The following is a 111,741-nucleotide window of genomic DNA, read 5'->3' on the forward strand; positions in this document are numbered from 1 at the left end:
GCTGATCGTCGGATGGCGTCCGCCGGTCCGACCCGGCTGATAACGTACGCACCCGTGGGTGCATCGGACGAGAACGACCAGAGCGCGCGGATCGACGCGCCACGGACAGGGCCCGCCCTGCTGGATCCCAGCAGTGTGCGGGCCCTGGCCGCTGAACTCGACCTGCGGCCCACCAAGCAGCGCGGCCAGAACTTCGTCACCGACGCGAACACCGTGCGCCGGATCGTCGCCCTGGCCGGCCTCGGCCCGCAGGACGCGGTGCTGGAGGTCGGGCCCGGACTGGGCTCGCTGACCCTCGGCCTGCTCGAGGCGGCCGGGCACGTCACCGCGATCGAGATCGACACCCTGCTAGCCGGACGTCTGCCCCGCACGGTCGCCGACCGCGCCCCGAACCAGGCCGATCGCTTCACCCTGGTGACGGCCGACGCCCTCCAGGTCACCGAGCTGCCCGGCCCGCAGCCGACCGCCCTGGTCGCGAACCTGCCCTACAACGTCTCGGTGCCGGTCATCCTGCACCTGCTGGCACTGCTGCCCTCGATCGAACGCGGCCTGGTGATGGTCCAGTCTGAGGTCGCCGACCGCCTGGTCGCCGGACCCGGCTCCCGTACGTACGGGGTGCCCAGCGCCAAGGTCGCCTGGTACGCCGAGGCCGGACGGGTCGGCAACGTCCCGCCGACCGTGTTCTGGCCGGTGCCGAACGTGGACTCGGGCCTGGTCCGCTTCACCCGCCGGCCGGTGCCGCAGACGACCGCGACGCGCGAGCAGGTCTTCGCGGTGATCGACGCCGCGTTCAACCAGCGCCGCAAGATGCTGCGATCGGCCCTGGCCGGCGTGTTCGGCTCCTCGGCGCAGGCGAGCGCCGCCCTCGAGGCGGCAGGACTGGACCCCACCTCGCGGGGCGAGACGCTGACGATCACCGACTTCGTGGCGATCGCCGAGCAGGTCGCCGCCCGTGGCTGAGTCGGCCTCGACCGGCGAGAGGGTCCGGGTCCGGGTGCCCGGCAAGATCAACCTGGCGCTGTGCGTCGGGCCACGGCGTCCCGACGGCTTCCACGACCTGGCCACGGTCTTCCAGTCCGTCTCGCTGGCCGACGAACTCACCGCCACCCCCGCCCCCGCCGGAGTGGTGACCGTCGAGGTGGCCGGCGCCGACGCGGCGCTGGTCGGTCCGGCCGAGGACAACCTCGCCGTCCGGGCGGCCCGCCTGCTCGCCGCCACCTACGCTCCGGATGCCGGCGCACACCTGCAGATCGTCAAGGGCATCCCGGTCGCCGGCGGGATGGCCGGCGGCTCCGCGGACGCGGCGGCCGCCCTGCTGGCCTGTGACCGGCTCTGGGGGCTGGACGTGGGCACCGAGGCCCTGCTGGACCTTGCCGCCAGGCTCGGCAGCGACGTCCCCTTCACCGCGATGGGCGGCACCGCCGTCGGCCATGGCCGCGGCGAGCGGCTGCGACCGGTCCGCGTCGACCACGTCTTCCACTGGGTACTGGTCACCTCCGGAACCGGCCTGTCGACGCCCGCGGTGTTCCGCCGCTTCGACGAACTGCACCCCCCGCAGGACGTCGCCGACCCACAGATCCCCGACGGACTGTTGGAGGCGTTGCAGGCCGGCGACCCGGTCGCCCTGGCCGCGACGCTGCGCAACGACCTGGCCGAACCCGCACTGGACCTGCGTCCGGACCTGGGTGCCACCCTGGGCGCCGGGACCGAGCTCGGGGCGCTCGGGGGACTGCTGTCCGGTTCCGGGCCGACCTGTGCCTTCCTGGCTGCCGATGCCGAGCACGCCCGGGCCCTCGCGGATGGCTTCCGGACCCGTGGAGTGGGACGTGACATCCATGTCGTGGAGGCTCCCGGGTCGATAGGATTTCCGCATGCGGGACGAGGTTGACCGGCTGATCGCCGACTGGGAGCGCGAGCGCCCCGACCTGGACCTCGGCCCGATGCAGGTGCTGAGCCGGGTGACCCGGATCGCCAAGCAGTTGGACCATGCCCGCAGCGCGGCGTTCGCCAGCCACGACATCGTGTCCTGGGAGTTCGACGTGCTGGCAGCGCTGCGGCGTTCTGCCGCCCCCTACCAGCTCTCGCCCGGTCGGCTGCTGCAGGAGACGATGGTCACCTCCGGCACGATGACCAACCGGCTGGACCGGTTGGCGGCCCGCGGGCTGGTGCGACGCGCCCCTGATCCCAACGACGGCCGCGGGGTCGTCGTCACGCTCACCCCGGCCGGCCTGGCGGCCGTCGACGGCGCGCTCACCGATCTGCTGGTGGCCGAGCGGCGGCTGCTGGCGGTGCTGCCGGGGGAGAAGGCCGGCCAGCTCGCCGACCTGCTGCGGGTCCTGGCCGCCGAGCTGGAGGGGGAGGTCGAGGGGTCCCCCTGAGCCCCACGACCACCGGAGCACCCGTGCCCCCGCAGGCCGGACGAACCTGACCCCATGAATCCAGTGCCACCTCGATCAGGCGGGTCCACCCTCGTCGCAAGGCAACGATGCCGCTGGGCGGGGAATCTGTGATGTCGGACAAGCACTGGGGCCGGGCCGCCGGCCGGTTGGGTCTCGCCGCGGGAGCCGCCCTGGTGGCCCTCGTCGCCGTCACGGTGCCCGCCGTGGCCGCCCCCGACCAGCGGGCGGCCGTGATCAAGGTGAATTTTGCGGGCTATGTGTCGATGGCGTCCTGGAGCACCTGCCCGGACCTCTCGGTCCAGGAGCCCGGAACCGTCTGCACGGGTGCTGCCGTGATGGTCTTCTACTCCTCGGGAAGCGAGCAGGCCGGAAGTGAGGTCCACCTCCACGACCGCAAGAACGGCGTGGTCAAGACGTACGACTCCACCTGCGTCGTGGCCGACGTGGAGGTGGACCCGGGCGTGGTCGAGCGGACCTGCCTCCTGCAGTCCGAGCGCTTCGGCAGGGCGACGGAGGCCGACGTGACGGTCGATCCGCGGCTCGTGGCGACCGAGGCGGTCGCGACCGTGCCGGTCCAGCTCACCGACTGGGTGAACGACACCGGGACCACCGGCACTCTCCACGTCGCGGCCGACTTCAGCGGAACCGGCCCCATCCGGCGCATCGACGAGCGGACGCACTGGGCCGATCGTTACGTGATGTGGCTCGAGGGCACGCGTGGCTGGGAGCGGAACTGCACGGCCCGCGCCACGTTCGACGGGACCGCGGTGCCGGGGGAGCTGGTCTCCTGCTCGATGTCGCGGGTCCGGCAGGGCGAGATGCGCGTCTACCACAACACCCCGGCCTGACACCGATCCGGGTCAGGCCTTCCCGGGGTGCCGGTACAGGTCGGGGTCGGCCTCCATCCGCGACAGCCCGTTCCAGGCCAGGTTGAGGATGTTCGAGGCGACAGTCGCCTTGTCCTGGTCACGCTCGTCCAGCCACCACTGTCCGGTGTACGCGATCATCCCGACCAGCATCTGGGCGTACATCGGCGACATCTCCGGGCGCAGGCCCCGGCGGCTGAACTGGTCGGCGAGGATGTCCTCCACCTGGGAGGCAACGTCGGACAGGATGGTCGCGAACGAGGTGCCGGTCGACCCGGTGGGCGCGTCGCGGGAGATGATCCGGAACCCGTCCGGGTAGGCCTCGATGTAGTCCAGCAGCGCCATCGTGCCGGCCTCGACCTTGCGCCGGGCGCCCCTGGCCTGGTTGATGCCGGTCCGGATGCCCTCCAGCAACGTACGTTGCTCGCGGTCCACGATCACCGCGTAGAGGCCTTCCTTGCCGCCGAAGTGCTCGTACACGACCGGCTTGGAGACCTGCGCCGCAGCCGCGATCTCCTCGACAGTGGTGCCCTCGAAGCCGCGCTCGGCGAAGAGGGTCCGGCCCACCCCGATCAGCTGCTCGCGGCGCTGGGCCGCTGTCATCCGCGTACGGATCGGCGGGGGTTCGGATGGGTTGAGGGTGTCTCTGGGGCCGGCCACCGACCCAGTCTCGCAGACCCGCGCTAAGGGTGCCGGTCTCGTGCTGGGGGCAGGCGTGCGGGGTGAACCCGGATTGCGTAGAGTTGGCCCGGTTCTACCAATCCCCGGTTGGTCTGCCGGCAGGGCCCGCCTGACTTTGAATCAGGATCAGCGACAGTGGTTCGACTCCACTCCGGGGAGCCAGAGCGCTGGCCACGCAGCAAGAGAGCCCGCCACCTCACCGGGGCGGGCTCTTCTTTGCACACACGTTGTCAGCCCCAGCCGGTGGAGAACATCCTGGCTTGTCTGCGCCCGGCGATAGCGTGCCTGCACGGTCAGGCACGCTCTTCCCCCAGCCGTCGGGACGAGGGCCCGGACCGTCCTCAGGGGGCGGGGAGGGTGAGGTGGGGACGCTGTTGCTCAGTGGGATGGTGCCGGTTGGTGACGCCTTCGGGACTGCGGGTGTTGTGGGTGCGCCCGGCGTGGCAAGATGTTACCTATCGGGTAACGAGGGTCCTTGATGGCCGTTCGGCTGATGGCCAGGACCAAACGCCTCGCGAGACTCATCCGCGACGATGCGATGCGACAGAAGGAGCTGGGAGCTTCGGGGAACAAGCGGCTGCGGCGTCGGATCGGCGAGTTGAGAGCGTCCTCCACAGAAGATGCGCTGATGGCTTGTCCGGGCAAGTGGCACCGCGTGCCATACGACTGGCCCGGATGCCTGGCGGGGACGGTGACCGGGGATGCCCGGATCATCGTGGAGCTGCGCGAGATCGGGGGAGAGCCTGCGTGGCTGGTCCTGGAGATCGGCCATGCCTACGTGCACTAGGGGGTGAATGAGATGGATGGGACAGACGATGCCTACGAAGTCGAGCCGGACTTCGCGGTTCCGACGGGTGACTACGTCGACGAGTGGCTGGAGGACCACCACATGCGGCCGGCCGAGCTCGCTCGTCGCACCGGCGTGTCGCCCAAGCACATCAGCAAGGTGCTCGGCGGCGCCGCGGTGACCGCGGACTTCGCGGCCAGGCTCGAGCTGGTGACAGGCGTCCCGGCCGATCGGTGGCTGGCCCTCGAGTCGACCTATCGCGCAGAAGTGGCGCGGCTCGGACTGCAGGAACGGTTCGCCCACCGCACCGACATCCTCGACCTCTTCCAGCCGAGTGTGACCTACCTGCGGAAGCGAGGGGCGATCACCGTGGACCGCCGCAAGCCAGGCCAACTGATGCTCCAGTTGATGGCCTTCTTCCGGGTGGCGGACCCGGATGCCCTGCTCCAGCCCCGCAACCACCTCGTGCCCGCCTTCCACCGGTCAGGAGCCTTCCAGGTCAACGATGCCAGCGTGTACACATGGCTCCAGGCAGCCGAACTGCAGCGCCAGAACCAGCCGCCGGCCCCCGCGTACGACCGTCCTGCCCTGGAGAAGTCGCTCCCGCGGCTCCGGATCCTCTCACGGGAGCTGGTCGACGACCCGACGGCCTTCATCCGGGTGCTCGCTGGGGTCGGTGTCCAGGTGATCCTGCAGCCCGAGGTGCCGGGGTGCCGTGCCTACGGGGCCACCTACTGGCGCGATGGGACTCCTGTCATCGTGCTCAGCGCTCGTGGGAAGAAGGACGGCATCATCTGGTTCACCCTCTTCCACGAACTCGGGCACGTGCTGCTGCATCCGAACCACGAGTTCGTCGAACAGAGTGACGGTGAGGAGGCGATCGACGCCAGGGAGGCAGCGGCCAACTCCTTTGCCGAGGAGACCCTGATCCCCCGGTCGTGTCGCTCCGAGCTGCCTGGCCTCCGGTCCAAGAAGGACGTCATTGAGTTCGCGCAAGAGATCGGTGTCAGCCCTGGTGTCGTCCTGCAGCACCTACGCCACCACCAGTATCCGCACTGGCCCCCTCGGAACGGGGCCGACCTCTTCGTCACCGTGACGATTGCGGAGGACGAGTCGGCTTAGCCCCTTCCTCGAGGATCCGCCGGCTGGAGCGCTGGACCCGCCGACGCACACTGGAACATGGCCGCTGATCAGTTCGTCCTCGGGCGCCGCGGTTTCCTCCTCGCCAGCACCGGCATCCTCCTGTCCGCCTGCACTCCTCGGCCTGCGGGCACTGGCGGGGGACCGGCCAGTAACGCGCCAACCGCCGAAGCAACGCCCACCACCCGAGCAACGCCCGCGACGGGAACAACCTCGACTCCCACGCCGGCCCCGACCTCGACGCCGCTGCCGGCCGCCACCGCGTGGACCGCGGATCCGCGAGACGTACGTCCCCAGGTGAAGCTGGCCGCCACCCGGTTCGTCGAGGCGCTCGGTACCTGGGGCCCGGGACAGTCCGGCCCGGACGCCGCCCGCGCCCGGATCCGAGGCCTGGGGCAGGACCCGGCGCTCGTCGCGGCGGCCGGCACGGTCGTGTCGGGAGCCGATGCCTCGGTACTGCAGGTGATCGATGCCCAGTACGGCGGCATCCTCGCCACCGCTGCGAGCGTGCTCGTCGTGACCCGGACCTGGAGCCGTTCCGCCACCGGCGCGATCACCGCGGATGGGGCCACGTACGACGTACGCCTGGTCCAGGGCTCACCGACCTGGCGCGTCACCGAGATCCACCCCTCCGACCCGGGGCCCGCGGTGGCACCGTCGTCCCTCGCCCGGGAGGTGCTCACCTCCGACCGGATCGACCTGCCGCCGGCCTCCAGGGCTGACGTCGCCTCGGGACAAGTGCACGACTCCGTACTCGAGGCGCTGCTGGCGCTCGCCGGTACCTACCGGATCGGGGTGAGTGTCGTGCGGTCCGGGCACCCCACCTACGTCTTCGGCACCAGCAGGCTCAGTGACCATCCGCGCGGCAGGGCGTTCGATACCTGGCGGATCGACGGGCACCCGGTTGTCGCCGGTTCGACCCCGCAGTCGCTGGTGACCTCCTACATGCGGGACGTCGCCACGGCCGGCTCGTACAACATCGGGGGTCCGTACGCCCTGTCCGGCTCGGGATTCTTCACCGACGACACCCACCATGATCATGTGCATGCCGGCTTCGCCTCCTGACAGGCCCGGCGCGTAGCTTGATGGCCTGCCAGGTCCTTCGGGCACCTACCGCTGGAAGTGCTGGTAGTCCCGGTTGAGCCACCCCCCACCCCAGGTCCACCCGCGCGAGGCGAACGCCTGGTTGAAGGCGCTCGACGGCCTCAGGACCGCAGCCGGATGGGCGAGCAGCGGATCGCTGGCGGGATCCCGATCAAGGACGTCCCCCAGGATGTAGGGCGAATCGCTGCTCGGGTACCAGGCGCCGCTGGACGAGTGGTAGGGGTTCTCCACCGGGTTGATGTCGACCGCGGTCCCGTACGAGTGAGCACTCCATGAGGTGGAGGTGCCACCGGTGACCAGCCGGCAGTTGAAGCCGGAGGTGTTGTCGGCCTCCATCATGGCCACGTCGTCGCCCTGATAGGCGTTGGGATTCGTCATCTGGGCGATTTGGTAACCGCTGCTGTAGGCCGCATCGAAGGCGACGAGTACGTCGGCGACCCTCTGGGTCGCCACCACGATCTGGCCGCGGGTGACCGTACCGGCGAAGTCAAGGTAGTTCATGTCGATCGTGGTGAGCTTGCTGATCCCGACGGGGCAGCCCTGGTGCCAGGTGTACTGGACCTCAGCAGCAGTGGTCGGGTGACAACTGGCTTTCGTCGCTGCCACAGGGCTGCTGGCCGGGCACCCCGAAGTGGAGCCCCCCCTCGGCTGGGCCGCAGCCACGGGCGCGGCATTCGGCAGCGCGGTGATCGAAGCCGCCGCCACGGTGAGCGCTACGGCCACGTAGGCCTGGGCAAGGCGTCGTCGTACGATTCGCATGGTCCCCCGGTCAGGGCCCGTCCTGGCCCTGTTGGACAGGTGTTCTGGGACCCTCTCGGCGCTGATGCTAGCGGCGTCGTGCATCCCGTGTCTGGCCACCTCCTTTCGTAGCTCGTCCTAGACGTGCGTAAGACCGAGCGGGATCCCGTCCGGGACGGGGACACCGATCACCGCGCACTAGATTCGCCCCCATGGCATCCACCTTCGCCGCTCGTCGATTCGCCGCAGTGGCGGTCGTGTTCCTCCTGCTCCTCTCGGCCTGCTCCGCGAACAGGTCACCATCGACGGGGCCAGGAAGTTCAACGGGGACCACACCGTCCTCGCCGAGCGGCCCCTGGACCGTCGCCGAGAACGCCAAGCCCGGCACGAGCGACTGGCGGATCCCCGACAACCAGCTCTCCACCGATGCCCAGCTCTGCGGGTACGCCGACCGATCCTCGGTCCTGCCCGGTGAGAACTTCGGCCTGTACGTCACGTCGACCCTGGGCGACGTCACCGTCGCGGCCTACCGGGTCGGATCGTACGGCGGGGCCGGCGGCCGGCTCGTGTGGCAGTCCCAGGCCTTCCCGGGGGTCAAGCAACCGGACCCGGTGATCGAGGCCGACCACATGGTGGTCGCCAAGTGGGCCAAGTCGCTGGACGTCCCGACCGCCGACTGGCCCGAGGGCTCCTACCTGCTCAAGCTGACCGCCTCCGGCAAGTCGCGGTACGTGCCTATCACGGTCCGCAGCCGCTCCACCGCTGGCAAGCTCGTCCTGGTCGAGGCGGTGACCACCGACCAGGCGTACAACACGTGGGGCGGCTACTCCCTCTACACCGGCCCGAACAACACCCGGGCCGCCCGGGTCAGCTTCGACCGGCCGCAGAAGGGCAACGGGGCGCAGCAATTCTTCGGTGACCGGCTGGCGCCGACCCAGCTCGCCGAGAGCCTCGGCCTGGACCTGGCGTACGTCACCTCGGTCGACCTGGACCGTGAGCCGGACCTGCTCGCCGGTGCCTCCGGGCTGGTCAGCATGGGCCACGACGAGTACTGGACCGTCGGCATGCGCAGGAGCGTCGAGAAGGCGCGCGATACCGGGACGTCGCTGGCCTTCCTCGGCGCCAATGCCGTCTACTGGCGGATCCGGTTGAAGGACGGACTCACCGGCGACCGGCGCGTCGTGGTCGAGTACCGCGACGCCGGCGCCGATCCCAAGCACGACGCGGTCGACACCACCGTCAAGTTCCGCTCCCGGCCGATGCCCGACCCGGAGAATTCCCTGACCGGGATGCTGTACGAGTGCTTCCCGGCGTACGGGGCGATGGTCGTCCAGGACCCGACCTTCCCGCTGTTCGCAGGGACCGGGGTGAAGAAGGGCGACAGGATCCCGGGCGTGGTGGGGATCGAGATCGACCGTGCCTATCCGATCCCGGGGACCCCGGCGAGCCTGACCGTCGTGGCCCATTCCCCGGTGACGTGCGGTACCAGCAAGCAGACCTTCTCGGACATGACCTACTACAACGCGGGTACGTCGGGTGTCTGGGCCACCGGCTCGATGATGTGGGTGAAGGTGCTCAACGGCCCGAACGCGAAGTACGGCATCACCGACGCCTCGGTCTCGTTCGTCAAGCGGGTCACCACGAACGCGTTCGTCCAGATGGCGAAGGGCAACGGCCAGGGCGGCCTGTCGACCACGCCGAACCTCGCGCAGCTCGGCGCCTCGACCTCCACGGCGACCGGGACCGGTGGTCCGGTGGAGAAGTAGCACCCGCGCAGTGGAGGAGTAGCACCGCGCAGAGGAACCGCCCCCACGTGTCAGGTCGTGGAGGCGGTTCCGTCCTGGGTGGCGGCTCAGGCGACCGGCTTGCCCCCGGTCACGCCGATCACGGCGCCGGAGACGCACGGTCGTTCGGCATGCGTTCAGTATTGTCGACAAACCGTGGAGGGCCAAGGGTCCCTGGGGGCGGACCCCGGCCCCGACACACCCAGGGAGCGGTCGCGGTAGGGTGGGGACGCTGCCGCCGCCCGGCGTCCCCGCCTCCGCGCGGGTCCGGCGATCGGGTGGGACAGTCTGCCATGTGCCCCTCTTCGAAGGAGATGACGGTGACCGCGAGTGACGACGTGACGACCAACGGTGAGGCAGGCGGCGGCGTGGCTGCCGTCGTGGTGCTGGCTGCCGGGGCCGGCACCCGGATGAAGTCCTCCCGCTCCAAGGTGCTGCACGAGGTGGCGGGGCGCTCCATGCTGTCCTGGGCGGTCGACGCCGCCGAGCAGGTCGAGCCGGAGCACCTGGTCGTCGTGGTCGGGCACCAGCGCGAGCAGGTCGAGGAGCACCTCCGTGAGGTCGCCCCCGCCGTGATCACCGCGGTGCAGGACCAGCAGAACGGCACCGGCCACGCGGTGATGTGCGGCCTGGCCCCGCTGGGTGAGGTCACCGGCACCGTCATCGTGACGTACGGCGACGTCCCCCTGCTCAGCGGCGAGACCCTGGTCGCGATGGTCGGCGAGCACCGGCGCGCCGGGCACGCCGTCACCGTGCTCACCGCCCGCGTCCCCGACCCGACCGGCTACGGCCGGATCGTCCGTGGCGACGACGGCGGCATCGCGCGCATCGTCGAGCACAAGGACGCCTCCGAGGCCGAGCGCGCGATCGACGAGATCAACTCCGGCATCTACGTCTTCGACGCCGACATCCTGCACGACGGGCTGGCCAGCCTGGGCACCGACAACGCCCAGGGCGAGCTCTACCTCACCGACGTGATCGGGCACGCCAACTCGGTGGGCCGGCGCGTCGGGGCGTACGTGACTGACGACCTGTGGCAGACCGAGGGCGTCAACAACCGCCTGCAGCTGGCCAGGATGGGTGCCGAGATGAACCGGCGGATCGGGGAGAAGTGGATGCTGGCCGGCGTCACCATCATCGACCCGGCCACCACCTGGATCGAGGACTCGGTCGACATCGCCCCCGACGTCACCCTGATGCCGGGCACCCACCTGCACGGCGCCACCTCGATCGCCACCGGTGCCGTGATCGGCCCGGACACCTCCCTGAAGGACGTCGAGGTCGGCGAGGAGGCCACCATCACCCGCAGCCAGGGCCTGCTCGCCACCGTCGGGGCGCGCTGCCAGGTCGGGCCGTACGCCTACCTGCGCCCGGGCACCGAACTTGCCGCCGACGTACGGATCGGCCCGTTCGTGGAGACCAAGCGCGCGGTCATCGGGAGGGGTGCGTCGATCGCCCACCAGGGCTACGTCGGTGATGTCGAGATCGGAGCTCGGACCCGGCTCAGCGCAGGTACGATCGTCGCGAACGATGACGGGGAGACCCGCCACTCCACCACGATCGGCGCCGATGCCTTCGTCGGGGCCAACAGTGTCCTGGTCGCCCCCGTCTCGGTCGCCGACGGGGCACATGTCGCCGCCGGGTCGATCGTCACCGAGGACGTGGCCCCGCAGGGCTCGGACCCCAGGTCCTGACGTTCGGCAAGCAGCATGCTTGCGGCAGTCCGACTGTCGCCGCGGCCGCCGACCGCCCGATCGACGGCAGAACACCCCAGGGGCCCACCCCCCGACATCTCCGAGGAGACCAGCAAATTGAGCGGTTTGATGCTTCCACCGAAACGGCACCTGATGCTCTTCAGCGGGCGGTCCTACCCCGGACTCGCGGAGGAGATCGCCCGACTGATGGACACCCAGCTGGTGCCCACCCGCCAGGTCACGTACGCCAACTCCGAGATCTACGTGCAGTACGAGGAGTCGGTGCGCGGGTCCGACGCCTTCGTGATCCAGGCCCACGCGGCCCCGGTGAACGAGTCGCTGATGGAGCAGCTGATCATGATCGACGCGCTCAAGCGGGCCTCCGCCAAGCGCATCACCGTGGTGGCGCCCTTCTACCCGTACGCCCGGCAGGACAAGAAGCACCTCGGTCGTGAGCCCATCTCCGCCCGCCTGGTCGCCGACCTGTTCACCGCGGCCGGTGCGGACCGGATCATGTCGATCGACCTGCACGCGGCCCAGATCCAGGGCTTCTTCAATGGTCCGGTCGACCACCTGTGGGGCCTGCCGGTGCTGGCCAATTATGTCTCCGAGAAATACGACACCGAGGAGATGACGGTCGTCTCCCCGGATGCCGGCCGGGTGCGGCTGGCCGACATGTGGACCGACCGGCTGGGCAGCCGGCTGGCGATCATCCACAAGCGCCGCGACCCCAACGTGGCCAACACGGTGGCCGTGCACGAGGTCGTCGGTGACGTCGAGGGGCGCGTCTGCCTGCTGGTCGACGACATGATCGACACCGCCGGCACCATCTGCCAGGCCGCCGACGCGCTGATGGAGCGGGGCGCGAAGAAGGTCATCGCCGCCGCGACCCACCCGATCCTCTCCGGCCCCGCGGCCCAGCGCCTCAACGATTCGGCCTTCGAGGAGGTCATCGTCTGCAACACGCTGCCGATCAGCACCGAGGTGGAGGTGAACAAGCTGACGGTCCTGTCGATCGCACCGCTGCTCGCCCAGGCCATCCACGAGGTGTTCGAGGACGGATCGGTCACCAAGCTGTTCCAGTGACACCGGGCGGCCCGGGCACGCCGGGTCCTGCAGGGTGACGCTGTCCACGCCGGTACCACATCGTGGTGCCGGCGTGGTAGCATCTCGGGGTTGCCTCGGCGAGGGGAGGCGTACGTACGTACGCCGAACGTTATCGACGTGGTGAGCCACCGGTCCCCGGGCCGTGGCCTGCCGGTCGACGCGTCCGTCCCGGCCCAGGCGGCAGGAACCAGACCATCGGTCATCCGCCCGCCGCGTGATGGCCCGACACCAGGAGGCCACCATGGCAGCTGACGCCACACTTTCCGCCACCGTCCGCGACGAGTTCGGCAAGGGCGCCTCGCGCCGCACCCGCCGCGCGCACCTCGTGCCCGCCGTCCTCTACGGCCACGGCATGGACCCGATCCACCTGGCCCTGCCCGGCCACGCGACCATGCTCGCCCTGCGCCTGGACAACGCCCTGCTCGAGATCAACGTCGAGGGCGAGTCCAAGGCCCGCCTGGCGCTGGCCAAGCAGATCCAGCGCGACCCGATCCGTGGCGACCTGATCCACGTCGACCTGCAGGCCGTGAACGCCGACGAGAAGGTCGTCGTCGAGATCGCGCTGCAGATCATCGGTGACTCCGCCCCCGACACCACCGTCGCCGTCGACCAGAACTCCATCAGCATCGAGGCGCCGGTCTCCGACATCCCCGAGGAGATCCAGATCGACGTCGAGGGCCTCGAGGCCGGTGCGCAGATCCAGGCCAAGGACCTCAAGCTGGCCAGCGGCGTCACCTACGTCGGTGACCCCGAGGACGTCCTGGTCTCGGTCAACCACGCCAACGCCAACGAGGTCCCCGAGTCCGGTGCCGCCGCCGTCGAGGCGACCGAGCCCGCCGCCGAGTGACCTCGGTCCTCGACTGACACGTCTGGCAGGCTGACACACATGTGGCTGGTGGTGGGGCTCGGCAATCCGGGCCCCACCTATGCCCACACCCGGCACAACGTCGGCTACCTCGTCGTCGAGGAGCTGGCCCGGCGCGCCCACGCCCGGCTCTCCTCGGTGCCCAAGATGCGCGCCGACGTCGCCGAGACGCGGATCAGCTCGGTCGGACTGGGGATCCCCGGTCCCGGATCGCAGCGACTGGCCCTGGTACGCCCGCACACGTACATGAACGAGTCCGGCATCCCTGTCGGCAAACTGGCCGCGTACTACGACATCCCGCCGACCAGGATCATCGCGATCCATGACGAGCTCGACCTCGACATGGGCCAGCTGCGACTGAAGTGCGGCGGGGGCGACAACGGCCACAACGGCCTGAAGTCGATGCGCGCCCACCTGCACACCGGTGACTTCAACCGGGTCCGCGTCGGCATCGGCCGGCCGCCCGGCCGCCAGGCGCCCGCGGACTTCGTCCTCTCCGCTTTCCCTTCCGGCCAGCGCGATGCGGTGGCCGTCGAGGTGGCCCGGGCCGCTGACGCGGTCGAGACGATCATCGTGGACGGGCTCGGCCCGGCCCAGAATCGCTACAATTCCTGACCCAGGTCGACGTCAGGCCGCGGGTCCTCCGGGTCCTCCGGGGCCTCCGGGTCCTCCGGGTCCTCCGGGGCCGCCCCAGCCGCCCCGGTGGAAGTCGTACGGCAGCGGTGCCCGGGGCGTCGGCGGTTCGGGCTGGACGAACGGCGCGCCACTGGCCATCGGGCGCATCGCCGGCGCCGCATCCGTGTGCAGGCTTCCGACCACCATCGCGAGCTCGGCCTGGTGGGCCTGCAGCTCCGGAGTCGACCAGCCGCGCTTGATCCGGCTGCGGACGAACGCCAGCTCGGTGACCGCGTCGATGTAGGTGTTGATCACCGCTGACTCCTCGCGCGACAACCCCCGGGTGCGGGCGGCCCGGGTGCGCAGGGTGCTCAGCCAGCCGGCCTCCTGTGGGCTGACCAGCCCGGTCCAGACCATCTCGGGCAGCTCCTGGCGGACGACCATCCCCTCCAGGTGGCGGGACCGGACGGCCTGCCGGGCCAGCACGATGAAGGCCGGCACCATCACCACCGCGTACGTGCCGAAGTAGCCGACCAGGCCGAAGGAGGCGGAGAAGTTCCACAGGCCGTGCAGGGTCATCGCGGCGACGAAGCCGAGCATGATCACGAGGGCGCGGGCGCCCCCGTTGCGCAACCGCATCGACAGCCACACCCCGAGCGCTGTCATCGTGGTGAAGAGCGGGTGGGCGAAGGCACTCATCAGGATCCGGGCGAAGAACATGAACGTGGTCTGCCCGATCGACTCCGATCGGCCGAAGTAGAGCAGGTTCTCCACGAACGCGAAGCCGATGCCGGACATGCCGGCATAGACCAGCGTGTCGGTGAGGGACGTCATCTCGCGTCGCCGCAGGCCGGTGAGCATCACCAGCAGGAACATCCCCTTCAGGCCCTCCTCGAACAACGGCGCCCCGATTACCGTGGCGAGCAGTTCGTTCTCGCCCCAGACGAACCCGCGGAACACCTCCTGCAGCACCAGGGCGCCGAGCGTGGCGACCCCACCGCCCCACAGGAAGGCCCAGATCAGGTAGCTCGGCGGCTCGGGCTCCCAGCGGTCCAGCCACATGTACGCCGTGATCACGATCGCCGCCCCGACGGTCGAGAGCACCACAGCGCCGATGAAGGTGTCGAAGTTGGTACTGCCCAGCAGGGCGAGGTAGGCGACCACGGCGACGCCGACGCCGGCAAGGATCAGGGCGGCGAGCGGCACGCCCGCCTTTCGTACGGTCCGCACCGGCACCGGTCGGTACGCCCCCGCCGGGGGCGGGAACGGCGGCTGCAGGCCGCCGCGGGAGAACGGGGGCGGGTCGGGGCGATGTGGGTCGGGGCGATGCTGGTCAGGTCGGTGCGGCTGGTCAGGGGCGCTCACAGGCTCAGGGTAGGCGACGGCGGTGACACCGGAGGGCCCGGCGCCGGAACGAACCGCGAGCGGGCCCGCTGTCAGACCGGCGCGCTACCGTGGTGCGGTGACCGAACACGTGACGGGCAAGCTCGCCGGCATCCTCGACCTGTTGGGCACCGAGCCCACCATCGCCGAGTGCGTGGAGGACGCGCGTGCCGGGGTCCTGCACACCTGCGACATCACGGCGCCCACCTCGTTGCGCGCCTTCCTGACCGCCGAGCTGGTGCGGCGCACCGAGCGTACGATCCTGCTGGTCACCTCCACCTACCGCGAGGCGGAGGAGCAGGTCGCCGCCCTGCAGGCCCTGCTCGGCCACGATCTGGCGGCCTACTACCCGGCCTGGGAGACGCTGCCGCACGAGCGGCTGAGCCCCCGTTCCGACACCGTGGGACGCCGGATGGAGGTGCTGCGCCGGCTGGCCGGCAAGGACGAGCGTCCGGCCCCGCGGGTCGTCGTGGCACCGGTCCGTGCCGTGCTGCAGCCGCAGGTGGCCGGCCTGGCCGACATCGCGCCGGTCCGGTTGCGCCGCGGGGAGGACCACAGCATCGACGACATCGCCGAGGCACTGGTCGCGGCCGCCTACCTGCCGGTCGACATGGTGCAGCGCCGCGGCGAGTTCGCGGTCCGCGGCGGCATCGTCGACGTGTTCCCGCCGGTCCAGGAGCACCCGGTCCGGATCGACTTCTTCGGCGACACGGTCGATGACATGCGCTACTTCATGGTGGCCGACCAGCGCTCCACCGAGCACCAGGTCGACGAGGTCGTCTGCTCCCCGTGCCGCGAGCTGCTGATGACCCCCCAGGTCCGGGCCCGGGCCGAGGCGCTGGTCGCCGACCACCCCGAGCTGACCGACATGCTCGACCGGATCGCCGAGGGGCTGGGCGCCGACGGGATGGAGTCGCTGGCGCCGGCCCTGGTCGACCGGATGGAGCTGCTGGTCGACGTGCTGCCCGCCGACGCGATGGTGCTGGTCGCCGACCCCGAGCTGGTCCGCGGCCGTGCCTCCGACCTGGTCGCGACCTCCGAGGAGTTCCTGCAGGCCGGCTGGGCCGCCGCGGCCTCCGGCGGCCGCGCCCCGATCGACCTGCGCGCCTCCGGCTACCAGCCGCTCGGCGACGTCCGCTCCCACGTGCTGGAGCTCGGCCAGTCCTGGTGGACCCTTGCGCCGTTCGCCGTCGCGCCCGACGAGGGCCACGACTCGGCCGCCGAGGCGCTCGCCCACATCGCCGCCGGCGCCACCCCGATCCGTACGATCCGGGCCCGGGACGCCCAGAGCTGGGCCGGCGACATCGAACGTGCTGTCGCCGAGATCTCCGCCGCAGTCCGCACCGGCTGGCGGGTCGTGATGTCGGCCGAGGGACACGGCACCACCCAGCGGCTCGCCGAACTGCTGGCCGAGCACGACGTCGCCGCCCGGGTGGTCGAGGACGTCGCCGAGCCGCCGGTCGAGGGCGTCGTGGAACTGGTCACCACCGGCATCCGGCACGGCTTCCTGGCCGACGGCGTACGGCTGGCCGTGTGGACCGCCGGGGACCTGTCCGGCCGGGCCCAGACCGACCGGGTCGAGCGCAAGATGCCGGGTCGGCGCAAGAAGGCCATCGACCCGCTGGAGCTGAAGCCCGGCGACCCGGTCGTGCACGAGCACCACGGTGTCGGCCGCTACGTCGAGATGATCCAGCGGACCGTCGCGGGCGCCACCCGCGACTACATGGTGATCGAGTACGCGGCCAGCAAGAAGGGCCAGCCCGGCGACCGGGTGTTCGTCCCGATGGAGCAGCTCGACCAGGTCACCCGCTACGTGGGCGGCGAGACGCCGGTGCTGGACAAGATGGGTGGTTCGGACTGGGCCAAGCGCAAGTCGCGGGCACGGTCCGCGGTCAAGGAGATCGCCGGGGAACTCGTCCGGCTCTACGCCGCCCGCCGGGCCAGCAAGGGCTTCGCCTTCAGCCCCGACAGCACCATGCAGCGCGAGCTGGAGGACGCCTTCGACTACACCGAGACCCCCGACCAGCTGTCCGCCATCGACGAGGTCAAGAGCGACATGGAGCAGACCGTCCCGATGGACCGGCTGATCTGCGGTGACGTCGGCTACGGCAAGACCGAGATCGCCGTCCGCGCCGCGTTCAAGGCCGTGATGGACTCCAAGCAGGTCGCCATCCTGGTGCCTACCACGCTGCTGGTCACCCAGCACTACAACACCTTCTCCGAGCGGTACGCGGGCTTCCCGATCCGGGTCGCCGCGCTCTCGCGCTTCCAGACCGAGAAGGAGTCCCGCCAGGTTATCGAGGACCTCAGCGCGGGCAGGATCGACGTCATCGTCGGCACCCACCGGCTGCTGTCGCAGGAGATCGTGTTCAAGGACCTCGGGCTGGTGATCATCGACGAGGAGCAGCGCTTCGGCGTGGAGCACAAGGAGCAGCTGAAGAAGCTGCGGATGAACGTCGACGTGCTCGCCATGTCGGCCACCCCGATCCCGCGCACCCTGGAGATGGCGATCACCGGCATCCGTGAGATGTCGACCATCGCCACGCCCCCCGAGGAGCGCCACCCGGTGCTCACCTTCGCCGGGGCGTACGACGAGGGCCAGGTCACCGCCGCGATCCGGCGCGAGCTGCTGCGCGAGGGCCAGGTCTTCTTCGTCCACAACCGGGTGCAGACCATCGACAAGGCGGCCGCCCGGATCCGTGAGCTGGTCCCGGAGGCGCGGGTGGTGATCGCGCACGGCCAGATGGGGGAGCGCCGGCTCGAACAGGTGATGCTCGACTTCTGGGAGCGGCGGGCCGACGTGCTGGTCGCCACCACCATCGTCGAGGCGGGCCTGGACATCGCCAGCGCCAACACCCTGATCGTCGACCGGGCCGACCGGATGGGCCTGTCCCAGCTGCACCAGCTGCGCGGGCGCGTCGGCCGCAGCCGCGAGCGGGGCTACTGCTACTTCCTGTACCCGGCCGACAAGCCGCTGTCGCAGGAGGCGCACGACCGGCTGGCGACGCTGGCCGCCAACACCGATATCGGCGCCGGCATGGCGATCGCCACCAAGGACCTGGAGATGCGCGGTGCCGGCAACCTGCTCGGCGGGGAACAGTCGGGCCACATCGCCGACGTCGGCTTCGACCTGTACATCCGGCTGGTCGGTGAGGCGGTCGCCAACTACCGCGGCGACCGCCCCGAGGAGGCCGAGCCGGACACCCGGATCGAGCTACCGGTCGACGCGCACCTGCCGGAGGACTACATCGGCTCGGAGCGCCTGCGGCTGGAGATGTACAAGACGATCGCCGAGGTCCGCTCGGACGCCGACATCGCCGAGGTCCGCGCCGAGCTCCAGGACCGCTACGGCCCGCTGCCCGAGCCGGTCGAGACCCTCCTGGAGGTCGCCCGCTTCCGGCTGATCGCCAAGGCGGCCGGGCTGCGCGAGGTGATCGTGCAGGGCTCCAACGTACGATTCTCCCCGGTCCAGCTCCCCGAGTCGCGCCAGCTCAAGCTGGCCCGGTTGTACCCCAGGAGCGTCTACAAGACACCGGCCGGCCAGGTACTGATCCCGCGGCCCGCCACGGCGCCGCTGGGCGGCAAGCCGCTGCAGAACCGTGACCTGCTCGCCTGGGCCGTCGGCGTCGTACGGGACCTGCTGACCGTGCCGGCCCCGCCCGGAGAGGCGCAGGGGAGCGGGGGCGATGTCGGCACCTCCGCGGGGACGGCCCGGGCCCGGGCCGGCTCCACCAGCGCGTAGGATCACCACGACCACCACCCTCGACGGGAGACATCATGGCGCTTCGCGCACTGCCCGCCCTCGCCTCGGCGGGAGCACTTATCCTCACGTTGTCGGGCTGCGCAGGCGGCTCCGGCTCCGATGCGGTCGTGATCGACGGCAGGCGGGTGTCCGTGACCGAGGTCGAGAGGACCGCCGACGCCGTCGCGAAGACGGTGCGGGGGGACAGTGCGACCCTGCGTGACCAGCAGCTGGTGGTCGCCGCCCTGGTCGCCCAGGCGCTCGCCGACAGTGCCGCCGAGAAGGCCGGCCAGCCGATCACCCCGGCCGACCGCGACGCCGCCCTGGCCTCGATCTCCGGCGGCACCCAGATCGCCGACGTTCCCGACGCCCGCCCGTACGCGGTGGCCGTCGGAGACATCGTCTATGCGCAGAAGGCCCTGGGTGCCGAGGCGATCGCCGCCCAGCAGGTCAACACCAGCATCCGGGTCAACCCGCGCTACGGCAGCTGGGACACCCAGCAGATGAGTCTGGTCTCCGGCACCGGATCGCTGTCGGTGCCGGTCACGGTGCGCTGAGCGCCGGTGGCACCCCGTGAGGTCCCGGTCGCCCGGATCGGGGCGGCCCACCCGCAGCTGGACCGCTTCATCGAGGTGATGGGCATCCTGCGCACCGACTGCCCCTGGGATGCCGAGCAGACCCACGAGTCGCTGGTGCAGTACCTGGTCGAGGAGACCATGGAGACGGTCGAGGCGATCGAGTCCGGGGTCGAGGAGCACCTGCGCGAGGAGCTCGGCGACCTGCTGCTGCAGGTGGTCTTCCACGCCACCATCGCCGCCGAGCGCTCCGACGGCTTCGACATCGACGACGTCGCCCGCGCGGTGGCGGACAAGCTGATCGCCCGGCACCCGTACATCTTCGAGGCCGAGGACGTCCCCGACGACCTCGACGCCACCTGGGAGCAGCGCAAGCGCCTGCTGAAGGGGCGTACGTCCACCCTGGAGGGGGTCCCGCACCAGCTCTCGGCCATGCACCGGGCCAGCAAGGTGATCGGACGGTCAGGCTCCCACGGGGTCGACCTGGCCGGGCAGGGCATCGACCTGCCGACCGAGCCGATCGAGGCCGACGAGCTGGGTCGTACGATCCTCGGCCTGGTCAGCCGGGCCCGGGCCAGCGGCCTGGACCCCGAACAGGTCACCCGCGACGCGCTGCGCACCCTCGAGGAAGCGATCGTGCGCGCCGAGACAGACCCGTCCTGACCGATTGGGCGGGGGTGCCCCCATCGCCCGGCCCTCGTGTGTCTAGGCTGTCACCAAGCGTGGTCACCCCGTCTCGGGGCAGGGCCGCGCACGTCAGAGGCTGATCGAAAGGCAACCAACGTGGCAAGCATCGAATTCATCGACGCACGCGAGATTCTCGACTCGCGTGGCAACCCGACCGTCGAGGTCGAGGTCATCCTCGACGACGACACCCAGGGCCGCGCCGACGTCCCTTCCGGCGCCTCCACCGGCCAGTTCGAGGCCGTCGAGCTGCGTGACGGTGACGATTCCCGCTACGGCGGCAAGGGCGTCCTGAAGGCCGTCGAGAACGTCATCGAGCAGATCGGCCCGGAGCTCCTCGGCCTCGAGGCCTCCGAGCAGCGCATCGTCGACCAGGCCATGCTCGACCTGGACGGCACCCCGAACAAGGCCAAGCTCGGCGCGAACGCCATCCTCGGCGTCTCCCTCGCCGTGGCCCACGCCGCCGCCGCTTCCGCCGGCCTGCCGCTCTACCGCTACGTCGGTGGCCCCTCCGCGCACATCCTGCCCGTCCCGATGATGAACATCCTCAACGGTGGCTCGCACGCCGACTCCAACGTCGACGTCCAGGAGTTCATGATCGCTCCGATCGGCGCCAGCTCGTTCCGTGAGGCCCTCGAGTGGGGCGCCCGCGTCTACCACTCCCTGAAGAAGGTCCTCAACAAGAAGGGCCTGTCCACCGGTCTTGGCGACGAGGGCGGCTTCGCCCCCAACCTGGAGTCCAACGTCGCAGCCCTGGAGCTGATCTCCGAGGCGATCGAGGCCGCCGGCCTGACCCCGGGCCAGGACGTCGCGATGGCCCTGGACGTCGCCGCCTCCGAGTTCCACAACGACGGCAAGTACACCTTCGAGGGTGCCGAGAAGACCGCCGCCGAGATGGTCGCCATCTACGCCGACTGGGCCGAGCGCTTCCCGATCGTCTCGATCGAGGACCCGCTGAACGAGGAGGACTGGGAGGGCTGGGCGAAAATGACCGCCCAGCTCGGCGACAAGATCCAGATCGTCGGCGACGACCTGTTCGTCACCAACGTGGAGCGCCTGCAGCGCGGCATCGACGAGAAGTCGGCCAACGCCCTGCTGGTCAAGGTGAACCAGATCGGTACCCTCACCGAGACCCTGGACGCTGTCGACCTGGCCCACCGCAACGGCTTCCGTACGATGATGTCGCACCGCTCGGGCGAGACCGAGGACGTCACCATCGCCGACCTGGCCGTCGCCTGTGGCTGTGGCCAGATCAAGACCGGTGCCCCGGCCCGTACCGACCGTGTCGCCAAGTACAACCAGCTGCTCCGCATCGAGGAGGAGCTCGACGAGGCCTCCGAGTACGCCGGCCGCCGCGCCTTCCCGCGTTTCCAGGCGTGATTTCACGCCCTGATCGGCCACACTGGAACGCGTGACGGACCAGGGACACAGGAAGCAAGGAGCCGGACCGGACCGAGGAGAGCCTCGGAACCGGTCCGGCTCCCGCAATTCGTCCCGGCGACCGGATTCGCCGGCGCCTGCCGCGGGGCCGTACGCGGACGATTCGGGCCGCCCGACGCGCCCGGGCCAGCCGAGTGCTGCCGTACGGCTCGTCGCCCTGGTCACCGTGCTCGCCGTCCTGCTGATCTCCGGGGCCGCCAGCCTGCAGGTCTACTTCCGCCAGCAGCACCAGATCGCGCAGTTGCGCACCTCCATCCAGGACCGCCAGAAGGCCATCGAGGACCTCGACCACCGGATCGGCCAGTGGGACGACCCGGCGTACGTGAAGCAGCAGGCGCGGGAGCGGTACGGCTGGGTGGTGCCGGGGGAGACCGGCTACCGCGTCATCGGCCCCGACGGCAAGCCCGTGGAGGGCGCCACGCTGGACACCAGGCGTAGCGACCAGGAGACCCCCGAGGCGGACGCCTGGTGGCTGAAGCTGTGGTCCGGTGCCCACACCGCCGACCGCCCGCTGCCCGGTGGTGCCCCGGTCGGGACGCCCTCGCCCACCCCGACTCCAACCCCGACTCCCGCACGCTCCGCCGCCGCTGGCGGCACCTCCACCTCGGCCGTACCATCGGCGTCTGCCTCGCCCACGCCCTGAGGCTGCCACGGGTCCGGGCCGGAAGGGTGCCGGCGGTGTCGGCGGGTCGTGGGAGACTTGCCCCCATGGTCGAACCGATGAGCCCCCAGGACGAGCAGGTGATCACCGAGCAGCTCGGGAGGATGCCCCGCGGCGTCGTCGGCGTCGCCTGGCGCTGCCCCTGCGGCAAGCCGGGCGTGGTAGCCACCGAGCCCCGCCTGCCGGACGGTACGCCCTTCCCGACCACGTACTACCTGACCTGCCCGCGCGCCACCTCGGCCTGCTCCACGCTGGAGGCCTCCGGGCTGATGCTGGAGATGACAGCGCGCCTGGGGACCGACGAGGAGCTGGCCGCCGCCTACCGCCGCGCCCACGAGGCCTACCTGGCCGACCGCGAGGCCCTCGGCCACGTGGCGGAGATCGACGGCATCAGCGCCGGCGGTATGCCGACCCGGGTCAAGTGCCTGCACGTCCTCGCCGGGCACTCGCTGGCCGCCGGCCCCGGCGTCAACCCGCTCGGCGACGAGACCCTGGCCGCCCTGGGCGAGTTCTGGGCGCGTCCCTGCCTGGAGGACGTCCCCGCCGACGGGGCCACGCTCTGATGCGCGCCGCCGGTATCGACTGCGGGACCAACTCGGTGCGCCTGCTGGTGATCGAGGCCGACACCCCGCAGGGTCCGGTGCGGGAGCTGACCCGTCAGCTGCGCCTGGTCCGGCTGGGGGAGGGCGTGGACGCGACCGGCGAGTTCTCGAGGGCCGCGCTGGCCCGTACGTTCGCGGCCCTGGACGAGTACGCCGCGATCATCCGCGAGGCGGGCATCGCCCCGGAGCACCTCCGGATGGTCGCCACCTCGGCCGCCCGCGACGTCCGCAACCTGGAGGCCTTCACCGAGGGCGTCCGGGCCCGGCTCGGCGTTGCCCCGGAGGTCATCCCCGGCCGGCAGGAGGCCGCCCTGTCGTTCGCCGGGGCGCTCACCGGCCTGCGGGCCGCGGGCGTCGGGGTCACCGGACCGGTGCTGGTCACCGACGTGGGCGGTGGCTCCACCGAGTTCGCCCTCGGCGACCCGGACGGAGGCCTGGGCCGGGCCGTCTCCCTCGACATCGGCTCGGTCCGGCTGCGGGAACGCTCGATGCCCGGCGACCCGCCCGGCGCCGACGAGCTCGCCGCCACCCGCGCCATCATCGACGCGGCCCTGGACACCAGTGGCATCGACTTCGCCTCCGTCCGCGACTGGGTCGGCGTCGCGGGCACGGTGACCTCGCTGATGGCCGCTCACCTGGAGCTGGCGGCGTACGACCGGGACCGGGTGCACGGCGCCCGGATGGAACTGCCCGCACTGCAGCGGCTGGCCGAGCGGTTCTGCGCCAGCACCGTCGCCGAACTGCGCGACATTCCCTCGCTGCACCCCCAGCGCGCCGAGGTGATCAGTGCCGGCGCGCTCATCCTGGAGCGGATCTCCCGCCGGCTGTCCGTCCCCACCCTGTTGGTCTCCGAGACCGACATCCTGGACGGGGTCGCCGACAGCGCCCTGCACGCCGGGGGCCGCGCGACCTCCTGAGACGCCGGATCGTGCGTGACGTACGATCCGGACACGCCCCCGTAGCCCAATGGCAGAGGCAGGCGGCTTAAACCCGCTGCAGTATGGGTTCGAATCCCATCGGGGGCACCCCACCCGCCACGACTGTCGCGTCCGTGTCGGGCGTCCGGTCCGGACCGTGCGCCGAGGTCACTCCCGGCCATCCTCCGATGGCGTGCTGGTGGGGATGTCCGGGGAGCCAGGAGCCTCGATCGCCTTGTCATCGGCGGCTGCGGCCCGTTCACGGAAGCGCTGCTGGGCGCCCTGCTTGGTGAGCCCGTACGCGGCGCCGATCTTCGCCCACGAGGCTCCGTCGGCGCGGGCCTGGAGCACCGCTGCCTGTTCGAGGGCCTCGGTGCAGGCGCGGACGGCCCGGGCCGCCGCCAGCAACTCCTTGGGGCCGACCGCACGGTCGAAATCGTCGAGGGAAGCGTCGAGGTCCCGACGGCAGTCGTCGAGTCGGCTGACCTTGCTCATGGCGACATCGTACGCGCCCGGTGGCAACCAGGAGTTGACGGTACCGTCAATCTGTGATTGACTCTCGGTCAATGCGTTGTTGACGGACAGAGGGAGGTGCTGACATGGCGAAGAACAAGTCGAAGAAGAACAAGAAGGACTCCAAGAAGTCCAAGAAGAAGTAACTCCTCCCCTCCCTGGTGGAGACGACGGATGGGCGCCGCGGCATCAGCCGTGGCGCCCATCGAGGTTCTCCGGGCCATGGGGTCCCCGGGACGGCTGCTGGCGAGGTGGCGAGGGGGCGAGGTGGCGAGGTGGCCGTGGGGCAGGCGGCGCGGGGTGCAGCCCAGGTTTCGCCGGCCACGGTCGGACTGACAGGATCGAGGGCATGGTTGATGAACATCGCGCCCGGCCGGCCCTCGTCGACCGTCGGGCCCGGGGCGCGGTGGCGGCGCTGTTCCTCACCAACGGGGCGGTCTTCGCCAACATCCTGCCGCGCTACCCCGAGATCAAGGCGGCCCTGGGCCTGCAGAACACCACGTACGGCCTGGCGGTGGCCGCCTTCCCGGCAGGTGCCGTCATCGCCGGTCTGGGCGCCGCTGTCCTGATCCGGCGCTTCGGGTCGGGCAAGGTTGCGGTGGCGGGCACGCTGCTGACAGCCCTCGGCGTCCTCCTCGCCGGCACGGCACCCTCCGTCGCGGTCTTCGCCATTGGACTCTTCCTGGGCGGGGCGATGGACGCGATCACCGACGTGGCACAGAACGCCCACGGACTTCGCGTGCAGCGCCGGTACGGGCGCTCCATCATCAACACCTTCCACGCCGTCTGGTCGATCGGTGCGGTCCTGGGCGGTGCGATGGCCGCCGCCGCGATCGCCCTCGGCCTGCCCATCGGGGTGCACCTGACCATCTCGGCCGTGGTGTTCTCGGTCGTCGCCGTGGTCACCCTCCGGTTCACCCTGCCCGGCCGGGACGACGAGACCGACGAGGAGGCTGTGGCGGACGTCGCGGAGATGGAGTCCTCCTTCCGTGCCGGTGTCAGCCCGCGGATCGTGTTGGTGCTCGGGGCCCTGGTGCTGATCGCCATCGCCGACACGATCGTCGAGGACTCAGGGAGCTCCTGGGCCACCCTGTACCTCTCCAGCGAACTCGGCGCCCCGGCGGCCCTCGCCGTGTCGGGCTACGTCGCCCTGGTCGGCTCCCAGTTCATCGGCAGGATGGTCGGTGACCGACTGGTCGACTGCTTCGGCCAGCGCGCCGTCGCCCGCGCCGGCGCGTTGCTGGTGACCGTCGGGATGGGGCTCGCGCTGGCCTTCCCCACCCTGCCGGGCACGATCCTCGGCTTCGCCGCCGCCGGGTTCGGCGTTGCCACCCTGATCCCGGCCGTGATGCACCAGGCCGACGAGATGCCCGGGCTGCGCCACGGCACCGGCCTCACCCTGGTGTCCTGGCTGATGCGGCTGGGGTTCCTGCTCTCCCCACCGGTGGTCGGCCTGATCGCGGACGCCTCGACGCTGCGGAGGGGCCTGTTCGTCGTCCCGGCCGCCGGCTTGGTCGTCCTCCTGCTGTCGGGCGTGCTGCTGGGGCGTACGAACGACGGCGGCGCCCGGCGGCATGCCCTCGGGCGGGGCTGAGTCTCCGGCGTCCGGAGTGCTCTCAGTCGTCGGGCAGGCAGACCGTCGTCGTCCGGGTGCGTCGGTCGTGTCGTGCGGGGTGCCTCAGCCGTCGCCCTCGGTGCGGAAGCCCGCGCCGGTCCGGCCACGGACCCGCATTCCGAGGCGGATCAGGGCGATCCCGACCGCCACGAACCAGACCCACAGCAGGATCCCGTACCCCCAGTAGAACTGCGGCACGGCGTAGCGCAGCAGCTCGCTGACGATGCCGATCGCGCCGGTGGCGACGCCCAGCCAGGCGACCCAGCGCGGCAGCACGCTGCGCAGCATCGGGATCGAGACCAGCAGGATCCCCACGGTGGCCAGCACGCCGGCGATCGTCGGGGTGTTGTTCTCGGCGATGATCGTCTCGGCGGCGATGGCGTACGTCGCCCGGTCGCCCGGTGCCGCGGCCATGTAGCGCTCGCTGAGGTAGACCAGGCTCAGCGCTCCCCGGCTCGAGGTGGGGATGGCCAGCAGCAGCGCGTACGCGACCCCGCCGACCACCGAACCGATCAGCGCCAGGCTGCGATGGGCGGCGGCCAGCGCGAAGTAGAGCGCGACGAAGACCAGCACCGCCAGGATGCTCGGCGCGATCCACAGCACCTGCTCGGCGACGTACACCGAGGTGTGGGCGGCGATGAACTCCAGCGTTGCGGCGCCCCCGTGGACCGGGGGAGGGGCGACGACGTCAAGGGCGAGTGCCGCGAGCAGCAGGGCGACGAAGGCGATCGAACCGATCCCGGCGATGACGAAGAGTGGGCCCCAGGACCGATCGACCGGGGGTGCTTCGGGACGTACGGCGATGGTGGACAAGGTGCGCTCCTTCCGCGCTGCATCGCCTCGACGGCTGCCGCGAAACGACGCCACGTCTCCATGCTAGGACTGCGGGGGACGCGACACCCCGACCTCCGGGGTCCACCTGATTTGTCCCGGGTCCGGGACTGCCGGCGGTCGGGCGATCGTCCTTGCCCCCGTACGATGGGGTACGTAACCCGTGACCCGTAAGGAACCCCACGCTGATGCGTACTCATAATCCTGTGTTCAACCGCTCCGCCGCGTTCAGCCCGCAGGCCGGTTACCAGTCCGGCTACGCCCCGCAGTACCAGGGCCAGGGCTTCGATCCGTACGCAGCCCCCCGTCCGGTCGAACGGATGACGATGGACGACGTCGTCACCAAGACCGCCCTCACCCTCGGTCTGGTCGTGCTCGCGGCCGCCGCTGCCTGGTTCCTCGTTCCCCCCGCCCTCAGTGGCGTGGCCTGGATCGGCTCGGCCATCGTGGCGCTCGTCGTCTCGTTCATGGTGGTGGGTCGCCGTGGCGTCCGTCCCGGCATGGTGGTGGCGTACGCCGCCTTCGAGGGCGTCTTCGTCGGCGTCTTCTCCCGCTTCCTGAACCAGATGTTCCCCGGAATCGTCGTGCAGGCCGTCATGGCGACCTTCGTCGTCGCGGCGATGGTGCTGGTCAGCTACAAGGTCTTCAACCTCAACCGGCAGGCGAACAAGATCGCCCGTGGCGTCTTCATCGCCACCGCCGGCCTGGCCGTCGTGTACCTGATCAACTTCGTGCTGTCGCTGTTCGGCGTGCACACCGGGATCATCGGCTACGGCCCGCAGGCCGGCGGCCTGGCCTTCATCGTGACCGCCGTCGCGATCGTCCTGGCCACGCTGAACCTGCTGGTGGACTTCGCCGCCATCGAGGACGGCGTCCGCAACGGCGCCCCCGCCGAGCAGTCCTGGGTCGCCGCGTTCGGCATCACCGTCTCGATGGTGTGGCTCTACACCGAGCTGCTGCGCCTGCTGTCGTACTTCCGCCAGAGCTGACCGACCGGACCTTGACCGTCCGGACGCCCGTCGTCCGACCCGCACGGCCCCGCCCTCCCGGGCGGGGCCGCTGTGCGTCCCGGTCCCGTCGGCGAGCCTGGGCAGACGCCCGAACCAGCCAGCGAGCCTGCGGCAGACCGCCCCGACCAGCCGTCCCATTCGGCGCCGGCGGCTGGTCGTCCGGTCGTTGTCGGTGTCGGCGGTGGCTGGCAGGATACGATCATGGGGCCGCGACGCCGGTCCCGGTACCGGCGCAGTCACCCGGTCCCGTCGTCCCGGTCCGTCCGGCGAGCAGTTCGGAGACGCTGATGAAGTTCAACGAGAATGCCAGCCTCGATCCGTCGCGGTCCTCGTCCGGTGGCGGCTCGGGCGGCGGCCGGATCGCCGTCGGCGGCGTCGGCGGGCTGATCCTGATCCTGGTCGCCCTGTTCTTTGGGATCGACCCGACCGGCATCCTCGGCCAGTCCGGGGACACCGGCAACACCGGCCAGAACACCCTGCAGAACTGCACCAGCGTCAAGGCCACCGAGACCAACCCGGAGTGCCGGTTCGTGGTGTACGAGAACTCGCTGAACAACTATTGGGCGGCGGCACTGCAGGACTACCACTCGCCCAAGCAGTTCACCATGTTCAACGGCCAGATCCAGACCGGCTGCGGAACCGCCACCTCGGCGGTCGGCCCCTTCTACTGCCCGGCCGATGAGTCGATCTACCTGGACGAGTCGTTCTTCACCACCCTGCAGCAGCAGTTCGGAGCTGCGTCGACCCCCGCGGTGGAGGCGTACGTGCTGGCGCACGAGTACGGCCACCACATCCAGAACCAGATCGGCGTGCTCGACCGGGTCCAGCAGGGCGGCACCGGGGCCGGCTCGCCCGCCGTCCGCTCCGAGCTGCAGGCCGACTGCTTCGCCGGCGTCTGGTTCGCCAATGCCAGCAAGGACCCCAACGGTCCGATCGCCGAGGTCAGCAAGCAGGACATCCTCGAGGCCCGGTCGGCGGCTGAGGCGATCGGCGACGACAAGATCCAGCAGAACACCAGCGGCCGGGTGGACCGGGAGTCCTGGACCCACGGGTCCTCGGCCCAGCGCGAGAAGTGGCTGCTGGCGGGCTACACCTCCGGCGACCCGAACAAGTGCGACACCTGGTCGGCCCGTGACCTCGGCTGAGGCGACGGCTTGATCAAGTACCTCGGGTCCAAGCGCACCCTCGTCCCCGTCCTCGGCCGGCTGGCCCGGGCGGCGGAGGCGGGCACGGCGCTGGACCTGTTCACCGGCACGACGCGGGTCGCCCAGGAGTTCTGCCGGCAGGGGGCGTACGTCACGGCCGTCGACACCGCCGCGTACGCCGACGTGTTCGCCCGGACGTACGTCGAGCTCGATGCGGCGACCGTCGACGTGACGGCCGTCCGGGCAGCCATCGACGAGCTCAACGCGCTGCCCGGCACCGACGGCTACGTCACCGAGACGTTCTGCCACCGGTCGCGCTACTTCCAGCCGCACAACGGCCGCCGGATCGATGCCATCCGCGATGCGATCGAACGCCGCTGGGCCGGTACCTGGCTGTGGCCGGTGCTGCTCACCAGCCTGCTGGAGGCAGCGGATGCGGTCGACTCGACCGTGGGCCTGCAGATGGCGTACCTGAAGAAGTGGTCCCCGCGCTCCTACAACGGCCTGCGGCTCGCCGTCCCCGCCTTCACTCCGGGGACCGGCCGGGCCGTGCGCACCGACGCCCAGCGCGCGGTGGATGAGCTGGATCGGGTCGACCTTGCCTACCTCGACTCCCCGTACAACCAGCACCGCTACTACACGAACTACCACGTCTGGGAGACGCTGGTCCGTTGGGACGCCCCCGAGGTGTACGGGGTGGCCTGCAAGCGCGTCGACTGCCGCGACGCCGCCACCAAGAGTCCCTTCAACAGCCGCCGGACGATGCCCGCGGCCCTCGCCTCGGTGGTCGAGGGGGTCCGGGCCGACGTCGTGGCCGTGTCGATCAACGACGAGTCCTTCGTCAGTCGCGCCGAGGTCGAGGAGATGTGCCGGGCGCGGGGCGGCGCGGTCGAGGTGCTGGCCTTCGACTCGCGGCGCTACGTCGGTTCGGTGATCGGTGTGTACGACGGGAAGGGCCGCAAGGTCGGCAGTCCGGGCGCCCGGTCGACGACGGAGTTCATCCTGCTCGCCGGTGACCCCGACCGGGTCGCCGCGATGGTGGAGCTCGCCGCTGATCCGGGCACGGTGGATCCGGGCGTCGAGCCCGGCACGGTGGATCCCGATACTGCGGCCGTCGGCTGAGCGGCCCCCGGGATCCATGCCCTCGCCGCGGCCCTCAGCCGAGCGTGAGCAGCATCGTCTCGGAGTCGCCGCTCGTCCCGACGGTTCGGAACCCGAACTCGCGGTAGAGCGTGGCGGCCGGGTTGAACGAGTCCACTGACAGGCTCAGTCCCGGCAGCCGACGACGTTGCGCCTCGTGGACCAGCGAACCCAGCAACTCGTGGCCGTGGCCCTGTCCGCGATGGTCCGGGCGCACCCACAGACCGATCTCCGGGGCCTCGGCGCTGACGAACCCGTAGCCGGGCGCATCCTCGCGGAACCGGACCGCCCAGACCACCCCGATCGGCCTCGCTTCCGCCTCGCCGACGATGCCGAAGGCCCCCTCGTCCTCGAAGGTCGCCAGATAGCGCACCAATTGCGGGTTGTGCAGCAGTTCGTCGCGGCCCACCGGGGGTCGCCCTGGATCCCAGTTGACCGTGCCGAGGAGTGCCTCCTGCAGCAGGTCCGCGTCCTGTGGTCCGGCCCAGCGCAGATGCATGCCGCCACCCTAACGTGAGCCGAATCCGACGCTCCAGCGGACGAGCCGGACCGGCAGGTTGTCGGACCCACGCAATGGCGCGGTGCGCGCCTGGCACTGGGCTTCGGGCCGGGCCTGGGGCGTCAGATCCGGCTCACCCCACCGAGCAGCCCTGCCCGGACCGCGGATCGCGGGGTGCGCCGCATCGGAGTCCGGAGCGGCGGGCTAGGGTATTCGCCATGAACGAGGAACACGAGGTCCTGACGTACGCCGATTTCGGGGTTGCGGTCCGCGAGGTGGCCCAGACGATCGTCGACGACGACTTCGTGCCGGACATCATCATGTGCATCGCCCGCGGCGGACTGCCGTTCGGCGGCGCCCTCGGCTACGCGCTGGACATCAAGCAGATCACCGAGATGAACGTGGAGTTCTACACCGGTGTCGACGAGCGCCTGCCCGCGCCCGTCCTGCTCCCGCCGAGCCCCCAGCCACACGATCTCAAGGGCCTCAAGGTCCTCATCGCCGACGACGTCTCCGACACCGGCACGACCCTCAGGTTCACCCAGGACTTCCTGCGGCAGTACGCCGCCGAGACGCGCACTGCAGTGATCTACGAGAAGTCGCACACCAAGCTCAACGCCGACTATGTGTGGCGCTACACCGACCGCTGGATCGACTTCCCCTGGTCGGTGCTGCCGCCGGTCACGCGGAGGGTCGCGGTCACGGACGCCACGGCCTGACAAACGCCCGGCAGGGGAGCGATGAGCTCCACCGGCCGGGCGCCTGTGTCGATCCGGGCAGGTTGTCAGAGCTGGCCGACGGTCACCGCACGATGGCTGTCCAGGGCCGCGATGATGTCCTGCACCCGCTCCTTCGCGTCGCCGAAGACCATCTCGGTGTTGTCCTTGAAGAACAGCGGGTTCTGCACGCCGGCGTAGCCGGGGTTCATCGACCGCTTGAACACGACGACCTGCTTGGCGTGCCAGACCTCCAGCACCGGCATACCGGCGATCGGGGAGTCGGGCTCGTCCAGCGCGGCGGGGTTGACGGTGTCGTTGGCGCCGATCACCAGGACCATGTCGGTCCTGTCGAAGTCCGGGTTGATCTCGTCCATCTCGAGCACGATGTCGTACGGCACCCTCGCCTCGGCCAGCAGCACGTTCATGTGCCCGGGCAGGCGACCGGCGACGGGGTGGATGCCGAACCGAACGGTGATCCCGCGCTCGCGCAGCTTCAGGGTGAGCTCGGCCACCGGGTACTGGGCCTGCGCCACGGCCATGCCGTAGCCGGGGGCGATCACCACCGACTTCGCCTCGGTCAGCTGGCGCGCCACGTCGGCGGCCGTGCTCTCGTGGTAGTCGCCGTACTCGCGTACGACGGCGTCGCCCTTCGAGCTGCCCTCGCCGAAGCCGCCGAGGATGACCGAGATGAACGAGCGGTTCATCGCCTTGCACATGATGTACGACAGGATCGCGCCGGAGGAGCCGACGAGGGCACCGGTGACGATCAGCAGGTCGTTGCCGAGCATGAAGCCGGCGGCGGCCGCGGCCCAGCCGGAGTACGAGTTGAGCATCGAGACCACGACCGGCATGTCCCCGCCTCCGATGGAGGAGACCATGTGCCAGCCCAGCAGCAGCCCGAGCACCGTCATCAGCAGCAGCGGCAGCAGGGTGGGCACGAGCACGAACCAGGCGATCAGGACGGCGCAGAGCACCACGACGACCAGGTTGAGCAGGTTGCGTTGCGGGATCATCAGCGGCTTGGACTTCAGCCGCCCGCTGAGCTTGCCGAACGCGACCAGGGAGCCGGTGAGCGTGTAGGCGCCGATCAGGACACCGACACCGACCTCGATCAGGTGGGTGCCGTTGTGGTCGGCCCCGACATCGAGGAAGGAGTTGTACCCGACCAGCACGGCGGCCAGGCCGACGAACGAGTGCAGCATCGCGATCAGCTGTGGCATGCCGGTCATCTCGACGGTGTGGGCACGCCAGATGCCGATCGCGGCACCGATCAGCATCGCCGAGCCGATCAGCAGGGAGGTCACCCAGAACCCGCGCGGGGCGGTGGTGACGGCCTGGGTGATGACACCGCCGACGGCGATGAACATGCCGAGCATGCCGAAGGCGTTGCCCATCCGGGCGCTCTCGTGCCGGGACAGGCCGGCGAGGGCGAGGATGAAGAGGACGGCCGCGATGATGTACGCGGCCTGGACCAAGGACGTGAGGGTGATCATCGCTCAGGCCTTCCGGAACATGGCGAGCATCCGGTTGGTCACCAGGAAGCCGCCGAAGACGTTGATGGAGGCGACGAGCACGGCGATCCACGAGATGATCGTCACCGCCCAGCTGGAACTGCCCATCTGCAACAGGGCGCCGACCATGATGATGCCCGAGATCGCGTTCGTCTCGGCCATCAGCGGTGTGTGCAGGGCGTGGGTGACGTTGTTGATCACGTAGAAGCCGACGAACACCGCCAGCATGAGCACCATCCAGTGCCCCAGGATGGTGATCGGCGACAGTCCGCCGATGACGAAGAACGCCACCATGGCCAGCGCGCCGAGATAGAGCCGCTGGGTCCGGCGCCGCTTCGCGACGACCTCCGGGGCCTCGGCAGGCCGGACCGGTTCCACCGGTGCAGCGGCAGGGACGGCGGGGGCCGCCGACACCTTCACCGGCGGTGGCGGCCAGGTCACGGCGCCCTTGCGGGTCACGGTCATCGACCGGACGACCTCGTCCTCGAAGTCGATCACGAACCGGCCGTCCTTGGCCGGGGTGACCAGCTTGAGCAGGTTGACCAGGTTGGTGCCGAACAGCTGCGAGGCCTGCCGCGGCAGTCGGCCGGCGAGGTCGGTCCAGCCGATGATGGTCACGCCGTTGTCGGTGACGACTTTCTCGTCGGGGCGGGTCAGTTCGGTGTTGCCGCCGCTGCCGGCCGCCATGTCGACGACCACGCTGCCCGGCTTCATCGCCGCGACCATCTCGGCGGTCAGCAGGACCGGGGCCCTGCGACCGCGGATCTGCGCCGTGGTGATCACGATGTCGGCGTTGGCGGACTCGTCGGCGTACATCCGCGCGGCGAGCTCGGCCTGGTCGGCCGTCATCTCCTTGGCGTAGCCGTCGGAGGAGACGTTCTCGTCGACCGCGCCGACCTCGACGAACTGGGCGCCCATCGACTCGATCTGCTCACCCACCTCGGGGCGTACGTCGAAGGCGCGCACCTGGGCGCCCATCGACCCGGCGATGCCGATCGCTGCCAGACCGGCGACACCGGCCCCGGCGACGAAGACCTTGGCCGGAGGCATCTTGCCCGCGGCGGTCACCTGACCGGCGAACATCCCGCCGTACGACTCCGCGGCCTCGATCACCGCGCGGTAGCCGGCGATGTTGGCCATCGAGGACAGCACGTCCAGGGACTGGGCGCGCGAGATGCGCGGGACCGCGTCCAGCGACAGGGCACTGATGCCGGCGGTGGCGTACGTCTCGGCGACCTCGGGCCGGATGGCGGGGGAGAGCATCGAGACGAGGGTGGCCCCCGGATGCATCAGGGCCAGTTCTTCAGGGGTGGGTTCGGTGCAGGAGAGCACCACATCGGCTCCCCAGGCCTCCTGGGCGGTGCCGAGGCGGGCACCGGCCTGCACGTACGCGTCGTCGGGGAAATCGGCCCGCGCCCCGGCACCGCGTTCCACCAGTACCTCGTAGCCGAGCGCGACCAGTTGGGGAGTCGTCGCCGGCGTGGCCGCCACCCGGTTCTCGGATGGGGATGACTCCCTCGGTATGCCAATCAGCACAATGGGCCTCCTTACCTTTCCACTACGTAGCGTAGTGGATCCCAGGGGAGAGAGAAATCTGCGTGGTCAGGCCGAGGTCGGGGAGGTGCTCTCCATCGTGGCGCAGCACCGCGATCGACCACGGGTGGACGACGTACTCGCCCTCGTGGATCACGTCGGCGGCCTCCGGGTCCCAGTGGTTGCCGACCGGCTCGGCCCAGGGGGCGGTGTCGACCAGGCGCCTCCAGAAGCCGGCCCCGTCGGGGGCGACCTGGAAGGTCCGCGGTCGGTCGTCCATGTTGACCATCACCAGGTAGTCGCTGCCGCCGGCCGAGGACCCGTCGATGCCCAGGGACAGTGCTCGCGCATTCTCGCCCGGGCCCTGCCCCAGGTCCGGGGAGCGGAAGAGGTAGCTGACGTCGCCGTTGTCGGCCTCCGTATCGCCCCAGTTGCGCTGTCGAAGCGCAGGCTCCACCCGGCGCAGGTTCGCGACGTTCGCGGCGAAGGTGAACAGCGGGTTGGTGCCGGCGGGGGCGTCGGTCCGCCCGACCACGTCGTAGTACGCGTACGCCCCAGGGTCGCGTGGGTCGACCGGGAGCTGGGTGGGGGCCTCGGAGACGGCCTGGGCCCAGTTGTTCCACATCCCCACGGTGTTCAGCGCCCAGGGGTTGTTGTTGCCGTTCTGGGTCCGCCCGTACTCGTCGCCCGAGACGACCATCGGCACCCCGCGGGAGAGGAACAGCAGGGTCCAGAAGTTGCGCCAGCGGGTGCGCCGCAGGGCGTGGTCGCCACCGGAGTCCCAGGAGGTGTTGTCGTCCGCGCCGCCGTCGGAGGGGCCGAACGGGAATGGTTGGTCGTTCTGCTTGGTGTTGAAGGAGACCAGGTCCATCATCGTGAACCCGTCGTGGGCGGTGACGAAGTTGATCGAGCGCTGTGGCCCGCCCTGGTCGGCGAAGTGGCGGTAGTCCCCGTTCACCATGTCCATCAGGGCCTGGACGTTCCCGTCCCCCTTGGCGAACCCGCGCACGGCGTCGCGGTAGCGACCGTTCCACTCGGCCCAGCCCGGCGGGAAGTTGCCGACCTCGTAGCCCCACAGGTCCCAGGCCTCGGCGACGACCTCGACGTTCCGCTCCTCGCCGAGCCGGGCGATGTCCTCCAGCAGCGGGTGCTGGGGGAAGAACTTCTTCTGGTCGGCCCAGTCGTCGGGTCGCCAGTCATCGGGCGTACGCCCCAGCACGGGGGCGAGGTCGAAGCGGAACCCGTCGATCCCCATCACGTCGGTCCAGTAGGCCAGGGAGTCGAGAACCAGGTGGCACGCGGCGGCCGAGGAGAAGTTGACCTGGTTGGCGGTGCCGGTGGCGCCGTCCAGCAGGACGTGGTCCGCTGTCGTCACGTAGTACTCGTCGGCCGCGAAGCCGCCCAGGCTGGTGAACGCGGTGGTGTCCGGGTCGCCGCCCACGTTCCCGCCCTCGGCGGTGTGGTTGTAGACGACGTCGATGTAGACCTCGAGCCCGTGCTCGTGGAAGGCGCGCACCATCTCCTTGAACTCCCGGGTCGGGCCGCCCCAGGAGGTGTCCGAGCTGTAGTCGCGGTTCGGGGCGAAGTAGGCCATGGTCATGTAGCCCCAGTGGTTCGCACCGCCCTGGGTCTCGCCGATGTCGTTGGAGTCGGTCTCCTGCACCGGCAGCAACTCGATGGTGGTCAGGCCGAGCGCCTTCAGGTACGGGGCCATCATCCCGGCCGCCCGGTAGGTGCCGCGCAGCTCGTCCGGGATGTCCACCACGTCCTCGAAGCCCGGCACGCCGTGGAGCAGCTCCCCCAGCCGGATCGCGGACGGATGCATGGTCAGGTTCTTCACGTGCGCCTCGTACACCGCGGAGACGTGGGCGTCGATGTGCGGGTGCTCGCCGGGGGAGGTGGTGTCGACCACCACGACGCCCTTCGGTGCCCAGACAGCGGTGTCGGCCTCGCGGCGCGGCCGGCCGTGGTAGTCCGCCCCACCGGTACCCCAGAACCCGCCGTCGCCGCCGAGCGCGCCGATCCTCGGGTCCAGCGGGGCATGGGTGATCTCCAGCGCGTACGGGTCGAAGAGCACCTTGTTCGGGTTGAACCGGTTGCCGTCCTGGTCGATGTCGCTCACGAATCCGGCGCCGCTGCCCGGTTCCCAGGCCGGGTCGTACGGCCAGTTGCGGCCCCAGCAACGGAACGCGTAGAGCGAGCCGTGGCCCAGCCCGTCGACCTGGGCGCGCCAGGCCCCGTCGGCGCCGCGCGCCATCTCGACCGCGGCCGTGGCCGGGGAGCCGAGGGCCTCGGCGTACGACTCCAGGGCGACGCGGGTCGCGGCTGGGGCGTGGACGGCAACGGTGGTCGACCCGGTCGAGGGGGAGACATGGGCGCCGAGAGGCCACGAGGCGCCGGCCCAGGCCCCCTGGGCGACTGCGGTCATCACGGTCATGGGGTCAACGCTGCCATCCTCGGGGCCGGTCCGGGGCGGGTTCGGGGTGGCTGGGGGGATTCCCAGCCGGCCCCAAGGTGACCGACTGGGCGTCGGCCGGCACCGCCGGGCGGGGCATTGCCCGACGACCTAGATTGGCCCCATGGGAAAGCTTGGCAACATCCGTCACCCCGAGGACGTCAACTCCGCGCTGATCGCCGCCAGCGGCATCCTGGGCGGCTACATCAGTGCCCGGGAGACCGGGATCCGCCCGATCGGCACCGTGCCCCTGCTCGCCGGCGGCCTGTGGGCCGGCCGTACCTGGCTCGCCAAGGGCGGCCCGGTGACGGCGGCGGCGCTGGGGCTGCTGTACGTCGGCGCCTTCGGCGCCTCGCATCCGCTGGCGAAGCGGATCGGCTCCTGGCCGAGCGTGTTCGCGGTCACCGGGGCGGTGGCGCTGGCCTCCTACCTGGTGGTCGACCGCCGGGCCTGAGGGCCTTCGGCCCGGGGCAGGACGGGGGTGGGCCGGTCGCCGGCCCTGCCCAGCAGGATGATCCAGGCGCCCTGGGTGAGCATCAGCACCATCTGGGGAACGGCTTCGCCCTGCCAGGTCGCGGCGAGGACCAGCATGGTCAGGTGCGCGGAGATGCTGATGGCAAGCGCGATGCGGGCCGGACGACGCCACCGCTGGGATCCGCGCAGCGCGACCAGCGCCATCGATGCCACCAGTGCGCTCTCCAGCACCACCGAGACGATGCTGTGCGCCCACTGGTTGAGGGGCCAGTCCCTCGGATCGACGAACGTAGGGCAGCCCGGGTCCAGGGTCGCGGAACAGGTCATCGGCACGGAGGCGTCCGTGATCGCGCCGACCGCGAAGACCGTGAGCAGGACGACCACCCAGCGAGTGACCCGCGGCGGGGCCAGGCGTCCGGCCCACCGGTGGCGGCCCCAGGCGATGGTGACCAGCAGGAGCAGGCCCGCCAAGATGTCGAGGTTGCGGAACACGGTGTGGAACGGCTGGGTCGCAGCGCCGAGTTCGGACAGGAAGCCGGCCAGCACCCGCGGATCGCCGTTCAGCGGCCACAGCACCCAGTTGTTGTAGGTGAGGGCGAAGGCGACGGCGAGTACCGTGCCGACTCGGCGGGACATGGACCCACTGTAGGAGCGAAGGACCGCTGCCGGGAGACCAACGCCGTACGGTCCGCCCGCCCGGGGCGGGGCCGGGACCCGGTCGTACAGTGGGCGGGCGAGAAGGAGGCCTGACGTGGGCTACATCAGGAGCGGCAGCGAGATCTACGCGGAGTCGTTCGCGATCATCCGGGCCGAGTCACGACTGGGGCGCTTCCCGGCCGACCTGGAGCACGTCGTCGTCCGGATGGTGCACGCCGCGGCCGACCCGTTGATCGCCGACCTGGTCGCCTTCACCCCCGGCGTCGTCGGGAGCACCCGGGCCGCCCTGGCCCAAGGGGCGCCGATCCTCTGCGACTCGACCATGACCGCCGCCGGCGTGATCAGGTCCCGCCTGCCCGCCGGGAACGAGGTCGTCTGCCTGCTGTCGGACCCCGCCCTGGCCGCCTACGCGGCCGAGCGCGGCACCACCCGGACCGCCGCCGCGGTGGAGAGGTGGATGGACCGTATCGATGGAGCGGTGGTGGCGATCGGCAACGCCCCGACCGCCCTGTTCCACCTGCTCGAGCTGCTGGCCCTGACCCCGGCACGTCCGGCCGCGGTGGTCGGGATCCCGGTGGGCTTCGTCGGCGCGGCCGAGTCCAAGCAGGCCCTGGTCGACAACACCCTCGGACTGGAGTACCTGACCGTCACCGGGCGTCGGGGCGGATCGGCGATCGCCGCGGCGGCGCTCAACGCCCTCGCCAGCGAGGCGGAGTGAGCCAGGGCGGCCGCGCCGGACAGCTGGCCTCCTCCGGCCTGCGCCCGGGCTGGACCACAGGTGCCTGCGCGACCGCAGCGGCCCGCGCCGCGTACGTGGCGCTGCGGACGGGCACCTTCCCCGACCCGGTCACCGTCACCCTGCCCCGGGACCGTACGGCCGCCTTCGCCCTGACCGACGAACAGCTCGACGGCCACCGTGCGATGGCGGCCGTCACCAAGGACGCCGGCGATGACCCAGACGTCACGCACGGCGCGGTGGTCCGAGCCACCGTCGCCCCCGGTACCCCGGGGAGCGGCCTCACCTTCGCCGCGGGGCCCGGCGTGGGAACCGTGACCCTGCCGGGCCTGCCGCTGGCGCTCGGCGAGCCGGCGATCAATCCGATGCCCCGGACGATGATCACCGAGAACATCGCCGCCGCCGACCGCGCCCTGGGCGGCGACGGCAGCCCGGACCTGCAGGTCACCGTCGGCATCGACGGCGGGGCGGACCTGGCGACGCACACCCTCAACCCGCGGCTGGGCATCATCGGCGGGCTGTCGGTGCTGGGCACCACAGGCATCGTCGTGCCCTACTCCTGCTCTGCCTGGATCGATTCGATCCGCCGCGGCATCGACGTCGCCGAGGCGACCGGCCAGCAGCACGTGGCCGCGTGCACCGGGTCGAGCTCGGAGGCTCTGGTCACCGCACGGTACGAGCTGCCGTCGGTCGCGCTGCTCGACATGGGTGACTTCGTCGGGGCCGTGCTGAAGTACCTGCGCCACCACCCGCGTCCCCGGCTCACCCTGTGCGGTGGGGTCGGGAAGTTCGCCAAGCTCGCCGACGGACACCTGGACGTGCACTCGGCGCGGTCCAGGGTCGATACCGGCTTCCTGGCGGGGTTGGCCCGGGAAGCGGGGGCCCCCGAGGAGCGCTGCCACCGGGTCGCCACCGCCACGACGGCGCTCGGCGCCCTGGCGATCCACCCGCCGCTCGGCGACGCGATCGCCGCGGCCGCGCTCGGCACCGCCCGGCACGTGCTGCGCGACGCCCCGATCGCCGTCGAGGTGATCTGCATCGACCGGGCCGGCACCGCGGTGGGGCACGCCGGGTGGTCGTCCGGTCGGCAGGACGGCGGAGGCTAGCGGCCGAGCACCTTCAGCAACGCATCGCGGACCTTCATCGACCGATGGGGTGACCCGGTGCCGAGCACGGCCACCGAGAAGCCCTCGGCCCGCGCGACCGCCGGCGTCCACGCCGATCCCCGGCCGGCGTCGTCGGCCCGTACACAGAACGTGTGCCGTGCCTCCGCGCCGGCAGCCACCGCCGCATTGACCTGTGGGTCGTCGGTCTGGGCCAGCACGTACCAGGCCCCGTCCAGGTCGGCGTCCTCGAACCGGCGCCGCTGCCACCTGATCGTCCCCTCCTCGGCCAGTGCGGCCAGTGACGCCACAGCCTCCGGGGAGACCAGCCGGACCCGGGCACCGGCCTCGACCAGGCGTGGTACCCGCCGGGCCGAGACCGTGCCGCCACCGACCACGAGCACGTCGCGCTCCATCAGCAGCAGCCCGGCCAGGTAGGCGGGTGAGGTCTCGTGCAGCCGGCTCTCCTCCTCGCGGTACCGGTCCACCACGACGGCGGCGAGTTCGTCGCATGGTCCGAGCACCTCGGCGACGCGGACCTCGGCGTCAGGATGCCGCGCCCGCCAGGCCTCGGCCCGCTCGAACGTCCAGGAGCGCAGGCGTCCGGAGAACAGGAAGTTCTGCCCGACCACGATCCGCCTGGCCCCCATCGCGTACGCCTCGTCGAGGGCGCGCGGCAGGTCCGGCGCGGCGACCTGGAGGAAGGCGGGACAGACCCGCTCGTACCCGCCGTGCTCCTGGACCAGCCGGGAGAGCCGGACGTGGTCGGCGTTCGCACCGGTTACCGAGCAGCCCCGGCCGACCAGCACCACGGTGGTCCGCTCCGGCGCCCAGTCGCCGCGCGCCGCGGCGATCCGGCCCTCCAGCGCCGCGACGAGGCGGGGGTCGGCGCCGAGGTGCCGGGCGTAGCGTACGTCGGCGGTCCCCTTGGCGCGTCCGATGGCGCCAGGGATGTCCTCCAGCACGTGGCCGCCCTCGCCGACCATCAGCGGCACGACGACCGCGCGTCCGTCCGAGAGGGCCAGCGCCGTCTCGAGCGCGGCCTCGATGCTCGGCGGGGTGAGCTCGACCGAGCCGGGCTCGACGGTGACCCCGGGCAGCAGCGCCCGGACCTGGTCCACCAGGGCCAGGAACTCCTGGACCCCGGCCGGGTCCCGGGTGCCGTGGCCGGCGATGACCAGCGGGATCATGACGTCATCCAGTGGTAGTCCCGGGGAGTGACGATGCGCTGCTCGCCCGACCCGGTGGTGACCAGGCGGGTGGTCGAGGAGCCCACGACCACCAGCGAGTTCATGTCGACCCGTTCGACGTCAAAGTCGGCCAGCGTCCCGGTGACCACCTGCTCGTCGGGACGGGTCGCGTCGTGCACGGCGGCGACCGGCGTCGAGCCGGGGCGGTGGGCGCCGAGGATCTCCAGCGCGCGCGGCAGGTGCCTCAGGCGCTTGCGCGAGCGGGGGTTGTACAGCGTCACCACGAAGTCTCCCTCGGCCGCGGCCTGCAGGCGCTTCTCGATGGTCTCCCAGTCGGTGTGCAGGTCGGACAGCGAGATGGTCACGTGGTCGTGGCCCAGCGGCGCGCCCAGGATCGCCGAGATGGCCAGTTCGGCGGTGACACCGGGGATGATCTCGACGTCGATCCCGTCGGTGCCCTGCTCGAGGGTGGGGGAGGCCATCGCGTAGATCGCCGGGTCGCCGGAGCAGACCAGCGCGACCGCGTGGCCCCGGCGGGCCTCCTCGATCGCCCGTCCGGTGCGCTCCTCCTCTGTCCCCATCCCCGAGGCCACCACCCGGGTGCCGGGCCGGACCAGGTCGCGGACCTGGTCGACGTACGGGCGGTAGCCGACGATGACGGCGGCGTCCCGGATCGCCTCGACGGCACGTGGGGTGGTGAGGTCTCGTGCCCCCGGGCCCAGGCCGACGACGCTGAGGTGCCCCCGGGCTGGCAGCACACCCAGTGCGCAGGTGGCGACGGTGCTGCGCTGCTTCTCCCTGACCAGGTCGGCGCCGCGGGCCAGCACGGCGGCCTCGGCGACGCCGGGCGAGCCGACGTGGCTCTCGACCACCGGGCTGGGATTGGGGACCGGTTGGGCGGCGAGGACGTCGGCGGGGTAGGTGATGAACGGGACGCCGAACTCGGCGGCCAGGGCGACCAGCCCGGGCTCGTCGGCCTTGACGTCGGTGCTGACGAGGGCGGCCAGCGATTCGGGGGCCAGGTGCTGGTCGGCGAGGCAGCCGATCAGGAGTTCGCGCAGGGGTGCGACGTCGGTGCCGGCATGGCAGCCCATCCCGGCGACGACCGAGCGGGGGTGCAGGACGACGGTGGGCCGATCGGCACCGGCCAGCACCTCCGCGCTGGGGCGCTCGGTGATGACGACCCGACCGACGGCGGTCCGGTCGGTGGCGTCGGCACCGAGGGTCGGGGTGGCATCGAACAGGCACACGTTCTCGGGGAAGGCCGGCAGCGGCCATGGTCGCTCCTTGACCAGGTCGACCGGGTGCCCCTCCAGGATCGAGCGCGTCACGGCGGCGACGTCCCCGGCCCAGGCCCAGCCCAGCGTGTCCAGGGCGGGCAGGCCGACGGCGTCGGTGGCGGTGGTCACCACCGCCACGGCACCGATGCCGTCGGCGATGCGGCGGGCCAGGTCGTTGGCGCCACCGCCGTGGCCACCGACCAGGGGGACGGCGAACCGGCCGGCCTCGTCGACCACGACGACGCCCGGGTCGGTGTCCTTGGACTGCAGCAGCGGGGCGACCAGACGGGTGGTGGCGCCCAGGGCGAGGTGACTGACGAGCAGGTCGCACTCGGCCCAGGCGGTGGCCAGGCTGTCCGCGACGGGCCCCTCGTAGTGGCGGGTGGGCTCGCCGAGTGCCACGTCGATGGCTGCGGCGTGGCGCCGGCCGGCGGCGCTGTTGGTGAGGTGCCCGATCATCGGGGTTCCTTGCTGGTCATGCCGACGAGGGCGGGGGACTCCCCGGTCATCGAGTCGGCGTCGGGATGGTCCGCCAGGACGAGCACCACGTTGGGCTCGGTGACGTCGGGGAGGGCGAGCGCCTGCTCGCGGGTGAGGATGCGGACACGCTCGTCCACCTCGCCCAGCCGCTCGGCCAGTACGAAGACCCGGTCGGGCACGGCGGCGGCCAGTTCGCGGATGCCCTGGTCCGGGGCGGTCAGGACGGCGACCTTGGGCCACGTACGACAGGCGTACAGGGTGGGCTCGAGCGGGTGGCCGTGCGCGCTGGCGACCTGCGCGTCGTCCCACGGGAGCCCGACCGCGGCGAAGGCCATCGCCACGGACGAGACGGTGGGGACCACGCGGGGCCGGAAGCCCTCCCCTCGCAGCCGCCGCACCACGCCGTAGAAGCCCGGATCACCCGAGGCCACGACCAGGACGTCGGTGTCGGCGGGCAGGGCACGCAGGGCCACCATCGCGCTGGACAGCGAGCCGAGCACGATCCGGCGGTCCTCGGGCACGGCCAGGGCATCGAGGTGGCGCCGGCCCCCGACAACGACGTCGGCGCGCGCGGCGTGCTCCCGCAGGTCGGCCGAGGGACTGCCGAGGTAGCCATGGACGGTGACGCTCATGCGTCCGGGCCGGGCCGGAGGAGGGCGCCGTGCTCGCGCAGCTCTGCTCGGGCCGCCGGGTCGGCGTCGCGGTACTGGTGCCGGAAGCCCGGGTGGTAGAGGTGGGACCGCTTGGTCGGTCCGCCGGCGGCCAGCGCCGGCCCGACCAGGACGACGGTGTGTTTCCAGAGCTTGTGCTCCTTCATCGTCTCCGACAACCGCGCGAGCTCGCACCGGAGCATCAGTTCGTCGGGCCAGCTCACCCGGTACCCGATGATGCAGGGCGTCTCCGGCGGGTAGCCGCCGGCCAGCAGTTCCTCCTGCAGGGCCTTGTTGCGCGCCGCCGACAGGTACAGCGCCATGGTGGTGCCGTGGGCGGCGAAGGACCGTACGGTCTCCCGCGCCGGCATCGGGGTGCGTCCGCCCTCCAGCCGGGTGAGGACCAGGGACTGGGCCACCTCCGGGACGGTGATCTCGACATCGGCGCGCGCCGCGGCGGCGGAGAAGGCGGAGATGCCGGGCACGGTCTCGTGGTCGACGCCGATCCGGTCGCACAGGGCGCGCTGCTCGGCGGTCGCCCCGTACAGGCCGGGGTCGCCGGTGTGCACCCGGGCCACCAGCAGGTCCTCGTCGCGGGCCCGGGTGTAGAGCGGCTCCAGCTCCTCCAGTGGGAGGGCGGCCGAGTCGACCACCAGGGCGTCGGGTCGGACGTGTGCCACGATCTCGGGCGCGACTAGGCTGGAGGCCCAGATGACGATGTCGGCGGCCGCGATGACGGCTGCGCCGCGCAGGGTGATCAGGTCGGCCGCACCCGGGCCGGCCCCGACGAACACCACCCGCCCGCTCACAGCCGGCCGCCGGTCCGGGCGCGTCGCGGCGCGGACAGGACGGTGGAGAAGTACGGCGCGGTGGCCCCGTCGGTGACCGCCGCGAGCGGCACCACCTGTTCGGCGGGCAGACCGATGTCGGTGCCCATCACCGCTTCCCGGTCGTGGCGCCGCAGGACGTCGACGACCTCGGGGAGCCGGCTGCCGCCCTTGTAGACCACGACGGTGTCGCAGGCGTCCAGCACGGCGTCCAGGACCTCGATCCCGGCGGTGGCGGGGGCGAGGGCGAGGACCTCCTGGCCCTCGCAGAGCGGCGTCCGGCTGGCCGCAGCGAGCGCCTGCATGGCGGTGATGCCGGGGACGACCTCCACCTCGACGTCGGGCAGCTCCGCGGTGACGTACGCGGCCAGGTAGCTGAAGGTGGAGTAGACCGAAGGGTCGCCGACGGTGGCGAAGCAGACGACGGCCGCGCCCCCGCGGTACTCCTCGACGGCGGCCGCGGCCGAGGTCTCCCAGGCCTGCCGGCGCCGGGCGGTCACGCCTTGCCGATCGGCCATCGAGAAGGGGACCCGCCGGATCCTGGCCTGGGGTGCCACGGTGGCGACGATCTCCTCGGCGCGGCCGGGGCCCTCACCGGAGCGCTCGGTGGCCGGGACCAGTACGACGTCGGCCTCGGCGAAGGTGCGCTGGGCCTTGAGGGTGACCAACTCGGCGTCGCCGGGTCCGACCCCGACCCCGACCAGCCGGCGTCCGCCACCGGCGGTGGGGAGGGCTTGCGGGGCAGCAGTGGCAGGTCCTGGTCCGGGAAGGGTGGGGTCGGGGGAATGCGTGGTCATGGGGCCTCCTCAGGTCTGCCGCCCGATCGTGTGCCGTGCACCGGGCGGAGTTCCTGACTGATGAGTTCCTGACTGCGGAGTCGCTGACCTGGGCTCGCACCCCGTTCACAGTGGCGGGACCGGCCCGGATTCAGACCGGCGTTCCTCCGTACCTGGTACGTACCGGATCATCCTGCCACTCGCCCCGGTGCGTCCAACGGCGGGGCGGGTGCCGCCCCTGCTCAGTCGCAGCGCACGCCGGTGGAGTGGATCGGACAGTAGCCGCCGGGGTTCCGGACCAGGTACTGCTGGTGGTAGTCCTCGGCGTACCAGAAGGCGGGCTCGCCGCTGGTGGGGTCGAGCGGGGTGATCTCGGTGGTGATCGCCCCGTACCCGGCCTTGGCGTACGCATCGGCGTACGCGGGGAGCAGCCGGCGGGCCACCTCGGCCTGGTCGGCCGAGGTGGGGAAGAGTGCCGAGCGGTACTGGGTGCCGACGTCGTTGCCCTGGCGGTAGCCCTGGGTCGGGTCGTGTGCCTCGAAGAACTGGCGGACCAGCGCCTCGTACGTCACGCGCTCGGGGTCGAAGCAGACCCGGACGGTCTCGGCGTGCCCGGTGCGCCCGGTGCAGACCTCCTCGTACGTCGGGTTGGGGGTGAAGCCGCCCTGGTAGCCCACGGCGGTGTTGGTGACGCCCTCGGTGTTCCAGAACATCTTCTCCTCGCCCCAGAAGCAGCCGAGTGCGAAGTAGGCGACCTCCGAGCCGACCGGGGTGGCGTCGTCGGGCAGGCCGAACACCAGGTTGGCCGGTGCCGGGTGGGGCAGGACCGGCGTGGACCGTCCCCGCAGCGCACGCTCGGGGCTCACCATCTCGGGAGTGGGATGCAGGAAGAACGACATGCTCCGAGCGTACGTGCGCCCACAGACACCGGCCAGAGCCGCAGGGCCGGGCCGGTGTCTGTGGGCGTGGACGGGCGATCGTGCGAGGGGCCGTCCGGTCCGGGTGGGGGTGGCTACTCGTAGATCGCGATGAAGCGGCCGACCACCCCGCCGGCGCGCAGCTTGTCGATCGCCCCCGGGATGTCGGCGTGGGTGATCCGGTTCATCGGCGGGTTGAGCTTGCCGCTCTCCATCAGCTCGTAGATGCCGGCCAGGTCCTCCTTGGTGCCGGACTTGGAACCGCGGATGGTGAGCTGCTTGATGATCAGCGGATAGGTGTTGATCGTCGCCTCCAGCCGGCCCATCCCCACCTGCACGAAGGTGCCGAACTCGGCCAGCGTCTCCACCCCCTGGGCGGTCGTGGTCCCGAATCCGGCGTAGTCGACGATGAGGTCCAGGCCCTTGTCCGTGAAGGCGGTGATCGAGTCGGCCACATCCGCGAGCCCGATCTCGCCGGCCAGCTCCCTGGTCGTCGGCGAGACCTCCGCGCCGTACACCTCGGCACCGGTCAGCACCGCGACGCGGGCGCCGATGTAGCCCAGGCCGCCGAGCCCGATCACGCCGACCTTCATCCCGGCCTTGCACCCGCCGGTGGTCATCATGGCGTGGTACGCGGTGAGGCCCGCATCCGTGGCCATGGCGCCCAGGTCGAACGGCACCGCGTCCGGCAGCCGGACCAGGTTGTCGTCGGTGGCCAGCAGCTTGGGCGCGAAGCCGCCGTCCCACTGGCCGTAGCCGAGGGCATCGCCGTCGGACATCACCGGGGCCAGGCCGACCCGGTCACCGACCTTCCAGTGCTCCATGCCTTCGCCGACCTCGGAGATGACCCCCGCGTTCTCGTGCCCCATCGTCCTGGGCAGGGTGGGGAACAGGGGCATCCAGCCAGGGTCGTCCAGGGCCGTCACGTCCGAGTGGCACACCCCGGCGGCCTTCACGTCCACCACGACCGTGCCCGGCCGGGCGTGGGGCTCGGGTACCTCGTTGGCCTCCAGCGGCTGGTTCGTACCGACAAACTGCCATGCTCTCATCGGGTCTCCTTCGACACCGGACCTGCTGTCACACGTGAGGCACCCGCGGCAGGCCGAGGACTCCCCGTGGGGCGTCCGGGTGCGGGCGCCCTGCGGGATCTCTTCACGCTACCCCCGGGGGTACGTACGGACCGGCGCAGTGAGCTGAATCACACGGCCGGCCCCGGGTTGCCACCAGGGCGCAGGGATGCCCCCCGGGGCATGCCCACCGTCGGTTAGGCTCCAGGCATGGAACTGACCGCCAATCTCGTCCCGCTCGCGGACCTCGTCGGCACCTGGACCGGACAGGGCACGGGGGAGTACCCCACGATCGAGCCGTTCGGCTACCACGAGGAGATCACCTTCGCCTTCGTGGGCAAGCCGTTCCTCGTCTACAGCCAGCGCACCCGCGGCATGGACGGGGCCCCGCTGCACATGGAGACCGGCTACCTGCGGCACACCGGCGCCGGCCACCTGGAGTTCGTGCTGGCCCAGCCGACCGGGCAGGCCGAGCTGGCCGAGGGGAACCTGGTGGCCTCCGACGACGGACTGGTACTCGAGCTGACCGCCCGGGTGTGGTCGGCCTCGACCGCCAAGGACGTCTCGGCCAGTCGCCGTACGTACCGCCTGGTCGGCGACACGCTGAGCAGCTCGTTCGACATGGCCGCCGTCGGTCAGCCGATGGCGCGCCACCTCACCTCGGAGCTGGTGCGCTCGGCCTGATCAGTGCTGGTGGGCCAGGTCCCAGTCGATCGGCCGGCCGCCCTGGGCGACCAGGGCGGCATTGGCCCGGCTGAACGGGCGCGAGCCGAAGAAGCCGTTGCGGGCACTGAGCGGGGACGGGTGGGCGCTCTCGATCACCGGGATCCCGGGCAGTAGCGGAGCCAGGGCGCGGGCGTCGCGCCCCCACAGGATCGCCACCAGCGGTCCGCCACGCTGCGCCAGCGCGCGGATCGCCGTCCCGGTGACCTCTTCCCAGCCGCGGCCGCGATGCGACGCGGGCTTGCCGGGCTGCACCGTCAGGCACCTGTTGAGCAGCAGCACGCCCTGCTCGAACCAGCCGGTCAGGTCGCCGTTCGTGGCCGGGGGGATGCCGAGGTCGGTCTGCAGCTCCGCATAGATGTTGCGCAGGCTGGCGGGCAGCGGGGACACGTCGGCGGCCACGGAGAAGCTCAGTCCCACCGGATGCCCGGGCGTCGGGTAGGGGTCCTGGCCCACGACCAGGACCCGGACGTCGGCCATCGGCCGGGTGAACGCGCGCAGCACCTGGTGGCCCGCGGGCAGGTATCCCCGCCCCGCGGCGATCTCGGCGCGCAGGAAGTCGCCCATCGCGGCGACGACGGGGGCGACCGGGGCGAGTGCCTCGGCCCAGTCCTCGGCGATCAACTCGCCCAACACCTGGCGTGTCATCGTGCGACCTCCACTGGCTGGTCACCGTCCCGGTCGGGCCGGGGCATCCGGACCGAGGCCAGGGCGGCCAGGGCCATCAGCAGCGTACCGGTCAGGAAGGCGCCCGACAGGTCCAGGCCGTCCGCGATCGCACCGGCCGCCAGCGGGCCGATGATCTGGCCGGCATCGCCCGCCATGGAGAAGACCGCCACCGGCGTGCCGGAGCGCGCCCCGGCCACGTCCCCGACGGTGGCGGCCGGCGCAGTGCCCATCAGGGCGACCCCGACCGCGTTCACGCACAGCGCCGCCACCAGGAGCCAGATGGTGGGGGCGAAGGCGATCCCCACCATCGCCACCGCGCCGATCAGGCTGCCGGCCACCATCGCGGGGCGCCGGCCCACCCGGTCGACGAACCGTCCGGCCGGCTGGATCGCGACGGTCTGCACCACGGCGGCGATCGCCAGCGCGATGCCGGTCCAGACCGGCGTGTGGTGCAGCACCTCCACGACCAGGACGGGCATCAGCGAGGACCGGATGCCCAGTGAGCTCCACCCGTTCGCGAAGTTGCACACCAGCGCCGCCTGGTAGCGCAGGTCCGCCAGCACGGTCCGGAACGGTCGCGGTGCCAGCAGTTCCGTGCCCTGCCCCGCGCCTGCGTCAGCAGCGCCGGTCGTACGGCCGTGGCCCTGCAGGAGGAACACCCCGACCAGGGCGGCGCCGACCAGGGTGAGGGCATAGAAGAAGAACGGCGCCCGGATGGAGACTGCGGCCAGCAGGCCGCCGACGGCCGGTCCGGCCATGTTCCCGACCAGGAAGCCGGTCTGGAAGGTCCCGGTGGCCCGCCCACGCTGGTTCGGGGCGGTGGAGCGGATCAGCAGCGTCATCGCGGACACGGTGAACATCGAGGACCCGATGCCTCCGGCGGCACGGAAGACCAGCAGCTGCTCGTACGTCTGGGCCAGCCCCATCGCCGCACTGGAGAGCGCCACGATCAGTACGCCGGCGACCAGCACGGTGCGCTCGCCCAGCCGGTCGATCAGCCGCCCGGTGAACGGGCTGGTGACCAGCCGCATCAGTGCGAACGAGGAGACCACCATGCCGGTCTCGAACTGCCCGACGCCGAACGAGCGGGTGAAGACGGGCAGTACCGGGACGACGACGCCGAAGCCGACAGCCACGAAGAAGGCGATCACCCCGAGGACGTGGACCGCGGTGGGCAACCTGTCGGCGGCCGCGCCGCGTCGGGACAGGAGAGGCCGGATCATTGCCCGCACTCTAGTCCGTCGGCAAGGACGCAGTGACCCGCTGGACCGGGACCCGTCCCGCCCCGGCCCCTCGTCGCTGTAGGTTGGACCAGCCTGACACCGAGCGAAACGGGGACATCTCGTGGAACCTGAATCCGAGCGCACCGGGCAGCCGCTCGCCGTCCTGCCCGGGGCCGAGCCCACAGGGTCGGCAGCCGCTGTGCCGGCCGGCATCCGGGTGGCGGCCTCCTGGACCTGGCGCCTGCTGCTGATCGGTGTCGGCGTCGTCGTGGTCGGCTACGTGTTCCGGTACTTCTCCGGCCTGGCGATCCCGCTGGCCGTGGCGGTCCTCCTTGCCGCGCTGCTCGCCGCGCCGAAGGCGTGGCTGGTGCGCCATGGGTTCAACAAGGCGCTCGCCTCGGGCCTGACGCTGGTGGTCGGACTGGCGCTGGTGGTGGGTGTCCTGACCGGTGTGGTGGCCCAGATGGTGTCCGAGGGCCCCAAGCTGTTCACCTCGGCCCAGACGGGCCTGCTGCAGTTGGTCACCTGGCTGAGCGAGGGTCCGCTCAAGCTCGCCCCCGAGCAGGTCCAGGGCATGCTCAACGACCAGTTCGCACGCATCCCCGGGCGGCTGCAGCAGTGGTCGGGCCAGATCGTCGGCGTCGCAGCCGGCGTGGGCAGCGGTGTCGCCTCCTTCTTCGCCGGCATGTTCACGGCGTTGTTCGCCCTGTTCTTCTTCCTGTACAGCGGGCGCCTGCTGTGGGCCGCCTTCGTGCGCATCGTCCCGGCCCGGGTCCGACCCGCCGTCGACCGGGGCGGGACCGTCGGCTGGAAGGCGCTCACGGGCTACGTACGCACCACCGTGATCGTCGCCGCGGTGGACGCGGTGGGCATCACCATCGGCGCGGTGGCGCTGAACATCCCGCTGGCCGGCGCGATCGGTGCGCTGACCTTCATCGGCGCCTTCGTGCCGATCGTCGGTGCCTTTGTCGCCGGCGTCATCGGCGTGCTGATCGCCCTGGTCACCAAGGGCTGGGTGGCGGCGCTCATCCTGCTCGGCGTCGTGCTGGCGGTGCAGCAGCTGGAGGGGAACGTGCTCCAGCCCTTCCTGATGGGCAAGGCCGTCTCCCTGCACCCCCTGGCGATCCTGCTGGGGATCAGCGTCGGCGTCACCCTCGGTGGCATCGCCGGAGCCGTGGTGGCCGTCCCGGTACTGGCGTTCGCGAAGGCCTTCGTGGACTCCCTCACGCACCGGGAGTGGCTGGCCCTCGCCCCGGCGCCGGACCTGCGCCTGACCACCCCCGACATCGTGGCGAGCAACGCCCTCGGTGGCGGGACGGAAGCCACGCTGGCGCTCCAGCTGGACCCGAGCAACACCACCACCGCCGAGCTCACCAGCCTGCGGGTCGCACCGGTGTCGACGTCCGAGGCCCACGACGCGGAGGCGACCGCCCGCCCGGAGGGCTCCGAGGACGACGCTGCACTCCGCCGGGGTGACGAGGCCGACGGATCCGCGTGAGGGCCCGCCCCGCACCCTGACCGATCCCTGAAACCTCCCGTGCACGGTGCCGGGCAGCACCGGGCGCTCCTATCGTGGGGGCATGGACACGCCTGACCTGAGCCGGATCCTCGCTGACCTCGCAGCAGGCCGGATCGACACAGCCGAAGCCAACCGACTGATCGAGGACCTGCAGGGCACCCCCCGGACCGAGGCTCCTGCCCCGGACGCTGCAGGGGCCGGCGGGTCGGCAGGCACGCCGCACGCCGGCGCCCACGGCGCGGCGGACGCATCGGATGGCGACACCCCGTACGCCGGCACCTCCAGCTCCGAGTCCTGGTCGACGACGTCGGGTACCGGCCAGGTTGCCGGTGACGTCCTGCGAGAGGTCTTCCGGACCGCCCGCCATGCAGCCTCCCGGGCCGCCGACGTCGCGGCCGAGGCGGCCGCCGGTGCGGCCGGGGCAGCGGGCTACGTCCGTACCGACCGGGGCCATGCAGAGCCCGGGCAGCAGCACACTGCCGCCGCCGGGGCCACCGGCCGGGCCGCCGCCGGGGCCCGCCGGGTCAGCGTCCGGGTCACCGGCAAGCGCGTCCGGATCGTGGTGGATCCGTCGGTGAGCGGCTGCCACGTCACCGGCGAGCATGTCCTGCGGCGCAACGGCGACCTGATCGAGGTCAGCGCCGAGGGGGACTTCCGCCCCCACATCAGTGCGATCAAGCTGCCCTCGCCGCTGCACCTGGAGGCCCTGCGCCGGCCCCGCGGCAACGAACTGCTGATCCGGATCCACCCCTCGATGGCGCTGGACGTGGAGGTGACCGCAGGGAACCTGCAGGTCGCCAACGTGCCGCGCCTGGGCCGGGTCCGGCTCACCGCCGGGTCGGCGACGATCACCGGCTTCGAGGAGGTCGAGGACGCCCTCGTGCAGGCCGCAGTGGTCCAGATGTCGGGGCGGATCACCACCGGACGCTCCCGGATCCGGGTCGAGTCCGGGCAGCTGTCCCTCAAGCTGGACCAGGGCTCCAACGTGACGGTGGTGGCCGCCGCCTCGATCGGCCGGGTCACCTGGTCCGGCCAGCACACCGGCTCCGGGGACCAGGTCGTGATGGGCAACGGGTCCGCGCGGCTCGACATCACCGTCGTGATGGGGCACGCGGGGGTCCAGGTCGGGCTGCCCGCAGCGGAGCCGTCCGGCTCCTGACCGGCCTGGTTCCCGAGCATCCGTGGACATGGACGAGCTCCCCGGGACATCGACCGGATCAGTGGTCGGTTTCCCGGGGAGCTCGGTGGTGCGGGAGATGTCCCGCAGGGGTCAGTGGGCCTCGATCTTCTGGACGGTCACGCTGAGCGTGGCTCCGCTCGGCGCCTCGTACGAGACGGTGTCGCCGACCCGGGCGCCCAGCACGGCCTGGCCGAGCGGGGACTGCGGGCTGTAGACCTCGACGTCGGCCAGCGAGTCGTCCAGCTGGGCGTTCTCCCGGGAGCCGAGGAAGAAGGACTCGGTATCGTCCTCGTCGCCGTCCCAGGCCACGGTCACCACGGTGCCCACGCCGACGGTCTCGGTGTCGGCCGGGCCCTCGCCGACCTGGGCGACGCGCAGGGTGTGCTCGATGACCGTGATCTTCGCCTCCTGCTGGCCCTGCTCCTCGCGCGCGGCGTGGTAGCCGGCGTTCTCGGAGAGGTCACCCTCGTCGCGAGCCTGCGCGATCTTCTTCGAGATCGCCTCGCGGTTGTGCTTCAGCGCCTCGAGCTCCGCAGCAAGCTTGTCGTAGGCCGCCTGGGTGAGGAAGACGGTGTCGGTAACGTTCTCTGCCATCGCGCCAGTCTAACGGATGGCCCAACAGCGGGGCTTCGAGCGCTGTCCCGTCCCGTCCCGAGGACCCGGGAGCCATGCACTCCTCGGGCCCCGCGGACCGTTCGCCCGTTCAGCTCAGCCGACGAGGTGGCATCCCTCGACGGACACGGCGTCGGCCTCGCGGACGGTACGCAGCGTCCCGCGGACGGTGAGCTGCTCCTGGTCGGAGGCGGGCACGGTGACCTCGGAGTCACCGACGAACTCGAAGTTCTTGGCCTGGGCGCGCACGGTGCAGACCGCGGGGCGACCGGGGTCGGGGCGTACGACGAGCAGGTCGTAGCCGGCCTGCTGGGGGGTCACCACCCAGTGGCCGGTGATGGTCGCCTCGACCGGGGGACGCCGGGAGTTGTGCAGGGCGGTCTGCAGGTACCAGCCGAGGGCGGCCACCACGAGGATCGCGACCAGTGCGCGGACCAGGGGACCGCGTACGGTGAAGGACGGGTAGCGCCGGGCGATCCGTTCGATGTCGGCCGGATCGTCACTGAGCGCCTGGGTCCTGGTACGTGCCACGGCCCCATTGTGCCCCGCGCCACGCGTGGGTCCCGGCCACGTCCGTGCCGCCCCGCGGACGATCCACCGTCGTACGGTAGGCGGGGAGCGGGCGACGTGGCAGAATTCACAGGCTTTGTCCAGAAAGGGAGTGCCGATGTACGAACCCCGACCACGCGAGGACCATCCGCATGCCGGAGGTTGGGCTCCGGCCGAGCGGCTCGATGCCCTCGGCCAGCGGCTGCGACTGATGCACGTGCATGCCCACCCCGATGACGAGTCCAGCAAGGGCGCCGCGACCACGGCACGCTACGAGGCCGAGGGTGTCGACGTGGTCGTCGTGACCTGCACCGGTGGCGAGCTCGGAGACGTGCTGAACCCTGCGATGGACCGGCCCGAGATCGTGGAGAACCTGCCGGAGGTGCGCCGCAAGGAGATGGACGCCGCGCGCGACATCCTGGGCATCGACCAGATCTGGCTGGGCTACGCCGATTCCGGCCTCCCCGAGGGGGATCCGCTGCCTCCTCTGCCGGAGGGGTCCTTCGCCACCCTCGACCCCGCCGAGGCCGCCCGGCCGCTGGTCGGCATCATCCGCCGGTTGCGCCCGCACGTGCTCACCACCTACGACGAGAACGGCGGCTACCCGCACCCCGACCACATCCAGACCCACCGGGTCTCGATGGAGGCGGTCCGCCAGGCCGCCGACGCGCGGCTGTACCCGGAGCTGGGCCCGGCCTGGCAGGTGCCCAAGGTCTACTACCAGATGACCCTCAGCGCCGGCCGCTGGCGCGGGCTCAACGAGGCGATGCGCTCCCGCGGGCTCGAGGCGCCGTACGACGAGCGGCTCACGCACCGGCCGGTGGACGAGGCCTACCAGGCCCGGATCACCACCCGGGTGCCGTGCGCGGACTACTTCGAGGTCCGCAACCGCGCGCTGCTGGCGCACGCGACCCAGGTCGACCCCAACGGCATGTGGTTCGCCTGCCCGGTCGAGATCGAGAAGGAGGCGTGGCCGACCGAGGACTACGAGCTGGTGATCAACCACACCTCCTCGATGCCGCCCGAGGACGACCTGTTCGCCGGCATCGCCGTCGAGCCGCGATAGGGTCGGGGCATGGTCCTCCTGGAGTACAACGGCGGCGCGGCGAGCGGGCCGGTCGAACTCATCGTCATCGGTGTGCTGGCGCTGGCCATCGTGCTGCTCGGACTGCTGCTGATGCATTCGTTGAAGAAGATCAAGGTGCCGTACGCCGACGAGACGGGCGAGCGCTCGCGGTCGGGACGGCGCAGCTTCCCGTTCCCGGTCGGTGAGGACACCGACGAGGACGGACCCGAGGCCCCGACGGCCGATGGGGACGACAAGCAGGGCCCGCCGCGCGCCTGAACGGGGATGCGTCCCCGGACGGGGGAGCTGCCGGCCGGCCGAGCCGCCCGGGCGGTCAGCCGAGCAGGGCGCGCAGCGTCCGGGCGTTGCGGACCGCGTTCCCGCCCCCGTCGTTGTTGAAGTAGCCCCACACCTGGCGGCCCTGGCCCTCCCACTCCCGGATCCGGTCGGCCCACCAGCGCAGGTCGTCGTCGCTGTAGGAACCGGCGTACAGGTGGTCGTGGTCGGGCCCGTGGAAGCGCAGGTAGACCCGCTGGGACGTCGCCCGCAGCACGCACGGCAGGTTCGCCCCGCTCATCACCACGTACGCCGCCCCGTGGCGCGCGAGCAGGTCGAACACCGCGTCGTCGAGCCAGGACGGGTGGCGGAACTCCACGGCGACCTCCAGCCAGTCCGGCAGCGAGCCGAGGAACCAGTCCAGCCGGGCGTCGTCGCGGGCGTGCGCAGGATGCAACTGGACCAGGAACTGGCCCCGCCGGGCGCCCAGCTCGTGCATGCCGCGCCGGATCCGCTCGGCCCAGGCCTCCGGCTCGTACAGGCGCTTGGCGTGGGTGAGTCCCCGCGGCGCCTTCACCGTCATCGCGAACCCCTCCGGCAGGCGACGCCGCCAGGAGGCGAACGTACGGTCCGGCGGCCACCGGTAGAAGCTGGCGTTGAGCTCGACGGTGTCGAAGGCCGCCACGTACGCCCCCAGCCGGTCCCGGACCGGCATCCCGGGTGGGTAGAGCACGTCCTGCCAGTGGTCGTAGCTCCAACCGGAGGTACCGATCCGTGCCACGTGCACCCCTCTCGTTCCGATCGCGACCTCGTGTCGGTCGCGACCTCGTGTCGACCAGCCCTGTGTTCCGATCTGCCATCGCGTGTGTGAACCACGGTGTGTGTCCTGCCATTGTCCACGGGCGCTGGCGTAGCGTTCTGTTGCCACACACGTGGTCCGAACCAGATGGGAACCCCCATGCGACATCTCCTCGACCGGCAGCGCCGGGCGCCGGCTGTGCTGGCCCTGGTCGTACTGCTGCTCACGCTGGCGGCTCCGTTCGCCCGCGCAGCAACGCCCGCACCCAATCCGAACAACAAGCCCGCGGAGGGCAAGCACTACGTCGTCGGTACCGACACCACGTTCGCCCCCTTCGAGTTCCGCGCCGCGAACGGCGACCTCGTCGGCATCGACATGGACCTGCTCCACGCCATCGCCCAGGACCAGGGCTTCACCGTCGAGGTCCGCTCCCTGGGCTTCGATGCCGCCGTCCAGGCGCTCCAGTCCCGGCAGGTCGACGCAGTGATGGCCGGCATGTCCATCACCGAGCCCCGCAAGCAGGTCTTCGACTTCTCCGACGCGTACTTCGACTCGGGCGTCCAGTTCGCCGCACCGAAGACCTCGTCGGTGAACTCCCTCGCCGACCTGAAGGGCAAGCGCGTCGCGGTGAAGACCGGTACGGCCGGCGCCGACTACGCCGACTCCGTCAAGACCCAGTACGGCTTCAGCACCGTCGCCTTCGGGCAGACCGCCGACATGGTCAACGACGTGTCGACCGGCAACTCCGCCGCCTACATCGACGACTTCCCGGTGGTGGCCTACTCCATCCAGCAGGGCGCCCCGATGAAGCTCATCGGCGAGAAGGCACCCGCCGGGTCGTACGGCATGGCGGTCAACAAGGGCACCGATCCCGAGCTGATCGCGGCCTTCAACCAGGGCCTGGCCAACATCCGCGCCAACGGCGAGTACGACCGGGTGCTGGCGAAGTACCTGGGTGAGCAGGGCACCACGCAGCGCACCGGCTTCTTCACCCTGCTGGCCGACTCCTTCCCGACCCTGATGAAGGGCCTGGCCCTGACGATCGCCGCCGCCGCGCTGTCGATCCTGTTCGCGATGGTGCTCGGCGTCGTGTTCGGCTTCTTCAAGGTGTCCGGCAACCTGGCGCTGAGCTGGCTGGCCACCGCGTACGTGGCGATCTTCCGCGGCACGCCCGTGCTGGTCCAGGTGTTCTTCTTCTACTTCGGCATCCCGGCCGTCACCGGGATCACGTTGACGGCGTTCACCGCCGGTGTGATCACCCTGAGCCTGAACGCCGGTGCGTACATGACCGAGATCGTGCGCGGCGGTATCCAAGGCGTCGACCGTGGGCAGATGGAGGCCGCGCGGTCACTCGGCCTGCCGTACATGAAGGCGATGAACAAGGTCGTGCTGCCGCAGGCGATCAAGATCATGACCCCTTCGTTCATCAACCAGTTCATCATCACCCTGAAGGACACCTCGCTGCTCGCGGTGATCGGCCTGGCCGAGCTCACCTACATGGGCCAGCAGATCATCGCCCGCAACTTCCGCTCCTTCGAGATGTGGCTGATCATCGGCGTCATCTACTTCATCGTGATCGGTCTGCTGACGATCGCGTCCAACAAGGTCGACAAGAGGTTCAACAAGTGAGCACAGCAGCGAACGAGCCCCGCGCGGGGGCCGACCCGTCCGCCACGGAGACGTCCCGCGTCCCGATGGCGCAGCGCAAGGACGTGATCGTGGTGAAGGACCTGGCGAAGTCCTTCGGGGACAACCACGTCCTGCACGACGTCGACGTGACCGTCAAGGAGGGCGAGGTCGTGGCGATCATCGGCCCCTCCGGTGCCGGCAAGTCCACCTTCCTGCGCTGCCTGAACAAGCTGGAGGACGTCACCTCCGGACATGTCGTCGTCAACGGCCACGACCTGACCGAGAAGGGGACCGACCTCGACACCGTCCGCCAGGACATCGGCATGGTCTTCCAGCACTTCAACCTCTTCCCGCACATGACGGTGCTCCAGAACGTCATGCTCGCCCCGGTCCAGCTGGGCCGCGCCTCCAAGGAGGATGCGCGCCGGCAGGCCGAGGCACTCCTGGAACGGGTCGGCCTCGCCGAGAAGGCCGACGCCCGCCCCGCCGAGCTGTCGGGTGGCCAGAAGCAGCGCGTCGCGATCGCGCGGGCGCTGGCGATGAAGCCCGACATCATGCTCTTCGACGAGGCGACGAGTGCGCTGGACCCCGAGATGGTGGGGGAGGTGCTGGAGGTGATCCGCGACCTCGCCCGCCAGGGCATGACCATGGTGCTGGTCACCCACGAGATGGGCTTCGCCCGCGAGGTCGCCGACCGCGTCCTCTTCATGGCCGACGGGGTGATCAAGGAGGAGGGGACACCTGCCGAGATCTTCGAGCGGCCCCGCGACCCGAGGACGCAGGACTTCCTCAGCAAGGTGCTCTGACCGTCATCGATAGGTAACCCGCCGACCGTGGTCGCGGCGTACGCTGCAGGTAGCAGCTCGCCCGGGCGGACCGGCCCCGAGCCGGGCCGGCCCCCCGGCGATCGCGGCCCGGCCGCGGGGTCGCTCCGCCCGGACGAGCACGTCCCGGTCCTCCGATCGCGAGATGGTAGCCAGATGAACGAACCCACCCCGGCACTCGAACCCGACGGTCAGCGCGGCGATGAACCGTGGGAGACCTCCTGGTCCGAACGGCGTCACTACGACCTCGTCGCAGCGATGTTGCCGAACGAGTTCTACGGCGACGTCTTCGACCCGGCCTGTGGCACGGGTGAGCTCTCCGCGATGATCGCCGCCCGGTCCGAGTACATGCTGGCCACCGACCTCCGCGAGGAGGCGGTCCGCCAGACCCTCGTACGCCTGGCCGGCTTCAACGCCGACGTCTTCGTGATGGACCTGCGGGACGACTGGCCCGAGCGCCGGTTCGACCTGATCGTGCTGCATGAGCTCCTGCCGTTCCTGGATCCCGACGACGTGGGCGGGATCGTGCGCCGGGCGGTGGCCTACCTGGTTCCGGACGGCCACCTGGTGATCGGGCACGGGCGCCGGTCGGCGTCCGGCGGCGCGAACGGCGACGAGATCAGCGTCCGGGCACGGTCGACGCCCGGGACCCGGCTGCTGGCCAGCTACCAGGATCCCGACTACGTCATCGACGTGCTGGGCCGCGACGGGCCCCCCGAGCCGGACGAGGACGAGTTCCCGCTGGAGTACTGACCGGCTGCGGACACAGGGGAGCGCTGCGGACGGGTGGCGGACGGGGAACGACTCCCGACGGGAGAGAATGGGCGCGTGCTCCACGTGCTCTCCCTGCGCCCCGCCGTCCACCTGGCCAGCCGGCCCCGACGACTCGGACCGGCCCGGCAGGTGCCGATCGCCCACTACCTGGAGCTACTCGTCGACGGGGTCCCCCTGGACCGGCTGGTGGCTCACGGGGCCGGTCTGGTCACCCCGCTGCAGGGCTGGTGGTTGCTGCGCACCTCACCGGTCGTGGACGAGTTGCTCGGACGTACGGAGGACCTGCGGCTGCCTGACGGCTTCGCGCCGATCCGCTACCTCGAGCCGGGACGCGTCCCGCTGCTGGTGGGCCCCTGGGACGACGACATCCACGACGGCTGGCTGACCGCCCGGGTCACGATCGGTCCCCGGACCGCCACCTGGGACGAGTTCCGCTGGGAGAACGGCGGCATCGGTGCGGCCGAGGCCGTCCGGGGCCTCCCCGACGTCCTCACCTTCGAGCGGTCCGCGTACGAGGCGACGCTGGAGGCCGCTCGCGCCCGGGTCGCGGCCCTGCCCGAGGTCGTCCCCGAGACCGGGTCCTGGCGCGACGACGAGCGGATCCCCGGGGTGCCCGCCGGGCTGGAGCGGGCCTGGGGCACCTGGGCCAGGCTCCGGCACCGCGGTACCGGGCATGGGGGAGGACTGCGGTGAGCGGTGACCCGACGACGGACGAGGCGGACCGGCAGGCGCTCTGGCAGGCCGAGACCGCTGCGCTCTATGCCGCCGAGGGGCGAGTGGTGCGCTGGATCGAGGATGGTGGCGTACGGCTCGACGGGGTGACCTGGCTGCCCGAGCCCGACCCGCTCTTCCGCGACGTCCGGGAGGTGGAGCGCTTCTGCGAGCAGGCCTGCGACCGGCTGGGCGTGCCCCGGGTCACCGTCCGGGCCCGACGCGGCCCGAAGAAGGCGGAGTACACCGGTGCGCTGATGGAGATCGCCATCCCGCCCGCGCAGGTCGGTGGCGCCTGGGCGCTGCGCGGACTGGTCGTGGTGCACGAGCTGGCCCACCACCTGGTGGAGGTGGGTGGGGCCCGGGAGGGCGGCCCGCACGGTGCCACCTTCCGGACCCGGATGATGCACGCCCTGGACGTGCTCGGCCAGCCGGTGAACGCCCAACTGCTCGGCCTCGCACTGGAGACGGACACGGCCACCGCCCTCCAGGACACCTGGCGGGGCAGGATCCAGGCGATCCTGCGGCAGGCCGAGGCGACCCCGCACCAGGCCGAGGCCGAGACCTTCGTGGCCCGGGCACAGGAACTGGCGACCCGGCATGCGATCGACCTGGCCCTGCTCGGCGCCCGTGACCGGCCCGACGGCGCGGAGCAGGGCGAGCTGCCGGAGGAGGTCACCGTCGTGATGGGACGCCCCGGCCAGCGCTGGCTGCGCCTGTACTGCAGCCTGTTCATGGCGGTTGCCCGGGCCAACGACGTGAAGTACCTGCTGGCCCACAACTCCACCCGGGTGTACGCGCACGGCATGCCCTCCGACATCGCCACGACCGTCGCCCTGTACGAGTCGCTGCGGGCGCAGATGCTGGCCGCGGCGACCCGCTGGATGGACACCGGGGTGTGGCGTTCGGAGACCGACCTGCGCTGGACCGGGCGCCGGCTGGAGGAGGTGCCGGTGCACTGGTCGACCGCCAAGACCTCGTTCTTCGAGGGCTTCATCGACTCGGTCGCGCAGCGACTGGAGGAGTCGCGGCTGCGCGCCGAGACTGCCTCAGACGTACGGGCCGCCGGGCCGGGTCCGGTTCCGGCCACCGGCCCGGGCGCCGGGGACGGCCCGGCCACGGAGGCGCCCGGGCAGGCGGGCGGGGGGTCGCCTCCCGCCACGACGTCCGACGAGGCGGCCCTGCACACGATGGCGTTGGTGCTCACCGCCAAGCGGGAGCAGGTCCGCGCCTTCCACGAGCAGGTCTGTGCCCGGGTCCGGCCGGGGCGCTGGCGCGGCCCGGACCACGACCGGGCCACGTACTCGGCGGCGGGGGCCAAGGCCGGCGGTGAGGCCGGTCGGGAGGCGGCCGTCGGCCGGCGCCGACGCCGGCTCGAGTCCTGATCCTTGCCGCCGGCCGACGGCGGCGCGGACGACGCGCGGTTGCCGTCGTGCCGCCAGGCCCTAGGCTGGCCCCATGGCGAACCGACTGGCCGGAGCGATCAGCCCCTACCTGCAGCAGCACGCGGACAACCCCGTGGACTGGTACCCGTGGGGCCCCGAGGCCTTCGCCGCTGCCCAGGAGCGCAACGTACCGATCCTGCTGTCGGTGGGCTACGCCTCCTGCCACTGGTGCCACGTGATGGCTCACGAGTCCTTCGAGGACAGTGCCACGGCCAAGCTGATCAACGACGACTTCGTTGCGATCAAGGTCGACCGGGAGGAGCGCCCGGACGTCGACGCCGTCTACATGAACGCGACGCAGGCGCTGAGCGGACAGGGCGGCTGGCCGATGACCGTCTTCTGCACCCCCGAGGGCGAGCCGTTCCAGGCCGGGACCTACTACCCGCCGGAGCCCCGCCAGGGGATGCCGGGCTTCCGCCAGCTGCTGGAGGCCGTCACCCGGGCGTGGGCCCAGCAACGCGAGGGCATCGAGGAGTCCGCCCACGAGGTGGTGGCCCATGTCGAGGGCGCCACGGTGCTCACCCCGGCGATGGTCCCCGCCACCCTGGGCACCGAGGACGTCGAGGCCGCGTGGGAGCGGTTGCTGCCCGAGTACGACCCCGTCAACGGCGGCTTCGGCCGGGCGCCCAAGTTCCCCACCTCGATGGTGCTCGAGGCGTTGCTGCGGATCCAGGAGTCGACCGCGTTCGTCTCGCACCTGCGTGGCCAGGCCGGCGACATGGCCTTCGACTCGCTGGAGGCGATGGCCCGCGGCGGCCTGTGCGACCAGGTCGGTGGTGGCTTCCACCGGTACAGCGTGGACGCCCAGTGGGTGGTGCCGCACTTCGAGAAGATGCTGTACGACAATGCGTTGCTGCTGCCCGCGTACGCCCATGCGGCGACCCTGGTCGGCGACTCCCGCCGGGCGCTGTTCACCCGGGTCGCCGACGACCTGGTCGAGTGGCTCGGCCGCGAGATGACCACCCCGCAGGGCGCGTTCGCCGCCGCGCTGGACGCCGACTCGGCCGATCCGCTCGGCCAGCGGGTGGAGGGGGAGTACTACATCTGGAACCCCGCGCAGATCCAGCAGGTCATCGGTGACCAGGACTACCGGCAGGTGCTGCGGATGTTCCACGTCACCGACCCCGGCACGTTCGAGGGCTACGCCTCGACGCTCCAGTTGCCGGTGGACCCGGACGGCCTCGGACCGGACGGCCCGGAGCTCTACCGCCGGGCCCGCGAGCTGATGCGTGAGGTCCGGGCGCACCGCCCCGCTCCGGCGCGTGACGACAAGGTCGTCGCCTCCTGGAACGGCTGGATGGTCTCCGGGCTGGTCCGGGCCTCGCACTGGCTCGGTCGGCCGCAGTGGCTGGACGCGGCCGTGCGCGCCGCCGAGGCCGTCTGGGCCATCCACCTGGTCGATGGCCGGTTGCGGCGGGTGAGCCGGGACGGTGCGGTCTCCGACGCCCCGGCGACCCTGGACGACCACGGCGCCCTGGCGGAGGCGTACGCCCTGCTGGCCGAGGCCACCGGCGACGTGACCTGGGTCGAGCGGGCCCGCGCGCTGGTCGCGCTGGTCGAGGAGCACTTCGGCGCCGGGGACGGGGGCTGGTGGGACACCGCCGACGACGCCCCGGGCCTGTGGACCCGCCCGCGCGCCCTCGACGACAACGCCACCCCGTCCGGGGTGGGCTCGATGGTCGCCGCGCTGCGCCTGCTCACCCGGGTGACGGGTGAGGAGTCGTACGATGCCCGGGCGGACCGCGCGGTCCGCACCCAGGCGCACCTGTTGCGCACCGCCCCCAGGTTCGCCGGCACCGCGCTGGCCGACACCGTGGACCGACTGGTCCGTCCCGTCGACTGACAATCGCCCCGTCGCAACGACCGCTGCCCGCCCGGGCAGCGGTCATCAATGAGGAGGTCCCATGCAGGTCTGGCCAGGCCGTAGTTACCCGCTCGGAGCAACGTACGACGGGGCGGGGGTGAACTTCGCCATCTTCTCCCAGGTGGCCGAGCCCGGCGACGTCGAGCTGTGCCTGATCGACGAGGCAGGTGTCGAGACCCGGATCCAGCTGCCCGAGTCGGACGGCTTCGTGCACCACGCCTACCTGCCCGGCATCCAGCCCGGCCAGCGCTACGGCTTCCGGGTGCACGGCGCGTACGATCCCGAGAACGGGCACCGGTGCAACCCGGCCAAGCTGTTGCTGGATCCGTACGCCAAGGCGATCACCGGCCAGATCGACGGCGACGAGTCGCTGTTCTCCTACCGGTTCGACGACCCTGAGCAGTTCAACGACGATGACTCGCTGGGGCACACGATGCTCGGCGTGGTGGTCAACCCCTTCTTCGACTGGGGCAACGACCGTCACCCGCAGCACGAGTACCACGACAGCGTGATCTACGAGGCCCACGTCAAGGGCCTCACCCAGACCCACCCGGACATCCCGGAGGAGATCCGCGGCACGTACGCGGCGATCGCGCACCCGGTGATGATCGACCACCTGACCTCGCTCGGGATCACGGCGATCGAGCTGATGCCGGTGCACCAGTACGTGCAGGACCCGCACCTGGTCGAGAAGGGCCTGTCGAACTACTGGGGCTACAACACGATCGGCTTCTTCGCCCCGCACAACTCGTACTCCTCGACCGGTGACCTCGGCCAGCAGGTGCAGGAGTTCAAGGCGATGGTCCGTGCGCTGCACGCGGCGGACATCGAGGTGATCCTCGACGTGGTCTACAACCACACCGCCGAGGGCAACCACATGGGCCCCACGCTGTGCTTCCGCGGCATCGACAACAAGAACTACTACCGCCTGGTCGACGACGACATGGCGCACTACTTCGACACCACGGGCACCGGCAACAGCCTGCTGATGCGCCAGCCGCACGTGCTGCAGCTGATCATGGACTCGCTGCGCTACTGGGTCACCGAGATGCACGTCGACGGCTTCCGCTTCGACCTGGCCTCCTCCTTGGCCCGCCAGTTCCACGAAGTGTCGCGCCTGTCGGCCTTCTTCGACCTGGTCCAGCAGGATCCGGTCGTCAGCCAGGTGAAGCTGATCGCCGAGCCGTGGGACGTCGGCGACGGCGGCTACCAGGTCGGCAACTTCCCGCCCCTGTGGACGGAGTGGAACGGCAAGTACCGCGACACCGTCCGTGACTTCTGGCGCGGTGAGCCGTCGACACTGGGGGAGTTCGCCTCCCGGATCACCGGCTCCTCCGACCTGTACGAGCACTCCGGCCGCAAGCCGATCGCCTCGATCAACTTCGTGGTGGCCCATGACGGCTTCACCCTGCGCGACCTCGTGTCGTACAACGAGAAGCACAACGAGGCCAACGGGGAGGGCGGCGCCGACGGCGAGAGCCACAACCGGTCCTGGAACTGCGGGGTCGAGGGCGACACCGATGACCCGGAGATCATCGCGCTCCGGGCCCACCAGGAGCGGAACTTCCTCACCACCCTGCTGCTGTCGCAGGGCGTACCGATGATCGCCCACGGCGACGAGCTCGGCCGGACCCAGCGGGGCAACAACAACGGCTACTGCCAGGACAACGAGATCACCTGGGTGGACTGGCAGCTCGGGGACATGGAGCGGGAGCTGCTCACCTTCACCCGGCGGGTGGTCGCCCTGCGGCGCGACCACGTGGTCTTCCACCGCCGTCGTTTCCTGGCCGGCAACGTGGAACACGGCATGGAGGGGGCGCTCGGCGAGATCGCCTGGTACCGCCCCAACGGCGAACACATGACCGACGAGGACTGGGTCAAGGAGCACGCCCGCTCGGTGCTGATGTTCCTGAACGGGGAGGCCATCCCCGAGTCGGACGTCAGGGGCGCGCGGGTGATCGACGACTCGTTCATGGTCGCCTTCAACGCCCACTTCGAGGACATCACCTTCACCCTGCCCGACGGACACCGGGACGGCTGGGTGGTGGAGCTCGACACCAGCAGTGACCGGGCGGGCCTGGCGGCGCTGGTGGAGGAGATGCCCACCATGGTCCCCGGCGACGAGTTCACGGTCGCGGCCCGCTCCGTGATCGTGCTCCGTCGCCCGCGCGACGAGCAGGACCGAGGGGTCGGTGCCCCTCGGGTGGCCCCGGCCCGGGGCGCCATCACCGACCGGTGACGTCGGGCGGGGGGCTCCCGTTGGCGCCCCCCGCCGGACCGCTGGATCAGCGCGCCACGACCAGCGCGATGCTGGCGAGGTGGCACAGCGCGGCGATCGCCGTGGCCGCATGGAAGATCTCGTGGTAGCCGAACCAGAGCGGGTTCGGGTCCGGCCGCTTGCGGGCGTACACCACGGCGCCCAGCGTGTAGACCAGGCCGCCGGCGACCAGCAGCACGACCACGGCCGGCCCGCCGATGCGCCAGAACGCCGGCATCCACCCGACGGCTGCCCATCCCATCGCCACGTACAGCAGGGTGTACAGCCAGCGCGGTGCGGACAGCCAGAACACCCGGAACAGGACGCCCAGCGCCGCGGCGCCCCAGACCAGGCCCAGCAGGGTGAGCCGGCCGCGGCCCTCCAGCATCCCGACCGCCAGCGGCGTGTAGGTCCCGGCGATGAACAGGAAGATGTTCGCGTGGTCCAGCCGGCGCAGCACCGTCGTCGCGCCCGGCCCCCAGTAGAAGCGGTGGTAGAGGGCGGAACAGCCGAACAGCAGCACCGCCGCGAGTGCGTAGACCGCCACGGAGACCTTCAGCGCCGGGGTCTGGGCCGTGACCAGCAGCGCGATCCCCGCGACCAGCATGAACGGCGCCGCGACGGTGTGGATCCAGCCGCGCAGCCGGGGCTTGACCGGGCCGATCGCATCGGCCGGCCTGGTCAGCTGCGGACCCGCCATGGGTGCCTCCTCGTGCTCGGTCACCGTGGCCCACGGTGGGACAGGACCAACCTAGCCATGTGTCCGGGTCGACATCGCGCCGTCCCGGGTGGTGCAGGAAGCGGTCGTCGCGGCGGTTACCCTTGGTCGCATGTCCCGAATCGACGGCCTTCGCGAGCTGGTCGACCGGCTGCACCCCTCCACGCTGCTCTACTCGACGTACGAGCATCGGCTGGTCGCGGAGCTGGACCCGGCCGCCCTTCCCCAGCACGTCGCCGTCCTGGCCGACGGCAACCGTCGCTGGGCGCGCACCAATGCCCCTGGCCAGCCGCTGGTCGCCGGGTACCGGGCCGGGGCCAGCAAGCTGAAGGAGTTCGTCACCTGGTGCGACGAGATCGGCATCCCGGTCGTCACGCTGTGGGTGCTCTCGACCGACAACCTCCAGCGTGCCCAGGCCGACGAGCTCGCCCCCCTGCTGGAGGTGATCGCTGACCTGATGGAGGACATGGCCGCCACCGGCCGCTGGCGGGTCCAGCCCGTCGGCGCCCTCGACCTGCTGCCGCCCGACGTCGAGGCACGGTTGCGCGCCGCCGACCTCGCCACCGCCGACTCCGACGGCATGCACATCAACGTCGCCGTCTCGTACGGCGGCCGCCAGGAGCTCCGGGATGCCGTCCGCGCCCTGCTCTGCGACAAGGCCGCCGAGGGGTGCACGATCGACCAGGTCGCAGAGACCCTCGACATCGACGAGATCAGCGAGCACCTCTACACCGCCGGCCAGCCCGACCCCGACCTGATCATCCGTACCTCGGGGGAGCAGCGGCTCTCGGGCTTCCTGATGTGGCAGTCCGCCCACAGCGAGTTCTACTTCTGCGAGGCGCTGTGGCCCGACTTCCGCAAGATCGACTTCATCCGCGCGCTGCGCTCGTACGCCCAGCGCGAGCGTCGGTACGGGCGCTGACGGCCTCGTCACGGGGTAGCCGAGCGCTGCGGGTCAACCCCGCGGCGGCGACCGGCGGGTGACCGGTCGGCGGCGAAGATGTGAACGAACGATGAAACGTGTCCGGTGATTCCGGTGCAGGACCCCGGCGTGGCAATGTTGGCCCCAGTACGGGTGGCGCGAAGGAAGCTGGACGCCGCCCAACCGGAAGGACATTGATGACCTCTGGACCTGGTCCATCGATGCGGGCCTTCACCCGAGGTCCCGCGGCTTTCCGGCCATCCACGTGAGTGCGCATGGCCGGGCGCCACTGGCGTGCGGCCGTGCCGGAAGGAACCATCGTGCAGGAGAACACCACTGCCGGGCGTCACACGTACGTGATCGACACCTCGGTACTGCTGAGCGATCCGCGGGCCCTGACCCGCTTCGAGGAACATGACATCGTCCTGCCATTGGTGGTGATCACCGAGCTCGAGGCCAAGCGCAACCACCCTGAGCTGGGCTACTTCGCGCGCAGTGCGCTGCGCTACCTCGACGACCTGCGCATCACGAACGGCCACCTGAACGACCCCGTGCCGGTGAACGACCAGGGCGGCACGCTCCACGTGGAGCTGAACCACACCGACCCCGAGCGGTTGCCGCTGGGGTTCCGGCTGGGGGACAACGACTCGCGCATCCTTGCGGTCGCGATCAACTACCAGGCCGAGGGCGCCGACGTCACCCTGGTCACCAAGGACGTACCGCTGCGGGTGAAGGCCTCCGCGGTCGGCCTGCAGGCCGACGAGTACCGCAACGAACTGGTCTCCGACACTGGCTGGACCGGCATGCGGGAGGTCGAGGTCGAGGCCGATGACCTGTCCCGGCTGTACGAGGACGGCATCGTCGACCTGGACGCCACCCGCGACCTGCCGTGCAACACCGGCCTCGTGCTGCTCGGAGGCGGCTCCTCGGCGCTGGGACGGGTCACCGCCGACAAGCAGGTCCGGCTGGTCCGCTCCGAGGTGCAGGCCTTCGGCATCCATGGCCGCTCGGCCGAGCAGAAGATCGCCCTCGACCTGCTGCTCGACCCCTCGGTCGGCATCGTCTCCCTCGGCGGGCGGGCCGGTACCGGCAAGTCCGCGCTGGCGTTGTGTGCCGGCCTGGAGGCGGTCCTGGAGCGGGGCCAGCACGAGAAGGTGATCGTCTTCCGGCCGCTGTACGCGGTCGGCGGCCAGGAGCTCGGCTACCTGCCCGGTGGCGAGGGGGAGAAGATGGCGCCCTGGGCCCAGGCCGTCTTCGACACCCTCGGGGCCGTCGCGCACCGCAACGTCATCGACGAGGTGCTCGAGCGCGGGCTGCTGGAGGTGCTGCCACTGACCCATATCCGCGGCCGCTCCCTGCACGATGCGTTCGTGATCGTCGACGAGGCCCAGTCGCTGGAGCGCAACGTCCTGCTCACCGTGCTCAGTCGGGTCGGCCAGAACTCCCGGGTCGTCCTCACCCACGACGTGGCCCAGCGCGACAACCTGCGGGTCGGGCGCCATGACGGGGTGGTGGCGGTGGTCGAGAAGCTGAAGGGACACCCGCTCTTCGGGCACGTCACCCTGACCCGCTCGGAGCGCTCGGCGATCGCCGCCCTGGTCACCGAGATGCTGGAGGACCCGATCGGCTGAGACGTCACCGGAGCCACCGGACAGGGGCGGCCGGGCCAGGGGGCCGGGCCGCCCCTGTCGTCCTGCCGGCGGATCGGCGCCGCACCGAGTGTGACCTGCCTCTCGAGCGTGCCACGGTGGGCGCCTCGATTTGGTCACGATACGGTAAACATCACAGAATGGTCACGATGAGAACTCGACGTGCGCCCCTGCTGATCACCGCGGCCTCCGGTCTGCTGACCGCCGCCCTGGCCGCGACCCCGCTGGTCTTCGCCCAGACCTCCACGCTGCAGGCAGTGCCTGCGGTCACGGCAGCGGCTGCTGTCGACCCCTCTGCTTCCGGCACCCCGGCGGCCGATCCGACCGCCCTGACGGCGGAGCGGTCCGGCCAGGTCACCCGTGACCTGGAGCGTCCCGACCTCACCCAGGTCGCCGCCGACCGGGCCGCGGCCCAGGCCAAGCTCTCCGACTCCATCTCCAGCCAGGACAAGTTCCTGTCCGACGCGGAGAAGAAGGCCCAGGCGGACGCCGCAGCCAAGGCCGCCGCCGACAAGAAGGCCCAGGCCGATGCTGCCGCGAAGGCCGCCGCGGACAAGAAGGCCGCCGCGGACGCGAAGGCTGCCGCCGACAAGAAGGCCGCGAGTGCCTCGGGCGGCTACTCCGGCAAGCCGCAGGACATCGCCCGCCAGATGATGGCCGCCGACTTCGGCTGGGGCGACCAGCAGTTCCAGTGCTACAACAACATCATCATGCGCGAGTCGGAGTGGAACCCCACCGCCGACAACCCCAGCTCCGACGCGTACGGCATCCCGCAGGCCCTGCCCGGCAGCAAGATGGCCTCCGCGGGCGCCGACTGGGCGACCAACCCCGCCACCCAGATCAAGTGGGGCCTGGGCTACGTGAAGGACCGGTACGGCACCCCCTGCGCCGCCTGGTCGTTCAAGTCCGCCAACGGCTGGTACTGACCCGCTCCGGGTTTCCTAGCCGATCAGCGCGTTGCGCAGCAGGACCGCCGCCTCGCGGGGTCGGTCCGCCTGCGTGATCGCCCGCACCACCACCGCCCGTTCCGCGCCGGCCGCCCTGATCCGGCCGGCCCGCTCGACGTCGATCCCACCGATCGCGAACCATGGCTTGTCACCGATCTCGGCCGCATCCGCGACCAGGTCCAGGCCGACCGCCGTACGTCCCGGCTTGGTCGGCGTCGCCCAGACCGGGCCCACGCAGAAGTAGTCCAGCCCCGGATCGGCGGCGGCCTCGCGCGCCTGCTCCAGTGAGTGCGTCGACCGGCCGACCAGGATGTCGGGGCCCAGCAGCGCCCGCGCCTGGGAAGTGGTCAGGTCGCCCTGCCCGACGTGGAAGACGTCGGCCCCCACCAGTGCCGCGATGTCGGCGCGGTCGTTGACCGCGAACAGCCGGCCGTGCTCCGCCGCGACCCTCGCGAGCAGTTCCAGCGCCGCGATCTCGTCGCGAGCCTCCAGGCCCTTGTCGCGCAACTGGATGATGTCCACCCCGCCCTCGTACGCGGCGTGCAGGAAGGCCTCCAGGTCGCCCTGCGCGGTCCGGGCGTCGGTGCACAGGTAGAGCCGGGCAGCGCGCAGCGCCGCGAGCCGGCGGCCGCGGGAGGCCGGGTCTGAGGGCAGGGCCGGGGTCAGGGTCGAGGTCACGGGCCTATAGTAGAGACGCGATTCTGCGGGAGCCCCACGACGTGCGGGCTGAGAGGGCCACGTGCCGACCGCCACACCTGATGCGGATCATGCCGCCGTAGGAAAGGACTGCTCGTGGACGAGCACCGGAGCGTCATCGTCGTCGGAGCCGGGATCATCGGCCTGACAACAGCCTGGGAACTGGTCGAAGAGGGCTGGGACGTCACCCTCTGTGACCCCGAGCCCGGGATGGGGGCCAGCCGCGCGGCCGCCGGCATGCTCGCCGCGATCGCTGAGGTCACCTGGGACCAATCGGCCCTCTACCCACTGATGGTCGCCTCCGGCCGGGCCTGGCCCGAGCTGGCCGCCAGGGTCGAGGCAGCCGTCGGCCACCCGGTCGGCTACCTGCCGGTGGAGACCCTGGTCTGCGCCGGGGACGCCGCCGACCGGCAGGCCCTGGCCGACCTGGCGGACCTGCAGCACTCCCTCGGAATGGAGATCGAGTCGATCACGCCGTCCGCGGCCCGCCGGCTCGAACCGGCCCTCGGCCCGGGCGTGGTGGGGGCGATGCGGATCCCGACCGACCACCAGGTCGACCCCCGCGTGTTCATGGCCGCCCTGCTGGAGCTCCTCACCCCGCGCGCCACCCTGGTCCGCCGGCGGGTCACCGCACTCACCCGGCAGGACGACCGGGTGGTCGGCGTACGCCTCGAGGACGGCACCCTGCTGGCGGCCGACGAGGTGCTGGTCACCGCCGGACTCGACGCGGGTGCGATCGAGGGCCTGCCGCCGTCCCTCCGGCTGCCGCTCCGACCCGTCCGTGGCGACATCATCCGGGTCCGGGTCCCTGAGCGGCTGCGCCCGCTGCTGACCCGTACGGTCCGGGGGATCGTCCACGGCTTCCCGGTCTACCTCGTGCCCCGCGCCGACGGCACGATGGTCATCGGCGCCACCTCCCGCGAGGACGACCTGGCCGGACCCTCGGCCGGCGGCATCTACCAGCTGCTGCGCGATGCCCAGCGGCTGGTGCCCGGCGTGCTGGAGTGCGAGGTGTACGAGGTGCTGGCCCGCCCGCGCCCCGGTTCCCCGGACGACGTCCCGCTGGTCGGCCGGCTCGGCCCCGGCCTGACCCTGTCCACCGGCTACTTCCGGCACGGCATCCTGCTGGCCGCCCTCGGCGCCCGGCTCGCTGCCGACCTGGTCGCCGGCCGCACCCCTGCCCCCGACGTCGCCGCCGGCGTCGACCCGTACCGCTTCTCGGAGGTAACAGCATGATCCTCACCGTCAACGGCGAGACGTACGACGCTCGCGCCGACGAGACCGTGCGCGACCTCGTCGCCACCCGTACCGGGCGCGACCTCGGTCCTGACGGCCGCCCCTCCGACGGCGGACGCCTCGGCATCGCCGTCGCCCTGGACCGGGCCGTGCTCCCGCGGGGCCGCTGGGCCACCACGCTGCTGGCCGAGGGCCAGCAGATCGACATCGTCACCGCCGTCCAGGGCGGCTAGGAGCACCATGACCACCACAGCACTCGCCGCGGACACCCCCCTCGTCATCGACGGGGTCACGCTCGGCTCCCGCCTGGTGATGGGAACCGGCGGCGCCACCTCGCTCGCCACCCTGGAGAAGGCCCTCGTCGCCTCCGGTACCGAGCTGACCACCGTCGCGATGCGTCGACACTCCGCCCAGGGGGCCGACTCGGTCTTCGCGATCCTGGAGCGCCAGGGGATCCGTGCCCTGCCCAACACCGCCGGCTGCTATACCGCCCGGGACGCGGTCCTGACCGCCGAACTGGCCCGGGAGGCGCTCGAGACGCACTGGATCAAGCTCGAGGTGATCGCCGACGAGGACACCCTGCTGCCCGATCCGGTCGAGCTGTTCACCGCCACCGAGGAACTGGTCGCCCGCGGTTTCGTCGTGCTGGCCTACACGAACGACGACCCCGCCCTGGCCCGCCGGCTCGAGGACGCCGGGGTGGCCGCGGTGATGCCCGCCGGTGCCCCGATCGGCACGGGTCTGGGGATCCTCAACCCGCACAACATCGAACTGATCGTCACCCGGGCCGGGGTCCCGGTCATCCTCGACGCGGGCATCGGCACCGCCTCCGAGGCGGCGCTCGCGATGGAACTGGGCTGTGACGCGGTGCTGCTGGCCAGCGCGGTGACCCGGGCCCGGGACGCGGTGGGGATGGCGCAGGCGATGAGGCTCGCGGTCCAGGCCGGCCGAGGGGCCCGGCTGGCCGGCCGGATCCCGCGACGTACGCTGGCCCTGGCGTCAAGCCCGACCCAGGGGATGGTCACCGGGTCCCGCGAGGAGGAGTCACTGTGAAGCCGCTGGTCGAACCGAGAGCCGCCCTGAGCGCGGCCGAGGCCGCCCGCTATGCCCGCCACCTCACCCTGCCAGGGGTCGGCGTGGAGGGCCAGCGCCGGCTCCGCAACGCTCGGGTGCTGGTCGTTGGCGCCGGTGGCCTGGGCGCCCCGGTCCTGCTCTACCTCGCCGCCGCGGGGGTGGGCACCCTCGGCGTGATCGACGACGACGTGGTCGACCTGTCCAACCTGCAGCGCCAGGTGCTGCACCGCACCGAGGACCTCGGCCGGCCCAAGGCCGAGTCGGCCCGCGACGCGCTGCTGCGGCTGGATCCGGCCGCGCACGTGGAGGCGTACGTCGAACGGCTGGACGGGGACAACGCGCTCGACCTGTTCGGGGCGTACGACCTGGTGCTGGACGGGGCCGACAACTTCGCCACCCGCTACCTGTCCAACGATGCGGCCGAGCTGACCGGCACTCCGCTGGTCTGGGGCTCGATCTTCCGGTTCCAGGGCCAGGTCAGCGTCTTCTGGCCGGGCGTCGGGCCGATGCTGCGCGACCTGTTCCCGGACATTCCGCCCGCCGGTTCGGTGCCCTCCTGCGCCGAGGGCGGCGTCTTCGGCGCGCTGTGCGGATCGATCGGCTCGGCGATGGCGACCGAGGCGATCAAGGTCATCTGCGGGATCGGTGAGCCGCTGGTCGGCCGGGTGCTGGTGCACGATGCCCTGCGCGCCGAACAGCACACCCTCCGGCTGGTGCCCGATCCGGACCGGGAGCCGGTGGTCTCGCTGGTCGAGGCGGTCCAGGCCTGCGCCGACACCGCCGAGTCCGAGGTGGAGACGGTTACCGTTGCCGAGGTCGTCGCGGCCCGCGGCGAGGGTGCCGGGCCGGTCCTGCTGGACGTCCGGGACGAGTGGGAGCGCGAGGTGGTCACCGTCCCCGACGACCTGTGGGTGCCCCTGGACGAGGTCCGTGGCGGCGGCTGGGAGCTGGTCGACCCGGTCCTGGACGGGGCCGACGACGTGGTCGTCTACTGCAAGGCCGGCGTCCGCTCGGCCGAGGCGGTGCGGCTGCTGCAGGAGGGCGCGCCCGACGGCGTGCGGCTGCGCAGCCTGACCGGGGGAGTGCTGGCCTGGGCGCGCGAACAGGGCGGCGCCACGTACTGACGCCGCCCTGCCAGGGGGCTGTCAGAGCTGGTCGATCGCGAAGAACGTCGTCGAACCGGACACCTCGTTGGCGACCGCGACCACCGGCTCGCCGGTCGGGGAGTCGGTGGCCGGGATGAAGGACAAGCCCTCGGGGCCGAGGTCGCCGGCCGCGGCATTCGTGGCGCCGGCCTCGGTCGTGGCCTCGGCCGTGAAGTCGCGGTTGTTCACGTACGTGGTGAACTTGGCCTTCGCCGGGTCGGTGACGTCGTAGACCATGATGCCGCCGACGCGCTCCAGTGCCACGAAGGCATAGGTGCGCCCGCCGACCTGGCCGATTGCGACTCCCTCGGGCTCGGGACCCTTGTCGTCGGAGCGGTTGTCGAACTTCGCCTCGGCGTGGTCGGAGTTGAAGTACGCCGGCAGTGCCGCGGCGGTGATCTGCTCGAACTGCGAGCCGGAGTCGAAGACCTGCTCACCAGCGGTGGTCCAGATCGAGAAGGACCGACCGCCGTAGCCGTACAGCTCCGAGAAGCATCCCTTGGCGGCGTCGTAGCCGGCGGAGGTGGTGATCTTCAGTCGGCCGAGGGCTGCGCTGTCCTGCAGTGCGGTGGCGTTCGGGAACTGGGCCGGGCACAGCGCGACGTCCTTGACCCGTTCCTCCTCGGAGTAGGCCTCCCAGTCGCGCGAGTCGCCCTCGTTGGCGGTGACCAGGTAGGTCTGCCCACCGGCCTGGTAGGAGGCGATGGCGTCGGGCAGGTAGTACGACTTGACCGGGTGGTTCGCGGTGGTGATGTCGATCTTCTTGTCCTTGTCGGACACGTCGGCCGCGACCCGGGACCAGTCCTTGGTGCCGAGCGGGTGGATCGCGCGGACCTGGGCGGAGCGGACGTTGACCTCGGCGATCGCGTTGGCCTCCTGCAGCGTCACGTACGCGGTCTTCCCGTCGGGGGAGACGGTGACGTACTCGGGCTCCAGGTTGGCGGAGATCGGGTTGGCCACGTCGGTCTCGGGACCGAAGACCCGGACGCCGGCGGGCAGCTGCATCACGCCGGTGTCGAACTTGTGGAAGTCGGCGGTGCGGACCTTGTTCTGGCGCGGCGCGCCGACGGTGTTCGGCACCTCGATGACGGACACGCTGCCCTCGGGGTCGGCGGCGTAGGTCTTGGCGCCGTTCGGCAGGATCCTCTCACCGTCCGGCTCGCCCTCGTTGGCGACCAGCACGTAGCGCCCGTCCGGGGAGAACGTCAGCATGTCCGGCAGCGCGCCCACGCGGACCGCGCCGAGTAGCGTCGGGACCTCGGCATTGGCGTCGAAGAAGACGACCCAGCCGTTGTCGGTCCTGGCGTCCGCCTCGACTGCGGCGACGCCGAGGCCGTCGGGACGGATCGAGACCGAGTTCACGACCGCGGCGTCTGAGACGTGGGAGCCGTCGGCCGAGGACAGGCCGCGTACGTCCAGGGTGGCGACCTTGGCAGGGTTCGCCGGGTCGGCGACCTCGAGGACGTCGACGGCGCCGGACTGCGCGTTCACCACGAAGGCCCGCTGGGTCGCGGCGTGGTACTGGACGATCTCCGCGGCGCTCTGTTCGAACATGCCGGTGGCGTACGTGCCGACGGGCGACAGCGCCAAGGCGGCATCCGGGGCCGAGTAGGTGATCGGGGTGGGGACGGAAGAGGCGGCGGAGGCCGGGGTCAGGGCGAGGCCGGTGGCGGCCAGGCTGAGGGCGGCGCCGGCCGCCAGCAGGGCGGGGGTCCGTCGGGTGAACGCGTCGAACACGTCGACTCCTTCAAGGGCAGGGGATATCGACGGCACCCTAGAAGCTGAGAGTTAACTGAGAGCGGCTGGTGGGTGAACAGGGAACGACGCCGTACGGGGCGGCCGGGCAGGGGACTCCCTCTGGCTGCGGACGAATCCTGGCCGTTTGAGCCGATCTGTGATGATGGGAGGCATGGCCCAGTCCCAGTCCATGTCCCCCGCGCCGGCGCGACCACGGAAGCGCAAGAAGCGGTCGACGGCCCGCGACATGTTCCTGTCGCTGGCGGTCATCCTCATCCCGATCCTGCTGCTGAGCTGGCTGTACACGAACAACCTGCCGGACTACCCGGTCCAGGCGGTGGACCCGGCGCCGGCGCTGGCCCAGGCCCGGTCCGAGGCGCCCTACCCCGTGTACGTGCCGGCGAACCTGCCGGCCGGTGAGGGCGGTTGGACCGTCACCCAGGCCTCCTGGGTGGCGCAGGGGACCATGTCCCGGACCGGTGATGGACCTTCGGGCACCAACGAGTGGCTCTGGGGCGCGCTGGACCCGACCCAGACGTACTACGCGGTGAACCAGTCGGACGGGCCGTCGCGCCTGCTGGTCGAGCGGGTCTCCCGCAAGGGGAACCAGGACGGCACCTCGACCGTGAACGGCCAGCAGTGGCAGCGCTGGATCTCACCCGACGGGCGCACCCGTGTGCTGGCCCGCGAGGAGGGCGACATGACCATCACGGTGAGCGCCGATGCCACCTACGAGGGGATCGAGGCACTCGCCTCCACGTTGACCTCCCGCTGACCGGGTCACCCGGCGTCCTCTGACCGGCGCACGCTGACGGATGTCCCGGCGGGACTACTCGGTGCCTCCGGGAGTGGCGGGGCGCTGGGCCCGGGCCGCCTCGATCCGTGACCGGGCGCCGTCCAGCCACCGCTGGCAGGTGTCCGCCAGCTTCTCCCCGCGCTCCCACAGGGCCAGGGACTCCGACAGGGTCGCCCCGCCCGACTCGAGCTGCTGGACGACCTGGACCAACTGCTCGCGCGCCTGCTCGTAGCTGAGCTCGCCCGTGGGCTGCTGTTCACTCATCGAACTCTCCTTCGTCACGGCCCTCGATCTCCACGACCTGGACCACCATCGTCCCGTCGGCCACCCGGGCCACCAGTCCGTCACCCTCGTCGACCGCCCCCGTCGAGACGACCGGGCGGTCGTCGGCGTCGAGCAGGATGGCATAGCCCCGCTCCAGCGTCGACTGCGGGGACAGGGCGCGGACGCGCTGGCGGGCGTGCTCCACGGCCGTTTGCTCGGCCCGCAGCCTGCCGTCGATCGCGCGCGTGGCCCGGTCCCGCAGGGCCGCCAGCCGTTCGGCCTGCAGGTCCAGGGTGCCGGTCGGGGCCTGCAGCACCGGGCGGGAACGCAGCGCGGCGAGTTGCTCGGCGCGGCTGCTCACCGCCCGGTCGATCGCGACGTCCATCCGGCGTCGCGCGTCGGCGACCCGGTGCAGCTCCACCGCCGCGTCGGGGACCACGCGCTTGGCGGCGTCGGTCGGGGTGGAGGCGCGCAGGTCGGCGACCAGGTCGAGGATGGGCTGGTCCGGTTCGTGGCCGATCGCGCTCACCACCGGCGTACGTGCCCGGGCCACCGCCCGGACCAGGCCTTCGTCGCTGAAGGGGAGCAGGTCCTCCAGCGATCCGCCACCGCGGGCGATGATGATCACGTCCACGTCGGGAAGCCCGTCCAGGTCGGCCAGGGCTGCCATCACCTGGGCGGCGGCCTGCGGGCCCTGGACCAGTGTGTGGCGGACCTCCACCGCGACGGCCGGCCAACGACGACGCATGTTGTCCAGGACGTCGCGCTCGGCGGCCGACCCGGCACCGGTGACCAGGCCGACGCGGCGGGGCAGCAGCGGCAGGGCCTTCTTGTGGAGCGGGTCGAACAGCCCCTCGGCCTGCAGCATCCGCTTGAGCTGCTCCAGGTGCGCCAGCAGCCGGCCCTCGCCCGAGGGGCGGATCTCCAGCAGTTCGTAGCTGAGGCTGCCGTTCTTCAACCAGTAGCGCGGCTTGACCCGGGTCACCACGGTGGTGTTCGCGGTCAGCGGGCCGGCGATGTCGAGCACGGCGACGGGGCACGAGGCCTTCACCGAGATCTCCTCGCTCAGGTCGCGCAGGGTCACGTACACGTAGCCGCTGCGGTGCCGGTTCAGCTCGATCACCTGGGCCTCGACCCACACCTCCCCGAGCCGCTCCACCCAGTTGCGGACCGCCTGGGCGATCGTACGCAGGGGCTGCGGGTTCTCCGGGGTGGAGGTGATCTTCCGGTCGGCAGGCACGACGTCCACCCTACGACGAGCCACCTACACTGGGGCCCATGACGACTCCCCTCACGCCCGACCAGCAGGCCGCGCCCGTCGACCAGACGGCCGGGGCTCCGGCCAAGCGCGTCGTGGTCGCCGCGCCGCGTGGCTACTGCGCAGGCGTGGACCGCGCCGTCCAGACGGTGGAGAAGGCGCTCGACGCGTACGGCTCGCCGATCTACGTCCGCAAGCAGATCGTCCACAACAAGTTCGTGGTGGAGACCCTCTCGGCCCGCGGCGCGATCTTCGTCGACGAACTGGACGAGGTGCCGGACGGCTCGATGGTGATCTTCTCCGCCCACGGCGTCTCGCCCGCGGTGAAGGCGGACGCCGCGGAGCGCGGGCTGCGGACGATCGACGCCACCTGCCCGCTGGTGACCAAGGTGCACCACGAGGCCAAGCGGTTCGCAAACCAGGACGTCCAGATCCTGCTGATCGGCCACGGCGGGCACGAGGAGGTCGAGGGCACCGCCGGCGAGGCACCTGAGCACATCACCCTGGTCGAGCACCCCGAGGACGTCGACGGTCTCGAGGTCGCCGACCCGAGCCGGGTCGCCTGGCTGTCCCAGACCACCCTGAGCGTGGACGAGACGATGGAGACCGTGGACCGGCTCCGGGCCCGGTTCCCCCAGCTGATCGACCCGCCCAGCGACGACATCTGCTACGCCACCCAGAACCGCCAGTCCGCCGTGAAGGAGATCGCGGCCGGTTCCGACCTGGTCATCGTGGTCGGATCGGCCAACTCCTCCAACTCGGTCCGGCTGGTCGAGGTCGCACTGGAGGCCGGCGCGAAGACCGCCCACCGGATCGACCAGGCCGACGAGATCGACCCGGCCTGGTTGGAGGGCGTCAACACCGTCGGGATCACCTCCGGCGCCTCGGTCCCCGAGGTCCTCGTGCAGGGCGTCCTGGAGTACCTCGGCGAGCAGGGCTTCCCGCCGGCCGAGCAGGCCCGCCTGGTCGAGGAGAACCTGACCTTCGCGCTGCCGCACGAGCTGCGCTCCGCCCGGCGCGCTGCCCGCGACTGACCCGTCCCGCGGCCGATCCAGGAGTCGTCATGCCCGATGCAGCACCGGTCCAGGTCATCCGCCCGCGCGAGGTCCCGCTCGGTGACTCGGGCGGCACCACCGTCCGGCGTACGCTGCCGGCGCGGCAGCGCTCGCTGATCGGGGCGTGGTGCTTCCTGGACCAGTTCGGACCCGAAGAGGTCGGGCCGGGCGGCGGCATGCGGGTCGCCCCGCACCCGCACACCTCGCTGCAGACGGTGACCTGGCTGTTCAGCGGCGAGGTCGAGCACCGCGACTCGTTGGGCACCCGCATGGTGGTGAGGCCGGGCCAGCTGAACCTGATGACCGCCGGGCGCGGCATCAACCACTCGGAGTACTCCACCGGACGCCCGCACGTCCTGCACGGGGTCCAGCTGTGGACCGCCCTGCCGGCCGCCGACCGCTTCGTCGCCCCGCGCTTCGACCACTACGAGCCGCCGGTCGCGGACCTGGGCGGCCACGAGTTGCGCGTCTTCCTCGGCGAACTGGCCGGGGCCTCCTCCCCGGTGGCCACCTTCAGCCCGCTGGTCGGCGCGGAGATCGTGCTGGGGGAGGGCGAGCTCATCCTCGACCTGAACCTGACCTGGGAGTACGGCATCCTGGTCGACTCGGGCGCCATCAGCGTCGATTCCGGGACGGTCGGCGAGCAGGGGACGGACCCCGACAACGGGACCGTCGCCGACACGGGGACCATCGCCGACACCGAGATCGGCTACTTCGCCGCGGGGCGCACCCGTCTGGTGGTCCGCCGGACGGAGGAGGGGGCGCGGCCCACCCGCCTGGTCCTGATCGGCGGGGCGCCGCTGGGGGAGCGGATCCTGATGTGGTGGAACTTCGTCGGGCGGACCCACTCCGAGGTGGCGAACTACCAAGCGAACTGGCAGGCCGCGATCGGGCACGCCGATGGGCTGGGGACCAACCCCCGCCAGTTCGGCCCGATCACTCCGCGTACCGACGGCGAGGCGCCGATCCCGGCCCCGCCGCTGCCCCACGTCCGGCTGCGCCCGCGCGGCTGAGCCCCGGCGGGCCACCGGTCACATGCCGGTGACCAGGAAGCGATAGGCGGGGCTGTCCTCGGTCAGCCGCTCGCAGGAGATCGGCGAGGCGTCCATCCGGGCCAGGAGGCCCGCCAGATCGGTCGGCTCGCCGAGCTCGATGCCGACCAGCGCCGGGCCCAGGTCCCGGTTGTTGCGCTTGACGTATTCGAACAGCACGATGTCGTCGTCCGGGCCCAGCACCTCGTCCAGGAACGAGCGGAGCGCCCCCGGCTCCTGGGTGAAGTTCACCAGGAAGTAGTGCTTGCGGCCCTCCCAGACCAGCGAGCGCTCGATCACCTCCGCGTAGCGGGAGACGTCGTTGTTGCCGCCCGAGACGATCGCGACCACGCTCTGGTCCGCCTGCACCTGGACGCTCGTGCGCAGGGCCGCGGTGGCCAGCGCACCGGCGGGCTCGGCGATGATCCCGTCGACCTGGTACATCTCCAGCATCTCCGAGCAGATCGCGCCCTCGGGGACGTTCACCGTCCGGGGCGGGCGCACGGCGGCGACCGCGTAGCTGCAGTCACCCACCCGGCGGACGGCCGCTCCGTCGACGAACGTGTCGACGTGCGTCAGGGCGACCGGCCCGCCGGCGGCGAGCGCGGCCGCGAGGCTCGCGGCGCCGGAGGGCTCGACCCCGATCACCGTGGTGTGCGGGGCCCGTTCGCGCATCCAGGTCAGCGCGCCGGCCAGCAGGCCGCCCCCGCCGACCGGGACCAGCAGCACGTCCGGTGCCGCGCCCAGCTGCTCGACGATCTCCTGCGCGACGGTGCCCTGGCCGATGATCGTACGGGGATCGTCGAAGGCCGGTACCAGCGTCGCGCCGGTCTCGGCGGCCTCCTGCTCGGCGAACGCGGCGGCCTCGTCGTAGGTCCGGCCGACCAGCACCAGCTCGACCAGGTCGCCGCCCAGCTCCAGCATCCGGTCGCGCTTCTGCCGGGGCGTACCGGTGGGACATACGATCCGGCCCTTGATGCCCAGCGCGCGGCAGGCGAAGGCCACGCCCTGGCCGTGGTTGCCGGCGCTGGCGCAGATCACCCCGGCCTCCCGCTCGGCCTCGCTCAGCCCGCTGATCAGGTAGTAGGCGCCTCGCAGCTTGTACGAACGCACCGGCTGGAGGTCCTCACGCTTGAGCCAGACGTCGGCACCGGTCCGGTTGCTCAGCCGCTCGCTGCGCTGCAGCGGCGTACGCCGGGCCACGCCGCTGAGCCGCGCACTCGCCTCCTCGACCGCGTCGGCGGTGATGGGCATGCCATGCCACTGGAAGGGCGGAACTGCGTCGATGGTCACCGGCCCATTGTGCTCTCAGCTGGCCTCCCCGCCCAGTCGATCCGTACCCCGGGTGGCCGACCGGAACTCGTCGCGCTCGTCGAACAGCTCCGGGGCGGGGCCGTCGAACAGCTCCGGAAGTGGCCCCTCGACCAGCTCGGCCGCCGCGACCGAGCGCAGCGGCTCCTCGACCGGGCCCGGTGAGACCAAGTCGTCCTGGGTGACCTGCAGGTCGCGCATCCGGCGGGCACTGACCAGCACCCGGCTCTCCAGGGAGCCGACCGCCGCGTTGTACGAGCGGACCGCGCTGCCCAGGCTGCGGCCCATCCGGTCGACGTGGCCGCCCAGGGTCGCGAGCCGGTCGTAGAGCTCGCGGGCGATGGCATAGACCTCGGCGGTCGACTCGGCGAGCGCCACCTGGCGCCAGCTGTGGTGGATCGTCTTGAGCATCGCGATCAGGGTGGCCGGGGTGGCGAGCACCACCTCGCGGGCCGAGGCGTACTCGTGCAGGTCCGGCATCCGCTGCAGGGCGGCGGCCAGGAAGGCGTCGGAGGGCAGGAACAAGACGACGAACTCGGGGCTGAGACCGGCGAGCCGCCAGTATCGCTTGGCGCCCAGTTGGTCGACGTGCTGGCGGACGTGCCGGGCGTACGTGGCGAACTGCTCGTCGCGGACGGCCTCGTCGTCGGACTCGGTGGCGTCCAGGAAGGCCGCGAGCGGAACCTTCGAGTCCACGAAGATGCTCCGGTCACCGGCGAGGTTGACCCGCATGTCCGGCCGCAGGGTCCCGTCCTTGGTCGTTATCGAGATCTGCAGGTCGAAGTCGCAGTGCTCGACCATGCCGGTGATCTCGACGATCCGGGTCAGCTGGGTCTCGCCCCACGCCCCCCGCACCTGTGGCTTGCGCAGCGCCGTCGCAAGGGCGGCCGTCTCCCGGCGCAGCTGCTCACCGGTGGAGCGGACCTCGAGCACCTGGTGGCGCAGGTCGGTCGCCATGCTGACCCGCTCCTTCTCCACGTCGGTGAGCCGCTGCTGCAACTGGCGCACCGACTCCTGGAGTGGCTGCAGCACCTCGACGGTGGCCGACATCCGCTGGTCGGCGGCCCGGTCGGCGCTGAGGGCCTGGCGCTCCAGGGCGTCGGCGGACAGCGCCCGGAACCGTTGGGCGAGGACCTCCTCGTCGGCGCCGCCCGGTCGGCGGGACGCGCGCAGGGCGACCAGTGCGGCGACGACGAGGCCGGCGAGCAGGCCGATGACGATGCCGAGGAGCAGGGAAGTGGGGTCGGGACCCGTGGCATTCATGGCACCAGTCTGGGGCCCGGGTACGACATTTCTGCCAAGGGCGGTTGAATGATGGCATGGCCCTGACCATCACCCCCGACGACCGCGCGTTCGCGCACCTGGCGGACTTCGGCGACTTCGTCGCCTCCGCCCCCAGTCCGTACCACGCGGCCGCGCAGGTCGCCGAGCGCCTGGACCGCGCCGGTTTCGTACGCCAGGTCGAGACCGAGCCCTGGGACGCCTCCCCGGGCGGGCACTACCTGGTCCGGGGCGGGGCGGTGATGGCCTGGCGGGTGCCCGAGGGGGCCGGGCCGGGGACTGGCTTCCGGATCGTCGGTGCGCACACCGACTCACCCTCCCTGGTCCTCAAGCCGGCCCCGGACAGCACGACCGCCGGGTACCAGTTGGCCAACGTCGAGGTGTACGGCGGGATCCTGCGCAACTCCTGGCTCGACCGCGAGCTGGGCACGGCCGGGCGGCTGGTGACCGTCGACGGGGCGCAGGTACTGGTCCAGAGCGGCCCCCTGATGCGGATCCCGCAACTGGCGATCCACCTGGACCGGCAGGTCAACGAGGGACTCGTCCTGGACCCGCAGCAGCACCTGCATCCGGTGTGGGCGGTCGGGCACCCCGACGGGTCGCTGCTCTCCCACGTCGCGCACGTCGCCGGCGTCGAGGTGGCGGACGTCGCCGGCTTCGACCTGCGGGCCTTCGACACCCAGCCGCCGGCGTTGTTCGGCGGGGCGGAGGAGTTCTTCGCCTCCGCCCGGCTGGACAACCTGCTCAGCGTCCATGCCGGCGTCACCGCCCTGCTCGACGTGGCCGCCGACCCGCAGGACGTCCAGGTCCTTGCGTGCTTCGACCACGAGGAGGTCGGGTCGGCCACCCGGACCGGCGCCGCCGGGCCGGTCCTGGAGGACGTCCTGGTCCGGACCGCCACGGCGCTGGGTGCGGACGCCGACGGCCTGCGCCGGATGTACGCCCGCTCCAGCGTGCTGTCGGCCGACGGCGGGCATGCCGTCCACCCGAACTACCCCGAACGCCACGACCCGGCGCACGAGCCGGTCCTCAACGGCGGCCCGCTGCTGAAGGTCAACGCCTCCCAGCGCTACGCGACCGACGCCGAGGGGGCCGCCCTGTGGGCGCGGGCCTGCCGGGCGGCGGGGGTGCAGTCCCAGGTCATCGTCTCCAACAATGCGATCCCGTGCGGTTCCACCATCGGCCCGATCACCGCGACCCGGCTCGGGATCCTGACCGTGGACGTCGGCGCCCCGATCCTGTCGATGCACTCGGCCCGGGAGATGTGTGGCGTGGCGGACCCGTACGCCCTGCGGCGCGCGCTGGGCGCCTATTGGTCCGGGGCCTGAGGGGGCCATCATGTTAGTCTCGTCGCACCCGGCCCATGGGGGACTGACGTGGGCCCAGTGACCTGTGATTGGGAGTGTGCATGAGCGATTACGATCCGTCCTGGGACGGCGAATGGGTGGCCGATCCCGGCCACACGACGATCGGCTTCACGGCCCGCCATGCAATGGTGGCCAAGGTCGGCGGCGCGTTCGACGACATCGAGGTGACGATCAACGCGAACGCGAGTGCTCCCGAGCAGTCCACCGTCGTGGTCCGGATCGCGGCGGCGAGCATCAACACCCGCAACGCCCAGCGTGACGAGCACCTGCGCAGCCCCGACTTTCTCGACGTCGAGCAGTTCCCGTACATCACGTTCACCAGCACCTCCATCGAGGAGGTCGACGACATGGCGTTCATGGTCACCGGGGAGCTCACCATCCGCGACGTGACCAAGACCGTCGTCGTCCCGGTCGACTTCACCGGGGTGGCCCACGACCCCTTCGGCCAGACGCGCGCAGGCTTCGAGGGCAAGCGCCGCCTGAACCGTCGTGACTTCGGCCTGGAGTGGAACGTCCCGCTCGACACCGGCGGCGTCCTCGTCTCGGAGAAGGTCGAGCTCTCCTTCGAGATCAGCGCGATCAAGTCCAATCCCTCGCCCGCCGAAGATCAGTGATCGCGGCGTCCTGAGTCCGGAAAGAGGAGACGATGGCTAACAGCGAAGGCTTCGACCCGGAGACCATCCGGCACAAGGAGTTCAGCGCCCGCATGCGCGGGTACGAGACGACCGAGGTGGCTGACTACCTCGGCGACCTGGCCGACCTCATCGAGGACCTCCAGGAGGAGAACGCCCGTCTGGTCAGCACCAATCGCGACCTGCGGGCGGAGCTGGACACGTACGCCGCCGGCGGAGCCCCACAGGGCCAGCAGTCCGGGTTCGGTGACGTGGCTGCGCAGGCACCGGTCAGCGCCGTACCCGAGGTGGCTGTCTCGGGCCAGGCCGAGGCCATCCTCACTCGCGCCCAGCAGATGGCCGACCAGCTGATGTCCGACGCCGAGGTCGAGGCACGCCAGCGCGTCGCCGACGCGGCCGACGTCGACCTGGTCGACTACGTCCGGACGTACGCCCGGGTCACCCATGACCAGCTCAAGGGCGTCATCGAGCAGTTGGACTCGCAGCTCGACCGACTCCACGACCTCGCCAGCCGGGACGCCCACGGGATCGCCTGGGACTCCACCCACCAGGGCTGAGCCGTCGGGGGAGTGCCACGAGTCGGGCTAGACTGACCGATCGTGGCACTCACCATCGGAATCGTCGGTCTCCCGAACGCAGGCAAGTCAACGCTGTTCAACGCGCTGACCCGCAACAACGTCCTCGCGGCGAACTACCCGTTCGCCACCATCGAGCCGAACGTCGGCGTGGTCGGAGTGCCCGACGCGCGGTTGAAGGTCCTCGCGGACCTGTACGGCTCGCAGCGGATCCTGCCCGCCACGGTGTCCTTCGTCGACATCGCCGGCATCGTCAAGGGCGCTTCCCAGGGCGAGGGCATGGGCAATGCGTTCCTGGCCAACATCCGCGAGGCCGACGCGATCTGCCAGGTCACCCGGGTCTTCGATGACCCCGATGTGACCCATGTCGACGGCGAGGTCAACCCGGCCAACGACATCGACACGATCACCACAGAGCTGATCCTGGCCGACATCCAGACCCTGGAGAAGGCCATGCCGCGCCTGGAGAAGGAGGCGCGGATCAAGAAGGAGTCCAAGCCCAAGTACGAGGCCTGGCAGCAGGCGTACGACACCCTCTCCGAGGGCAAGGGCGTCTACGCGGCAGGCCTGGACCTGGAGCCGCTGCGCGAGCTCTTCCTGCTCACCGCCAAGCCCTTCATCTACGTCTTCAACTGCGACCAGGACGAGCTGTCGGACGAGGACAAGAAGGCCCGGATGCGCGAGATCGTGGCGCCGGCCGAGGCGATCTTCCTGGATGCCAAGTTCGAGTCCGAACTGGTGGAGATGGAGGAGGACGAGGCCCGCGAGTTCCTCGCCGAGATGGGCGTGGAGGAGCCGGGCCTGGACGTGCTGGCCCGCGTCGGCTACGAGACCCTCGGGCTCCAGTCGTACCTGACGGCCGGCCCCAAGGAGGCGCGCGCCTGGACGATCCACAAGGGCTGGACCGCTCCTCAGGCCGCCGGCGTCATCCACACGGACTTCGAGAAGGGCTTCATCAAGGCCCAGATCGTCTCCTTCGACGACCTGGTCGAGGCCGGCTCCGAGCAGGAGGCCAAGGCCCACGGCAAGCTGCGCCTGGAGGGCAAGGACTACGTCATGCAGGACGGCGACGTGGTCGAATTTCGATTTAATGTGTAGTCACATTCCGATTCGACGTCAGGCCTTCTGCTGCCTTGAGCACCAGAACGTTGGTCGCCACCAGTAGTGGGTCGTCGGGCCGGTCGGCCCGTGAGCGCCCAGGAATGGTGGCTGGCTAGGCTCTTCGCTGTGGACGAACTGGACCTGGTGGAGCGCGTCACCTCGTGGGGTGTCGGTATGGGACGCCGCTCGACCATCGAGCGCGCTCGGTTCCTCGACCCGGTGGTGAACGGAATCCTGCTGCGCGACCACCTGCAGATCGACGACATGGACGCGGGATGCGAAAGAGTTCGGCATCGATCGGCCGCCGGTTCGCGCTTGGCACGTGTGGAGCGTCGACGTCGAGCTGGTCGAGGATTGGCTCGATTCGCTCGACGAAGGGTCATGGAGGCAGGTGATGGCCGCTCTTGAGCTTCTGCGGGAGCTCGGGCCCCAACTCGGCCGGCCTCTCGTGGACACGGTGACTGCTTCTCGGCACAAGGACATGAAGGAACTCGGGCCGGGCTCCTCGGGGCGGTCCGAGCTGCGCTTGATCTTCGCTTTCGACCCTGAGCGGCGGGCGATCATGCTGTTGGCGGGTGACAAAGCCGGCAACTGGACGCGCTGGTACAGGAAGCGCATCCCCGTTGCCGACGACCTGTTCGACGAGCACCTACGTAGGTTGAGAGGAGAGTGAGCGCGATGGCGCTGAGCTATGAGGACTACCTCGCCAAGCACCCTGTGGACGCTGAGGCGCGTGCGCAGATCGAGGAACACAAGGCCCGCATGCTCGCTGAGGTGCGGGCGTACCGGCTGCGCGAGCTCCGGGAGCAGGCGGGCCTCACCCAGGCCCAGCTGGCAGAACGGATCGGTGTCGGTCAGCGCCAGGTCTCCAAGATCGAGCACGGCGACCTCGACAACGCGAAGATCGGCACGATCCGCAGCTATCTCGAAGCCATTGGCGGTGGGCTCGCCATCGAGTACGTGATCGGCGACCAGCGGATCCAGGTCGCCTGACGGCAGCCGACCGGAACATCCCGCACCCATGACGTTGTCATGTGCCGTAACGCGGGGGAGTTCCGCTTCAACGTCTGAGCCGATATGACCAGGTTGTTGGGTCTGGCTCGCCGGATCGGTCACGGGATCTTCTCCCTGATCATGGCCGTCTGCTTCATTGTTGGTGTCGGGGTCGGTCTGGCGTATGCCAAGGACGCCCTCGACCGGCAGCCCATCATCTGGGGGACATACGCCGAAGAGGACTGTGAGCCTCGTGTCCATGGCTGCGAGAGCATCGGGCGCTGGGTCAGCGATGACGGCGTCATCGTCAAGGAACGCATCCATCTGGCGTGAGTGGCACGGACGGGACCACCACTGAGAAGTGGGCGCCCGTGCACCCTGGCGAGGTTCTCATGGAGGACTTTCTCAAGGGTTTCGGGATCACGCAGAACAAGTTGGCGGTCTCGATCGGTGTCTCCCCGCGCCGCATCAACGAGATCGTGCGCGGTCAGCGGCGTATCACGGCCGATACCGCGCTACGGCTGGGTCGATACTTCGGGATGGACCCGCAGTTCTGGATCAACCTGCAGTCGCACTATGACCTCGAGGTCGAGATGGACGCTCTGGGTGACGCTCTCGACCGTATCGAGCCGCTCCGGACCGCGTGAAGGCCGCTCCTGACCTGAAGGGGCTGTTGCTGTGACACGGTCTCTCAGCTTTCCAGAACAGGTCGCTCGGCAACCGCAGCATCGGCATCCGACCTTGTGGTATATCGCGCGATATCATGGCCGCATGACGAACGTCATCCGCGAGATGCGTGAGGCTGCGGGCCTCAGCCAGGCCGAGTTGGCGGAGCGGTCCGGGGTCGCGCAGCCGAACATCGCGGCGTACGAGGCCGGTCGACGCAGGGCTTCGGCGGCGATGCTGGAACGACTGCGTCAGGCGGCTCGCCCGCTACCGCATGACGCCCTCGCTGCCCATCGCGACGAGCTCGTCGCCCTGGCCAGCAGCTACGGCCTCAGTGATGTCCGCGTCTTCGGCTCCGCGGTGCGCGGTACCGACCGCCCGGGCAGCGACCTGGACATCCTGGTGACCCGCTCACCAGGGACCGGACTGATGACCTTGGCTGCATTCGCCGAGCGGGCCAGTGAACTGCTCGGAGTCGAGGTCGATGTGGTGACCGATGGCGGTCTGCCCGCCGACCACGAGATCCTGGCCACGGCCGTTGCCGTATGAACGCACGGGATGCCGCCGCGCTGCGCGAGATCGTCCGCCTGTGTGACGTCGGAGCGGATCTGGTCGCCCGTGGTCATGAGTGGTACGTCGGTGACCCCGACAACGTGCCGGGTCTGGCGGCGGAGTCACTGATCATCAAGATCGGGGAGAACGTCGCCCGCCTGAGCGCCGACACGACGGACCGGCACCCCACCGTTCCCTGGTCGTTGATCAGGCGGATGCGCGACCGACTGGCCCATCACTACGAGGGGACCGACTACGAGGCTGTCTGGGACACGCTTGTGGTCGACCTGCCGACGATCCGGACTTACCTTGCCGAGGTGAATGAAGCGGGGTGATGTCGACGGGCCGGCGCGTGAGGTCTTGGTGCCGGAACGCGGTCGCGTTCAGGTTTAACGTATAGCGTTATTAACGTGACGCGGTACGCTGGTCGTCGTGATCAGGTCCTTCGCTGACAAGGCGACCGAGCGGCTCTGGCATCGTGAGAAGGTGCCGTCGATCGATCCCCGGGTCCAGCAGGCGACGATCCGCAAGTTGACGCAGATCCACGCTGCTCGCTACCTCGATTCGCTCCGCGTGCCGCCGGGGAACCGGTTGGAGGCTCTGAAGGGCGATCGAGCTGGGCAGCACAGCATCCGGGTCAACGACCAGTGGCGAATCTGTTTCACCTGGACCGAAGGAGGTGCTGAGGATGTCGAACTCGTCGACTACCACTGAAAAGTGGGCGCCCGTGCACCCTGGCGAGGTTCTCATGGAGGACTTTCTCAAGGGTTTCGGGATCACGCAGAACAAGTTGGCGGTCTCGATCGGTGTCTCCCCGCGCCGCATCAACGAGATCGTGCGCGGTCAGCGGCGTATCACGGCCGATACCGCGCTACGGCTGGGTCGATACTTCGGGATGGACCCGCAGTTCTGGATCAACCTGCAGTCGCACTATGACCTCGAGGTCGAGATGGACGCTCTGGGTGACGCTCTCGACCGCATCGAGCCGCTCCGGACCGCATGAAGGCGGAAGAACCTGACGTGCCGGATGCATGGCGCGAACTCGCCCACCGGGCGGTGGACAACTTCGCTGGGTTTCCTCGGGCCCTGGTGGGGCCGGCTGCGAAGATCTGCGATGGCCACTCCGACATCGACGACCTGTGCAGTGGGACCCCGAGCCCAGACGGGTACGGTGCTTCCGACCGCGGCCGCGGCCGGAAGCACCGTCGCTCGGTCACACCGCGGCGGGCACCTTGGTCGCCGTCGTGATGTCCTCGCGCTCGCGGAGGTACCCGGCGATCACTAGACGGTTGATCGCCGACCGGCTCACGATGCCCACGGGACGCGGGTTGTCACCGTCCAGCACCGGCACCTTCTTCAGCCTGGTGTCGGACAGGATGGCCACGGCATCGGCGATCGAGGCATTGACGTCGATGGTGATGACATCGCGGGTGGCCAGCCGGAGGACGTTCACGTCGGCCAGATCGGTCATGGCGCGGTCGACGTCCTCGCCCGCATCCACCAGGTAGGTGTAGATCGAGGCCGAGGACGGGTGGTTCGCAGACAGGTAGCGCATGACGTCGCCGTCCGAGAGGAAGCCCGCCAGGGAGCCGTCCGCGTGCACTACCGGAGCCCCGGAGATGCCGCGCTCGGCGAAGGTCCGGAGGGCCTCCAGCACCGTCTGATCGGAGGTGAGCGTGTACACGTCCGGCTCCAGCACGGACGCCACGGTCGTCGCAGCGGAGAGCGAGGCTTCGGCCGGCTGCTCGACTCGTCCCCGGCGCGTCGCGGCGATGGCCAGCACGATGCCGATGAGCGAGGTCACGACGACAAGGGCCACCGCGCCACGGAAGCCGACGAGCTGGGCGTCGAAGTCGCTGGCGCTGCTGCCGAGGTTGGCCGCGGTGAGCGCGCCGTAGATGCCGGTGGCCAGGGACGTGCCCACGCAGCCGGCGATCTGGAAGCTGGTGGAGACCACCGCGACGCCGTGGGGGCTGGTCTCCGGGTTGAGGCTGGAGAGGGCGAAGGTCTGGGAGGGGCCGATGACGAACGCGGTGGCGAGTACGGCCGGGACGTAGAGGAGACCGAACAGCACGATGGAGGTTTGTCCGGCGGCCACGCCGACACACGTCACGAACACCGCCATGGCCAGGAAACCGAGCGGGATCGACCAACGACCGCCGTGGCGGTCGAAGAGCCGGCCGGCGATGGGTCCCATCACGACGGTGAGGAGGATGCCCGGGGCGAGAGTGAGGGACGCAACCATCGGCGCCGTGCCGTGCGCGCCCTGGAGGAAGAGCGGAATGATCACGTTCATGGCGAAGACGAAGAGCAGGCCGAGCATCGTCATCAGCACGCCGACGGTGAAGGCGGAGTTGGAGAAGGGCCGCAGGTTCAGCAGCGGGTGCTCGATGTGCTTCTGGCGGCGGATGAACAACCACAGGGCCACGAGTCCGACGACGCCGGAGACCAGCGTGTACACGAGGGATCCGCTGAAGGCTGCCGTGACGGCGTACAGCACGCCGCCCAGACCCACGGCGACCAGCAGGAAGGACGCAATGTCGAAGACCGGGCGTCCCAGGTCGGCGACTGTGCGCAGGATGATGGCTGAGGCCACCAGGAGGACCAGGGTGAGGGCACCGAAGGCCCACATCAGCGTGGTCCACGGCTGGGTGGTCAGCATCGCACCGGAGAGCACGATGGCCAACGAGGGGCCGAGCGTGGTCATGGCCGCCATGATGCCCATGGTCAGGCCGAGCTTCTCGCGTGGGGCGACGGCAAGCGCGATGTTCATGCCGATCGGCGTGATCAGACCGGTACCCACGGCCTGGAGGAGGCGGCCGATGAGTAGCACTCCGAAGGTGGGCGCGAGGGCACCCACCACCGAGCCGACCACCATGATGGCGAGCACGGCGACGACCAGCGGTCGGGTCGGGAAGCGGTGGTAGAGCACGACGGAGACCGGCACGAACACGGCCGCCACCAGGAGGTACCCGGTCGTCAGCCACTGGACGGTGTTCACGTCGATGCCGAAGTCCTGCATGATCGGCGTGAAGGCGACGTTGAGGAAGGTCTCGTTGAAGGTGGCGAGAAAGGCGGCTGCAGCCGAGACCGCGATCATCCAGAGGGCGCGACCGCGCGAGGGCGCGGCGGAGTGCGATAGGTGTGTTGAAGGCAAAACTGCTCCAGACGTTCAAGGCGGATGGGGCATCGAACGTGCCGTGGCGGAAGCGCAGTGGGCGCTTCTCGTGTCGTGTCATCGATGATGAGATGGCCCAGTGGGCCGTGGCGACTATACCAGATTCGTGACTTTTGCTTCTGCGTCGCGAGGTATGACGTCGAGCCGCTCTGGACCGTCCGAAGGCGACGGCCGCTCGTGAGCTTGAGTTCGGGTACCAGCCCGGTCAGCGCGCAGCCAGCGCGGCCTCGGCCGCCGAGGCGACCCCGGCAATGCGGGCATCGGCGCCGCGGGGCCCGGAGACCATGAGGCCCACCGGCAACTCGCCGGGAGCGTGGCATGGCAGCGAGAAGGCGCATCCGTCGAGCCAGTTGACGATGAAGGGGTTGCGCAGCAGCAGCCGGTTGGCGGCGAAGTACGCATCGTCCGAGGACTCCAGCCGGGCGATCTCCGGCGCCACGATCGGCACCGTCGGGCTCAGGAAGGCGTCGTACGGTTCCAGCGCCCGTTCCGTCTCGGTGATCCACCGCGCGCGGCGGTCGTGGATCGCCAGGTAGTCGGCCACGCTGACTCCGTCGCCCAATCGCATCCGCTGGGCCACCCGGTGGTCGACGTCGGCCTCCCGTGCCCTCACCAGGTCCCCGTGCGCGGCCCAGCACTCGATCGGAGACAGTCCGGCGGGCTGGTTGAGCTCGGCGATCCGGCCGAACTGCGCCAGCTGCACCTCCTCGATGCTCGCCCCGGCATCGGCAAGGGTCCGCAGGGCCCGCTCGTACGCCGCGGCCACCGCCGGCTCGATGTCGTCGAGCACCAGCGTCTGGGCCGCCGCGAGCCGCAGGCCCGACAACGGACGCGAAACCACCGGGAGCGGGACGCCGGCCAGCACCGCGTCCAGCGCCAGGCAGTCAGCCACCGAGTTGGCGATCGGGCCGACCGAATCCAGCGAGCGGGACAGCTCGACCGCTCCGGTCAGCGGCACCCGCCACTGGGTGGGCTTGAAACCGACCAGCCCGCACAGGGCCGCGGGAATCCGCACCGAACCGGCAGTGTCCGAGCCCACGCCCGCGACCGCCAGGCCCAGCCCCACTGACACCGCAGCCCCCGACGACGAGCCACCCGGGACGCGCGCCACCTCGGGATCGGCCGGGTTGCGCGGCGTGCCGTAGTGCGGGTTGATGCCCACCCCGCCCAGGGCGTACTCGACCATGTTGGTGCGTCCGATGATCGACGCGCCGGCCCGGCGCAGCCGCGAGACGACGACCGCGTCGGCCCCGGCGGCCGGCAGTCCCCGGCGCACGATCGTGCCGGACAGGCTGGTCTCGCCGGCGACATCGAACAGGTCCTTGATCGTGACGGGCAGGCCCGCCAACGGGCGGCCCGCGTCCCGCCCGGCGGCGTCTGCCGCGCGGGCCGCGGCCAGGGCGTCATCGGCGTACGTGGCGGTGAAGACGTGCGCTGCGGCCGCATCCGTCTGCCCGCGTTCGAGGACCCCGGTGGCGATCGCCTCGTAGGTCGCCCCACGCGCCACGCGTTCCCGTACGCCATCGATCGTCATCACGGGCTCACACTAGGGGCGACCAGCCGGAAGCGAAAGGCATCGCCGAGGAGCTCACACGCAACCCTCGGCTCCGATCCCGGTCGAGGCCCGGGCCTGGCGAGGCTCCGCTGCGAGGGAACGTCCCACCCCTGGTCACGTAGCTGTTCGGTGCTTCTCTACCCGTTGGGAGCCGTGGAACACTGGGGGCAGGCGTGCTCGTGTCGCCTCTTCCCCGTGGCTCGGCCGCGGGTCGAAGTGCCGCCGGGCCCCGGGACAGCGTCCGCCGTCGGACTCGGTGGGGAGCGAGATGTCTTCTCCGGATCGGATCCAGGAGCGTCGCCGGTACCTGATGTGCCGGCCGGACCACTTCACGGTCAGCTATGAGATCAATCCCTGGATGCATCGGACGCATCCGACCGACACGTCCCGGGCTGTGCGGCAGTGGCAGGCGCTCCACGACACGTACGTACGACTGGGGCACGAGGTCGAACTCATCGACCCGATCCCGGGCCTGAACGACATGGTCTACACGGCCAACAGCGGACTCGTCATCGACGGCGTGGCCCTGGGTGCGAGGTTCAGCGTCAGCCAGCGTCGGGGTGAGGAGCGCCCCTTCCGGGATTGGTTCGCGGCCCACGGGTTCGATGTGGTCGAGCCGGTCGCGACGCAGGAGGGCGAGGGGGACCTGATGCTGGCGGGCGAAACGATCCTCGCCGGCTACGGCTTCCGGTCCCAGCTCGACAGCCACGCCGAGGTCGCGGGCGTTTTCGGGCTCGAGGTCGTCTCGCTGCGGCTGGTCAACCCGGCCTACTACCACCTCGACACCGCCCTGTGCGTCCTCGACCCGGTGCAGGGCCCGGGCGGTGCCGAGCGGGCCAACATAGCCTACCGGCCGTCGGCCTTCGACGAGCGCAGCCAGGGCGAGCTCAGCGAGCGTTTCCCCGATGCGATCCGCTTACCTGCCTCGGTGCCCGAGACCCTCGAGCTGAACGCGGTGAGCGACGGCCGCAACGTGGTCATCTCGCCGCCCGCCAGCAACTTCGTCGCGCAGTTGCGCGAGCGCGGTTATCACCCCCTACCGGTCGACGTGTCCGAATTGCACCTCGGCGGCGGCGGGATCAAGTGTTGCACCCTGGAACTGCGAGGAGGCAGGCCATGAGCATGACGACGAACCCTGACACGCCCACCGCGCGTCTCATCCACCAGGAGGGGGAGCACCTGGCACACAACTACGACCCGCTTCCGGTGGTGGTGTCGACCGCGGAGGACGTCTGGGTGACCGATGTCGAGGGCCGGCGCTATCTCGACCTGCTGTCCGCCTACTCGGCGCTGAACTTCGGGCACCGCCATCCCGAGCTGGTCAAGGCGGCCGTCGACCAGATCGGCCGGCTCACCCTGACCAGCCGGGCGTTCCACAACGACCGGCTCGGGGCCTTCGCCGCCGCTCTTGCCGACCTGTGCGGCAAGGACCTGGTGCTGCCGATGAATACCGGCGCGGAGGCCGTCGAGACCGGCATCAAGACAGCCCGGGCCTGGGCCTACCGAGTGAAGGGGGTGCCTGCCGACCGCGCGAGGATCATCGTGGCGGCGGGCAACTTCCACGGCCGCACCACTACGATCGTCGGGTTCAGCGACGACCCGGTCACCCGGGACGGGTTCGGTCCGTTCACGCCCGGCTTCGTCACCGTGCCGTACGGGGATGCCGGCGCGATCGAAGCAGCCATCGACGAGAACACCGCCGCCGTGCTCATCGAGCCCATCCAGGGCGAGGCCGGCGTCATCATCCCGCCGCAGGGCTACCTGCGGGCGGTCCGCGAGCTGTGCTCCCGGAACAACGTGCTCCTCATCGCCGACGAGATCCAGTCCGGCCTCGGCCGCGTGGGCACGACCTTCGCGTGCGACCGCGAGGGCGTCGTCCCCGACCTCTACCTGCTGGGCAAGGCACTGGGCGGCGGCATCCTGCCGGTCTCGGCCGTCGTCGGCGACCGCGACGTCCTCGGGGTGTTCCGTCCCGGCGAGCACGGGTCGACCTTCGGTGGCAACCCGGTCGCCGCGGCGGTCGGGCTGCGCGTGGTTGAACTGCTGCAGACGGGGGAGTTCCAGGAACGCGCGACGACCCTCGGCCACCACCTCGAGGGTCTGCTCGACCCACTGCTGGGCCACGGCCTCACCGAGGTGCGCGTGGCCGGCCTGTGGGCAGGACTCGACGTCGAACCGGCGCTCGGCACCGGCCGCGAGGTTGCCGAGAGACTGCTGGACCGCGGCATACTGGTGAAGGACACGCACGCCCAGACCATCCGCCTCGCACCTCCGCTGACGATCCAGGTCTCCGACCTGGACTGGGCGGTCGAACAGCTGAAGCTCGTCCTGCAGGCGACCTGACGGCCCCCAACCGCACTACGACTTGGCCTTGGCGTCGTTGGCTGCTGTAGCACCTGGCGCTACGCTCGTTTCATGAGCGAGAGCATCAGCCAGCGCGAGCTTCGCAACGACAGCGGACGCATCATGAGGGGCCTTGACCAAGGCCGCACTTTCATCATCACGCGCAACTCGGTGCCGGTGGGAGAGCTGCGTCCCCTGCGGCGCCAGAGATTGGTGGACGTCCGCCTCGTGGGCGAGCTGTTCCGGGGCGCACCGGCGGTTGACGGGGGCAGGTTCAGGCGTGACCTCGACGACGTGGCCGATCAAGGGGTCGAGCCACGTGGCTGAGCGGCTGGAGGCCGGGCTGCTGGACACGTCGGTGGTGATCGATCTGGACCGGCTTGGTCCGGAATCGCTCCCGTTGGCCGTGGGCGTGTCAGCGATCACCATGGCCGAGCTGTCGGCGGGCCCAGCTGCGACGGACGACCCTATGGAGCGCGCACGTCGGCAGGACAGGCTGCAGCGGGCCGAGGCTGCTTTCGAGCCCATCCCCTTCGGGACCGAAGCGGCGCGGGCCTATGGTCGGGTCCATGCGGCTGTGGTGGCGGCGGGGCGACAGCCCCGTCGACGGTTCGAGGACCTCCTGATCGCTGCGACCGCTGTGGCCGAGGGATTGCCCTTGGTGACCCGGAATGCGCAGGACTTCGCCGGGCTGGAAGAGCTGCTGGTGGTGGTGACCGTCTGACGGTCGTCCGCGCTGATTCTCCACACGAAACTGACTGCTGTGCAGGCAGGCGACACATGATCAGTGGCCGGTTCCCAGGTCCGGTTCCGTCGGGACGGGTGGTGCCGCGACGAGTGAGCGGCTCGCTCCGGCAGTGACGCGCCGGCGTCGTCTGGCGGGGTGGGTGGTGAGCCGGTTCTCTCACCGCACGGGGAACCGGTCCATCCCTAAGATCGCACCATGGATGACGACGTCCGGCGCGAACTGGCGCCCACCGGAGTGTTGCGAGCCTCGATCAACCTGGGGAACTCGGTGCTGGCGCAGGGCAGCCCGTCGCAACCCTCCGGGGTGAGCGTGGACCTGGCCCTGGAACTCGGACGACGCTTGGACGTGCCGGTCGACGTCCTGTGCTTTGATGCGGCGCGCAAGTCCCTGGCCGCCGTGGTCGACGGTGCGGCCGACCTGTGCTTCCTGGCGATCGACCCGGCCCGCGCCGAGGTCCTCGCCTTCACTGCTGCCTATGCGCTGATCGAGGGCGTGTTCGCCGTGCCGCGGGACTCCTCGATCCGGACGCTGGGCGACGTGGACCGGCCCGGGATCCGGATCGGGGTGAAGCAGGGGTCGGCGTACGACCTGTTCCTGTCCCGGGAGTACCGGCGCGCAGAGGTGGTCCGGGGTGAGGAGGGCACCCAGGCCTTCCAGGACCTCGGACTGGAGGTCGCGGCCGGGATCCGCCAACCGATCACCGCCTTCGTGGCCGCCGACCCGACTCTTCGCATCATCGAGCCACCGTTCATGCAGATCGAGCAGGCGATAGCGATACCTGTGGGTCGTCCGGTGTCCGCCCTGCGGTACCTGCGCGACTTCGTCGAGGACGTGAAGGCGTCCGGCTTCGTGGCCGAATCCTTGCTGCGTTCCGGGCAGGACATCGAGGTCGCGCCTGCGGCTGACGGGTGAGTCTCAGGTTCCCTCGAGTCGCGTAGCACCACGTGGCACTGCCCATGTCCGCCCTGGTGTCTGCGGGCAGCCTCGATGCCCTGGCCGCGACTGGGCGCAGGCGATGCAGGGTGATGGATGCCACGCATGAGGGCGTGTCATCGGTTGAATTCGGGGGCCCTGCGGCCGGAACGAGGGCATATGGTCGAAAGATCAAGTGCGTGACTAGGAGATTAGGTAAGGAGTGAGAATGGCCTACGCAACGACCAATCCCTACACCGGTGAAGTCCTCAAGACCTTCGACAATGCGACGGACGCCGATATCGACGCAGCCATCGCCAAGGCCCAGGCAGCCTTCGAGACCTGGCGGGACGTCACGTTCGAGCAGCGAGGTACCGTCCTGCAGAAGGCCGCGGACGTCTTGCGGGAGAACAAGCGGGCGTATGCCGAGACCCTGACCCTCGAGATGGGCAAGCTCATCGGGGAGGCAGAGGCCGAGGTTGATCTCTGCATCGGCATGCTCCAGTACTACGCCGCCAACGCCGCCGGGGAGCTCGCCCCGCGCTTCCTCCCGGCCAAGGGCTTCGGGGACACCGACGTCGTGCTGGTGAACGAGCCCCTCGGCGTGCTCTACGCAGTCGAGCCGTGGAACTTCCCCTACTACCAGGTGATCCGGATCGGTGCGCCGCAGTTCGCCGCCGGCAACACGATCGTCCTCAAGCACGCGTCGAACGTGCCGCAGTCGGCGCTGAAGATGGAGGATCTGTTCCGCAAGGCCGGCGCGCCTGACGGTCTCCTGGTCAACATCTTCGCGCCGCACAGTGCGACCGAGAAGATCCTCGCCGACGACCGCGTCCGGGGCGTGGCCCTGACCGGCTCCGAGGGCGCCGGCGCATCCGTCGCCGCGATCGCCTCGAAGAACCTGAAGAAGTCCACCCTGGAACTGGGGGGAGCGGACGCGTTCATCGTCCTGTCCGACGCCGAGATCGACAAGGCCGTCAAGTGGGCCGTCTTCGGTCGCCACTGGAACGCAGGCCAGGTCTGCTGCTCCTCGAAGCGCATCATCGTCGTCGACGACGTCTACGACGAGTTCGTCGAGAAGTACCGCAAGGGCGTCGCCGGTCTCGTGGCGGGCGATCCCATGGACGACCAGACCACCCTCGCACCGCTGTCCAGCCGGCAGGCGGCCGAGGATCTCGCCAAGCTCGTCGAGAAGGCCCGCGCCGAAGGCGTGACGGTCGAGGAGATCGGCGAATCCGTTCCCGAGGAGGGCGCCTTCTTCCAGCCGACCATCCTCACCGATATTCCCGATGGCTCCGACACCTCGCAGGTGGAGTTCTTCGGACCGGTCTCCCAGATCTACCGGGCGAAGGACGAGGACGATGCGGTTCGCATTGCGAACTCGTCTCCGTTCGGACTGGGCGGGTCGGTCTTCTCCACCGACACGGACCGGGCTCGCGCACTGGCGCGCCGTCTCGACACCGGCATGGTGTACATCAACCAGCCCACCGGTGTGAAGGCGGACATCCCGTTCGGTGGAGTCAAGCGCTCCGGCTACGGGCGCGAGCTCATCGACCTGGGACTTCATGAGTTCGTCAACCAGAAGGTCGTCGTCAGGACCGACATCGACGGCAGCTTCTGATTCGCTGATCAGGTGGCGCTCCGGTTCAAGGTCTGGAGCCCGGTGAACGAGGGGTGCTGCGCTGTGGCTCAGCTGCGGCGCAGCACCCCCCGTCTGCATCACCCCGTCTGCATCACCCCGCCTGCATCACCCCGCCTGCATCGCGCCGAACGGTCCGCCGATGAGGACCTGTGGACCGGCAGCGACGGGGGAGGGCCAACCGGCGGTGCACCGGCGCCGGGACCTCAGCCGATCTCCTGGGCCAGACCGATGAGGATCCCCTCGGGGCCACGTACGTAGCAGAGCCGGTACGCGTCCTCGTATCGCACGACCTCGGTGCTGACGAGTTCCCCGCCGTGCTCGCGCAGCCGGCCGAGGGTCTCGTCGAGATCCTCCACCGCGAACATGACGCGCAGGTAGCCCAGGGCGTTCACCGGGGCGTTCCGATGGTCGGCGACGATCGGTGGCTCGAGGAAGCGCGAGAGCTCGAGCCGGCCGTGGCCGTCCGGCGTACGCATCATCGCGATCTCGACGCGCTGGTTGCCCAACCCGGTGACCCGTCCGGCCCACTCTCCCTCGACCACGGTCTGCCCCTCGAGCTCGAGTCCGAGCACACGGAAGAAGGTGATCGCCGCAGACAGGTCCTCGACGACGATGCCGACGTTGTCCATCCGTACGGTCATGGCGCCATCCTACGGAGATCAACGCCCTCCGGGGGCGATGCAGGTCCGGACCGTGGTCTTCCCGTTCACCACCGGGAGGACCGGACGTGAGCGGATCTACGACGGCTATCCCGACGTGGCACTCGAATTGGTCGAGAGCCGTACGTTCGACGGTCGGCTTCAACTGCTCGAGTACGTGCCGACCGTGATCAGCGGGCCACCGGGGCGAGCGAAGCCTGACGCTGGTAGGTCCACGGGTCGCGTCATCCGGTCACCAGAGGTCGGTGATCCCCGCCTCCTCGAGGTAGTCGACCAGGTTCTCGGTTAATTCGAGGGCGCCCAGGTCGTCCTGGCTGACCCAACGGGCGTCATCCGCGTCATCCCCGGCAGCCAGTTCGCCGCCGACCACGGTGGCCAGGAAATCGTGCACGTCGAACTCGTGTCCGTCCCCCGTGGGGAGTCGTAGGTGGAGCACCTCGCGCTCGATGCGCACGTGAAGCCCGGTCTCCTCGAAGGCCTCCCTGACAGCGGCCCGGTCAGGTGACTCACCGGGCTCGAGCCGGCCGCCGGGCACCGTCCAGCGACCGCGCTGCGGTTCGTGACCGCGCTGCACGAGCAGGATCTGGCGCTGTTCGTTCAGGATGATGACGCCGGCTGCTGGAATGGTCTGCACCCAACCATCTTCCCCTGATCTCAACCTGGTCCGTGTCGGCGGCAGCGGATCGGGGACTCTCGCGCCGTTCCCGCACCCCGTCGGCACCAGCTGCTGCAGGACGGCCCGTGGGGACCGCGAAAAGGGATCGCCCGCCGGGTGCCGAGGCACCCGCCGGCGATCCGCCTCAAGCGGCCAGCCTCACATCATCGGCTGGGTGTGCCAGATGCGCTGGATGTACTCGCGCATCGAGCGGTCGGAGCTGAAGAAGCCGGAGCGGGCCACGTTCAGGACGGCCGAACGCGTCCAGGCGTCGGTGTCCGCGTACCTCTCCTCGACGCGCGCCTGCGCGTCGACGTAGGACTGGAAGTCGGCCAGCGCCATGAACCGGTCGCTGTTCAGCAGGTTGTACACGACCGCGTCGAACAGGTGCTGGTCACCGCCGCTGAAGTGACCCGACAGGACCAGGTCCAGGGCGGCCTTCAGCTGGGGATTGTCCTCGTAGTACGACTCCGGGTTGTAGCCCTTCGCGCCCAGCTCGGCGACCTGCGGCTCGTTCATGCCGAACAGGAAGAAGTGCTTGTCGCCGACCAGCTCGCGGATCTCGACGTTCGCGCCGTCATCGGTACCGATGGTCAGCGCACCGTTGAGGGCGAACTTCATGTTGCCGGTGCCCGAGGCCTCCATGCCGGCCAGCGAGATCTGCTCGCTCAGGTCGGCTGCCGGGATCAGCTTCTCCGCCAGCGTCACGTTGTAGTTGGCGGGGAAGGCGACCTTGAGGCGTCCCTCCAGTCGAGGATCGGCGCTGACGGTCGCGGCCACGCGGTTGATCAGGTGGATGGTGTCCTTGGCCATCTTGTACCCGGGGGCCGCCTTGGCGCCGAAGACGACCGTACGCGGGGTGAGCTGGTCGACGGGGAGCTTGCCGGAGATGACCTGCTCGTACAGCGACACCACGTGCAGCAGCTTCAGCGACTGGCGCTTGTACTCGTGCAGGCGCTTGACCATCACGTCGAGGAGGTGCCCGTCGGGAAGGTCGATGCCGTCGCGCTTGCGCAGCACCTCGGCGAGGCGACGCTTGTTCCAGTCCTTGGCCGCCGCGAACTGCGCGCGGAAGTCGGGGTCGTCGGCGAAGGGCTCCAGCTCCCGGAGACGCTCGAGGTCGGTGACCCAGCCGCCGCCGATGGTGTCGCTGATCAGCTCGGACAGCTTCGGGTTGGCCATCTTCACGAAACGGCGCGGGGTGACGCCGTTGGTGACGTTGGTGAACCTGTCGGGCCACATCTCGGAGAAGTCCGGCAGCACCTTGTCGCGCAGCAGCTGGCTGTGCAGGGCGGCCACGCCGTTCACCTTGGTGGCGGCGTACGTCGCGAGGTAGGCCATTCGGACGCCGCGCTCGGGGAACTCGGCGATGATCGACATGCGGCGGGCGCGCAGTTCGTCGCCGGGATAGGCCTCGCGGACCTCCTCCAGGAGCTGCTCGTTGATCGCGTAGATGATCTCGAGATGGCGCGGCAGCAGGCGGCCGAGCAGTTCGGTCGGCCACACCTCGAGGGCCTCCGGCAACAGCGTGTGGCAGGTGTAGGCGAAGCACTTGGTGGTGACGGCCCAGGCCTCGTCCCAGTCGAAGCCCTTCTCGTCCATCAGGATGCGCATCAGCTCGGGCACCGCGATCACCGGGTGGGTGTCATTGAGCTGGAGGATGATGCGCTCGTCGAGGTGGTGGAGGTCGAAGTCGTCCTCGAGCTCGTTGTCGATGAAGTCGCGCAGCGAGCAGGCGACGAAGAAGTACTGCTGCTGCAGGCGTAGTTCCTTGCCCTGCGGCGTGGAGTCCTCGGGGTAGAGCACCTTGGAGATGTTCTCGGCGAACGTCTGCGCCCGCACGGCCTGCGCGTAGTCGCCGGCATTGAAGGTCGGCAGGTCGAAGGCCTTGGTCGCCTGCGCGCTCCACAGGCGCAGAGTGTTCACGCGGCCGTTGAGGTAGCCGGGGACCATGTAGTTGTAGGGGACGCCCAGCACGTTCCAGTCGGGCAGCCAGTGGGTACGTTCCTTGCCGTCGGCGTCGCGGTACTTCTCGGTGTGGCCACCGAAGTTCACCTGGACGGACGCATCGGGGTGCGGGAACTCCCACGGCGAGCCCAGTGCGAGCCAGGTGTCGGGCTGCTCGACCTGGCGCCCGTCGACGAAGGTCTGGCGGAAGATGCCGTACTCGTAGCGGATGCCGTAGCCGATGCACGGCACGTTCATCGTGGCCAGGGAGTCGATGAAGCAGGCCGCGAGGCGTCCGAGGCCGCCGTTGCCCAGGCCCGGCTCGACCTCCTGGTTGCGCAGCGTGACCAGGTCGAGGCCGCAGAGCTCGAGGCCCTTGTCGGCGATCTCGTTCAGATCGGAGGCCAGCAGCGCATTGCCGAGCTGACGGCCGAGGAGGTACTCGGCCGACAGGTAGCCCACAGTCTTGACCTTGGCCTCGCGAGTCTTGCGATTGGTGTCGAGCCAGCGCGCCATGAGGTAGTTCTTCACGGTGCGGGCCAGGGCCAGGTACTGGTCATTGACGCTCGAGCGCGCCAGTGCCACGCCCTGGGCCGTGTTCAACTCGTGGATGAACTCCTTGACGAAGCCGTCGACCGAGAACAACGGCCCATTCACCGGCGCGGTGGCGACCGGGTGGGTCGGCGTCCTGGCGGGGCCGAGGTCCCGACAACCGGTCGTCGGCTGCTCAGCAGGGTTCGCATGTCCATTCAGAGTTGCATCGGGCATGCGGGAAGCATAGAGGTGAACCACCTCTGAGCCTGGACCCGCGTTGCCTGCCGGACGATCCGACGGTGCCGACCCGGATGTGCTCTCCCCCTGGTGTGCATCGTCCTGTTCCGCGTACGTGGCCCCGGGACGACCGGGTCGGAGCACGGGCGATAGATTCGCATGGCCAGCAGCGTTGCGAGCGAGGAGAGCCCATGCCCAGGCGGGACGACGTCCACAAGGTCCTCATCATCGGTTCGGGGCCGATCGTGATCGGGCAGGCGTGCGAGTTCGACTACTCGGGCACCCAGGCCTGCAAGGCGCTGCGGAAGCTGGGCTACCAGGTCGTCCTGGTGAACTCCAATCCGGCCACGATCATGACCGACCCGATCATGGCCGACGAGACCTACATCGAGCCGTTGAACATCGACCGGCTCACCGAGATCATCCGGGCCTCCCGGCCGGACGGCCTGCTGCCGAACCTCGGCGGCCAGACCGCGCTGAACCTGTCCACCGCGCTGGACCGCGCCGGGGTGCTGGCCGACAACGGAGTGCAGATGATCGGGATCAGCCAGTCGGTGATCGAGCGGGGCGAGGACCGTGAGGCGTTCAAGCGCACCATGGCCGAGCTCGGCGTGGACATGCCCCGCTCCAAGACCGTGGGGAACGTCGAGGACGCCGAGGCGTTCGCGGCCGAGATCGGCTACCCCTGCGTCATCCGCCCGGCGTACACGATGGGCGGCACCGGCGGCGGCTTCGTCAACGACGTCGAGGAGCTACGTACGACCGTCTACCGGGGCCTGCAGGCATCCCCGATCGACCAGGTGCTGGTCGAGGAGTCGATCCTCGGCTGGGAGGAGCTGGAGCTCGAGGTCGTCCGCGACGCCAGCGACCAGATCATCACGGTCTGCTTCATCGAGAACGTGGACGCCGTGGGCGTGCACACCGGCGACTCGTTCTGCACCGCGCCGATGCTGACCATCGACCCGCAGCTGCAGGCGGAGCTGCAGGAAATCTCCTACCGGATCGTGCGCGCCATCGGTGTGGTCGGCGGCACCAACGTGCAGCTGGCCCACAACCCGCGGACCGGGCGCGTCGTGGTCATCGAGATCAATCCGCGGACCTCGCGTAGCTCGGCACTGGCGTCCAAGGCGACCGGCTTCCCGATCGCCATGGTGTCGACGCTGCTGGCGGCCGGCCTGACGCTGGACGAGATCCCGTACTGGCGCGACGGCACGCTCGACCGCTACACCCCCGACGGTGACTACGTGGTCGCGAAGTTCGCCCGCTGGGCGTTCGAGAAGCTTCCCGGGGCGGTGGACCGGCTCGGGACGCAGATGCGCGCCGTCGGCGAGGTGATGAGCATCGGCAAGGACTACCGCGAGGCGTTCGGCAAGGCAATCCGCGGGCTGGAGAACGGCCGCACCGGCCTGGGGAACGCCGCCGACTTCCGCTCCCTCGGACTGGACGAGCTGCTGCGCCGGGTGGAGACCCCGACCTCCGATCGGCAGTACCTGCTGTACGAGGCGCTGCGGGCCGGCGCCACCCCCGAGCAGCTCGAGGAGCGTACGCACATCAAGGCGTGGTTCCACGAGCAGATGAAGGCGATGGTCGATGTCGAGACCCGGGTCGAGGCCTACCGTGGCCGGCTCTCCGACCTGCCCGCAGACCTGCTGCGCGCCGCGAAGGAGTACGGCTTCGGCGATGCCTACCTGGCAGGCGTACTCGGGGTCGACGAGACCGAGCTGCGGGCCCGCCGCCTGGCCGAGGGCATCACGCACCGCTACGAGGCGGTGCCGGTGAGCGGTGTGGAGGGCGCCGAGTACTACTTCTCGACCTATGCCCCGGAGCGTGCCAACCCGCTGCCGGCGCCCGAGCCTGTCGATCGGGACGCCCGCAAAGTGATGGTGCTCGGAGGGGGGCCCAACCGCATCGGCCAGGGCATCGAGTTCGACTACTGCTGCGTGCACGCCGCGTACACGCTGCGGGACGCCGGCTTCGAGACGATCATGGTCAACTGCAACCCCGAGACGGTCTCCACCGACTACGACACCTCGGACCGGCTGTACTTCGAGCCGCTGACCGTCGAGGACGTGCTGGCGATCTTCGAGCGCGAGCAGCCCGACGGCGTGGTCTGCCAGTTCGGCGGCCAGACCCCGCTCAACATCGCCCGGGCGCTCGAGGCGGCCGGGGTGCCGATCCTCGGCACCAGTCCGGAGACGATCGACCTGGCCGAGGACCGCGACCGGTTCAGCGCGATCATGGACCGCCTTGGCATCCCGATGCCCGAGGCGGGCATGGCGGTGACCGTCGAGGAGGCCGTCGAGGTCGCGCGGGGGATCGGGTTCCCGGTGATCTGCCGGCCCAGCTACGTCCTGGGCGGCCGGGGCATGGAGATCATCCACGACGAGGAGTCCCTGACCCGGTACATGGCCGCGGCCCAGGGGGTCACCCGCGAGCGCCCGATCCTGATCGACCGGTTCCTCGACAACGCGATGGAGTGCGAGGCCGACGCGATCTGCGACGGCCAGGACGCCTTCGTCCCCGCCGTGATGGAGCACATCGAGTACGCCGGGATCCATTCGGGGGACTCAGCCTGCCTGATCCCGTCGGTCAACATCGGTCCGGAGCACCTGGCCACCATCGAGGACTACACCCGGCGGATCGCGATCGAGCTGGGCGTCGTCGGGCTGATGAACATCCAGTACGCCATCCACGACGGCATCGTGTACGTGCTCGAGGCGAACCCTCGCGCGTCGAGGACCGTGCCGCTGGTGTCCAAGGTCTGCGACGTGAACATGGCACGGCTCGCCACCCGGCTGATGCTGGGGGACAAGCTGGCCGACCTGGGCCTCACCGAGCGTGAGGTGCCGTTCCAGGGGGTCAAGGAGGCGGTCTTCCCGTTCAGCATGTTCCCCGAGGTCGACCCGCTGCTCGGCCCGGAGATGCGCTCGACCGGGGAGGTGCTCGGGCTGGCCACCGATGCGGGGCTGGCCTTCTTCAAGGCGCAGGAGGCCACCCAGTCGCCGCTGCCGACAGCCGGCACGGTGCTGATGACGGTGGCCGAGCGGGACCGCCTCGACAATGCCGACACGATCGTGACCGCGGCCCGCAGCCTGGTCGCCTCGGGACTCACGATCCGCGCCACCGAGGGCACCCAGCGCTTCCTCGCCGAGCACGGCATCGAGTCCGGTATCGTCTCCAAGCTGCACCAGGGCCACCCCAACCTGGACGACGAGATCCGCGCCGGCCAGGTACAGCTCGTGGTCAACACGCCGGCCGGGAGGTCCGCCGAGTACGACGACAGCTACATCCGCAAGGGGGCGATCCGGACCCGTACACCCTACATCACCACCGCCGCCGGGGCGCTGGCTGCGGCGGAGGGGATCGCGGCCCAGCTGGCAGGCGCCGAGCGCGTACGTTCACTGCAGGAGTGGCACGCGACGATCAGGTGAGTCCCGCGCGTCAGTGGCGGACGAGTCGCGGCGAGATCATCTCGGCCCCGAACGAGGCGACCCGGGAGCCGAGCTCCCGGTCGGCCGTGGCCACCCGGAGCAGGGTGCCGGGGGCATCGGCCTGTTCGGCCACTGCGGCCACGACGGCGTCGTCCCCCGACCCTGCCGCCGTGACCACCCGGACGCCCTCGGCCGGCTCGATCCCGCGGGCCGCCCCCTCGGTGACCAGGACGAACTCGGGGTACCAGGTGCCACCTGGCAGGCCCACCGCATCCGCGGGCAGTCCGGTGCCGGCCAGTTCGGCGAGGTGGTCGCGCAGCCCGGCCGTCGCGCCCCGCCGGTCGGACCACCAGCCGTCGGGTCGCGAGCCGACCACGTTGGCGGCGTCGACGACCACGACCAGCCGGCCCAGCATCGTGCGCAACTCGGGCAGCGCCGCGGCGAACGCGGGCAGCAGCGGCAGCTGCTCCACCTCGGCCAGGTCGATCCAGCGCACCTCGTGGCTCTCCGCGTCGGTGACGGCGGGTTGCCAGGGGGCGATCGCCTCGGCGACGACGGTGGTGTAGGACCAATTCGGATGGACCAGCGTCCGGTCGGCGCGGACCTGGACCGCCGAGGTCACCAGGCCCGCCTCCTCGACCGCCTCGCGCAGGGCGCCGTCGATGCTCGACTCGGTGCCGCTGAGGGCGCCGCCCGGAATGCCCCAGGTGCCGCCGTGGTGGGTCCAGTCGGCCCGGTGCTGCAGGACCACCTGGTGCCCGTTCCCGGAGGACCGCCAGACGAGGAGTCCTGCCGCGCCGAACACGCCCCAGTGCTCGCGGCCGCAGGCGCACTGCGCCCAGCCGTCCCCGGGCAGGCGGCGGTGTCGGGGGTCCGGGTGATGAGCGGGCACCGGTCCAGCCTGACACAAGCGGGCCTCGCGTGTCGCCGTCCCCGGGCCCCGGTCGGTTCTGGCCTACCGTGGACGACGGGTACGGGGCCGGGACGGCCCAGTCGCAGCGGAAGGAGAATCTGATGGCAAAGGTCTGGTTCGTCACGGGGGCGTCCAGGGGATTCGGACGGGTGTGGGCCACCGCGGCCCTGCAGCGGGGTGACAGCGTCGCGCTCGCGGCACGCGAGACCGGGGCCGTCCAGGACCTCGTCGACGCCCACCCGGACACGGCGCTGGCCGTTCCGCTCGACGTCACTGATCGGGACCGGGTATTCGCCGCAGTGCAGGAGGTGGTCGACCGGTTCGGCCGGATTGACGTCGTGGCCAACAATGCGGGATTCGGCCACTTCGGCATGGTGGAGGAGGCGACCGAGCAGGAGGTCCGGGCACAGTTCGAGACCAACGTCTTCGGCGCACTCTGGGTCACCCAGGCGGTGCTCCCGGTGCTGCGGGCACAGGGCTCGGGACACATCCTGCAGACCTCCTCGCGGATGGGGGTCCAGGCGGTCCCCAACCTGGGGATCTACAACGCCTCCAAGTTCGCCCTCGAGGCGTTCTCCGACTCGCTGGCGCAGGAAGTGCGCGGCTTCGGCATCAAGGTCACCCTGGTCGAACCGCAGGGCTACGCCACGGACTGGTCCGGCTCCTCGGCCCACCGCTCCGAGAGGAACCCCGCGTACGACGACTTCCGGGCCTGGCTGGCCGAGCACCCCACCACCGTGCCGCCGGGGCAGCCCGAGGCCACCGGACCGGTGATCCTCGAGATCGTCGACCGGGCGGAGCCGCCGCTGCGCGTCCTCTTCGGCCACGGTGCGGTCGAGCGGGTCGAGGCGGTCTATGCCGACCGGCTCCGGACCTGGGACGAGACCCGCGACCTGACCGAGCGCGCCGACCACCTCTGACCCACCCGGCCGCCTCGGCCGGGATGCTCATAGCCAGCGGCGTCCCCGCAGCAGGCCGATCAGGTGGTCCAGCACGCCCGGATCCATCCGCAGGCCGTTGTGCTCGTACTCGCTGGTCACCCAGGTCCGGCAGTCCGGCAGCATCGCTGCGGTCTCCAGCGAGAACTCTCGCGGCACGTACGCGTCGGCATGGTAGACCGCCGCCGCGACCGGCACGTCGGCTCGGGCGAGCCGCTCGGGGGAGTAGAGCCGGCCCCACTCGTGCCCGGCCAGCCGGTCCGCGACGCCCGCGAACGGTGCCAGCTCGCTGTCCTCGGCGAACAGGCTGCGGTGCAGGTGCTCGCCGCCCAGGAGAGTGGGGTCCTCGCGGACCCGGTCGGGCATCGTACGATCCGCCGACCAGCGGGTGGCCACGCCGTCGGCGTAGCAGGCCTCGTGCAGCACCGAGTAGATCGGGTTGCGACCGGTGAAGGGGAGGGCCGCGGCCAGGTCGTGGGCGAAGGCCGGGGACCGGTGGTCGAGCTCGAGCAGGTAGTGCAGCTGCTCAGAACCCCCCTGCATCCCGAGCCGATGCCCGATGGTGCGGAAGCGGTCCGCGGAGACCGCGTCGCCGTTCGGCAGGGTGATCGCGCCCTGGGTGCACAGCTCGCTGAGCCGGCGTACCCGGTCGCGGTCCTCGGGGAAGCGGCGGTAGTGCTGCCCGGACTTGTCGACCATGACCTGCCAGGTGGCCGCGTACACGTCGTCGATCGGGTGGCCGACGGCGCTCAGGCCGCCGGTGAGAAGGGCCCCGGCCAGGGATTCGGGATGCTCCGACAGGTAGCGCAGGGTGGTGAACCCGCCGAACGACTGACCGAGCACCGTCCAGGTCGATGCGCCGAGGGCCTGCCGCACCGCCTCGCAGTCGTTCACGACCTCGTCCGCACGGAAATGGGTGAGGTACGCGGCCTGGTCATCGGGAGCCATCGCGGTGACCGCCGAGGACAGTGGGGTGGAACGTCCGGTCCCGCGCTGGTCGAGCAGCACCACCCGGAAGTCCTCCAGGGCGCGCGGCAGCCACGGCGGACTGGCCGGCACCAGCGTCGGCCGCGGGGCCTCGAAGCCCGGGCCGCCCTGCAGGTACACCAGGTAGGGCCGGTCCTCGCCACCCTCGCCGGTGACCACCCGGGCGAACACCTCGATGCTCCCCGCCTCGGCGTGCAGGTGGTCGAGGGGCACCTCGAGGACCAGGTCGGTCAGGGTCAGCCCGGGCAGGTGCGTGGTGGTCGTCCGCATGGGGCACGAGTCTAGGGGCGCCCACCGACGTCCGGCGGGCTACGGTTGCGGGAGATGTCGGTTCCAGGACGGAGGCAGGCTGGTGGCAGGTGACGAGACAGCGGGAGCGGCGGGGGACCCCGGTGCGGGGGACATCGGTGCAGTGGAGATCGGTGCAGAGGACTTCAGGGCGGTCTTCCGGCGGCACGCCGGCGGGGTCGCGGTCGTCACCGCCCTTGGTCCCGACGGTCCGGTCGGCTTCACCGCGACGTCGGTCGCCTCGGTCTCGGTCGATCCGCCGTACCTGGCCTTCTCCGTCAACGCCTCGTCCTCCTCGCGTGCCATCGTCGCGGCCGCCCGCACGGTCGTGGTCAACGTGCTCTCGGCCGGCCAGGCGGATGTCGCCAGCAGGTTCGCCGCGCCCGCCCAGGACCGCTTCGCCGGCATCGCGACACAGGTCCTCCCCAATGGCGACGTGGCCCTCGCCGGAGCGGTCGGCTGGGTCCAGGGACAGATCGAGCAGGCCACCGACGTGGCCGGCAGCCTGCTGGTGGTCGTCCGGGCCCTGCGCGCCGGACTGGGGCCGGAGGACTGGCCACTGGTCTACGTCAACCATGCCTTCCACGCGTTGAGCGAGGACAGCCGGCTGTCCTGAAGGTGCGCTGACGGTTCACCGTGGTCCGAGACGGCGCCTTGTGCCACCATGACGCACGAGGAACCGTCCGGGCACCCGCCCCCGACGACCAGGGGAGGCCATGACCACCGAGCCGTCACAGCGCACCGACCCGCCTCTGGAGCACCTGTCACCGGGGTACTTCGCCCTCGTGATGGCTACCGGGATCGTGGCGACCGGGTGCGCCCAGCGGGGCTGGGGCACTGCCGCGCTCGCCTTCCTCGGCGTGGCCGTCGTCGCGTACGCCACCCTGGTGGTGCTGAACGTGGCCCGCTGGGCCCGGCACCGCTCGGCGATGGTGGCCGACCTGCGCAATCCCCGGACCGCCTTCCAGTTCTTCACCTTCGTGGCCGCCACCGACGTCGTCGGGGCGGCGCTGGCCGGGCACGGCCTGTGGGGTGTCACCGCGGCACTGCTGGCCGTGGCGGGGTCGGTCTGGGCGGTGCTCGGCTACGTGATCCCCGGCATCGCCGTGCTCACCCGGCAGGACACCTCGATCGTCGGATCGGTCAACGGGTCGTGGCTGGTCTGGGTCGTCGCGAGCCAGTCGGTGGCGGTCGTCGCAGCGACCCTCGAGCCGCACTTCGCGGGGGCCCGCGAATGGCTGGCCATCATGGCCGTCTTCTCCTGGTCCGTCGGCATCATGCTGTACGCCGCGACGGCCCTGGTGGTGGCGCTGCGCCTCGCGTTGCACCGGATGGAGCCGCACGAGATGGACCCGGCCTACTGGATCCTGATGGGGGCGGTGGCGATCACGGTGGTGGCGGGCGCGACCATCGTCGAGATGGACAGTGCGCCGATGGTGGACGTCGTCCGCGGGCTGGTGGCCGGCCTGGCGGTCCTGATGTGGTGCTTCGCGACCTGGCTGATCCCCGCGCTCGTCGGGGCAGGGGTCTGGCGCCACCTGGTCCATCGCGTCCCGCTGAACTACACCCCGTCGCTGTGGAGCATGGTCTTCCCGCTCGGCATGTACGCGGTGGCCGGGATGCGCCTGGGCCGTGCCGACCGGCTACCGATCGTGGAGCGGATCGGCGAGTTGTGGATCTGGGTGGCGCTCGCCGTCTGGTCGGTGACCTTCGTCGCCATGGTCGTCTCCTGGGCCCGGGCCCTCCGGTCCCGCCGCGCCGAGCGCACCTAGGCTGCGGTTGTGCAACGCATCGAGAGGTCGCCCGGGTCGGTCCCCGAGGGCGCGGTGGTCGTGTTCGGTGGCCGCAGCGAGATCGGGCTGGCCATCGCCCGGCGACTGGCCCCGGATCGTACGGTCGTGCTGGCCGTCCGGCCCGGTGACACCGAGGCTGCGCGCCGTGCCTGCCTGGCCGCCGGGGCACACGCGGTCCTGGTCGTCGGGTTCGACGCCGATGACACCGATGCCCACCCCGGGCTGGTGGCCCGGATCGAGGCCCAGGCTGGCCCCATCGGCGTGGCCGTCCTGGCGTTCGGGATCCTCGGTGACCAGCGGCTCGCCGAGACCGACCCGGCCGAGGTGGTCCGGATCCTGCACACCGACTTCGTCGCCCAGGCCAGCCTGCTCACCGTACTGGCCGACCGGCTGCGCCCCCGCGGCACCGGCACGATCGTCGCCTTCTCCTCCGTCGCCGGTGTGCGGGTGCGCCGGGCCAACTACGTCTACGGATCGGCCAAGGCCGGGCTGGACGGGTTCGCCTCGGGGCTGGCGGACGCCCTGCACGGCAGCGGGGTGCACCTGGTCGTGGCCCGGCCAGGCTTCGTGGTCGGCCGGATGACCGCCGGGATGGACCCCGCGGTGTTCGCCAGCACCCCCGACCAGGTGGCCGACGCCGTCGTGGAGCGGATCTCCCGGGGCAGCGGGGTGGACCTGTGGATCCCCTGGCAGCTGCGGGTGATGTTCTCGGTCGCACCGTTCGTCCCGCGGGCCCTGTGGCGGCGGATGCCCCGCTGAAACGGACGCACCGGCGACCGCGTCCCCCCGTACGAGGCTGCGGCTCCGGGCGGCTCAGGTGATCAGCGGGACGAACGAGTACTCCCCGTGCGTGGTGTCCCGGACAGCACCCGTGGCGTCCTTGCGGACCCGATGCATCAGCCAGCCCACCGGGACCACCATCACCCCTCCGGGAGCGAGTTGG

108 protein-coding genes, 2 tRNA genes, 1 pseudogene and 2 riboswitches (1 of these 113 cut by a window edge) are annotated in these 111,741 nt (G+C 70.8%); of the genes and pseudogenes, 75 read left to right on the forward strand and 36 right to left on the reverse strand.

Translation table 11 applies throughout. The features are described 5' to 3' along the window. Positions 1 to 90 precede the first annotated feature (90 nt). The 4 genes from rsmA (at position 91) to GA0111570_RS00870 (ending at position 3,247) form a co-directional block, all read left to right on the forward strand. Positions 91 to 960, forward strand: a complete 870-nt coding sequence (gene rsmA / locus GA0111570_RS00855; protein WP_245702986.1) for a 16S rRNA (adenine(1518)-N(6)/adenine(1519)-N(6))-dimethyltransferase RsmA — start codon at positions 91 to 93, stop codon at positions 958 to 960. Then, a complete protein-coding gene (locus GA0111570_RS00860) occupies positions 953 to 1,888 on the forward strand; it encodes a 4-(cytidine 5'-diphospho)-2-C-methyl-D-erythritol kinase (protein WP_092605418.1) in 936 nt (311 codons plus the stop codon). The genes rsmA and GA0111570_RS00860 overlap by 8 nt, the downstream gene beginning before the upstream one ends. Beyond that, positions 1,872 to 2,378: a MarR family winged helix-turn-helix transcriptional regulator gene (locus GA0111570_RS00865; protein WP_092605420.1), complete on the forward strand. Its 507-nt coding sequence runs from the start codon at positions 1,872 to 1,874 to the stop codon at positions 2,376 to 2,378. The genes GA0111570_RS00860 and GA0111570_RS00865 overlap by 17 nt, the downstream gene beginning before the upstream one ends. Positions 2,379 to 2,509: 131 nt before the next feature. Then, entirely contained in the window at positions 2,510 to 3,247 is a 738-nt protein-coding gene (locus GA0111570_RS00870) for a hypothetical protein (RefSeq protein ID WP_092605422.1), read from the forward strand. 12 nt (positions 3,248 to 3,259) lie between these two features. Here the strand turns inward: GA0111570_RS00870 and GA0111570_RS00875 are convergent, their stop codons facing one another. Next, positions 3,260 to 3,925: a TetR/AcrR family transcriptional regulator gene (locus GA0111570_RS00875; protein ID WP_245702959.1), complete on the reverse strand. Its 666-nt coding sequence runs from the start codon at positions 3,923 to 3,925 to the stop codon at positions 3,260 to 3,262. Positions 3,926 to 4,026: 101 nt separating this feature from the next. Here GA0111570_RS00875 and GA0111570_RS00880 point away from each other — a divergent pair. The 4 genes from GA0111570_RS00880 (at position 4,027) to GA0111570_RS17945 (ending at position 6,938) form a co-directional block, all read left to right on the forward strand. Then, positions 4,027 to 4,108, forward strand: a tRNA-Gln gene (locus tag GA0111570_RS00880). Between the two features lie 316 nt (positions 4,109 to 4,424). Then, positions 4,425 to 4,733: a hypothetical protein gene (locus GA0111570_RS00885; RefSeq protein WP_092605426.1), complete on the forward strand. Its 309-nt coding sequence runs from the start codon at positions 4,425 to 4,427 to the stop codon at positions 4,731 to 4,733. Positions 4,734 to 4,745: 12 nt separating this feature from the next. Next, positions 4,746 to 5,855 (forward strand): ImmA/IrrE family metallo-endopeptidase, encoded by a 1,110-nt coding sequence (locus GA0111570_RS00890; protein WP_092605428.1) that lies wholly within the window; start codon positions 4,746 to 4,748, stop codon positions 5,853 to 5,855. A gap of 57 nt (positions 5,856 to 5,912) precedes the next feature. Further along, positions 5,913 to 6,938 carry a hypothetical protein gene (locus GA0111570_RS17945; protein WP_245702961.1) on the forward strand — a complete coding sequence of 342 codons (1,026 nt, stop codon included), beginning with the start codon at positions 5,913 to 5,915 and terminating at the stop codon, positions 6,936 to 6,938. 45 nt (positions 6,939 to 6,983) lie between these two features. Here GA0111570_RS17945 and GA0111570_RS00900 read toward each other — a convergent pair whose 3' ends face one another. Beyond that, complete coding sequence (locus GA0111570_RS00900) at positions 6,984 to 7,583, reverse strand: M15 family metallopeptidase (RefSeq protein WP_175557261.1); 600 nt, start codon at positions 7,581 to 7,583, stop codon at positions 6,984 to 6,986. Positions 7,584 to 7,927: 344 nt separating this feature from the next. Here GA0111570_RS00900 and GA0111570_RS00905 point away from each other — a divergent pair, with 344 nt between their 5' ends. From GA0111570_RS00905 to pth, 5 genes are all read left to right on the forward strand, one after another. Continuing rightward, positions 7,928 to 9,481: a N,N-dimethylformamidase beta subunit family domain-containing protein gene (locus tag GA0111570_RS00905; RefSeq protein ID WP_139283107.1), complete on the forward strand. Its 1,554-nt coding sequence runs from the start codon at positions 7,928 to 7,930 to the stop codon at positions 9,479 to 9,481. A 332-nt stretch (positions 9,482 to 9,813) separates the two neighbouring features. After that, positions 9,814 to 11,193: a bifunctional UDP-N-acetylglucosamine diphosphorylase/glucosamine-1-phosphate N-acetyltransferase GlmU gene (gene glmU / locus GA0111570_RS00910; RefSeq protein ID WP_092605433.1), complete on the forward strand. Its 1,380-nt coding sequence runs from the start codon at positions 9,814 to 9,816 to the stop codon at positions 11,191 to 11,193. Positions 11,194 to 11,346: 153 nt separating this feature from the next. After that, complete coding sequence (locus GA0111570_RS00915) at positions 11,347 to 12,279, forward strand: ribose-phosphate diphosphokinase (RefSeq protein WP_092605435.1); 933 nt, start codon at positions 11,347 to 11,349, stop codon at positions 12,277 to 12,279. A 262-nt stretch (positions 12,280 to 12,541) separates the two neighbouring features. Then, positions 12,542 to 13,147 carry a 50S ribosomal protein L25/general stress protein Ctc gene (locus tag GA0111570_RS00920; protein WP_092605978.1) on the forward strand — a complete coding sequence of 202 codons (606 nt, stop codon included), beginning with the start codon at positions 12,542 to 12,544 and terminating at the stop codon, positions 13,145 to 13,147. 30 nt (positions 13,148 to 13,177) lie between these two features. Continuing rightward, complete coding sequence (pth, locus tag GA0111570_RS00925) at positions 13,178 to 13,780, forward strand: aminoacyl-tRNA hydrolase (RefSeq protein ID WP_092605437.1); 603 nt, start codon at positions 13,178 to 13,180, stop codon at positions 13,778 to 13,780. Between the two features lie 12 nt (positions 13,781 to 13,792). Here pth and GA0111570_RS00930 read toward each other — a convergent pair whose 3' ends face one another. Next, positions 13,793 to 15,145 (reverse strand): PrsW family intramembrane metalloprotease, encoded by a 1,353-nt coding sequence (locus tag GA0111570_RS00930; protein ID WP_139283108.1) that lies wholly within the window; start codon positions 15,143 to 15,145, stop codon positions 13,793 to 13,795. Positions 15,146 to 15,242: 97 nt separating this feature from the next. Between GA0111570_RS00930 and mfd the strand changes: the two genes are divergently transcribed. From mfd to GA0111570_RS00970, 8 genes are all read left to right on the forward strand, one after another. Continuing rightward, a complete protein-coding gene (gene mfd / locus GA0111570_RS00935; protein WP_092605441.1) occupies positions 15,243 to 18,905 on the forward strand; it encodes a transcription-repair coupling factor in 3,663 nt (1,220 codons plus the stop codon). A gap of 35 nt (positions 18,906 to 18,940) precedes the next feature. Beyond that, positions 18,941 to 19,462 (forward strand): hypothetical protein, encoded by a 522-nt coding sequence (locus GA0111570_RS00940; RefSeq protein ID WP_139283109.1) that lies wholly within the window; start codon positions 18,941 to 18,943, stop codon positions 19,460 to 19,462. 78 nt (positions 19,463 to 19,540) lie between these two features. Further along, positions 19,541 to 20,143, forward strand: a complete 603-nt coding sequence (locus tag GA0111570_RS00945; RefSeq protein ID WP_092605980.1) for a nucleoside triphosphate pyrophosphohydrolase — start codon at positions 19,541 to 19,543, stop codon at positions 20,141 to 20,143. Positions 20,144 to 20,263: 120 nt separating this feature from the next. Continuing rightward, a complete protein-coding gene (gene eno / locus GA0111570_RS00950; RefSeq protein WP_092605445.1) occupies positions 20,264 to 21,544 on the forward strand; it encodes a phosphopyruvate hydratase in 1,281 nt (426 codons plus the stop codon). 226 nt (positions 21,545 to 21,770) lie between these two features. Then, positions 21,771 to 22,247 (forward strand): FtsB family cell division protein, encoded by a 477-nt coding sequence (locus GA0111570_RS00955; protein ID WP_175557262.1) that lies wholly within the window; start codon positions 21,771 to 21,773, stop codon positions 22,245 to 22,247. Positions 22,248 to 22,312: 65 nt separating this feature from the next. Further along, a complete protein-coding gene (locus GA0111570_RS00960) occupies positions 22,313 to 22,828 on the forward strand; it encodes a DUF501 domain-containing protein (protein ID WP_092605449.1) in 516 nt (171 codons plus the stop codon). Continuing rightward, positions 22,828 to 23,784 carry a Ppx/GppA phosphatase family protein gene (locus GA0111570_RS00965; protein ID WP_092605451.1) on the forward strand — a complete coding sequence of 319 codons (957 nt, stop codon included), beginning with the start codon at positions 22,828 to 22,830 and terminating at the stop codon, positions 23,782 to 23,784. The genes GA0111570_RS00960 and GA0111570_RS00965 overlap by 1 nt, the downstream gene beginning before the upstream one ends. A 35-nt stretch (positions 23,785 to 23,819) precedes the next feature. Beyond that, a tRNA-Leu gene (locus GA0111570_RS00970) sits at positions 23,820 to 23,892 on the forward strand. Positions 23,893 to 23,952: 60 nt separating this feature from the next. On the opposite strand, the gene GA0111570_RS00975 is transcribed toward GA0111570_RS00970, so the two are convergent. Further along, positions 23,953 to 24,279 (reverse strand): hypothetical protein, encoded by a 327-nt coding sequence (locus tag GA0111570_RS00975; protein WP_092605453.1) that lies wholly within the window; start codon positions 24,277 to 24,279, stop codon positions 23,953 to 23,955. A 367-nt stretch (positions 24,280 to 24,646) separates the two neighbouring features. Here GA0111570_RS00975 and GA0111570_RS00980 point away from each other — a divergent pair, with 367 nt between their 5' ends. Beyond that, on the forward strand, positions 24,647 to 25,891 hold the full coding sequence (locus GA0111570_RS00980; protein ID WP_092605455.1) for an MFS transporter: 1,245 nt from the start codon (positions 24,647 to 24,649) through the stop codon (positions 25,889 to 25,891). An 84-nt stretch (positions 25,892 to 25,975) separates the two neighbouring features. Here the strand turns inward: GA0111570_RS00980 and GA0111570_RS00985 are convergent, their stop codons facing one another. Beyond that, positions 25,976 to 26,725 (reverse strand): DUF4386 family protein, encoded by a 750-nt coding sequence (locus tag GA0111570_RS00985; protein WP_175557263.1) that lies wholly within the window; start codon positions 26,723 to 26,725, stop codon positions 25,976 to 25,978. A 206-nt stretch (positions 26,726 to 26,931) separates the two neighbouring features. On the opposite strand from GA0111570_RS00985, the gene GA0111570_RS00990 reads away from it, so the two are divergent. The 3 genes from GA0111570_RS00990 (at position 26,932) to GA0111570_RS01000 (ending at position 30,020) form a co-directional block, all read left to right on the forward strand. Further along, positions 26,932 to 27,732 (forward strand): Bax inhibitor-1/YccA family protein, encoded by an 801-nt coding sequence (locus GA0111570_RS00990; protein ID WP_092605459.1) that lies wholly within the window; start codon positions 26,932 to 26,934, stop codon positions 27,730 to 27,732. A gap of 308 nt (positions 27,733 to 28,040) precedes the next feature. Further along, on the forward strand, positions 28,041 to 28,898 hold the full coding sequence (gene ypfJ, locus GA0111570_RS00995) for a KPN_02809 family neutral zinc metallopeptidase (RefSeq protein WP_092605461.1): 858 nt from the start codon (positions 28,041 to 28,043) through the stop codon (positions 28,896 to 28,898). A gap of 9 nt (positions 28,899 to 28,907) precedes the next feature. Beyond that, on the forward strand, positions 28,908 to 30,020 hold the full coding sequence (locus GA0111570_RS01000; protein WP_092605463.1) for a DNA adenine methylase: 1,113 nt from the start codon (positions 28,908 to 28,910) through the stop codon (positions 30,018 to 30,020). 34 nt (positions 30,021 to 30,054) lie between these two features. Here the strand turns inward: GA0111570_RS01000 and GA0111570_RS01005 are convergent, their stop codons facing one another. After that, the gene (locus GA0111570_RS01005) at positions 30,055 to 30,537 is read right to left on the reverse strand and encodes a GNAT family N-acetyltransferase (RefSeq protein WP_092605465.1); all 483 of its coding nucleotides are present in this window, start codon (positions 30,535 to 30,537) and stop codon (positions 30,055 to 30,057) included. Between the two features lie 218 nt (positions 30,538 to 30,755). Between GA0111570_RS01005 and GA0111570_RS01010 the strand changes: the two genes are divergently transcribed. Continuing rightward, positions 30,756 to 31,256, forward strand: a complete 501-nt coding sequence (locus GA0111570_RS01010; protein WP_092605467.1) for a phosphoribosyltransferase — start codon at positions 30,756 to 30,758, stop codon at positions 31,254 to 31,256. A 65-nt stretch (positions 31,257 to 31,321) separates the two neighbouring features. Here the strand turns inward: GA0111570_RS01010 and pntB are convergent, their stop codons facing one another. The 3 genes from pntB to GA0111570_RS01025 are packed head-to-tail and all read right to left on the reverse strand — an operon-like array spanning position 31,322 to position 36,737. Next, a complete protein-coding gene (gene pntB, locus GA0111570_RS01015; protein ID WP_092605469.1) occupies positions 31,322 to 32,749 on the reverse strand; it encodes a Re/Si-specific NAD(P)(+) transhydrogenase subunit beta in 1,428 nt (475 codons plus the stop codon). A gap of 3 nt (positions 32,750 to 32,752) precedes the next feature. Continuing rightward, the gene (locus GA0111570_RS01020; protein ID WP_092605471.1) at positions 32,753 to 34,303 is read right to left on the reverse strand and encodes a Re/Si-specific NAD(P)(+) transhydrogenase subunit alpha; all 1,551 of its coding nucleotides are present in this window, start codon (positions 34,301 to 34,303) and stop codon (positions 32,753 to 32,755) included. A 22-nt stretch (positions 34,304 to 34,325) separates the two neighbouring features. Then, a complete protein-coding gene (locus tag GA0111570_RS01025) occupies positions 34,326 to 36,737 on the reverse strand; it encodes an alpha-amylase family glycosyl hydrolase (RefSeq protein ID WP_092605473.1) in 2,412 nt (803 codons plus the stop codon). Between the two features lie 142 nt (positions 36,738 to 36,879). Between GA0111570_RS01025 and GA0111570_RS01030 the strand changes: the two genes are divergently transcribed. Next, entirely contained in the window at positions 36,880 to 37,209 is a 330-nt protein-coding gene (locus GA0111570_RS01030) for a hypothetical protein (protein ID WP_092605475.1), read from the forward strand. On the opposite strand, the gene GA0111570_RS01035 is transcribed toward GA0111570_RS01030, so the two are convergent. After that, entirely contained in the window at positions 37,182 to 37,865 is a 684-nt protein-coding gene (locus tag GA0111570_RS01035; RefSeq protein ID WP_092605477.1) for a DUF998 domain-containing protein, read from the reverse strand. The genes GA0111570_RS01030 and GA0111570_RS01035 overlap by 28 nt on opposite strands. A gap of 115 nt (positions 37,866 to 37,980) precedes the next feature. On the opposite strand from GA0111570_RS01035, the gene GA0111570_RS01040 reads away from it, so the two are divergent. Both GA0111570_RS01040 and GA0111570_RS01045 read left to right on the forward strand, forming a co-directional pair. Next, a complete protein-coding gene (locus GA0111570_RS01040; protein WP_092605479.1) occupies positions 37,981 to 38,604 on the forward strand; it encodes a precorrin-8X methylmutase in 624 nt (207 codons plus the stop codon). Next, positions 38,601 to 39,728, forward strand: a complete 1,128-nt coding sequence (locus GA0111570_RS01045; protein ID WP_092605481.1) for a cobalt-precorrin-5B (C(1))-methyltransferase — start codon at positions 38,601 to 38,603, stop codon at positions 39,726 to 39,728. Before GA0111570_RS01040 ends, GA0111570_RS01045 begins: the two co-directional genes overlap by 4 nt. On the opposite strand, the gene GA0111570_RS01050 is transcribed toward GA0111570_RS01045, so the two are convergent. The 6 genes and pseudogenes from GA0111570_RS01050 to GA0111570_RS01080 form a co-directional block, all read right to left on the reverse strand. Then, a complete protein-coding gene (locus GA0111570_RS01050; protein ID WP_092605484.1) occupies positions 39,725 to 40,915 on the reverse strand; it encodes a CbiX/SirB N-terminal domain-containing protein in 1,191 nt (396 codons plus the stop codon). The two genes, GA0111570_RS01045 and GA0111570_RS01050, sit on opposite strands and share 4 nt — an antisense overlap. Beyond that, positions 40,912 to 43,307 (reverse strand): annotated as a pseudogene (cobJ, locus tag GA0111570_RS01055) (precorrin-3B C(17)-methyltransferase). Before cobJ ends, GA0111570_RS01050 begins: the two are co-directional and overlap by 4 nt. Then, complete coding sequence (gene cobM / locus GA0111570_RS01065; RefSeq protein ID WP_092605490.1) at positions 43,304 to 44,134, reverse strand: precorrin-4 C(11)-methyltransferase; 831 nt, start codon at positions 44,132 to 44,134, stop codon at positions 43,304 to 43,306. Before cobM ends, cobJ begins: the two are co-directional and overlap by 4 nt. After that, positions 44,131 to 44,949 carry a precorrin-2 C(20)-methyltransferase gene (gene cobI / locus GA0111570_RS01070; protein ID WP_092605492.1) on the reverse strand — a complete coding sequence of 273 codons (819 nt, stop codon included), beginning with the start codon at positions 44,947 to 44,949 and terminating at the stop codon, positions 44,131 to 44,133. Before cobI ends, cobM begins: the two co-directional genes overlap by 4 nt. A 42-nt stretch (positions 44,950 to 44,991) precedes the next feature. Continuing rightward, positions 44,992 to 45,136: riboswitch (cobalamin riboswitch) on the reverse strand. A 34-nt stretch (positions 45,137 to 45,170) separates the two neighbouring features. Beyond that, positions 45,171 to 45,827, reverse strand: a complete 657-nt coding sequence (gene msrA, locus GA0111570_RS01075; RefSeq protein ID WP_217633952.1) for a peptide-methionine (S)-S-oxide reductase MsrA — start codon at positions 45,825 to 45,827, stop codon at positions 45,171 to 45,173. Positions 45,828 to 45,940: 113 nt separating this feature from the next. Beyond that, entirely contained in the window at positions 45,941 to 46,894 is a 954-nt protein-coding gene (locus GA0111570_RS01080; RefSeq protein WP_092605494.1) for a zinc-binding dehydrogenase, read from the reverse strand. A 228-nt stretch (positions 46,895 to 47,122) separates the two neighbouring features. Here GA0111570_RS01080 and GA0111570_RS01085 point away from each other — a divergent pair, with 228 nt between their 5' ends. After that, the gene (locus tag GA0111570_RS01085; RefSeq protein ID WP_092605496.1) at positions 47,123 to 47,596 is read left to right on the forward strand and encodes a heme-binding beta-barrel domain-containing protein; all 474 of its coding nucleotides are present in this window, start codon (positions 47,123 to 47,125) and stop codon (positions 47,594 to 47,596) included. On the opposite strand, the gene GA0111570_RS01090 is transcribed toward GA0111570_RS01085, so the two are convergent. Further along, the gene (locus GA0111570_RS01090; protein WP_092605498.1) at positions 47,597 to 48,283 is read right to left on the reverse strand and encodes a uracil-DNA glycosylase; all 687 of its coding nucleotides are present in this window, start codon (positions 48,281 to 48,283) and stop codon (positions 47,597 to 47,599) included. Then, positions 48,280 to 49,527 (reverse strand): MFS transporter, encoded by a 1,248-nt coding sequence (locus tag GA0111570_RS01095; protein WP_092605500.1) that lies wholly within the window; start codon positions 49,525 to 49,527, stop codon positions 48,280 to 48,282. The genes GA0111570_RS01090 and GA0111570_RS01095 overlap by 4 nt, the downstream gene beginning before the upstream one ends. A gap of 121 nt (positions 49,528 to 49,648) precedes the next feature. Here GA0111570_RS01095 and GA0111570_RS01100 point away from each other — a divergent pair, with 121 nt between their 5' ends. Both GA0111570_RS01100 and GA0111570_RS01105 read left to right on the forward strand, forming a co-directional pair. Further along, positions 49,649 to 51,025 (forward strand): AI-2E family transporter, encoded by a 1,377-nt coding sequence (locus GA0111570_RS01100; protein ID WP_092605502.1) that lies wholly within the window; start codon positions 49,649 to 49,651, stop codon positions 51,023 to 51,025. An 82-nt stretch (positions 51,026 to 51,107) separates the two neighbouring features. Further along, the gene (locus tag GA0111570_RS01105) at positions 51,108 to 52,205 is read left to right on the forward strand and encodes a hypothetical protein (protein WP_092605504.1); all 1,098 of its coding nucleotides are present in this window, start codon (positions 51,108 to 51,110) and stop codon (positions 52,203 to 52,205) included. A gap of 111 nt (positions 52,206 to 52,316) precedes the next feature. Here GA0111570_RS01105 and greA read toward each other — a convergent pair whose 3' ends face one another. Continuing rightward, positions 52,317 to 52,820, reverse strand: a complete 504-nt coding sequence (gene greA / locus GA0111570_RS01110) for a transcription elongation factor GreA (RefSeq protein WP_092605505.1) — start codon at positions 52,818 to 52,820, stop codon at positions 52,317 to 52,319. Positions 52,821 to 52,934: 114 nt separating this feature from the next. Further along, positions 52,935 to 53,369, reverse strand: coding sequence for a DUF4307 domain-containing protein (locus GA0111570_RS17525; protein WP_175557264.1), 435 nt, complete (start codon positions 53,367 to 53,369; stop codon positions 52,935 to 52,937). A gap of 136 nt (positions 53,370 to 53,505) precedes the next feature. Between GA0111570_RS17525 and mca the strand changes: the two genes are divergently transcribed. Then, positions 53,506 to 54,453, forward strand: coding sequence for a mycothiol conjugate amidase Mca (gene mca / locus GA0111570_RS01120; RefSeq protein ID WP_217633953.1), 948 nt, complete (start codon positions 53,506 to 53,508; stop codon positions 54,451 to 54,453). A 9-nt stretch (positions 54,454 to 54,462) separates the two neighbouring features. After that, a complete protein-coding gene (locus GA0111570_RS01125; protein ID WP_092605507.1) occupies positions 54,463 to 54,732 on the forward strand; it encodes a hypothetical protein in 270 nt (89 codons plus the stop codon). 55 nt (positions 54,733 to 54,787) lie between these two features. Here the strand turns inward: GA0111570_RS01125 and GA0111570_RS01130 are convergent, their stop codons facing one another. Beyond that, positions 54,788 to 55,510, reverse strand: coding sequence for a DUF72 domain-containing protein (locus GA0111570_RS01130; RefSeq protein ID WP_245702962.1), 723 nt, complete (start codon positions 55,508 to 55,510; stop codon positions 54,788 to 54,790). 177 nt (positions 55,511 to 55,687) lie between these two features. Between GA0111570_RS01130 and GA0111570_RS01135 the strand changes: the two genes are divergently transcribed. The 7 genes from GA0111570_RS01135 to glgX all read left to right on the forward strand — a co-directional run bounded on the left by GA0111570_RS01135 (position 55,688) and on the right by glgX (position 65,014). Next, positions 55,688 to 57,157 (forward strand): ABC transporter substrate-binding protein/permease, encoded by a 1,470-nt coding sequence (locus GA0111570_RS01135; protein WP_092605509.1) that lies wholly within the window; start codon positions 55,688 to 55,690, stop codon positions 57,155 to 57,157. 65 nt (positions 57,158 to 57,222) lie between these two features. Beyond that, positions 57,223 to 57,963: an amino acid ABC transporter ATP-binding protein gene (locus tag GA0111570_RS01140; protein ID WP_092605511.1), complete on the forward strand. Its 741-nt coding sequence runs from the start codon at positions 57,223 to 57,225 to the stop codon at positions 57,961 to 57,963. A 174-nt stretch (positions 57,964 to 58,137) separates the two neighbouring features. After that, complete coding sequence (locus GA0111570_RS01145; protein WP_092605513.1) at positions 58,138 to 58,734, forward strand: class I SAM-dependent methyltransferase; 597 nt, start codon at positions 58,138 to 58,140, stop codon at positions 58,732 to 58,734. Positions 58,735 to 58,809: 75 nt separating this feature from the next. Then, positions 58,810 to 59,448 (forward strand): hypothetical protein, encoded by a 639-nt coding sequence (locus GA0111570_RS01150; protein WP_092605515.1) that lies wholly within the window; start codon positions 58,810 to 58,812, stop codon positions 59,446 to 59,448. Continuing rightward, positions 59,445 to 60,851, forward strand: coding sequence for a DUF7168 domain-containing protein (locus GA0111570_RS01155; protein WP_092605517.1), 1,407 nt, complete (start codon positions 59,445 to 59,447; stop codon positions 60,849 to 60,851). Before GA0111570_RS01150 ends, GA0111570_RS01155 begins: the two co-directional genes overlap by 4 nt. A gap of 73 nt (positions 60,852 to 60,924) precedes the next feature. Continuing rightward, complete coding sequence (locus GA0111570_RS01160) at positions 60,925 to 62,754, forward strand: thioredoxin domain-containing protein (protein ID WP_092605519.1); 1,830 nt, start codon at positions 60,925 to 60,927, stop codon at positions 62,752 to 62,754. A gap of 61 nt (positions 62,755 to 62,815) precedes the next feature. Then, on the forward strand, positions 62,816 to 65,014 hold the full coding sequence (glgX, locus tag GA0111570_RS01165) for a glycogen debranching protein GlgX (RefSeq protein ID WP_092605521.1): 2,199 nt from the start codon (positions 62,816 to 62,818) through the stop codon (positions 65,012 to 65,014). A 46-nt stretch (positions 65,015 to 65,060) separates the two neighbouring features. Here glgX and trhA read toward each other — a convergent pair whose 3' ends face one another. Then, complete coding sequence (trhA, locus tag GA0111570_RS01170; RefSeq protein ID WP_092605523.1) at positions 65,061 to 65,732, reverse strand: PAQR family membrane homeostasis protein TrhA; 672 nt, start codon at positions 65,730 to 65,732, stop codon at positions 65,061 to 65,063. 130 nt (positions 65,733 to 65,862) lie between these two features. Here trhA and GA0111570_RS01175 point away from each other — a divergent pair, with 130 nt between their 5' ends. The 3 genes from GA0111570_RS01175 to GA0111570_RS01185 all read left to right on the forward strand — a co-directional run bounded on the left by GA0111570_RS01175 (position 65,863) and on the right by GA0111570_RS01185 (position 69,247). Further along, positions 65,863 to 66,672: an isoprenyl transferase gene (locus GA0111570_RS01175; protein ID WP_092605525.1), complete on the forward strand. Its 810-nt coding sequence runs from the start codon at positions 65,863 to 65,865 to the stop codon at positions 66,670 to 66,672. 275 nt (positions 66,673 to 66,947) lie between these two features. Further along, positions 66,948 to 68,303 carry an RNA 5'-3' helicase PhoH2 gene (gene phoH2, locus GA0111570_RS01180; RefSeq protein ID WP_092605527.1) on the forward strand — a complete coding sequence of 452 codons (1,356 nt, stop codon included), beginning with the start codon at positions 66,948 to 66,950 and terminating at the stop codon, positions 68,301 to 68,303. Positions 68,304 to 68,470: 167 nt separating this feature from the next. Beyond that, a complete protein-coding gene (locus GA0111570_RS01185; protein WP_217633954.1) occupies positions 68,471 to 69,247 on the forward strand; it encodes a lytic transglycosylase domain-containing protein in 777 nt (258 codons plus the stop codon). Positions 69,248 to 69,262: 15 nt separating this feature from the next. Here GA0111570_RS01185 and thiE read toward each other — a convergent pair whose 3' ends face one another. Beyond that, on the reverse strand, positions 69,263 to 69,946 hold the full coding sequence (gene thiE / locus GA0111570_RS01190; RefSeq protein ID WP_245702965.1) for a thiamine phosphate synthase: 684 nt from the start codon (positions 69,944 to 69,946) through the stop codon (positions 69,263 to 69,265). A gap of 15 nt (positions 69,947 to 69,961) precedes the next feature. Beyond that, positions 69,962 to 70,067, forward strand: a riboswitch (TPP riboswitch). On the opposite strand from thiE, the gene thiO reads away from it, so the two are divergent. From thiO to moeB, 4 genes are all read left to right on the forward strand, one after another. Continuing rightward, a complete protein-coding gene (gene thiO, locus GA0111570_RS01195) occupies positions 70,061 to 71,200 on the forward strand; it encodes a glycine oxidase ThiO (protein WP_245702966.1) in 1,140 nt (379 codons plus the stop codon). Its footprint overlaps the riboswitch before it by 7 nt. Further along, entirely contained in the window at positions 71,197 to 71,433 is a 237-nt protein-coding gene (gene thiS, locus GA0111570_RS01200) for a sulfur carrier protein ThiS (RefSeq protein WP_092605531.1), read from the forward strand. The genes thiO and thiS overlap by 4 nt, the downstream gene beginning before the upstream one ends. A 7-nt stretch (positions 71,434 to 71,440) precedes the next feature. Next, positions 71,441 to 72,253: a thiazole synthase gene (locus tag GA0111570_RS01205; protein ID WP_092605533.1), complete on the forward strand. Its 813-nt coding sequence runs from the start codon at positions 71,441 to 71,443 to the stop codon at positions 72,251 to 72,253. Further along, on the forward strand, positions 72,250 to 73,398 hold the full coding sequence (gene moeB, locus GA0111570_RS01210; RefSeq protein WP_092605535.1) for a molybdopterin-synthase adenylyltransferase MoeB: 1,149 nt from the start codon (positions 72,250 to 72,252) through the stop codon (positions 73,396 to 73,398). The genes GA0111570_RS01205 and moeB overlap by 4 nt, the downstream gene beginning before the upstream one ends. A 21-nt stretch (positions 73,399 to 73,419) precedes the next feature. Here moeB and GA0111570_RS01215 read toward each other — a convergent pair whose 3' ends face one another. Beyond that, positions 73,420 to 75,156: a choice-of-anchor I family protein gene (locus tag GA0111570_RS01215; protein ID WP_217633955.1), complete on the reverse strand. Its 1,737-nt coding sequence runs from the start codon at positions 75,154 to 75,156 to the stop codon at positions 73,420 to 73,422. Positions 75,157 to 75,328: 172 nt separating this feature from the next. On the opposite strand from GA0111570_RS01215, the gene GA0111570_RS01220 reads away from it, so the two are divergent. Then, a complete protein-coding gene (locus tag GA0111570_RS01220) occupies positions 75,329 to 75,931 on the forward strand; it encodes a DUF4245 domain-containing protein (RefSeq protein ID WP_175557265.1) in 603 nt (200 codons plus the stop codon). A gap of 54 nt (positions 75,932 to 75,985) precedes the next feature. Here GA0111570_RS01220 and GA0111570_RS01225 read toward each other — a convergent pair whose 3' ends face one another. Next, complete coding sequence (locus GA0111570_RS01225) at positions 75,986 to 76,216, reverse strand: exodeoxyribonuclease VII small subunit (RefSeq protein WP_092605539.1); 231 nt, start codon at positions 76,214 to 76,216, stop codon at positions 75,986 to 75,988. Further along, positions 76,209 to 77,456, reverse strand: coding sequence for an exodeoxyribonuclease VII large subunit (gene xseA / locus GA0111570_RS01230; RefSeq protein ID WP_245702967.1), 1,248 nt, complete (start codon positions 77,454 to 77,456; stop codon positions 76,209 to 76,211). The genes GA0111570_RS01225 and xseA overlap by 8 nt, the downstream gene beginning before the upstream one ends. Before the next feature lie 38 nt (positions 77,457 to 77,494). On the opposite strand from xseA, the gene GA0111570_RS01235 reads away from it, so the two are divergent. Beyond that, positions 77,495 to 78,508, forward strand: a complete 1,014-nt coding sequence (locus GA0111570_RS01235; protein ID WP_092605541.1) for a 4-hydroxy-3-methylbut-2-enyl diphosphate reductase — start codon at positions 77,495 to 77,497, stop codon at positions 78,506 to 78,508. Positions 78,509 to 78,537: 29 nt separating this feature from the next. Next, positions 78,538 to 79,542, forward strand: coding sequence for a pirin family protein (locus GA0111570_RS01240; protein WP_092605543.1), 1,005 nt, complete (start codon positions 78,538 to 78,540; stop codon positions 79,540 to 79,542). Positions 79,543 to 79,560: 18 nt separating this feature from the next. On the opposite strand, the gene ilvA is transcribed toward GA0111570_RS01240, so the two are convergent. Together ilvA and GA0111570_RS01250 are read right to left on the reverse strand one after the other, a co-directional pair. Then, positions 79,561 to 80,853: a threonine ammonia-lyase IlvA gene (gene ilvA / locus GA0111570_RS01245; RefSeq protein ID WP_425438588.1), complete on the reverse strand. Its 1,293-nt coding sequence runs from the start codon at positions 80,851 to 80,853 to the stop codon at positions 79,561 to 79,563. Between the two features lie 15 nt (positions 80,854 to 80,868). After that, positions 80,869 to 82,134 (reverse strand): DNA recombination protein RmuC, encoded by a 1,266-nt coding sequence (locus GA0111570_RS01250; RefSeq protein WP_092605547.1) that lies wholly within the window; start codon positions 82,132 to 82,134, stop codon positions 80,869 to 80,871. 56 nt (positions 82,135 to 82,190) lie between these two features. On the opposite strand from GA0111570_RS01250, the gene GA0111570_RS01255 reads away from it, so the two are divergent. The 13 genes from GA0111570_RS01255 (at position 82,191) to GA0111570_RS01310 (ending at position 89,041) form a co-directional block, all read left to right on the forward strand. Further along, the gene (locus tag GA0111570_RS01255) at positions 82,191 to 83,480 is read left to right on the forward strand and encodes a M18 family aminopeptidase (RefSeq protein ID WP_092605549.1); all 1,290 of its coding nucleotides are present in this window, start codon (positions 82,191 to 82,193) and stop codon (positions 83,478 to 83,480) included. A gap of 80 nt (positions 83,481 to 83,560) precedes the next feature. Continuing rightward, the gene (locus GA0111570_RS01260) at positions 83,561 to 84,133 is read left to right on the forward strand and encodes a YceI family protein (protein WP_092605551.1); all 573 of its coding nucleotides are present in this window, start codon (positions 83,561 to 83,563) and stop codon (positions 84,131 to 84,133) included. A gap of 32 nt (positions 84,134 to 84,165) precedes the next feature. Beyond that, positions 84,166 to 84,708, forward strand: coding sequence for a DivIVA domain-containing protein (locus GA0111570_RS01265; protein ID WP_092605553.1), 543 nt, complete (start codon positions 84,166 to 84,168; stop codon positions 84,706 to 84,708). 42 nt (positions 84,709 to 84,750) lie between these two features. After that, a complete protein-coding gene (gene ychF / locus GA0111570_RS01270) occupies positions 84,751 to 85,824 on the forward strand; it encodes a redox-regulated ATPase YchF (RefSeq protein WP_092605555.1) in 1,074 nt (357 codons plus the stop codon). Between the two features lie 129 nt (positions 85,825 to 85,953). Beyond that, positions 85,954 to 86,235, forward strand: coding sequence for a hypothetical protein (locus GA0111570_RS17530; RefSeq protein ID WP_175557246.1), 282 nt, complete (start codon positions 85,954 to 85,956; stop codon positions 86,233 to 86,235). Continuing rightward, positions 86,222 to 86,500 (forward strand): type II toxin-antitoxin system RelE/ParE family toxin, encoded by a 279-nt coding sequence (locus GA0111570_RS01275; protein WP_245702968.1) that lies wholly within the window; start codon positions 86,222 to 86,224, stop codon positions 86,498 to 86,500. The genes GA0111570_RS17530 and GA0111570_RS01275 overlap by 14 nt, the downstream gene beginning before the upstream one ends. Positions 86,501 to 86,505: 5 nt before the next feature. After that, positions 86,506 to 86,820, forward strand: a complete 315-nt coding sequence (locus GA0111570_RS01280; RefSeq protein WP_092605559.1) for a helix-turn-helix domain-containing protein — start codon at positions 86,506 to 86,508, stop codon at positions 86,818 to 86,820. A gap of 84 nt (positions 86,821 to 86,904) precedes the next feature. Then, entirely contained in the window at positions 86,905 to 87,153 is a 249-nt protein-coding gene (locus GA0111570_RS01285; protein WP_092605561.1) for a hypothetical protein, read from the forward strand. Positions 87,154 to 87,191: 38 nt separating this feature from the next. Beyond that, entirely contained in the window at positions 87,192 to 87,467 is a 276-nt protein-coding gene (locus tag GA0111570_RS01290; RefSeq protein ID WP_342689706.1) for a HigA family addiction module antitoxin, read from the forward strand. 124 nt (positions 87,468 to 87,591) lie between these two features. Beyond that, entirely contained in the window at positions 87,592 to 88,035 is a 444-nt protein-coding gene (locus GA0111570_RS01295) for a helix-turn-helix domain-containing protein (protein WP_217633956.1), read from the forward strand. Next, a complete protein-coding gene (locus GA0111570_RS01300; protein WP_092605563.1) occupies positions 88,032 to 88,373 on the forward strand; it encodes a HepT-like ribonuclease domain-containing protein in 342 nt (113 codons plus the stop codon). Before GA0111570_RS01295 ends, GA0111570_RS01300 begins: the two co-directional genes overlap by 4 nt. Before the next feature lie 97 nt (positions 88,374 to 88,470). Next, positions 88,471 to 88,752, forward strand: a complete 282-nt coding sequence (locus GA0111570_RS01305) for a type II toxin-antitoxin system RelE/ParE family toxin (protein WP_092605565.1) — start codon at positions 88,471 to 88,473, stop codon at positions 88,750 to 88,752. Next, a complete protein-coding gene (locus tag GA0111570_RS01310) occupies positions 88,727 to 89,041 on the forward strand; it encodes a HigA family addiction module antitoxin (RefSeq protein WP_092605567.1) in 315 nt (104 codons plus the stop codon). The genes GA0111570_RS01305 and GA0111570_RS01310 overlap by 26 nt, the downstream gene beginning before the upstream one ends. Positions 89,042 to 89,251: 210 nt before the next feature. Here GA0111570_RS01310 and GA0111570_RS01315 read toward each other — a convergent pair whose 3' ends face one another. Both GA0111570_RS01315 and GA0111570_RS01320 read right to left on the reverse strand, forming a co-directional pair. Further along, a complete protein-coding gene (locus tag GA0111570_RS01315; protein ID WP_092605569.1) occupies positions 89,252 to 91,138 on the reverse strand; it encodes an MFS transporter in 1,887 nt (628 codons plus the stop codon). A gap of 283 nt (positions 91,139 to 91,421) precedes the next feature. Beyond that, positions 91,422 to 92,750 (reverse strand): amidase, encoded by a 1,329-nt coding sequence (locus GA0111570_RS01320; RefSeq protein WP_092605571.1) that lies wholly within the window; start codon positions 92,748 to 92,750, stop codon positions 91,422 to 91,424. 289 nt (positions 92,751 to 93,039) lie between these two features. Here GA0111570_RS01320 and ddaH point away from each other — a divergent pair, with 289 nt between their 5' ends. The 6 genes from ddaH to GA0111570_RS01350 all read left to right on the forward strand — a co-directional run bounded on the left by ddaH (position 93,040) and on the right by GA0111570_RS01350 (position 98,395). Further along, the gene (ddaH, locus tag GA0111570_RS01325; RefSeq protein WP_092605573.1) at positions 93,040 to 93,891 is read left to right on the forward strand and encodes a dimethylargininase; all 852 of its coding nucleotides are present in this window, start codon (positions 93,040 to 93,042) and stop codon (positions 93,889 to 93,891) included. Next, positions 93,888 to 95,114, forward strand: a complete 1,227-nt coding sequence (rocD, locus tag GA0111570_RS01330; RefSeq protein ID WP_425438589.1) for an ornithine--oxo-acid transaminase — start codon at positions 93,888 to 93,890, stop codon at positions 95,112 to 95,114. The genes ddaH and rocD overlap by 4 nt, the downstream gene beginning before the upstream one ends. Before the next feature lie 72 nt (positions 95,115 to 95,186). Further along, positions 95,187 to 95,441: a type II toxin-antitoxin system Phd/YefM family antitoxin gene (locus GA0111570_RS01335; RefSeq protein WP_092605577.1), complete on the forward strand. Its 255-nt coding sequence runs from the start codon at positions 95,187 to 95,189 to the stop codon at positions 95,439 to 95,441. Beyond that, positions 95,434 to 95,838: a type II toxin-antitoxin system VapC family toxin gene (locus GA0111570_RS01340; protein ID WP_217633958.1), complete on the forward strand. Its 405-nt coding sequence runs from the start codon at positions 95,434 to 95,436 to the stop codon at positions 95,836 to 95,838. The genes GA0111570_RS01335 and GA0111570_RS01340 overlap by 8 nt, the downstream gene beginning before the upstream one ends. Before the next feature lie 219 nt (positions 95,839 to 96,057). Beyond that, positions 96,058 to 96,774 (forward strand): transporter substrate-binding domain-containing protein, encoded by a 717-nt coding sequence (locus GA0111570_RS01345; protein ID WP_092605579.1) that lies wholly within the window; start codon positions 96,058 to 96,060, stop codon positions 96,772 to 96,774. A gap of 229 nt (positions 96,775 to 97,003) precedes the next feature. Then, complete coding sequence (locus GA0111570_RS01350) at positions 97,004 to 98,395, forward strand: NAD-dependent succinate-semialdehyde dehydrogenase (RefSeq protein ID WP_092605581.1); 1,392 nt, start codon at positions 97,004 to 97,006, stop codon at positions 98,393 to 98,395. A gap of 224 nt (positions 98,396 to 98,619) precedes the next feature. On the opposite strand, the gene GA0111570_RS01355 is transcribed toward GA0111570_RS01350, so the two are convergent. The 3 genes from GA0111570_RS01355 to GA0111570_RS01370 form a co-directional block, all read right to left on the reverse strand. Beyond that, on the reverse strand, positions 98,620 to 99,057 hold the full coding sequence (locus GA0111570_RS01355; protein ID WP_217633959.1) for a VOC family protein: 438 nt from the start codon (positions 99,055 to 99,057) through the stop codon (positions 98,620 to 98,622). Positions 99,058 to 99,307: 250 nt separating this feature from the next. Next, a complete protein-coding gene (locus GA0111570_RS01365; protein WP_092605583.1) occupies positions 99,308 to 99,709 on the reverse strand; it encodes an NUDIX hydrolase in 402 nt (133 codons plus the stop codon). A gap of 180 nt (positions 99,710 to 99,889) precedes the next feature. Then, the gene (locus GA0111570_RS01370) at positions 99,890 to 102,445 is read right to left on the reverse strand and encodes a glycogen/starch/alpha-glucan phosphorylase (RefSeq protein WP_092605585.1); all 2,556 of its coding nucleotides are present in this window, start codon (positions 102,443 to 102,445) and stop codon (positions 99,890 to 99,892) included. 194 nt (positions 102,446 to 102,639) lie between these two features. Between GA0111570_RS01370 and carB the strand changes: the two genes are divergently transcribed. Then, positions 102,640 to 105,879: a carbamoyl-phosphate synthase large subunit gene (carB, locus tag GA0111570_RS01375; protein WP_092605587.1), complete on the forward strand. Its 3,240-nt coding sequence runs from the start codon at positions 102,640 to 102,642 to the stop codon at positions 105,877 to 105,879. Positions 105,880 to 105,889: 10 nt separating this feature from the next. Here the strand turns inward: carB and GA0111570_RS17950 are convergent, their stop codons facing one another. Continuing rightward, entirely contained in the window at positions 105,890 to 106,771 is an 882-nt protein-coding gene (locus tag GA0111570_RS17950; protein ID WP_245702969.1) for an NUDIX domain-containing protein, read from the reverse strand. Positions 106,772 to 106,893: 122 nt separating this feature from the next. Between GA0111570_RS17950 and GA0111570_RS01385 the strand changes: the two genes are divergently transcribed. Next, positions 106,894 to 107,712 (forward strand): SDR family NAD(P)-dependent oxidoreductase, encoded by an 819-nt coding sequence (locus GA0111570_RS01385; RefSeq protein ID WP_092605589.1) that lies wholly within the window; start codon positions 106,894 to 106,896, stop codon positions 107,710 to 107,712. A gap of 27 nt (positions 107,713 to 107,739) precedes the next feature. Here GA0111570_RS01385 and GA0111570_RS01390 read toward each other — a convergent pair whose 3' ends face one another. Then, positions 107,740 to 108,987: an alpha/beta fold hydrolase gene (locus tag GA0111570_RS01390; protein ID WP_092605591.1), complete on the reverse strand. Its 1,248-nt coding sequence runs from the start codon at positions 108,985 to 108,987 to the stop codon at positions 107,740 to 107,742. 82 nt (positions 108,988 to 109,069) lie between these two features. On the opposite strand from GA0111570_RS01390, the gene GA0111570_RS01395 reads away from it, so the two are divergent. The 3 genes from GA0111570_RS01395 to GA0111570_RS01405 all read left to right on the forward strand — a co-directional run bounded on the left by GA0111570_RS01395 (position 109,070) and on the right by GA0111570_RS01405 (position 111,557). Further along, positions 109,070 to 109,621: a flavin reductase family protein gene (locus GA0111570_RS01395; RefSeq protein ID WP_245702970.1), complete on the forward strand. Its 552-nt coding sequence runs from the start codon at positions 109,070 to 109,072 to the stop codon at positions 109,619 to 109,621. A 100-nt stretch (positions 109,622 to 109,721) separates the two neighbouring features. Beyond that, positions 109,722 to 110,777 carry a tellurite resistance/C4-dicarboxylate transporter family protein gene (locus tag GA0111570_RS01400; RefSeq protein ID WP_092605595.1) on the forward strand — a complete coding sequence of 352 codons (1,056 nt, stop codon included), beginning with the start codon at positions 109,722 to 109,724 and terminating at the stop codon, positions 110,775 to 110,777. Positions 110,778 to 110,786: 9 nt separating this feature from the next. Then, positions 110,787 to 111,557, forward strand: a complete 771-nt coding sequence (locus tag GA0111570_RS01405) for an SDR family NAD(P)-dependent oxidoreductase (protein ID WP_217633960.1) — start codon at positions 110,787 to 110,789, stop codon at positions 111,555 to 111,557. A 54-nt stretch (positions 111,558 to 111,611) separates the two neighbouring features. Here GA0111570_RS01405 and GA0111570_RS01410 read toward each other — a convergent pair whose 3' ends face one another. Further along, positions 111,612 to 111,741, reverse strand: partial view of a protein-L-isoaspartate O-methyltransferase family protein gene (locus GA0111570_RS01410; protein WP_092605599.1) — the 3' portion only. 464 nt of this gene lie beyond the right edge of the window; 130 of the gene's 594 nt are visible here — the last part of the coding sequence; the start codon falls outside the window, past its right edge — the gene reads right to left on this strand; it ends in the stop codon at positions 111,612 to 111,614.

This window comes from Raineyella antarctica, from assembly GCF_900092135.1.
Taxonomy (GTDB): domain Bacteria; phylum Actinomycetota; class Actinomycetes; order Propionibacteriales; family Propionibacteriaceae; genus Raineyella; species Raineyella antarctica.

Excerpts from the sequence above, each read along its gene's own strand:
- GA0111570_RS00865 (WP_092605420.1), top strand. The coding sequence starts at position 1,872 with ATGCGGGACGAGGTTGACCGGCTGATCGCCGACTGGGAGCGCGAGCGC.
- GA0111570_RS00870 (WP_092605422.1), top strand. The coding sequence starts at position 2,510 with ATGTCGGACAAGCACTGGGGCCGGGCCGCCGGCCGGTTGGGTCTCGCC.
- GA0111570_RS00885 (WP_092605426.1), top strand. The coding sequence starts at position 4,425 with ATGGCCGTTCGGCTGATGGCCAGGACCAAACGCCTCGCGAGACTCATC.
- GA0111570_RS00890 (WP_092605428.1), top strand. The coding sequence starts at position 4,746 with ATGGATGGGACAGACGATGCCTACGAAGTCGAGCCGGACTTCGCGGTT.
- GA0111570_RS17945 (WP_245702961.1), top strand. The coding sequence starts at position 5,913 with ATGGCCGCTGATCAGTTCGTCCTCGGGCGCCGCGGTTTCCTCCTCGCC.
- GA0111570_RS00905 (WP_139283107.1), top strand. The coding sequence starts at position 7,928 with ATGGCATCCACCTTCGCCGCTCGTCGATTCGCCGCAGTGGCGGTCGTG.
- glmU (WP_092605433.1), top strand. The coding sequence starts at position 9,814 with ATGACGGTGACCGCGAGTGACGACGTGACGACCAACGGTGAGGCAGGC.
- GA0111570_RS00915 (WP_092605435.1), top strand. The coding sequence starts at position 11,347 with ATGCTCTTCAGCGGGCGGTCCTACCCCGGACTCGCGGAGGAGATCGCC.
- GA0111570_RS00920 (WP_092605978.1), top strand. The coding sequence starts at position 12,542 with ATGGCAGCTGACGCCACACTTTCCGCCACCGTCCGCGACGAGTTCGGC.
- GA0111570_RS00940 (WP_139283109.1), top strand. The coding sequence starts at position 18,941 with ATGGCGCTTCGCGCACTGCCCGCCCTCGCCTCGGCGGGAGCACTTATC.
- GA0111570_RS00945 (WP_092605980.1), top strand. The coding sequence starts at position 19,541 with ATGGGCATCCTGCGCACCGACTGCCCCTGGGATGCCGAGCAGACCCAC.
- GA0111570_RS00960 (WP_092605449.1), top strand. The coding sequence starts at position 22,313 with ATGGTCGAACCGATGAGCCCCCAGGACGAGCAGGTGATCACCGAGCAG.
- GA0111570_RS00965 (WP_092605451.1), top strand. The coding sequence starts at position 22,828 with ATGCGCGCCGCCGGTATCGACTGCGGGACCAACTCGGTGCGCCTGCTG.
- GA0111570_RS00975 (WP_092605453.1), bottom strand. The coding sequence starts at position 24,279 with ATGAGCAAGGTCAGCCGACTCGACGACTGCCGTCGGGACCTCGACGCT.
- GA0111570_RS00980 (WP_092605455.1), top strand. The coding sequence starts at position 24,647 with ATGGTTGATGAACATCGCGCCCGGCCGGCCCTCGTCGACCGTCGGGCC.
- GA0111570_RS00990 (WP_092605459.1), top strand. The coding sequence starts at position 26,932 with ATGCGTACTCATAATCCTGTGTTCAACCGCTCCGCCGCGTTCAGCCCG.
- ypfJ (WP_092605461.1), top strand. The coding sequence starts at position 28,041 with ATGAAGTTCAACGAGAATGCCAGCCTCGATCCGTCGCGGTCCTCGTCC.
- GA0111570_RS01005 (WP_092605465.1), bottom strand. The coding sequence starts at position 30,537 with ATGCATCTGCGCTGGGCCGGACCACAGGACGCGGACCTGCTGCAGGAG.
- GA0111570_RS01010 (WP_092605467.1), top strand. The coding sequence starts at position 30,756 with ATGAACGAGGAACACGAGGTCCTGACGTACGCCGATTTCGGGGTTGCG.
- pntB (WP_092605469.1), bottom strand. The coding sequence starts at position 32,749 with ATGATCACCCTCACGTCCTTGGTCCAGGCCGCGTACATCATCGCGGCC.
- GA0111570_RS01025 (WP_092605473.1), bottom strand. The coding sequence starts at position 36,737 with ATGACCGTGATGACCGCAGTCGCCCAGGGGGCCTGGGCCGGCGCCTCG.
- GA0111570_RS01030 (WP_092605475.1), top strand. The coding sequence starts at position 36,880 with ATGGGAAAGCTTGGCAACATCCGTCACCCCGAGGACGTCAACTCCGCG.
- GA0111570_RS01035 (WP_092605477.1), bottom strand. The coding sequence starts at position 37,865 with ATGTCCCGCCGAGTCGGCACGGTACTCGCCGTCGCCTTCGCCCTCACC.
- GA0111570_RS01050 (WP_092605484.1), bottom strand. The coding sequence starts at position 40,915 with ATGATCCCGCTGGTCATCGCCGGCCACGGCACCCGGGACCCGGCCGGG.
- cobI (WP_092605492.1), bottom strand. The coding sequence starts at position 44,949 with ATGACCACGCATTCCCCCGACCCCACCCTTCCCGGACCAGGACCTGCC.
- msrA (WP_217633952.1), bottom strand. The coding sequence starts at position 45,827 with ATGTCGTTCTTCCTGCATCCCACTCCCGAGATGGTGAGCCCCGAGCGT.
- GA0111570_RS01080 (WP_092605494.1), bottom strand. The coding sequence starts at position 46,894 with ATGAGAGCATGGCAGTTTGTCGGTACGAACCAGCCGCTGGAGGCCAAC.
- GA0111570_RS01085 (WP_092605496.1), top strand. The coding sequence starts at position 47,123 with ATGGAACTGACCGCCAATCTCGTCCCGCTCGCGGACCTCGTCGGCACC.
- GA0111570_RS01090 (WP_092605498.1), bottom strand. The coding sequence starts at position 48,283 with ATGACACGCCAGGTGTTGGGCGAGTTGATCGCCGAGGACTGGGCCGAG.
- GA0111570_RS01095 (WP_092605500.1), bottom strand. The coding sequence starts at position 49,527 with ATGATCCGGCCTCTCCTGTCCCGACGCGGCGCGGCCGCCGACAGGTTG.
- GA0111570_RS01105 (WP_092605504.1), top strand. The coding sequence starts at position 51,108 with ATGGACACGCCTGACCTGAGCCGGATCCTCGCTGACCTCGCAGCAGGC.
- greA (WP_092605505.1), bottom strand. The coding sequence starts at position 52,820 with ATGGCAGAGAACGTTACCGACACCGTCTTCCTCACCCAGGCGGCCTAC.
- mca (WP_217633953.1), top strand. The coding sequence starts at position 53,506 with ATGTACGAACCCCGACCACGCGAGGACCATCCGCATGCCGGAGGTTGG.
- GA0111570_RS01125 (WP_092605507.1), top strand. The coding sequence starts at position 54,463 with ATGGTCCTCCTGGAGTACAACGGCGGCGCGGCGAGCGGGCCGGTCGAA.
- GA0111570_RS01135 (WP_092605509.1), top strand. The coding sequence starts at position 55,688 with ATGCGACATCTCCTCGACCGGCAGCGCCGGGCGCCGGCTGTGCTGGCC.
- GA0111570_RS01140 (WP_092605511.1), top strand. The coding sequence starts at position 57,223 with ATGGCGCAGCGCAAGGACGTGATCGTGGTGAAGGACCTGGCGAAGTCC.
- GA0111570_RS01145 (WP_092605513.1), top strand. The coding sequence starts at position 58,138 with ATGAACGAACCCACCCCGGCACTCGAACCCGACGGTCAGCGCGGCGAT.
- GA0111570_RS01160 (WP_092605519.1), top strand. The coding sequence starts at position 60,925 with ATGGCGAACCGACTGGCCGGAGCGATCAGCCCCTACCTGCAGCAGCAC.
- glgX (WP_092605521.1), top strand. The coding sequence starts at position 62,816 with ATGCAGGTCTGGCCAGGCCGTAGTTACCCGCTCGGAGCAACGTACGAC.
- trhA (WP_092605523.1), bottom strand. The coding sequence starts at position 65,732 with ATGGCGGGTCCGCAGCTGACCAGGCCGGCCGATGCGATCGGCCCGGTC.
- GA0111570_RS01175 (WP_092605525.1), top strand. The coding sequence starts at position 65,863 with ATGTCCCGAATCGACGGCCTTCGCGAGCTGGTCGACCGGCTGCACCCC.
- phoH2 (WP_092605527.1), top strand. The coding sequence starts at position 66,948 with ATGGCCGGGCGCCACTGGCGTGCGGCCGTGCCGGAAGGAACCATCGTG.
- GA0111570_RS01185 (WP_217633954.1), top strand. The coding sequence starts at position 68,471 with ATGAGAACTCGACGTGCGCCCCTGCTGATCACCGCGGCCTCCGGTCTG.
- thiS (WP_092605531.1), top strand. The coding sequence starts at position 71,197 with ATGATCCTCACCGTCAACGGCGAGACGTACGACGCTCGCGCCGACGAG.
- GA0111570_RS01205 (WP_092605533.1), top strand. The coding sequence starts at position 71,441 with ATGACCACCACAGCACTCGCCGCGGACACCCCCCTCGTCATCGACGGG.
- GA0111570_RS01220 (WP_175557265.1), top strand. The coding sequence starts at position 75,329 with ATGGCCCAGTCCCAGTCCATGTCCCCCGCGCCGGCGCGACCACGGAAG.
- GA0111570_RS01225 (WP_092605539.1), bottom strand. The coding sequence starts at position 76,216 with ATGAGTGAACAGCAGCCCACGGGCGAGCTCAGCTACGAGCAGGCGCGC.
- GA0111570_RS01235 (WP_092605541.1), top strand. The coding sequence starts at position 77,495 with ATGACGACTCCCCTCACGCCCGACCAGCAGGCCGCGCCCGTCGACCAG.
- GA0111570_RS01240 (WP_092605543.1), top strand. The coding sequence starts at position 78,538 with ATGCCCGATGCAGCACCGGTCCAGGTCATCCGCCCGCGCGAGGTCCCG.
- GA0111570_RS01250 (WP_092605547.1), bottom strand. The coding sequence starts at position 82,134 with ATGAATGCCACGGGTCCCGACCCCACTTCCCTGCTCCTCGGCATCGTC.
- GA0111570_RS01255 (WP_092605549.1), top strand. The coding sequence starts at position 82,191 with ATGGCCCTGACCATCACCCCCGACGACCGCGCGTTCGCGCACCTGGCG.
- GA0111570_RS01260 (WP_092605551.1), top strand. The coding sequence starts at position 83,561 with ATGAGCGATTACGATCCGTCCTGGGACGGCGAATGGGTGGCCGATCCC.
- GA0111570_RS01265 (WP_092605553.1), top strand. The coding sequence starts at position 84,166 with ATGGCTAACAGCGAAGGCTTCGACCCGGAGACCATCCGGCACAAGGAG.
- GA0111570_RS01275 (WP_245702968.1), top strand. The coding sequence starts at position 86,222 with ATGGCCGCTCTTGAGCTTCTGCGGGAGCTCGGGCCCCAACTCGGCCGG.
- GA0111570_RS01280 (WP_092605559.1), top strand. The coding sequence starts at position 86,506 with ATGGCGCTGAGCTATGAGGACTACCTCGCCAAGCACCCTGTGGACGCT.
- GA0111570_RS01285 (WP_092605561.1), top strand. The coding sequence starts at position 86,905 with ATGACCAGGTTGTTGGGTCTGGCTCGCCGGATCGGTCACGGGATCTTC.
- GA0111570_RS01295 (WP_217633956.1), top strand. The coding sequence starts at position 87,592 with ATGACGAACGTCATCCGCGAGATGCGTGAGGCTGCGGGCCTCAGCCAG.
- GA0111570_RS01300 (WP_092605563.1), top strand. The coding sequence starts at position 88,032 with ATGAACGCACGGGATGCCGCCGCGCTGCGCGAGATCGTCCGCCTGTGT.
- GA0111570_RS01310 (WP_092605567.1), top strand. The coding sequence starts at position 88,727 with ATGTCGAACTCGTCGACTACCACTGAAAAGTGGGCGCCCGTGCACCCT.
- GA0111570_RS01315 (WP_092605569.1), bottom strand. The coding sequence starts at position 91,138 with ATGATCGCGGTCTCGGCTGCAGCCGCCTTTCTCGCCACCTTCAACGAG.
- GA0111570_RS01320 (WP_092605571.1), bottom strand. The coding sequence starts at position 92,750 with ATGACGATCGATGGCGTACGGGAACGCGTGGCGCGTGGGGCGACCTAC.
- ddaH (WP_092605573.1), top strand. The coding sequence starts at position 93,040 with ATGTCTTCTCCGGATCGGATCCAGGAGCGTCGCCGGTACCTGATGTGC.
- rocD (WP_425438589.1), top strand. The coding sequence starts at position 93,888 with ATGAGCATGACGACGAACCCTGACACGCCCACCGCGCGTCTCATCCAC.
- GA0111570_RS01335 (WP_092605577.1), top strand. The coding sequence starts at position 95,187 with ATGAGCGAGAGCATCAGCCAGCGCGAGCTTCGCAACGACAGCGGACGC.
- GA0111570_RS01345 (WP_092605579.1), top strand. The coding sequence starts at position 96,058 with ATGGATGACGACGTCCGGCGCGAACTGGCGCCCACCGGAGTGTTGCGA.
- GA0111570_RS01350 (WP_092605581.1), top strand. The coding sequence starts at position 97,004 with ATGGCCTACGCAACGACCAATCCCTACACCGGTGAAGTCCTCAAGACC.
- GA0111570_RS01355 (WP_217633959.1), bottom strand. The coding sequence starts at position 99,057 with ATGACCGTACGGATGGACAACGTCGGCATCGTCGTCGAGGACCTGTCT.
- GA0111570_RS01370 (WP_092605585.1), bottom strand. The coding sequence starts at position 102,445 with ATGCCCGATGCAACTCTGAATGGACATGCGAACCCTGCTGAGCAGCCG.
- carB (WP_092605587.1), top strand. The coding sequence starts at position 102,640 with ATGCCCAGGCGGGACGACGTCCACAAGGTCCTCATCATCGGTTCGGGG.
- GA0111570_RS01385 (WP_092605589.1), top strand. The coding sequence starts at position 106,894 with ATGGCAAAGGTCTGGTTCGTCACGGGGGCGTCCAGGGGATTCGGACGG.
- GA0111570_RS01390 (WP_092605591.1), bottom strand. The coding sequence starts at position 108,987 with ATGCGGACGACCACCACGCACCTGCCCGGGCTGACCCTGACCGACCTG.
- GA0111570_RS01400 (WP_092605595.1), top strand. The coding sequence starts at position 109,722 with ATGACCACCGAGCCGTCACAGCGCACCGACCCGCCTCTGGAGCACCTG.